General features: G+C 56.7%; 107 protein-coding genes, 18 pseudogenes and 1 riboswitch (2 of these 126 only partly in view). Of the genes and pseudogenes, 8 read left to right on the top strand and 117 right to left on the bottom strand.

The window, feature by feature from the left end; all coding sequences use genetic code 11:
* The 4 genes and pseudogenes from OMP40_RS23140 to OMP40_RS23125 all read right to left on the bottom strand — a co-directional run.
* A pseudogene (locus tag OMP40_RS23140) lies at window positions 1–1,962 on the bottom strand (U32 family peptidase) (it extends 559 nt beyond the left edge of the window).
* Window positions 1,963–2,139: 177 nt separating this feature from the next.
* Window positions 2,140–4,068: a stalk domain-containing protein gene (locus OMP40_RS23135; RefSeq protein ID WP_277534854.1), complete on the bottom strand. Its 1,929-nt coding sequence runs from the start codon at window positions 4,066–4,068 to the stop codon at window positions 2,140–2,142.
* Between the two features lie 24 nt (window positions 4,069–4,092).
* Entirely contained in the window at window positions 4,093–5,148 is a 1,056-nt protein-coding gene (locus OMP40_RS23130) for a S1C family serine protease (RefSeq protein WP_277534853.1), read from the bottom strand.
* Window positions 5,149–5,387: 239 nt separating this feature from the next.
* Complete coding sequence (locus tag OMP40_RS23125; protein WP_277534852.1) at window positions 5,388–5,594, bottom strand: DUF2759 family protein; 207 nt, start codon at window positions 5,592–5,594, stop codon at window positions 5,388–5,390.
* 337 nt (window positions 5,595–5,931) lie between these two features.
* Between OMP40_RS23125 and OMP40_RS23120 the strand changes: the two genes are divergently transcribed.
* On the top strand, window positions 5,932–6,447 hold the full coding sequence (locus OMP40_RS23120; protein WP_277534851.1) for a DinB family protein: 516 nt from the start codon (window positions 5,932–5,934) through the stop codon (window positions 6,445–6,447).
* Between the two features lie 122 nt (window positions 6,448–6,569).
* Here the strand turns inward: OMP40_RS23120 and OMP40_RS23115 are convergent, their stop codons facing one another.
* The 10 genes and pseudogenes from OMP40_RS23115 to uvrB form a co-directional block, all read right to left on the bottom strand.
* Window positions 6,570–7,616 (bottom strand): DUF2339 domain-containing protein, encoded by a 1,047-nt coding sequence (locus OMP40_RS23115; protein ID WP_277534986.1) that lies wholly within the window; start codon window positions 7,614–7,616, stop codon window positions 6,570–6,572.
* 88 nt (window positions 7,617–7,704) lie between these two features.
* Window positions 7,705–8,163: pseudogene (locus tag OMP40_RS23110) on the bottom strand (DUF2339 domain-containing protein); the annotation flags it as partial.
* A complete protein-coding gene (locus tag OMP40_RS23105) occupies window positions 8,160–8,870 on the bottom strand; it encodes a YwaF family protein (RefSeq protein ID WP_277534850.1) in 711 nt (236 codons plus the stop codon). The pseudogene OMP40_RS23110 and the gene OMP40_RS23105, both read right to left, overlap by 4 nt.
* Before the next feature lie 98 nt (window positions 8,871–8,968).
* Entirely contained in the window at window positions 8,969–9,265 is a 297-nt protein-coding gene (locus OMP40_RS23100; protein WP_277534849.1) for a response regulator transcription factor, read from the bottom strand.
* Window positions 9,266–9,422: 157 nt separating this feature from the next.
* Window positions 9,423–9,686: pseudogene (locus tag OMP40_RS23095) on the bottom strand (helix-turn-helix domain-containing protein); the annotation flags it as partial.
* Window positions 9,617–11,101, bottom strand: coding sequence for a sensor histidine kinase (locus OMP40_RS43160; RefSeq protein WP_277534847.1), 1,485 nt, complete (start codon window positions 11,099–11,101; stop codon window positions 9,617–9,619). The gene OMP40_RS43160 and the pseudogene OMP40_RS23095, both read right to left, overlap by 70 nt.
* Before the next feature lie 120 nt (window positions 11,102–11,221).
* Window positions 11,222–11,920: a ribose-5-phosphate isomerase RpiA gene (gene rpiA / locus OMP40_RS23085; RefSeq protein ID WP_277534984.1), complete on the bottom strand. Its 699-nt coding sequence runs from the start codon at window positions 11,918–11,920 to the stop codon at window positions 11,222–11,224.
* Window positions 11,921–12,079: 159 nt separating this feature from the next.
* Window positions 12,080–14,946 (bottom strand): annotated as a pseudogene (uvrA, locus tag OMP40_RS23080) (excinuclease ABC subunit UvrA).
* Between the two features lie 503 nt (window positions 14,947–15,449).
* On the bottom strand, window positions 15,450–16,346 hold the full coding sequence (locus OMP40_RS23075; RefSeq protein WP_277534982.1) for an IS1595 family transposase: 897 nt from the start codon (window positions 16,344–16,346) through the stop codon (window positions 15,450–15,452).
* A 334-nt stretch (window positions 16,347–16,680) separates the two neighbouring features.
* A complete protein-coding gene (gene uvrB, locus OMP40_RS23070) occupies window positions 16,681–18,669 on the bottom strand; it encodes an excinuclease ABC subunit UvrB (protein WP_277534844.1) in 1,989 nt (662 codons plus the stop codon).
* Window positions 18,670–18,838: 169 nt separating this feature from the next.
* On the opposite strand from uvrB, the gene OMP40_RS23065 reads away from it, so the two are divergent.
* The 3 genes and pseudogenes from OMP40_RS23065 (at window position 18,839) to OMP40_RS23060 (ending at window position 20,436) form a co-directional block, all read left to right on the top strand.
* Window positions 18,839–19,660 carry a flagellar motor protein gene (locus OMP40_RS23065; protein ID WP_277534980.1) on the top strand — a complete coding sequence of 274 codons (822 nt, stop codon included), beginning with the start codon at window positions 18,839–18,841 and terminating at the stop codon, window positions 19,658–19,660.
* Window positions 19,620–19,706: pseudogene (locus OMP40_RS40325) on the top strand (flagellar motor protein MotB); the annotation flags it as partial. The gene OMP40_RS23065 and the pseudogene OMP40_RS40325, both read left to right, overlap by 41 nt.
* 82 nt (window positions 19,707–19,788) lie before the next feature.
* The gene (locus OMP40_RS23060) at window positions 19,789–20,436 is read left to right on the top strand and encodes an OmpA/MotB family protein (protein ID WP_338131210.1); all 648 of its coding nucleotides are present in this window, start codon (window positions 19,789–19,791) and stop codon (window positions 20,434–20,436) included.
* 92 nt (window positions 20,437–20,528) lie between these two features.
* On the opposite strand, the gene OMP40_RS23055 is transcribed toward OMP40_RS23060, so the two are convergent.
* Window positions 20,529–21,116: a YcxB family protein gene (locus OMP40_RS23055; RefSeq protein WP_277534842.1), complete on the bottom strand. Its 588-nt coding sequence runs from the start codon at window positions 21,114–21,116 to the stop codon at window positions 20,529–20,531.
* Between the two features lie 123 nt (window positions 21,117–21,239).
* Here OMP40_RS23055 and OMP40_RS23050 point away from each other — a divergent pair, with 123 nt between their 5' ends.
* On the top strand, window positions 21,240–22,319 hold the full coding sequence (locus OMP40_RS23050) for an SPFH domain-containing protein (protein ID WP_277534840.1): 1,080 nt from the start codon (window positions 21,240–21,242) through the stop codon (window positions 22,317–22,319).
* A gap of 6 nt (window positions 22,320–22,325) precedes the next feature.
* Window positions 22,326–23,444 (top strand): hypothetical protein, encoded by a 1,119-nt coding sequence (locus OMP40_RS23045; protein WP_277534838.1) that lies wholly within the window; start codon window positions 22,326–22,328, stop codon window positions 23,442–23,444.
* 36 nt (window positions 23,445–23,480) lie between these two features.
* Here OMP40_RS23045 and OMP40_RS23040 read toward each other — a convergent pair whose 3' ends face one another.
* The 10 genes and pseudogenes from OMP40_RS23040 to ftsE all read right to left on the bottom strand — a co-directional run bounded on the left by OMP40_RS23040 (window position 23,481) and on the right by ftsE (window position 29,206).
* On the bottom strand, window positions 23,481–23,711 hold the full coding sequence (locus tag OMP40_RS23040) for a DMT family transporter (protein ID WP_338131209.1): 231 nt from the start codon (window positions 23,709–23,711) through the stop codon (window positions 23,481–23,483).
* An 87-nt stretch (window positions 23,712–23,798) separates the two neighbouring features.
* A complete protein-coding gene (locus OMP40_RS23035) occupies window positions 23,799–24,152 on the bottom strand; it encodes a DMT family transporter (protein WP_277534836.1) in 354 nt (117 codons plus the stop codon).
* Window positions 24,153–24,251: 99 nt separating this feature from the next.
* Window positions 24,252–24,362: riboswitch (guanidine-I (ykkC/yxkD leader) on the bottom strand.
* A gap of 30 nt (window positions 24,363–24,392) precedes the next feature.
* A complete protein-coding gene (locus OMP40_RS23030) occupies window positions 24,393–24,938 on the bottom strand; it encodes a hypothetical protein (protein ID WP_277534835.1) in 546 nt (181 codons plus the stop codon).
* Window positions 24,844–25,248: a hypothetical protein gene (locus OMP40_RS23025; protein WP_277534833.1), complete on the bottom strand. Its 405-nt coding sequence runs from the start codon at window positions 25,246–25,248 to the stop codon at window positions 24,844–24,846. Before OMP40_RS23025 ends, OMP40_RS23030 begins: the two co-directional genes overlap by 95 nt.
* Window positions 25,249–25,336: 88 nt before the next feature.
* On the bottom strand, window positions 25,337–25,870 hold the full coding sequence (locus tag OMP40_RS23020; protein WP_277534831.1) for a hypothetical protein: 534 nt from the start codon (window positions 25,868–25,870) through the stop codon (window positions 25,337–25,339).
* A 134-nt stretch (window positions 25,871–26,004) separates the two neighbouring features.
* A complete protein-coding gene (locus OMP40_RS23015; RefSeq protein ID WP_277534830.1) occupies window positions 26,005–26,166 on the bottom strand; it encodes a hypothetical protein in 162 nt (53 codons plus the stop codon).
* Window positions 26,167–26,395: 229 nt separating this feature from the next.
* Window positions 26,396–27,361: a murein hydrolase activator EnvC family protein gene (locus OMP40_RS23010; protein WP_277534828.1), complete on the bottom strand. Its 966-nt coding sequence runs from the start codon at window positions 27,359–27,361 to the stop codon at window positions 26,396–26,398.
* The gene (locus OMP40_RS23005; protein ID WP_277534827.1) at window positions 27,345–27,575 is read right to left on the bottom strand and encodes a hypothetical protein; all 231 of its coding nucleotides are present in this window, start codon (window positions 27,573–27,575) and stop codon (window positions 27,345–27,347) included. Before OMP40_RS23005 ends, OMP40_RS23010 begins: the two co-directional genes overlap by 17 nt.
* Before the next feature lie 39 nt (window positions 27,576–27,614).
* The gene (gene ftsX / locus OMP40_RS23000; RefSeq protein ID WP_277534825.1) at window positions 27,615–28,529 is read right to left on the bottom strand and encodes a permease-like cell division protein FtsX; all 915 of its coding nucleotides are present in this window, start codon (window positions 28,527–28,529) and stop codon (window positions 27,615–27,617) included.
* Window positions 28,519–29,206, bottom strand: a pseudogene (gene ftsE, locus OMP40_RS22995) (cell division ATP-binding protein FtsE). Before ftsE ends, ftsX begins: the two are co-directional and overlap by 11 nt.
* Before the next feature lie 268 nt (window positions 29,207–29,474).
* Between ftsE and OMP40_RS22990 the strand changes: the two are divergent.
* A complete protein-coding gene (locus tag OMP40_RS22990) occupies window positions 29,475–31,148 on the top strand; it encodes a VanW family protein (RefSeq protein WP_277534824.1) in 1,674 nt (557 codons plus the stop codon).
* Between the two features lie 93 nt (window positions 31,149–31,241).
* On the opposite strand, the gene OMP40_RS22985 is transcribed toward OMP40_RS22990, so the two are convergent.
* From OMP40_RS22985 to OMP40_RS22970, 5 genes and pseudogenes are all read right to left on the bottom strand, one after another.
* Window positions 31,242–31,832 carry a metallophosphoesterase gene (locus OMP40_RS22985; protein WP_277534822.1) on the bottom strand — a complete coding sequence of 197 codons (591 nt, stop codon included), beginning with the start codon at window positions 31,830–31,832 and terminating at the stop codon, window positions 31,242–31,244.
* Between the two features lie 10 nt (window positions 31,833–31,842).
* On the bottom strand, window positions 31,843–32,640 hold the full coding sequence (locus tag OMP40_RS22980) for an ABC transporter ATP-binding protein (protein ID WP_277534820.1): 798 nt from the start codon (window positions 32,638–32,640) through the stop codon (window positions 31,843–31,845).
* A gap of 103 nt (window positions 32,641–32,743) precedes the next feature.
* Window positions 32,744–32,920, bottom strand: a pseudogene (locus OMP40_RS42155) (ATP-binding cassette domain-containing protein); the annotation flags it as partial.
* Window positions 32,921–33,018: 98 nt separating this feature from the next.
* Window positions 33,019–34,713 carry an ABC transporter permease gene (locus tag OMP40_RS22975; RefSeq protein ID WP_277534818.1) on the bottom strand — a complete coding sequence of 565 codons (1,695 nt, stop codon included), beginning with the start codon at window positions 34,711–34,713 and terminating at the stop codon, window positions 33,019–33,021.
* A gap of 1 nt (window position 34,714) precedes the next feature.
* Complete coding sequence (locus OMP40_RS22970) at window positions 34,715–35,863, bottom strand: ABC transporter substrate-binding protein (protein WP_277534816.1); 1,149 nt, start codon at window positions 35,861–35,863, stop codon at window positions 34,715–34,717.
* 211 nt (window positions 35,864–36,074) lie between these two features.
* Here OMP40_RS22970 and OMP40_RS42150 point away from each other — a divergent pair.
* Window positions 36,075–36,936: pseudogene (locus OMP40_RS42150) on the top strand (LysR family transcriptional regulator).
* Between the two features lie 171 nt (window positions 36,937–37,107).
* On the opposite strand, the gene OMP40_RS22955 reads toward OMP40_RS42150, so the two are convergent.
* The 87 genes and pseudogenes from OMP40_RS22955 to OMP40_RS22545 form a co-directional block, all read right to left on the bottom strand.
* Window positions 37,108–39,867, bottom strand: coding sequence for an S-layer homology domain-containing protein (locus tag OMP40_RS22955; RefSeq protein ID WP_277534814.1), 2,760 nt, complete (start codon window positions 39,865–39,867; stop codon window positions 37,108–37,110).
* The gene (locus tag OMP40_RS22950; RefSeq protein WP_277534813.1) at window positions 39,842–40,345 is read right to left on the bottom strand and encodes a hypothetical protein; all 504 of its coding nucleotides are present in this window, start codon (window positions 40,343–40,345) and stop codon (window positions 39,842–39,844) included. Before OMP40_RS22950 ends, OMP40_RS22955 begins: the two co-directional genes overlap by 26 nt.
* Window positions 40,320–41,111, bottom strand: coding sequence for a hypothetical protein (locus OMP40_RS22945; protein WP_277534811.1), 792 nt, complete (start codon window positions 41,109–41,111; stop codon window positions 40,320–40,322). Before OMP40_RS22945 ends, OMP40_RS22950 begins: the two co-directional genes overlap by 26 nt.
* A gap of 340 nt (window positions 41,112–41,451) precedes the next feature.
* A pseudogene (gene argH / locus OMP40_RS22940) lies at window positions 41,452–42,868 on the bottom strand (argininosuccinate lyase).
* A 356-nt stretch (window positions 42,869–43,224) separates the two neighbouring features.
* On the bottom strand, window positions 43,225–44,463 hold the full coding sequence (locus OMP40_RS22935) for an argininosuccinate synthase (RefSeq protein WP_277534809.1): 1,239 nt from the start codon (window positions 44,461–44,463) through the stop codon (window positions 43,225–43,227).
* A 155-nt stretch (window positions 44,464–44,618) separates the two neighbouring features.
* On the bottom strand, window positions 44,619–45,581 hold the full coding sequence (argF, locus tag OMP40_RS22930) for an ornithine carbamoyltransferase (RefSeq protein WP_277534808.1): 963 nt from the start codon (window positions 45,579–45,581) through the stop codon (window positions 44,619–44,621).
* 477 nt (window positions 45,582–46,058) lie between these two features.
* Window positions 46,059–47,241, bottom strand: a pseudogene (locus OMP40_RS22925) (acetylornithine transaminase).
* A 25-nt stretch (window positions 47,242–47,266) separates the two neighbouring features.
* The gene (gene argB, locus OMP40_RS22920; RefSeq protein WP_277534807.1) at window positions 47,267–48,049 is read right to left on the bottom strand and encodes an acetylglutamate kinase; all 783 of its coding nucleotides are present in this window, start codon (window positions 48,047–48,049) and stop codon (window positions 47,267–47,269) included.
* 19 nt (window positions 48,050–48,068) lie between these two features.
* A complete protein-coding gene (gene argJ, locus OMP40_RS22915) occupies window positions 48,069–49,295 on the bottom strand; it encodes a bifunctional glutamate N-acetyltransferase/amino-acid acetyltransferase ArgJ (RefSeq protein WP_277534806.1) in 1,227 nt (408 codons plus the stop codon).
* A gap of 23 nt (window positions 49,296–49,318) precedes the next feature.
* Window positions 49,319–50,395 carry an N-acetyl-gamma-glutamyl-phosphate reductase gene (gene argC, locus OMP40_RS22910; protein WP_277534805.1) on the bottom strand — a complete coding sequence of 359 codons (1,077 nt, stop codon included), beginning with the start codon at window positions 50,393–50,395 and terminating at the stop codon, window positions 49,319–49,321.
* Between the two features lie 638 nt (window positions 50,396–51,033).
* Window positions 51,034–51,282: a hypothetical protein gene (locus tag OMP40_RS22905; RefSeq protein ID WP_277534803.1), complete on the bottom strand. Its 249-nt coding sequence runs from the start codon at window positions 51,280–51,282 to the stop codon at window positions 51,034–51,036.
* Window positions 51,279–52,193, bottom strand: coding sequence for a YitT family protein (locus tag OMP40_RS22900; protein ID WP_277534801.1), 915 nt, complete (start codon window positions 52,191–52,193; stop codon window positions 51,279–51,281). Before OMP40_RS22900 ends, OMP40_RS22905 begins: the two co-directional genes overlap by 4 nt.
* A gap of 223 nt (window positions 52,194–52,416) precedes the next feature.
* Window positions 52,417–53,549 (bottom strand): annotated as a pseudogene (gene prfB / locus OMP40_RS22895) (peptide chain release factor 2).
* A 147-nt stretch (window positions 53,550–53,696) separates the two neighbouring features.
* Complete coding sequence (gene secA / locus OMP40_RS22890) at window positions 53,697–56,213, bottom strand: preprotein translocase subunit SecA (RefSeq protein ID WP_277534800.1); 2,517 nt, start codon at window positions 56,211–56,213, stop codon at window positions 53,697–53,699.
* 86 nt (window positions 56,214–56,299) lie between these two features.
* Window positions 56,300–57,034, bottom strand: a complete 735-nt coding sequence (locus tag OMP40_RS22885; protein WP_277534798.1) for a hypothetical protein — start codon at window positions 57,032–57,034, stop codon at window positions 56,300–56,302.
* Window positions 56,997–57,665, bottom strand: a complete 669-nt coding sequence (locus OMP40_RS22880) for an MBL fold metallo-hydrolase (RefSeq protein ID WP_277534797.1) — start codon at window positions 57,663–57,665, stop codon at window positions 56,997–56,999. The genes OMP40_RS22885 and OMP40_RS22880 overlap by 38 nt, the downstream gene beginning before the upstream one ends.
* A 112-nt stretch (window positions 57,666–57,777) precedes the next feature.
* On the bottom strand, window positions 57,778–58,344 hold the full coding sequence (hpf, locus tag OMP40_RS22875) for a ribosome hibernation-promoting factor, HPF/YfiA family (RefSeq protein WP_277534795.1): 567 nt from the start codon (window positions 58,342–58,344) through the stop codon (window positions 57,778–57,780).
* A gap of 217 nt (window positions 58,345–58,561) precedes the next feature.
* Window positions 58,562–58,759, bottom strand: a complete 198-nt coding sequence (locus OMP40_RS22870; RefSeq protein ID WP_277534978.1) for a cold shock domain-containing protein — start codon at window positions 58,757–58,759, stop codon at window positions 58,562–58,564.
* Window positions 58,760–59,136: 377 nt separating this feature from the next.
* Window positions 59,137–59,688 carry a phosphocholine cytidylyltransferase family protein gene (locus tag OMP40_RS22865; protein WP_277534976.1) on the bottom strand — a complete coding sequence of 184 codons (552 nt, stop codon included), beginning with the start codon at window positions 59,686–59,688 and terminating at the stop codon, window positions 59,137–59,139.
* Window positions 59,682–60,062: pseudogene (locus OMP40_RS42145) on the bottom strand (gamma-glutamyl-gamma-aminobutyrate hydrolase family protein); the annotation flags it as partial. The gene OMP40_RS22865 and the pseudogene OMP40_RS42145, both read right to left, overlap by 7 nt.
* 301 nt (window positions 60,063–60,363) lie before the next feature.
* Window positions 60,364–61,518: a PEP-utilizing enzyme gene (locus OMP40_RS22860; RefSeq protein ID WP_277534793.1), complete on the bottom strand. Its 1,155-nt coding sequence runs from the start codon at window positions 61,516–61,518 to the stop codon at window positions 60,364–60,366.
* Entirely contained in the window at window positions 61,430–62,758 is a 1,329-nt protein-coding gene (locus OMP40_RS22855) for a PEP/pyruvate-binding domain-containing protein (RefSeq protein WP_277534790.1), read from the bottom strand. The genes OMP40_RS22860 and OMP40_RS22855 overlap by 89 nt, the downstream gene beginning before the upstream one ends.
* A complete protein-coding gene (locus OMP40_RS22850) occupies window positions 62,755–63,501 on the bottom strand; it encodes a formyltransferase family protein (RefSeq protein WP_277534788.1) in 747 nt (248 codons plus the stop codon). Before OMP40_RS22850 ends, OMP40_RS22855 begins: the two co-directional genes overlap by 4 nt.
* A complete protein-coding gene (locus OMP40_RS22845) occupies window positions 63,498–64,007 on the bottom strand; it encodes a hypothetical protein (RefSeq protein ID WP_277534785.1) in 510 nt (169 codons plus the stop codon). The genes OMP40_RS22850 and OMP40_RS22845 overlap by 4 nt, the downstream gene beginning before the upstream one ends.
* A 98-nt stretch (window positions 64,008–64,105) precedes the next feature.
* Window positions 64,106–64,630, bottom strand: a complete 525-nt coding sequence (gene cysC / locus OMP40_RS22840) for an adenylyl-sulfate kinase (protein ID WP_277534783.1) — start codon at window positions 64,628–64,630, stop codon at window positions 64,106–64,108.
* A 43-nt stretch (window positions 64,631–64,673) separates the two neighbouring features.
* A complete protein-coding gene (gene pseC, locus OMP40_RS22835) occupies window positions 64,674–65,855 on the bottom strand; it encodes a UDP-4-amino-4,6-dideoxy-N-acetyl-beta-L-altrosamine transaminase (RefSeq protein ID WP_277534781.1) in 1,182 nt (393 codons plus the stop codon).
* Window positions 65,855–66,802, bottom strand: coding sequence for a dTDP-glucose 4,6-dehydratase (locus OMP40_RS22830; protein WP_277534779.1), 948 nt, complete (start codon window positions 66,800–66,802; stop codon window positions 65,855–65,857). The genes pseC and OMP40_RS22830 overlap by 1 nt, the downstream gene beginning before the upstream one ends.
* Window positions 66,803–66,844: 42 nt before the next feature.
* Window positions 66,845–67,892, bottom strand: a pseudogene (gene pseI, locus OMP40_RS22825) (pseudaminic acid synthase).
* On the bottom strand, window positions 67,882–68,598 hold the full coding sequence (locus OMP40_RS22820; protein WP_277534778.1) for an HAD family hydrolase: 717 nt from the start codon (window positions 68,596–68,598) through the stop codon (window positions 67,882–67,884). Before OMP40_RS22820 ends, pseI begins: the two are co-directional and overlap by 11 nt.
* A gap of 109 nt (window positions 68,599–68,707) precedes the next feature.
* Complete coding sequence (locus tag OMP40_RS22815) at window positions 68,708–69,676, bottom strand: ATP-grasp domain-containing protein (protein WP_277534776.1); 969 nt, start codon at window positions 69,674–69,676, stop codon at window positions 68,708–68,710.
* Window positions 69,677–69,831: 155 nt separating this feature from the next.
* Window positions 69,832–70,350 (bottom strand): NAD-dependent epimerase/dehydratase family protein, encoded by a 519-nt coding sequence (locus OMP40_RS22810; RefSeq protein WP_277534774.1) that lies wholly within the window; start codon window positions 70,348–70,350, stop codon window positions 69,832–69,834.
* A gap of 173 nt (window positions 70,351–70,523) precedes the next feature.
* Window positions 70,524–71,087: a GNAT family N-acetyltransferase gene (locus OMP40_RS22805; RefSeq protein ID WP_277534772.1), complete on the bottom strand. Its 564-nt coding sequence runs from the start codon at window positions 71,085–71,087 to the stop codon at window positions 70,524–70,526.
* Entirely contained in the window at window positions 71,084–71,827 is a 744-nt protein-coding gene (locus tag OMP40_RS22800) for a glycosyltransferase family protein (protein ID WP_277534770.1), read from the bottom strand. The genes OMP40_RS22805 and OMP40_RS22800 overlap by 4 nt, the downstream gene beginning before the upstream one ends.
* On the bottom strand, window positions 71,745–73,619 hold the full coding sequence (locus tag OMP40_RS22795) for a sulfatase-like hydrolase/transferase (RefSeq protein WP_277534768.1): 1,875 nt from the start codon (window positions 73,617–73,619) through the stop codon (window positions 71,745–71,747). Before OMP40_RS22795 ends, OMP40_RS22800 begins: the two co-directional genes overlap by 83 nt.
* Window positions 73,620–73,633: 14 nt before the next feature.
* Window positions 73,634–74,131: a hypothetical protein gene (locus tag OMP40_RS22790; protein ID WP_277534766.1), complete on the bottom strand. Its 498-nt coding sequence runs from the start codon at window positions 74,129–74,131 to the stop codon at window positions 73,634–73,636.
* Entirely contained in the window at window positions 74,109–74,456 is a 348-nt protein-coding gene (locus tag OMP40_RS22785; RefSeq protein WP_277534764.1) for a glycosyltransferase family protein, read from the bottom strand. Before OMP40_RS22785 ends, OMP40_RS22790 begins: the two co-directional genes overlap by 23 nt.
* A 49-nt stretch (window positions 74,457–74,505) precedes the next feature.
* A complete protein-coding gene (locus OMP40_RS22780; RefSeq protein WP_277534762.1) occupies window positions 74,506–75,105 on the bottom strand; it encodes a glycosyltransferase family 2 protein in 600 nt (199 codons plus the stop codon).
* The gene (locus OMP40_RS22775) at window positions 75,020–75,913 is read right to left on the bottom strand and encodes a glycosyltransferase family 2 protein (protein ID WP_277534761.1); all 894 of its coding nucleotides are present in this window, start codon (window positions 75,911–75,913) and stop codon (window positions 75,020–75,022) included. The genes OMP40_RS22780 and OMP40_RS22775 overlap by 86 nt, the downstream gene beginning before the upstream one ends.
* Window positions 75,914–75,948: 35 nt before the next feature.
* Window positions 75,949–76,206, bottom strand: a complete 258-nt coding sequence (locus tag OMP40_RS22770) for a hypothetical protein (RefSeq protein WP_277534760.1) — start codon at window positions 76,204–76,206, stop codon at window positions 75,949–75,951.
* A 206-nt stretch (window positions 76,207–76,412) separates the two neighbouring features.
* Window positions 76,413–76,604, bottom strand: a complete 192-nt coding sequence (locus OMP40_RS42140) for an acyl-CoA reductase (RefSeq protein ID WP_420872013.1) — start codon at window positions 76,602–76,604, stop codon at window positions 76,413–76,415.
* Between the two features lie 37 nt (window positions 76,605–76,641).
* Complete coding sequence (locus tag OMP40_RS22765; RefSeq protein WP_277534758.1) at window positions 76,642–77,184, bottom strand: acyl-CoA reductase; 543 nt, start codon at window positions 77,182–77,184, stop codon at window positions 76,642–76,644.
* A 16-nt stretch (window positions 77,185–77,200) separates the two neighbouring features.
* Window positions 77,201–78,091, bottom strand: coding sequence for a LuxE/PaaK family acyltransferase (locus OMP40_RS22760; protein WP_277534756.1), 891 nt, complete (start codon window positions 78,089–78,091; stop codon window positions 77,201–77,203).
* 198 nt (window positions 78,092–78,289) lie between these two features.
* Complete coding sequence (locus OMP40_RS22755) at window positions 78,290–79,555, bottom strand: AMP-binding protein (RefSeq protein WP_277534755.1); 1,266 nt, start codon at window positions 79,553–79,555, stop codon at window positions 78,290–78,292.
* A 117-nt stretch (window positions 79,556–79,672) separates the two neighbouring features.
* The gene (locus OMP40_RS22750; protein ID WP_277534975.1) at window positions 79,673–79,987 is read right to left on the bottom strand and encodes an SDR family oxidoreductase; all 315 of its coding nucleotides are present in this window, start codon (window positions 79,985–79,987) and stop codon (window positions 79,673–79,675) included.
* 13 nt (window positions 79,988–80,000) lie between these two features.
* A complete protein-coding gene (locus OMP40_RS22745; protein ID WP_277534753.1) occupies window positions 80,001–80,420 on the bottom strand; it encodes an SDR family NAD(P)-dependent oxidoreductase in 420 nt (139 codons plus the stop codon).
* On the bottom strand, window positions 80,420–80,656 hold the full coding sequence (locus tag OMP40_RS22740; protein ID WP_277534752.1) for an acyl carrier protein: 237 nt from the start codon (window positions 80,654–80,656) through the stop codon (window positions 80,420–80,422). Before OMP40_RS22740 ends, OMP40_RS22745 begins: the two co-directional genes overlap by 1 nt.
* Complete coding sequence (locus OMP40_RS22735) at window positions 80,637–81,104, bottom strand: GNAT family N-acetyltransferase (protein WP_277534750.1); 468 nt, start codon at window positions 81,102–81,104, stop codon at window positions 80,637–80,639. The genes OMP40_RS22740 and OMP40_RS22735 overlap by 20 nt, the downstream gene beginning before the upstream one ends.
* A 137-nt stretch (window positions 81,105–81,241) precedes the next feature.
* Window positions 81,242–81,979, bottom strand: coding sequence for a DegT/DnrJ/EryC1/StrS family aminotransferase (locus tag OMP40_RS22730; RefSeq protein WP_277534748.1), 738 nt, complete (start codon window positions 81,977–81,979; stop codon window positions 81,242–81,244).
* 61 nt (window positions 81,980–82,040) lie between these two features.
* Window positions 82,041–82,301: pseudogene (locus tag OMP40_RS22725) on the bottom strand (DegT/DnrJ/EryC1/StrS family aminotransferase); the annotation flags it as partial.
* Entirely contained in the window at window positions 82,285–82,764 is a 480-nt protein-coding gene (locus OMP40_RS22720; protein WP_277534746.1) for a sugar 3,4-ketoisomerase, read from the bottom strand. The gene OMP40_RS22720 and the pseudogene OMP40_RS22725, both read right to left, overlap by 17 nt.
* Before the next feature lie 77 nt (window positions 82,765–82,841).
* Window positions 82,842–83,736, bottom strand: a pseudogene (gene rfbA, locus OMP40_RS22715) (glucose-1-phosphate thymidylyltransferase RfbA).
* 219 nt (window positions 83,737–83,955) lie between these two features.
* Window positions 83,956–84,249 (bottom strand): annotated as a pseudogene (locus tag OMP40_RS22710) (LbetaH domain-containing protein); the annotation flags it as partial.
* A gap of 528 nt (window positions 84,250–84,777) precedes the next feature.
* Window positions 84,778–85,781 (bottom strand): annotated as a pseudogene (locus OMP40_RS22705) (polysaccharide biosynthesis protein).
* Complete coding sequence (locus OMP40_RS22700) at window positions 85,782–86,201, bottom strand: hypothetical protein (RefSeq protein WP_277534744.1); 420 nt, start codon at window positions 86,199–86,201, stop codon at window positions 85,782–85,784. It abuts the pseudogene before it with no gap.
* Between the two features lie 46 nt (window positions 86,202–86,247).
* Window positions 86,248–87,165, bottom strand: a complete 918-nt coding sequence (locus tag OMP40_RS22695) for a motility associated factor glycosyltransferase family protein (protein WP_277534743.1) — start codon at window positions 87,163–87,165, stop codon at window positions 86,248–86,250.
* Complete coding sequence (locus OMP40_RS42135; RefSeq protein ID WP_420872012.1) at window positions 87,158–87,373, bottom strand: hypothetical protein; 216 nt, start codon at window positions 87,371–87,373, stop codon at window positions 87,158–87,160. The genes OMP40_RS22695 and OMP40_RS42135 overlap by 8 nt, the downstream gene beginning before the upstream one ends.
* Complete coding sequence (locus tag OMP40_RS22690; RefSeq protein ID WP_277534741.1) at window positions 87,339–87,752, bottom strand: hypothetical protein; 414 nt, start codon at window positions 87,750–87,752, stop codon at window positions 87,339–87,341. The genes OMP40_RS42135 and OMP40_RS22690 overlap by 35 nt, the downstream gene beginning before the upstream one ends.
* Window positions 87,685–88,065: a hypothetical protein gene (locus OMP40_RS22685; protein ID WP_277534738.1), complete on the bottom strand. Its 381-nt coding sequence runs from the start codon at window positions 88,063–88,065 to the stop codon at window positions 87,685–87,687. The genes OMP40_RS22690 and OMP40_RS22685 overlap by 68 nt, the downstream gene beginning before the upstream one ends.
* Window positions 88,066–88,179: 114 nt before the next feature.
* Window positions 88,180–88,500, bottom strand: a complete 321-nt coding sequence (locus tag OMP40_RS22680; RefSeq protein ID WP_277534736.1) for a hypothetical protein — start codon at window positions 88,498–88,500, stop codon at window positions 88,180–88,182.
* 1 nt (window position 88,501) lies between these two features.
* Entirely contained in the window at window positions 88,502–88,903 is a 402-nt protein-coding gene (gene fliS, locus OMP40_RS22675; protein ID WP_277534734.1) for a flagellar export chaperone FliS, read from the bottom strand.
* A gap of 14 nt (window positions 88,904–88,917) precedes the next feature.
* The gene (gene fliD / locus OMP40_RS22670) at window positions 88,918–90,102 is read right to left on the bottom strand and encodes a flagellar filament capping protein FliD (protein ID WP_277534973.1); all 1,185 of its coding nucleotides are present in this window, start codon (window positions 90,100–90,102) and stop codon (window positions 88,918–88,920) included.
* A pseudogene (locus tag OMP40_RS22665) lies at window positions 90,082–90,291 on the bottom strand (flagellar cap protein FliD N-terminal domain-containing protein); the annotation flags it as partial. The gene fliD and the pseudogene OMP40_RS22665, both read right to left, overlap by 21 nt.
* Complete coding sequence (locus OMP40_RS42130) at window positions 90,242–90,379, bottom strand: flagellar cap protein FliD N-terminal domain-containing protein (RefSeq protein WP_420872031.1); 138 nt, start codon at window positions 90,377–90,379, stop codon at window positions 90,242–90,244. The gene OMP40_RS42130 and the pseudogene OMP40_RS22665, both read right to left, overlap by 50 nt.
* Before the next feature lie 26 nt (window positions 90,380–90,405).
* Window positions 90,406–90,786: a flagellar protein FlaG gene (locus OMP40_RS22660; protein ID WP_277534732.1), complete on the bottom strand. Its 381-nt coding sequence runs from the start codon at window positions 90,784–90,786 to the stop codon at window positions 90,406–90,408.
* Between the two features lie 126 nt (window positions 90,787–90,912).
* Window positions 90,913–91,683 (bottom strand): flagellin N-terminal helical domain-containing protein, encoded by a 771-nt coding sequence (locus OMP40_RS22655; RefSeq protein WP_277534731.1) that lies wholly within the window; start codon window positions 91,681–91,683, stop codon window positions 90,913–90,915.
* A 128-nt stretch (window positions 91,684–91,811) separates the two neighbouring features.
* Complete coding sequence (csrA, locus tag OMP40_RS22650; RefSeq protein WP_277534730.1) at window positions 91,812–92,054, bottom strand: carbon storage regulator CsrA; 243 nt, start codon at window positions 92,052–92,054, stop codon at window positions 91,812–91,814.
* A gap of 3 nt (window positions 92,055–92,057) precedes the next feature.
* A complete protein-coding gene (fliW, locus tag OMP40_RS22645; RefSeq protein WP_277534729.1) occupies window positions 92,058–92,507 on the bottom strand; it encodes a flagellar assembly protein FliW in 450 nt (149 codons plus the stop codon).
* A gap of 86 nt (window positions 92,508–92,593) precedes the next feature.
* Window positions 92,594–93,166, bottom strand: coding sequence for a DUF6470 family protein (locus OMP40_RS22640; RefSeq protein WP_277534728.1), 573 nt, complete (start codon window positions 93,164–93,166; stop codon window positions 92,594–92,596).
* Between the two features lie 23 nt (window positions 93,167–93,189).
* The gene (flgL, locus tag OMP40_RS22635) at window positions 93,190–94,086 is read right to left on the bottom strand and encodes a flagellar hook-associated protein FlgL (RefSeq protein WP_338131208.1); all 897 of its coding nucleotides are present in this window, start codon (window positions 94,084–94,086) and stop codon (window positions 93,190–93,192) included.
* A 69-nt stretch (window positions 94,087–94,155) separates the two neighbouring features.
* The gene (flgK, locus tag OMP40_RS22630) at window positions 94,156–95,715 is read right to left on the bottom strand and encodes a flagellar hook-associated protein FlgK (protein ID WP_277534726.1); all 1,560 of its coding nucleotides are present in this window, start codon (window positions 95,713–95,715) and stop codon (window positions 94,156–94,158) included.
* Between the two features lie 40 nt (window positions 95,716–95,755).
* On the bottom strand, window positions 95,756–96,262 hold the full coding sequence (locus OMP40_RS22625) for a flagellar protein FlgN (protein WP_277534723.1): 507 nt from the start codon (window positions 96,260–96,262) through the stop codon (window positions 95,756–95,758).
* A gap of 11 nt (window positions 96,263–96,273) precedes the next feature.
* The gene (gene flgM, locus OMP40_RS22620) at window positions 96,274–96,555 is read right to left on the bottom strand and encodes a flagellar biosynthesis anti-sigma factor FlgM (RefSeq protein ID WP_277534721.1); all 282 of its coding nucleotides are present in this window, start codon (window positions 96,553–96,555) and stop codon (window positions 96,274–96,276) included.
* Between the two features lie 111 nt (window positions 96,556–96,666).
* Window positions 96,667–97,083: a TIGR03826 family flagellar region protein gene (locus OMP40_RS22615; RefSeq protein WP_277534720.1), complete on the bottom strand. Its 417-nt coding sequence runs from the start codon at window positions 97,081–97,083 to the stop codon at window positions 96,667–96,669.
* A gap of 112 nt (window positions 97,084–97,195) precedes the next feature.
* Window positions 97,196–97,663 carry a ComF family protein gene (locus tag OMP40_RS22610; RefSeq protein ID WP_277534717.1) on the bottom strand — a complete coding sequence of 156 codons (468 nt, stop codon included), beginning with the start codon at window positions 97,661–97,663 and terminating at the stop codon, window positions 97,196–97,198.
* A 300-nt stretch (window positions 97,664–97,963) separates the two neighbouring features.
* Window positions 97,964–100,288: a helicase-related protein gene (locus OMP40_RS22605; protein WP_277534715.1), complete on the bottom strand. Its 2,325-nt coding sequence runs from the start codon at window positions 100,286–100,288 to the stop codon at window positions 97,964–97,966.
* Between the two features lie 207 nt (window positions 100,289–100,495).
* A complete protein-coding gene (locus OMP40_RS22600; RefSeq protein ID WP_277534713.1) occupies window positions 100,496–101,011 on the bottom strand; it encodes a hypothetical protein in 516 nt (171 codons plus the stop codon).
* 288 nt (window positions 101,012–101,299) lie between these two features.
* Window positions 101,300–102,664: a dicarboxylate/amino acid:cation symporter gene (locus tag OMP40_RS22595; RefSeq protein WP_277534971.1), complete on the bottom strand. Its 1,365-nt coding sequence runs from the start codon at window positions 102,662–102,664 to the stop codon at window positions 101,300–101,302.
* Window positions 102,665–102,692: 28 nt separating this feature from the next.
* Window positions 102,693–102,968, bottom strand: a complete 276-nt coding sequence (locus OMP40_RS22590; protein WP_277534711.1) for a TlpA family protein disulfide reductase — start codon at window positions 102,966–102,968, stop codon at window positions 102,693–102,695.
* A complete protein-coding gene (locus tag OMP40_RS22585) occupies window positions 102,943–103,299 on the bottom strand; it encodes a redoxin domain-containing protein (protein ID WP_420872011.1) in 357 nt (118 codons plus the stop codon). Before OMP40_RS22585 ends, OMP40_RS22590 begins: the two co-directional genes overlap by 26 nt.
* 262 nt (window positions 103,300–103,561) lie before the next feature.
* Window positions 103,562–107,164 (bottom strand): S-layer homology domain-containing protein, encoded by a 3,603-nt coding sequence (locus OMP40_RS22580; RefSeq protein WP_277534707.1) that lies wholly within the window; start codon window positions 107,162–107,164, stop codon window positions 103,562–103,564.
* Window positions 107,165–107,218: 54 nt separating this feature from the next.
* Window positions 107,219–108,043, bottom strand: a complete 825-nt coding sequence (locus OMP40_RS22575) for a hypothetical protein (protein WP_277534705.1) — start codon at window positions 108,041–108,043, stop codon at window positions 107,219–107,221.
* A 315-nt stretch (window positions 108,044–108,358) separates the two neighbouring features.
* Window positions 108,359–109,093 (bottom strand): response regulator, encoded by a 735-nt coding sequence (locus OMP40_RS22570; protein ID WP_090116230.1) that lies wholly within the window; start codon window positions 109,091–109,093, stop codon window positions 108,359–108,361.
* Window positions 109,083–110,261, bottom strand: coding sequence for a sensor histidine kinase (locus OMP40_RS22565; protein WP_277534702.1), 1,179 nt, complete (start codon window positions 110,259–110,261; stop codon window positions 109,083–109,085). Before OMP40_RS22565 ends, OMP40_RS22570 begins: the two co-directional genes overlap by 11 nt.
* A gap of 149 nt (window positions 110,262–110,410) precedes the next feature.
* Entirely contained in the window at window positions 110,411–112,627 is a 2,217-nt protein-coding gene (locus OMP40_RS22560) for a stalk domain-containing protein (protein WP_277534701.1), read from the bottom strand.
* Window positions 112,628–113,225: 598 nt separating this feature from the next.
* A complete protein-coding gene (locus OMP40_RS22555) occupies window positions 113,226–113,816 on the bottom strand; it encodes a VanZ family protein (RefSeq protein ID WP_277534699.1) in 591 nt (196 codons plus the stop codon).
* A gap of 125 nt (window positions 113,817–113,941) precedes the next feature.
* Window positions 113,942–114,940, bottom strand: coding sequence for a copper amine oxidase N-terminal domain-containing protein (locus OMP40_RS22550; protein WP_277534698.1), 999 nt, complete (start codon window positions 114,938–114,940; stop codon window positions 113,942–113,944).
* 20 nt (window positions 114,941–114,960) lie between these two features.
* Window positions 114,961–115,343, bottom strand: partial view of a hypothetical protein gene (locus tag OMP40_RS22545; RefSeq protein ID WP_277534696.1) — the 3' portion only. 328 nt of this gene lie beyond the right edge of the window; the window shows 383 of its 711 coding nt (coding positions 329–711); its start codon lies beyond the right edge, outside the window; it ends in the stop codon at window positions 114,961–114,963.

Genomic DNA, 115,343 nt, shown 5'->3' with positions numbered 1-115,343 from the left:
GTCGGGTGCTTGGCGCCCGGATTTTCCATCCGTTCCTTCAGGTAAAAATAGAGCGCCCCCCGTGTTGCGCACGAGCACCGCGTCCGGCGCGAGCTTCAGGATGTTGCGGTGGTAGCCGTTCTCGCCGGGCATGTGGATCCGCGGCGTCGCCAGCGCGATCGGCTTGCCCGCCGCGCGGCAGACCGCGATCGCGTCCGGGAATTGCTTGATGAACTCGAAGTCCGCGTAAATCATCGCTGCGTCGGTCTCGACGGCCGCCTGCACCTGCTCGAGCGTCCGGCAGAGCACGGTCATCCGGCCGCCGCCCGTTCCGAGCACGGACGACGCCGGGTGCGGCGCGTCTCCGTAGGCGTCGACGTCGCGCTTGACGTAGACCGGCGGTCGGTCGCGCAGCGGCTCGAGCTGCAGCACCGCTTCGCGGCGGATGCGGTTCAGCTCGCTCTTCGGCACGATGACGTCGCCTTCCAGCGCGACGGACAGCTCGCCGAGACGATACAGCGAGCCGCCGAGGCGGCCGAGCTGCTCCTCGAGCACTTCCCGGCCGAGCGGCCGGTTCATCGCGCGCTCGAGCGGCATGTCGGACTGGACGACGACGGTCGTATTTTTTTGCGCGTCGGTCCAAATCGTGCGCAGCGGCTCGCCCTCGCGCCCGGATACGGTGACGGACACCGGGAACGTGCGATACGGCTTGTCCGTCTCGAACGTCGTCCGCAGGCGGCGGTCGAGCGCCGGATCGCTCGTCTTCCAGATGCGGTCGCCGACGTGAAGCTTGGTCAGGTCGACGTCATTGCGCCCCATGACGATCTCAATCTCCCCGCCCTGCGCGACTTCGCCTTCGATCTTGGCCTTGCCGCGGCGCAGATCGTACACGCGTCCGCCTTCTTCCTTCTTGGTCGGGTCGCCGGCGTCGAAAACGAGACCGTCGCCGCGCTTGAGCGGCGCCTCGAGCAGGCAGACGACGCTGTCGCGCGTCAGCCGTTCTACGCGGCCCAGATACACGCCCCGGCTTTTCGGGAAGGTGCCCTCGACGAGCTGCTTGTTGTTCGTTCCTTCGAGGAAGCCGTGCGTAAAGCCGCGCGAGAAGCTCTGCTGCAGCTCGCGGACCTCCTCCGCCGACGGCCTCGCGTCCTGACCGGCGAAGTATTTGTCGATGGCGCTCCGATACTTGCTCACGACGTTGGCCACGTACTCGGGACTCTTGAGCCGGCCCTCGATCTTGAACGACGTGACGCCCGCTTCGATCAGCTCCGGCATGATGTCGATCGCGGCCAGGTCCTTCGGCGACAGCAGATAGGCGATGTTGCCCATCGGCTTGTGCTCGCCGTCGACCATCAGGTCGTACGGCAGGCGGCAGGCCTGCGCGCATTCGCCGCGGTTCGCGGAACGTCCGCCCCACATCTCGCTCGTCAGGCACTGACCCGAATACGATACGCATAAGGCGCCGTGCACGAAAACCTCCATCGGCAGCTTCGCCTGCTCGCCGATCTTGGCGATCTGCTTCAGGTTGTTCTCGCGTCCGAGCACGACCCGCTCCATGCCGAACGGCTTCGTGAACTCAACCGCTTCCGGGGAAGTGATCGTCATCTGCGTCGAGCCGTGGATCGGGAAGTCCGGCGAGATCTCGCGGATCAGCTTGACGAGGCCGAGATCCTGCACGATGACCGCGTCCACGCCGGCGTCGATGCACGCTTCGACGAGCTCCTGCGCATTGCGCAGCTCGTCCTCGAACACCAGAATGTTAAACGTAAGAAAGCCTTTGACGCCGTACCGATGAAGGAACGCCATGATCTCCGGCAGCTCGTCCATCTTGAAGTTGTTCGCGCGCGCCCGCGCATTGAATTTTTCCACGCCGAAAAAGATCGCGTCGGCGCCGTTCGCGACGGCCGCGCGCATGCATTCCCAGTCTCCGGCGGGAGCCAACAGCTCTATATCTTCACGCCGCACCGCGGCTTGATCGCTCATGTATTCTTAACCTCCAGGCCGCCTCGGGGCGGCGTTCTCTCTATTAGTATAGCAAAGCGAGGCGCATGGACCAAAGGAAAATGGCGGCGGGCGCGCAAAAAGGCGGCTTAAAAAAACAAGAAGCACCCGAACGCTGCGCGTTCGGGCCACTTCACTCTGCCTCATTATGGATTCAGTTTAAACGAGGCGATGACCTCTTCCATCCGTTTTTTTGTTGAACTCGCTTTGGTTCGCAACTTTGAGATTAAGGGTGATCACGTAACCGCGGCCGCCTGCCGCGAACGCATAAACGGTGCTCTTGTACGGAAGGCTGTCGCCGGTGCCGTCATCCTCCATGACGATTCGCTTGGCCTGCGTTCCGCCGAACGGGACGATCGAATTTTCTTTGATGTGTTCGTTTTTATTCTCGGCCGCGGATTGGTTATAAGTGCTGTCGACAGCCTGATACAACTGTTGGGTATCTCCCATTCCTTCGATAACATTAATAAGGATAGATCCGCCATAAAACGCATAAGCAACCTTATCACTTTCAAAATCACTCGCGACCGCCGTCCAATATTGCGGCAGTGAAACGCTGTAACCATATTTCCGGCTCGTTTTGGTCGTGACGGCCGTACGATCCAACCTGTCGTTATCGTCAACGATCTCGCCAAAGTTGCTCGCGATTTTGCGATAATCGAATTGCGACGTTTCAAGAACTTTCTTGAATACCGCTTCGTATTCGGAGGCTCTGCTCTGCATGAAAGAAAACTCCGCGTAATAACGATAGTCGCCCTGAATCGCGTATAGCTCGTATTCGTCCCACCATGTTTTCGTATCGTTCGTATACGACAGCTTCTGCAGCACGGCAGGTACGCCATTCCAGGTCACTTGCGTCCGTTCGAGCTGCTTGTAATAAGGCGTATCGAACGTATCTTTCAGGCGTTCCATCCTGCGCGCCAGCCATTCGTCCATCGTATCCCCTTTTTCCAGGGAAGTAACATCGACAAGTATATAAGCACTGCCGTCTTTGGGTTCATAGTAAGGATAGTTCGTCTTCTCAGGCATCTCCCAGTCCTTCGGAAGCTGAAGCGAGAAGCCGTAGTCGTCGTATTTTAACGTCTTGAATCCTTCCACGACCTGTGTCAGATCCTTAATGCCGGCGTCCGAAGCGTCAAAACTCGTCTTGAAGCTGTCCAAAATGCCCGAAGCTTGCTTCAATTCGTTCGGACCGCTTACTTTCTTGCCGAAAGCGACGACATACAGATAGTCGTTGGCTTGGAAGCCCCGGTATTCGTAATAAAGTCCGTCCTTATCCTTCGTCACGACGCTCTCGTAGGTCATGCCGGAAGCCGTCACCGTCGACTTGCTCACCGTCGTCTCGGTGTCGTAATAGTAAGACAGGATCTTATCCCTGATCTCAAGAGAGGACAGCTTATCGAACGCCGTCGTCACGAATACGCCCAAATAATATTCCTTCTTCACGTCTCCGAACTCAAGGGAACTGCCGTCCGTCGATTGATAAGTCTGCGCCAACCCCGTCGGATAGTTCATCGACCACTTGAAGTAGCTATCGCCGATCTTGGACTTGCCTGCGTCGGTGTCGATGCCGGCCTGGCCGCCGGCCGCAGCGGCGCGCGCGCCCTTGATTACGATCTCCTTGGTCGATGCCGTGAACGCGATCTTGGCGCCGAGCAGCTCGGCTGCGCGCAGCGGCACCATCATAACGCCCTTGACGACGACAGGCGCCGCGGGCAGCGTCTTTTGCACGCCGTTGACGTAGGCGGTCTTGCTGCCTGTAGCCATGACGACCTTCAGGCTGGCGCTGTGCGTCAACGTCATCTTTTTGTTGTCGGTCAGCTGCAGCTGCGCCCCGATTCCCTTGGTGAGTACGCTGAGCGGAATGAAGGTGACGCCGTTCTTTTGAAAAGGCGGCTGTACGGTGGAGGCGACGCCGTCGACCGTCATTTGACCGCTGCCAAGCTTGAGCTTGATGACGACTTGCGTCGTCGCTGCCGCCGCGCTCGTAGCGGCAAAGGCTGCCGTCCCCGATGAGATGGCCAGTGCCAGCGCAAGCAGGAAGGACAAAAACATTTTAGGAAGAAAAATGATCCTCGAATTAGACATAAGTTAGATTAGGCTCCTTTTTTATTAAGACAAGCTCTTGGTTAAAACGACTTGACGGGACACGAGGTCTCCGTCCGCCAGCGCCGTCACGGCGATCTTGCCGCCCGGCAAATAAGACTTCAGCAGCTCGCTCAGCTCGACGAGCGTGGCGATCTGCTTGCCGCCGACCGCGTAGATCTGGTCGCCGGTCTTGAATCCTGCGGCCTGCGCCTCCGCGGATACGACCGCGGTGACGGTCATCGGCTCCTCGGTCGGCAGGCCGACGACGGCGGACCAGCTCTCCTCGAGCTCAAGGCCGAGCGAAGGACGCATCACCTTGCCGTACTTGGCGAACTGGTTCAACACGTACTGCACCGTATCCGCCGGGATGGCGAAGCCCATGCTGTCGATATCGACGTCGACGAACTTCATGGAATTGATGCCGACGACCTCTCCCTTCATGTTCACGAGCGGCCCGCCGCTGTTGCCCGGATTGATGGCCGCGTCCGTCTGCAGCAGGTTGTAGTCGTCGGAGATCGACCGATTGAGCCCGCTGATGACGCCGACCGTGGCCGTGTTGCGAAGCGAGAACGACACCGGCGTGCCGATCGCGATCGCCGGTTCGCCTACCGTAACCTTGAGCGGAGACGCCGCGAACTTCGCAGGCTTAAGGCCGCTGGCCTTGATCTGCACGAGCGCCAAATCGCTGGTCGCGTCGATCTGCTTGCGCGTGCCCTCATACTCCTTGCCGTCCGCGGTGACGACGACGATCCGCGTCATGTCCTGCACGACGTGCGCGTTGGTCACGATCAGACCGTCCGCCTTGATGATGACGCCAGTCCCGTGCGCCAGTTCGAACCGGCCGCCTGCCGCGTCTGGCTTGCCGATGATGGCGACGACGCTCGGCGCGACCTGCTTGATGACCGACGGCACGTCCGCTGGCGTGTACTTGTACGTCTGGCTCGCCTTGTCGTACGTTCCGGTGCCGCCTAGCGCGGCGGTCAGGGACGTTGCTTTGACATAGGCCTCGCCATTGATGACCTTGACCGGCAGGCTGACCGAGCCCGAAGCCGGCGCCGCCGCCGTGGCCGTACCGGCCATCAGCAGCCCGAACGAAAAAAACGCGGCCCCGATCGCCGCTTTGCCGTTTATCTTTTTTAAACAACCCGCTCCCCAACTGCCTCTCGTTCGTAAATTAAGCCCTTTTTTACCATATCAGAATCTTTGCCGTGGAGACATCGGAGATATTGTCGATTCATGTCGAATGTATAAAAAAAAGAGAACCGGGCTCGCGCGCCGGCTCTCTTGTCTTAGTTATGGTTTGAATGCAGCCGGACGAATTACCAGCCGCTGACCATCTTCACGTCCGCGATCAGGAAAACGATCAAGGAAACAGCCGTGAATCCGATGGCAAAAATGTTCTTGTTCGGGCGCTGCCTCACCAGGCGAACGAGCCCGGCGACGATCAGAACCGTGATGATAACCATGAAAATGTCGAATACCGCGAACGTGCTTGCGGATTCAGCCGCATTTTCCGCGAGAAACATGGGTTGTCCTCCCTTATCTCATAACTTTCCCAGTATCCTCTATGTTAGCCATAAGGCCCCCTTGTTGCAAGTCCGAATTTGCGGCCGTAACAACTTTGTCACATCTTCGAGAAAGCGCTAACGTTCAGTCCGTGCTTCATATGTGCAAGCCCGACGGACGTTGAGCCTTATTTCCTTGTAGGGAGCAACCGCCCCGAACCGTTTCGAAAATAAAATGTCCAGCATCGCCAACATTTATAACATGCGCGGCCAATTCGACGCTCGAAGTAACGGGTTGACACGCCCCTCGGCCGATACTACGCTCAAATCAACCCTATATCGAGGAGGCTGTGCGCCCATGCGCGAACGTCCGAATTCAAACGAATACACACCCTATCAAGGACAGTACATCTCGCTGGTCCCCGAAGGCGATCTGATCGAAATTCTGGAGGCGCAAAAAACGCGCACGCTCGACCTGATCGCGGGGCTCACGGAGGAGCAAGCGAACAGTCGCTACGCCCCCGGCAAGTGGTCGCTCAAGCAGGTGTTCGGCCACATCGGCGACAACGAGCGCATCCAGAGCTACCGGCTGCTCCGCATCGCCCGCGGCGACCAGACGAACCTGCCCGGTTACGATCAGGACGAGCTCGTGCCGAACGGTCCGTTCGAGCGCTGGAGCCTGCCGCAGCTGGCCGAGGACTACCGCGCGGTTCGGGAGGCGACGCTGACGCTGCTGCGCGGACTGCGTACCGAGGACTGGACGCGGATCGGCAACGCGAACGGCAGCCCCGTCAGCGTGCGGGCGCTGGCCTGCATCAATAGCGGCCATGAACTGCATCATCTGCGAATCGTGGAGGAGAAGTATTTGAAATAGCGTTTTCTTGACGCAGGCGAAAAAGCGGACGCCTCCCGAACGTGGAGGGTCCGCTTTTTTATCGTGCACCGGCGATGACTATAGGCTACGATCGATTTGATTCCCTCTTGCCTCGATCCGGATTATCCACCATTTACAGTCTTTTCTGCTCCTGGCGCCCACCTTCCGTTCACCCAAGTGATCAGAAACGAAATGCCGCCCAATCCGAGCAGGACGAGCACTTTGAGCAGCGTCTCCTCTCCTTGCAGGTCGAGGATCATCGCTTTCAGCGCCACGAGCACGAGAACTCCGGAGCCGAACCAGCGAAATAGCGGCTCCCTGCGGTACGCGCCCCAAAGGAACAGCAGCAGCGCATATACGCCCCAGGCAAGCGACAAAGCCAGCCCAAGCAGCGTCGTCTCCCCGTTTGCCCAACCGTAAGCGTCGAACAAGCCCGCGATCTGCACGGTCAGCAAGCCGCCGACGACGAGGTGGGCGCCGAGCGCGAGCGCGTTCGATACAAGCTTGCGGTCCGCGCCGTCCAGGCCGACCGCCTGCCGTGACGTCGCATAGTAGAAGCCCATCGCGGCCAGCAGCAGCCAGGATACGGCGCCCCAGTTCAGGAAAGGGACGTAGACGCCGAACCAGTCGCCTCGGGGCGTGGTCCAGGTCGTCGAGAACCAGTAGACGCCGACGATGAACCAGATCGACATGGAGAGCGTCTCCGGCAGCCAATGCTTCCGCTTCTGCATGCGGCCCGCCGCCGCGAGGACGATCGCGACGCCAGCCCACAGGAACACGTTCAACATCGGCTTCACGGCAAGGCCGCTGCCGAGCTGATGGAGAGCGATCAGGGCGAGCAGGGCGCCGATCAGGCCGTGGCTCGCCGCATAAGCGAGCGTGCGGCCCGATTGCCGCAGCACGAAGGCGGCAGCCGCGAGAAACAGCAGGCCGATAAACACCAGCGTATAACCGTCGTCCAGTTCGCCCTGCAAAATGATCAACGCCCACACGCCGAACAGGATGCCGTTGGCAAGGCTCAGATACATATTCAAACCGTCAAAGCATCGGCCCAGCCGCATGCTGGCGATAAGGCAACCGAGGTGGTAGAAAAGAAAGGCGGCCAGCGCATATCGGATCGGCATGTTCTGCCAGCCGGCCGTCGACGGGTCGAACCAGAAAAAGTAGATCGCGTAGAGCGCCCAGGTTCCGGCAAAAGCGATCGGCCGCAGCTCGCTCCAGCCTTTCGCGATGCTGATCGTGAAAAAAGGCCGCGTTCAGGACGAGCAGGTAAAGGAACAGCGCGAAAACCTGGTCGGTCTCGGGCAGCATCAGCATAGGCGACAGCAAGCCGCCGGCCAGCGCGATATTCATGAGCAGCCGGGAGCCGAATCGCCAGGCGTAGGCGATCGCAAGTGCCGTGACGGCGATCATGCCGAGCAGCACCGTCATCGGCGCCCACAGGTCGTAGGCGATGCCGGCGAAAGCGAAAGTCGCGTACAAAATGCAGGCGCCGAGTCCGATGCTGATCTCGCCGGCGACGGCGCCCTTCGGCGTTAGCGCGATTCGCGCGCCGGCCAAGGCGATGCCGATGCCTGCCAGCAGGCCGATGCCGATCTTCATCGGATCGCTGATCCAGCCGCGGTCGACCGTATAGCGGAACAGCGTGATAAAAGCGGTCAGCACGAGCGCGACGCCGAGCAGAGATGTCCAATGCTTGCGCAGATGGTCGGTCATGACGGTGAACCCTCCTTGGGAGATGGAATATCGGTTGGGAAAAGGCGATCGGCCAGCTTGACGGCGCCGAGCAGGAGCAGGCAGAGCGCCAGCGCCACGCCCTCGAGCTCGATCAGGTACCAGGGCCACGGGCCGAGCAGGTCGAGCAGCGATGCCGACGGCGGCTTGCGGGCGAGAAACATGAAGTTGGTCCCGGCCAGCATGTCCGCGATCGCGGCGGGCACCGCGAGGACTTGCAGCCAGCCGAAGGCGCGCAGGGCGGACCCCAGCGTTGGACGGTAGCCCTCGACAATCGTCATGTACAGGTTCGAGACGACGATGAGAATATGCCCGAGGAAAAAGTGCGCGAAGCCGAACGTCGGGAACGGCGCCGTCAGGTCAGGCGTCGCCAGCGCCTGTGCCGCGCCGAGGATGCCGAGGAAAAACGTCGCCTCGTACAGCCTCGGGCTGCCCGTCAGCACCATAATCGCCGTCAGCCAGATCATGAGACTGCACAGCTCGAACGGCAGCGCGTACACGTCCCAGTCCCGCGTGACGGCGCGTTCGGCCAGCATCGCCAGCTCGACGGCGGCCGCCGAAGCTGCCAGGGCGATCCTCGCCCGTTTCGAGCCCCGAAGCCTTCGCCGCTGCGCGCACACGATCGCGACGATCAGCGCCAGCAGGCCGAGCGCCGCCCAGTGCGGCGCCCCGTACGGTTCAAACGTCATGCTCGCTCCCCCCTTCCTCACCCTCATTTTAGAAAATCGGGGCAAAAAAAAATAGTACCAACTTTACGTGGTACCATCTTGTCGCGATCGACAATCGTTTATTCTCGAGGGTCCGGGGGCTGCCCCGGCTCTTCCTTCGGCTTGAACAATCCCAGCTCCCTGACCTGCTTCGCCGCCTCTTTGGAGCCGGGAGCGCGCAGCTTGCGGAGGATGTGATTGATATGGTTTTTGACCGTACGGATGGAAATGAACTGCTTGTCCGCGATCTGCGACTGCGAGTAGCCGCGATCGACCATCTCGAGCAGTTGCAGCTCGGCGGGCGTGATCATGTCCTGGACCTTCTTGACCTCGAACTCCCGCTCCAGCGTCTTCAGGCGCCTGAACTCCTCCCGCATCCGCTCGGCGGCCGCCGGGCTGATCGGCGCCTCGCGCCGAGCCGCGGCTCGAATCGCGTCCGGCAGCCCCTCGAAGTCGGTCTTCAGCTGATAGTCGATCGCCCCCCGCCTGGAAAGAGCGCAGAATGAGCTCCTTCTCCTCCATCGACGTCAGCATGATGACCCGCGCGCCGGCAACGACGGCCGCTTCCTCCGCCAGCGCGATTCCCTCGGGCACGCCATGCAGCATAATGTCCATAAGGACGACATCCGGCAGCGGCATGCCCTCCTCCCCTTCCGTCCGCCCCAGCTCGCCGCGAACCCGTGCCGGATCGCCGCTCGCCAGCGTCACCCGAAGATCCTGTTCTTCGTTCAGGTAAGAGACGAGCCCCCTGCGCCAATCCTCGTCGTCTTCCACGATCCATACGTTAACGGCTTGCATCCAGTCCCGCCTCCTTTGGGTTCTGCGCCGCCGACGGCGCCGAAGAGACCGGACGCGCCTGCACGCTCCGGATCGGCAGCGTCAGATAGACGCTCGTGCCCTGCCCGGCCTTGCTCCGGATCGCCAGCGATCCGCCGTGCTTGCGCATAACCTGATAGGCATAAGGCAGGCCCAAGCCGAAGTTGGTCCCCCCCGCCCTTCGTCGTGTAAAAGGGCTCCAGCGCATGCGCGCGCTGGCTTCTTGTCATGCCGGGACCGGTGTCCGTCACCTCGATGACGAGCTCGCGCCGGCCTTCGGACAGCTTCACCGTCAGCGTTCCGTCCTGTCCCTTGATCGCCTCGGCGGCATTGGCGACGATATTGTTCAGCGCCTCGCCGAGCTGCGCCGCATCCGCCTCCGCCTGCCATTCCCGCGCCGGCAGCAGCAGCCGCGTCTGAACCCCATGAAGCTGCGGCTCCAGCGCGGCGAGCGTATCGCGGAGAAGGGCGCCCAGTCGGACGCTCGTCCGCCGCAGCTCCAGATCGCCGGTACGCCGATGGACGCGGGCGATCATCTCCTGCATATGCAGCGACGCGCCAAGCATCGTCTCGATGTCCCGCAGCAGCTCGGGCTGGCCGGTCTTTTCCGCGTACCGCTTCGTTTTCTCCCCGAACAGCCGCAGCTTGCCCGCGTCGTTTTTCATCGCATGGTTCAGGATGGCCGTGCCCGCGTTGACGGCTCGCCACGTCGTGTCCAATCGGCGACGGTCGACGAGCAGCCGGATGCCCATAAATCCGTAGCTGAACAGGCCGATGAGGAACACGGCGACCGCCAGCGAAGCCACCCATGCATTGTATACCCACATGCGCAGCATGCCGAGGCTGGGCAGCACGTAGCTCATGACCATGAGAAACAAAACGGGCGGCACGACGGCGAGGCAGACGATCCAATAGGTCGGAGAAAGCGGCGACCGACGGGGTCTCAGCAGCAAAATATGCGCCGCCCCGTACAGCATGTAAGGCGCGGCCCACCAAACAACGATCTCGAAGGAGATCGGATAACGCTCCGTGTATCCCGGCGTCAGCAGCAGACAGAGCGCGATCGGCGCCAGGAGGGCGACGGGCAGCGCGCGACGAAGCGCGGGAGGCATCCGTACGGGACGGAACGCCAGCGCGAACAGCAGGAAAGCGTAAGGTACGCCATAGTAGGAAGCGATGGAGGCGGACGCTTGTATATGATAGAGCGGACGCTCCCATCGGTCGCGGACGGCGCCCTCCGCCAGCGCGGGGATGATGTTCAGATCGAGGACGGCGGCCAGTGCGCCCGTCCCGGCTAAGAAGGAGACGGCGGCAAGCCGCCGCGATGCGGAAGAGCCTGAGCCCGCGGCCAGCAGAAAAAGCGCCACCGCCCACAAGACCGGCCATACGAAAAGCATCCTTGCGCCTCCTTCCCCTTAATGGCCGAGCCGGTCGGCGCCTTCCTCGAGCAGCCTTGCGGCGAGCTGCGTCCGGTTTCGCAGCCTGGTTTCGAGGGAGAACGCCCCTCTGCTCATTTGCTATCCGCTTTGCGCGCTGCGCGCCCGAACGCTTAAAGTCCCGTCCTCGCGGCCGAGGATCAGGCGTTCGGCCATACCGACGAATAGACCGTTCTCGACGACGCCCGGCAAGAGATTAAGCGTCGTCTCAAGCGCCGCCGCATCCGCGATCACGCCAAAACGGCAGTCCGCGATGTAGTTGCCGTTGTCCGTCACATAAGGCTCCTCACCCTGGATCAGACGAAGCGACGGATGCCCGCCCAGCGCCTCCAGACGTCCCATCGTCAGCTTGAAGCCAAACGGCACGATCTCGACCGGCAGCGGGAATGTCCCCAGCGTCTCCACTTCCTTGGAGGCGTCGGCGACGATGACGAGCCGCTTGCTGTGCGCGGCAATAATCTTTTCGCGCAGGAGCGCACCGCCACCGCCTTTAATCAAATTCAGTTCTCCGTCCGCTTCGTCGGCGCCGTCGATCGTCAGATCGATGCCGCCGGGCGGAACATCGTCCAGTGGCACCAACGGAATGCCAAGCGAAACGGCAAGCTCTTCGGAGCGAATCGACGTCGGCACCGCCGTAATTTTCAGACCTTCCTTGACGCGTCTTCCGATATCCACAATTGCCCAATACGCCGTGGATCCCGTTCCCAATCCCACCAGCATTCCATCTTCGACAAGCTTGACCGCTTCTTCGCCCGCCAATCGTTTCGGATCGACTGCCATATGACTCACCTTTCCCGTTCTCCTGACTTTTACAATCGGATATACGCATTATAGCAAAAAGCGGCGGAGCACCGGCAGCCCTTGTAGGCTCCCATGCCCGCCGCCCTCCGGCAACGCCTCTGGATTACCCTTAACGCGATTGGAACGTATCCTCTGCGATTAAACCTCGACCGCAGCCATCGCCGCTTCGGTTCGCGCCCGGTCCCGCTCCAGCACGGGACCGAGATACTTGCCCGTATAGGACTTCGCATTGTTCGAAAGCTGCTCCGGCGTTCCGACGCCGACGATCGTGCCGCCGCCGCTGCCGCCTTCCGGCCCGAGGTCGACGAGGTAATCCGCAGTCTTAATGACGTCGAGATTGTGCTCGATGACGAGCACGCTCTCGCCCGAATCGACCAGCCGCTGCAGCACCTGGAGGAGCCGGTCGATGTCGTGGGCGTGAAGGCCCGTCGTCGGCTCGTCGAGGATATACAGCGTCTTGCCCGTGCTGCGGCGATGCAGCTCGGCCGCCAGCTTGACGCGCTGCGCTTCGCCTCCGGACATCGTCGTCGACGGCTGACCGATCGTCATATAGCCGAGGCCGACGTCGAGCAGCGTCTGAAGTTTGCGGTGGATGCGCGGGATATTTTGAAAAAACTCCGTTGCATATTCGATCGTCATCTCCAGCACTTCCGCGATGTTCTTTCCCTTATACTTGACTTCGAGCGTCTCGCGATTGTAACGCTTGCCCTTGCATATTTCGCAAGGCACGTAGACGTCGGGCAGGAAGTGCATCTCGATCTTGATGATGCCGTCGCCCTTGCAGGCCTCGCAGCGGCCGCCCTTGACGTTGAAGCTGAAGCGTCCCTTCTTGTAACCCCGCACCTTGGCCTCGTTCGTGATCGCGAACACGTCGCGGATATCGTCGAACACGCCGGTATATGTCGCCGGATTCGAGCGCGGCGTGCGCCCGATCGGCGACTGGTCGATGTCGATGACCTTCTCCAGATGCTCCAAACCTAGAAACTCTTTATATTGGCCGGGACGCATCTTCGCCTTGTTCAAGTCGCGGGCAAGCGTCTTGTACAAGATCTCGTTGACCAGCGTCGACTTGCCCGAGCCCGATACGCCCGTCACGGCCGTGAACACGCCGAGCGGGAACTTGGCGCTCAGGTTTTTGAGGTTATTTTCCGTCGCGCCCTTAACCTCGATCCAGCGGCCGTCGGGCTTGCGCCGTTTGAGCGGCACCGGGATGAATTGACGGCCGCTTAAATAGGCTCCCGTCAGCGAGTTGTCGTCGCGCATGACTTCTTCAGGGGTACCTTGCGCGACGACGGTCCCGCCGTGAATGCCGGCGCCCGGCCCGATATCGATCAGATAGTCGGCCGCCATCATCGTGTCCTCGTCATGCTCGACGACGATGAGCGTGTTGCCGAGATCGCGCATATGTTCCAGCGTCTTGATCAGCCGATCGTTGTCTCTCTGGTGCAAGCCGATGCTTGGCTCGTCCAAGATATAGAGGACGCCCATCAAACTCGAACCGATCTGCGTGGCCAGCCGAATGCGCTGTGCCTCTCCGCCCGACAGCGTGCCCGCGGCGCGCGAAAGCGTGAGGTAATCCAGTCCTACGTTGACCAAAAAAGCCTAACCGGCTGCTGATCTCCTTCAAGATCAGATTGGAGATTTGCTTGTCCTTGGCGTTCAGTTCGAGCGCCTCGAAGAAATTCATCGCGTCTCCGATCGACAAAGCCGTGACGTAAGCGACGTTCTGGCTGCCGACCGTGACGGCCAACGCTTCCTTCTTCAGTCGCTTGCCTTTACAGCCCTCGCAAGGCTTGGCTCCCATATACTCCTCGATAAACTCGCGGATGCCGTCCGATGCCGTCTCCCGGTAGCGGCGCTCCAAATTCGGCACGACGCCTTCGAACTGGACCATCGCGTCGCGCGTGTAGCCGAATTCGTTTTGATATTTGAACCGGATCTTCTCCGGGCCCGTGCCGTACAACAGCAGCTTCATCTGTTTGTCCGTCAGTTCGGATACCGGTACCTTTGTGGGAATCTTGTAATGGCTGCACACCGCGGCGAGAAACTGCGGATAATACGTCGAAGTGCTCCCCGCCCAAGCGGAAAAAGCCCCCCTGCTCGATGCTCTTGCTCTTGTCGTGCAGCAGCAGGTCGGGATCGACGACCATCTTCACGCCAAGCCCGTCGCAATCCGGGCAAGCGCCGAACGGCGAGTTGAAGGAGAAGAGCCGCGGCTCCAGCTCGCCCATCGAAAACCCGCACACGGGACAGGCCAGATGAGAGTTGAACATCAGCTCTTCCTTGTCGATGATATCTACGATGATCTGTCCGCCGGACAGCTTAAGCCCGGTCTCGAGCGAATCGGCCAGGCGCGTCGCAACGTCTTCCTTCACGACGATCCGGTCGATGACGACCTCGATCGAGTGCTTCTTGTTCTTCTCCAGCTCGATCGGCTCGGACAGATCCATGATCTCCCCGTTCACGCGCACGCGTACGAAGCCCTGCTTCTGAATGTCGGCCAGCAGCTTCGTATGCTCGCCCTTGCGCCCCGACACGATCGGCGCCAAGATCTGCAGCCGAGTCCGCTCCGGATATTCCATGATCCGGTCGACCATCTGCTCTACCGTCTGAGACGTAATCTCGATGCCGTGCTCCGGACAGTGCGGCTTGCCGATGCGGGCGTAGAGCAAGCGCAGGTAGTCGTAAATCTCCGTCACGGTGCCGACGGTCGACCGCGGATTGCGGCTGGTCGTCTTCTGGTCGATCGAGATGGCGGGCGACAGTCCTTCGATCGAATCGACGTCCGGCTTGTCCATCTGTCCGAGGAACTGGCGCGCATAGGCGGAGAGCGACTCCACGTACCGGCGCTGCCCCTCGGCGTATATCGTATCGAACGCGAGCGAGGACTTGCCCGAACCGCTAAGCCCGGTCAGCACGACAAACTTGTCGCGCGGAATGGTCACGTCGATATTTTTCAAATTGTGGGCGCGGGCGCCCTTAATCACGATCTGATCGCTTCCCAAAACGTACAGCCTCCTGTCGTTAACGGCCTGGGCTCGCTCTCCGCGCCGCCTCCGTTCACGTTCCGTCACATAAGAATATGTGTTCTCATTCCATTATACTTGCCGATGAACTGGTTCGCAAATGGAAATCCCAACAATACGCGGCGTTCTTTGGAGAGCGCTGCTCAATTGGTCCTTACACCGATTCGGCCGCTCCCGACCCAGAAAGCACCTATTTGGGCCGTTTCAACGTTATCCCCTTCGAACAGGCTTTCACAGTTCAAAACCTAAATCGGGAACGTTTTATCCTCCAAATCTAATCCAGCATTCAATCGCTTTATCGCAGCATCCGCCAGTCTGCCTAGGCATTCGGTTCCCTATCGTCGAATATCATATTATCCGTCCTTTTTAATTATCCCCACGGAACAGGTCGCCCATATCAATAACTACGCTCGGATATACAGATTCAGCGATCCAATAGGCATATGTCATTTTAAAAATTAAAAAACAGCGTACACTCCCCCCTATGAGACATTCTTCTTCCTGATATTGGACTGTCCCGTCCATCTCACAGATCGCACCGCCCTTCTTTTGTTTACGAGCGCACGAAGCGTCACTGTCCTGGTTATTCCGCACAAATTCAAAAGCGTAGCAAATGCATTCGTGCCTGCATTGATCCGATAACAAAATTCGTCCAGATATGCCTGAAGATGCTTAGGACCAATGCCCCCGAACGTTCTGGCAAGCCAGCCGATCACCCCGCGCCAAATCAGGCCGATCTCGGTCACACCCTCGCTATCGCTCTGTTTGACGATTTCTATGCTATGAATTTCGGATTTAACATCCGTCACGTGGCGCCATAGGAAAGTACCGTAGCACTCGACATCATATGAACGTCGCCTGAATTCTCCATGCGGCAGCCGCTTAATCTTAACTTCGGCAACTCCGCCGGATTCAGGATCGATTGAAGCGCCTACAACTGCCGGCTGATCCCGTTGATCGGGCGGATCAAAAACGCCGCTCATGGCCGGACGCGCATAGAAATCGCCGTATAATTGCAATTCTCCTTTTAAAGGTCTAGATTCGTCCCAAACTTGGATCGCATGCCGGAGCTTGTGATTCATCAGCCACGCCGTCTTGTAAGTCACTTGAATAATCTCTGCCAATAGCTTGGCTGAAATTCCCTGTTGCATCAAATACAAGGCGCTGAACCACTTTTCGAGCGGCGTGCGAGTCCCTTCCATGATCGTTCCGACAGTCAAGGAGGTTTGATGATGACAGACGCGGCACTCGAATACACGGTTGCTTCTGGAAGTAATGCGATAAAATGAGGATCCTTCGCAATGAGGGCATCGAAAACCGTCTGGCCACTTAGCTTGGAACAAAGCGTTCTCGCAAGCCTCCTCCTGAAACGCCGGCATTTGCTCGTAAATGGATCGCAAAGCGGTTCATCCTCTCCTCCGAAAATAAGAACACCCGTTCTTAAAATACCACATTCATCCAGGGATTCATAGCGTCAATTTGTAACCTGATGGAGGGGGATATTCGTTAAACAGCTCTTCTCATGCGGTCATGCCTGAGTGAAGGGGATAGCGTTGAAATGTATTCAAATCACCTCGCCACCTGTTCGAAGGGGATATTGTTGAAATGTCAAAATAACATTGTTGTAGCTCGAACCGGACCGTTAAGCGCAGGCTTTTGCAAAAAAATAAACCTTGCAAGGATTCGTGATCCCTGCAAGGTTGCGCACTAAATTTATAAGCTTGCCTTCAGTTCAAGCAGCGCGTCGCGAAGCTCGGCGGCGCGTTCGAACTGGAGGTTTTTCGCGGCGTCCTTCATCTCGGCCTCCAGGCGGTTGATGACGGACTGACGGTCCTTCTTGGACAGCTTGTCGACGTCCTCGAGGCCGGTCAGATAGGCGCTCTTCTGTTCGGCGACCTTCGTCGCTTCGATGACGTCTCTGACCTTCTTGCGGATCGTCTGCGGAGTGATGCCGTGCTTCTCGTTGTAAGCCGTCTGGATCGCGCGGCGGCGCTCGGTCTCTCCGATCGCCTTGGCCATCGAATCCGTGATCTTGTCGCCGTACATGATGACGCGTCCTTCGGCATTGCGCGCCGCCCGGCCGATCGTCTGGATGAGCGAACGCTCGGCACGAAGAAAACCTTCCTTGTCGGCGTCGAGGATAGCGACCAACGTAACTTCGGGCAAATCAAGACCTTCCCGCAAAAGGTTGATGCCGACGAGTACGTCGAACGTGCCGATACGCAAGTCGCGCAGGATCGCCATCCGCTCCAGCGTCTTGATGTCGGAGTGAAGATAGCGGACCTTGATGCCGACTTCCTTCATATAGTCGGTCAGATCCTCCGACATCTTCTTGGTCAGCGTCGTTACGAGCACGCGCTCGTCGCGTTCGATCCTGGCGCGAATCTCGCCGAGCAGATCGTCGATCTGCCCCTTCGTCGGGCGCACCTCGATGATCGGATCGACAAGCCCTGTCGGACGGATGATCTGCTGCACCATCGTCGGGCAATTTTCGAGTTCGTAGGGCCCTGGCGTCGCAGACACATAAACGAGTTGCTTGGCTTTGCCCTCGAATTCCTCGAAGCGCAGCGGCCGGTTGTCCTTCGCAGACGGGAGGCGGAAGCCGTGATCCACGAGCACCGTCTTGCGCGCCTGGTCGCCGTTGTACATCGCGCGCACCTGAGGCAGCGTCACGTGGGACTCGTCGATGACGATGAGGTAGTCGTCCGGGAAAAAGTCCATAAGCGTGTACGGCGTGGCGCCGCGCTCGCGGAACGTCAGCGGGCCCGAGTAGTTCTCGATGCCCGAGCAGAAGCCCATCTCCGCCATCATCTCGAGGTCGTAGCGCGTGCGCTGCTCCAGCCGCTGCGCTTCAAGCAGCTTGCCTTGGTCGCGCAGCTCGGCGAGGCGCTCCTCGAGTTCCCGCTCGATGTTGACCAGGGCCACCTTCATCTTCTCCTCGGCCGTCACGAAGTGAGACGCCGGGAAGATCGAGACATGCTCGCGAGCGCCGATGATCTCGCCCGTCAGGACGTCGATCTCGGTGATCCGCTCGATCTCGTCGCCGAACATCTCCACCCGGATCGCGCGGTCGCCGACCGACACCGGGAAGATCTCGACGACGTCGCCGCGCACGCGGAACGTCCCGCGCGTGAAGTTCATATCGTTGCGCTGGTATTGGATGTCGACCAGCTTGTGCAGGATCGCGTTGCGCGACTTCTCCATGCCCACGCGCAGACTCAAGCGAAGGTCCCGGTACTCCTCCGGAGAACCGAGACCGTAGATGCACGATACGCTCGCGACGATAATGACGTCGCGGCGCTCGAAAAGAGCCGAGGTCGCGGAGTGGCGGAGCTTGTCGATCTCGTCGTTGATGCTGGAGTCCTTCTCGATATAAGTATCCGAGGACGGGATATACGCCTCAGGCTGATAGTAATCGTAGTAGCTGACGAAATACTCGACCGCGTTTTCCGGAAAAAACTCCTTGAATTCGCTGCACAGCTGCGCCGCCAGCGTCTTGTTGTGCGCGATGACCAGCGTGGGCTTGTTCACCTTGGCGATCGTCTGCGCGATCGTGAACGTCTTGCCCGTCCCCGTCGCGCCGAGCAGCGTCTGATGCCGCTTCCCCTCGTTGATGCCGGCGACGAGCTCACGGATCGCTCCCGGCTGATCTCCTTGCGGTTCGTATTCCGATTGGAGCTTGAATCCGGACGGCACTGCCATTATTAAGCCCACCTCCGTGTCTTCTTGTAGACCAAAGTCCTATATCGTACCCTGCTTCATCCGACCGATAAACAGGATATCCCTTCCAACGAGTCCGAATATGTGTTCTCATTCATTATATCGGGTTCCCGGAAACCAGTCAAAGGAGTGAAGCTGCATGAAGCAGCGTATAGACCAAACAACCTCGTGGGGCATATTGGCGGCCCTCGCCGCGTTGATAGGCGGATTTTTATGGGAGGGCGGGCATTGGGAAGGGCTCATCGAAAAGACGGCGCTGCTGATCGTATTCGGCGGCACATTCGCAGCCGTCGCCGTCAGTTTTCCCGCTTCCAGGCTCAAGCAGATTCCCGAGTCGCTGAAGACGGCTTTCCGTCCGAGCGCAATCGCGGTCGCCGACCGGATTGACGAACTCGTCGAACTGGCCACGACCGCCCGCCGGGAAGGCGTGCTCGCCTTGGAAAATAAAATCGTCGAGCACCCGGACCCGTTTATTAAAAACGGTCTTCAAATCGTCGTCGACGGTACCGATCCCGAGCTCAGCAGGCAAATTCTCGAATTCGAGATCGACGCCATCGAGCAACGGATGGAAAATCAGGCGAAAATATTCGAATCTGCCGGCGGTTATGCGCCGACGATGGGCATCATCGGTACTGTCATGGGACTCATCCACGTATTAAGCAACCTCTCCGATCCCGGCTCGCTCGGTCCGGCGATCGCGGTCGCTTTTACGGCTACGCTATACGGCGTCGCCTCGGCGAACGTTCTCTACTTGCCGCTCGCCTCGAAAATCCGCATCCGCGCGGCCGAGAACGTGCAGTTCACGGAGATGATGCTCGAAGGCATCCTGGCGATCCAGGCCGGGGAAAATCCGGCGCTTATCCGCAAGAAGCTGACTGCCTTCATGCACACGGAGTCGCTGTCTTTCGACCGGAAAAAGGAGGAGAGCGAAGATGGCGCGGAGACGGAGCCGACGCAGCCGAAACGCGCATGAGAACCATGATCGCTGGCTGATTACCTATGCGGATCTGATCACCCTTTTGCTGATTTTTTTCATTATCATGTACGCGATGAGTCAGATCGATATCAAAAAAATACGACACCCTGGCGAAGTCGCTCCAGTTGGAGTTCAACCGGGCCGACAGCATCATCGAGATGGGCACCGGCATCCAAGGCAGCACGGACGTATCCAAGCACCCGGACACCGCACCTTCGGCATCCGCATCCGCGTCCGCGTCGCCCGCCCCGTCCGCGCAATCAAGCGCAGCGATTGACGCCGAGATCGCCCGCAGACGTGAACAGGCGCTGCAGGATTTGCTGAAAATCATCGAGACGTACGTCCGGCAAAACAAGTTGCAGCAGGACGTCTTCGTCGGCGATACGCCGCAAGGCATCTCGATTCGCCTGTCCGACAGATTCCTGTTCGATCTCGGGAAGGCGGATCTTAAGCCGGAAGCCATACCGGCGCTGGACAAGCTGTCCAGCCTCTTCACCAAGCTGGACACGACGATCTCCATCCAGGGCCACACGGATAACCTGCCGATTCAGCCGGGCTCCGCGTTTAAGGACAACTGGGGCTTGTCGTCCGGCCGCGCGCTGTCCGTCCTCCGATACTTTGTCGACATCCGCAAGCTGCCGGAGGATCTATTCGAAATCGCAGGCTACGCAGACACGCGCCCCGTCGCCGCGAACGATACCGAGGCCAACCGTCAGAAAAACCGCCGCGTGGAGATCCTCGTGGTGCGTCAGCCGGAAGGGTCCGCCCGGTAACGGCCCGACCGACTTTTATAGATAGATAAAAGCCTCCATCAGCGATCGCTGAGGAGGCTTTTTTTAATGCTTGGGTACTTCACTTCGTCGCCTTAAGCAAATGCCAGCGCAGCCGCGATAATGACGGCGGCCGCGATGCCCGCATAGAAAAGCGCGCGGTTTCTCGCAGCGCGGCGAACGATTTGCGAAGGCACGCTTTGCCGAATCCAGTTTTTTAACTGCGCCAGATCCTCCCTGCCGGACAGGCTCCGCGCGGGGATGAGGCTCACGCCCTTCTGGCCGACGTACAGGACGATCATGCGGCGATCGATCGCGAACCTCCGAACATCCGCCCAGGCGACCTGCCCTTGCGCGGTGGGCGCGCGGTAACGGAAGCCGGAAGCGTCGAACTCGTATTCACGATGCTCCGCAGCAAAACGCCGTTTTATCGCTTGTACCGCTCTCAGGTAAGCGGAGGCCGGGATAAACAGCCCGAAGAACAACAGAAGCCACTGGACAAAATGAAAATGGTCCGCCGCTCCCCCTCCTTCCTTTAGGACCGAGAGCGCCATATAGATGAAATTCGCCCCGCATACGAGTATAAAGAAAACAAAGCCGGGACTTCCGTAAAAATGCCTCGTATTTAACGCCACGAGGTCCTTCTCTGTCGTATCGAATGCCGCCCTCACGATTTTTTCCATAGCTTCCTCCCGCCTTCTCTTGCTCCGCCAACGCGCTTGCAGCTTTCATTATACCAACATTTTATCGAACGAACGGGAAATAAAGCTTATAATGAAAGCAAAGACATCGAACGGAGGCTGAATATGGGATTGTTCGACTTCATCAAAGGTCAGTTTATCGAGGTCATCGAATGGCTGGACGATACCGGCTCGATGGTATACCGCTTTCCGGTCTACGACAACGCCATAAAGATGGGCGCCAAGCTCGTCGTGCGCGAATCGCAAGCTGCCATATTCGTGAACGAAGGCCAGATCGCCGACGTTTTCGGACCGGGCACCTATACGCTGAGCACGCAGAACATGCCGGTCCTGACCGCGCTGAAGTCCTGGAAATACGGCTTCAACTCGCCTTTCAAAGCCGATGTGTTCTTCGTGAGCACGCGCAATTTTACGCAGTTGAAGTGGGGTACGACCAACCCGGTTCTGATGCGCGACGCGGAGTTCGGGATGGTTCGCCTGCGGGGTTTCGGCAACTATGCGCTCAAGGTGAACGACCCTGCGCTGTTCCTGAAGGAGATCTTCGGGACGCAGCAGGATTTCTCGGCGGAAAACGTGGCCGGTTATCTGAAATCGGTCATCGTCTCCGGCGTGAGCGATCTGCTGGGCGAGTCGAAGATTCCGGCCATCGACCTGGCGGCTTCGTACGATGAGTTGAGCCGCGCCGCTGCCGACAAGCTCCAGGCGCATTTCATGGCGATGGGCCTTTGGCTGACCGCGCTCACGATCGAGAACATCTCGCTGCCCGAGGAAGTCGAGAAAACGATCGACCGCCGGTCGTCGATGAATATTGCGGGCAACCTTGATCAGTACATGAAATATCAGACGGCCGAAGCGCTGCGCGAGGCGGCAAACAACCCGGCCGACGGCGGCGCAGGCACGGGCATCGGTCTTGGCGCCGGCATGGCGATGGGGCAGGCCATGAGCCAGATGATGCGGCAAAACGAGCAGCAGAACGGGGCGAATGCCGGCGGAACTCCAGGCGCAGGTTCAGGTGGAGGAGCTGCAGCTCCGGGCAGCGGTTCGGCCGCAAGCGAGCGCGCGGCCCAAGTCGGCGGGGTCTCGGACGGCGGCGGCACGGCGGCGGCGAAAAAGTTTTGTTCGGAGTGCGGGCAGCCGCTCGCGCCGAACGCGAAGTTCTGTTCCAACTGCGGAACGAAGGTGTAGCGCAGGATGGGGACAGACGCAAAAGCGGCGCTTGAGGCGATCCAGTTTCCCTGCGCGAGCTGCGGTGGAACGATGCTTTTCGACGCGGACAGCCAGCAGTTGAAGTGCCAATATTGCGGCCGGCTTCAAGCGATCGATGCAGACCATGCGCTCCCCCGGGAGCATGCGCTGGACGACGGCAAGCCGGAAGAAGCAGACACGGATTGGGGCGTGGCGCAGCAGACGATCAAATGCCAGTCCTGCGGCGGCGAGAGTCTGATTCCGGCCCTGCAGACAGCCACGCTTTGCCCTTTTTGCGGCTCGCCGAAGGTGCTGCCCCAGCCCGCTGCGGCGACGGTAAAGCCCGAATCGCTCATTCCCTTTCAAGTCGACAAAGAGGATGCCGCCGCCGCCTTTCGGTCATGGAAAAAGAAACGCTGGTTTCTCCCCGGCGCCTTCAAACGGGAAAACACGAGCGCGCGCCTAGCCGGCATCTACATCCCGTATTGGACGTACGATGCGGACACGTCTTCCGCTTACACCGCCGAACGGGGCGATTACCACTACCGAACCGTGACCAGAACGCGCACCGTAAACGGAAAAACGGAAACCTATACCGAGCAGGAGCGGTATACGGTCTGGCATCGCGTGAGCGGAGATTACGACCGCTTCTTCAACGACGTGCTGATCCCGGCCTCCGGCCAGTACGACGCCAAGCTGCTGGATCGCCTAGGCAACTTCGACTTGGGCGGACTGCTCGGCTACAAACCGGATTATTTGAGCGGCTACATCGCCGAACGCTATTCCGTCAACCGAACGCAAGGCTGGGAGGAAGCGCGCGAGCGGATCGACGATGCGCTGCGCGCCGACATCCGCGCCGAGATCGGCGGCGACGAAGTACGTTCGTTGAACGTCGATACCGGGTACTTCAACCGTACGTTCAAGCATCTTTTGCTGCCCGTCTGGAACGCCAGCTACAGTTACAAGTCCAAGCCCTACCGCTTCATGGTTAATGGCCAGACCGGACTCGTATCCGGAAATGCGCCGCGCAGCGCCTGGAAGATCGCCTTTTTTGTGCTGGCGTGTCTGGCTGTCGTCGGGGCGATCGTGCTGTGGTATACGAGCACCCAACAATCGCCTCAATAGAAAAGACGACCGCCCTGCTCAGGAGCAGGGCGTCTTTTATTCTCCGACCAACTTCAAGCCCACCGCGGCGGCGATAACAAGCGCGAGGAAGAACAGTCTCGAAGCCTGGCGCGATTCGCCGTAAAAAACCATGCCGAGAACGGTCGCGCCGACCGAACCGATGCCCGTCCATACGGCATATGCCGTTCCCATCGAGATCTCCTGCATCGCGGCGGTCAGCAGGCTGAAGCTGAACAAAAAGCTAATGCAGATGATACTGAGTCCCAACGCGTCCCTGCGGCTGCTCCAGCGATTTAAGCCGACCGTCCCCGCTACCTCAAAAAAGTCCCGCGCATACTAAATACACCCACGCCATCAACGCGTCCCCCTTCCCTCTGTTTCCGAGTTCTGTTTAGGACCGGATGTCGCTTTTAAGCCGACGATGCCGACGATCATAAGCGCGACAAGCGCCAGCTTAGCCGCATTGAGCTCGCCCTCGAAGAATACCGCTTCCCCGATCACCGTTCCTGCTGCGCCTAGCCCCGTGAAAGCTGCGTAAGCCGTGCCGATCGGCAAGACGCGCGTCACTTCCATCAGACTCCAAAAGGAAAAAGCTAAAGCTATGGCCGTCAGCAGCCATTCCCACCACGTCGAAGCATGCTTCAAGCCCGACACCCAGCCCACTTCCGTCACGCCGGCTGCGATGAGCAGCGCCCAATATTTTGTCATCCGTGATCCTCTCTCCTCGCCTTCGACATGCAAAAAAGCCCGACAGCATCGGCATGCGGGGCGCGCGGCTTAAATGTCTCTCGCGGCCTTGCATTCTGATACTCCCGGGCTTTTGTCCCTCCGTGACGCCTGCCGCACTCGGCAGGGCGCGCCCTCCCCTTGGACCAGACAGCCGGCCGAAGCCGCCCCGGAACCCTAGAGGACGAATCCCATCCATATTAACGAACAACGATTGGGCTGTCAAACCCTATCTCTAATAAACGTTGGCCGCAAGCGGCCCCGGTCTCTATTTGCGCCGCCCGCTGCGCGGAGGCAGTCCTTCGGGCACGGGCTTGACTGCGGCCGTCGACGCAAGCCGCGAAAGCCTGGTCTGCCGTCTCGTCTACGCGTCTTGTCGCCTCCGAGGCCTGCTTTCCTTCGGTCAAAGCCAGCACGCCATTCCCCCCGCCCTCCCGCTTCCTCAGGCGGCGGCCCGCTTTCCGACGCCGCGGCCTCCTCCGATCCGCCGTAGCTTCTTCGAGCGCCTTTTCCGCGCAGCCTCGCGCCGGCCAGACGGAGCCCCTGGCGCAGCGAGGACGACCGCGGCGCGGCGACGTACTCGGCATCCTCATCCGGCGCAAGAATCAATCCAAGCTGATGATGCTCGCCTGCATACCTGGCCCGCTGCGCAAACTTCACGTTACCGTCGCGATTAAGCACCTCGAGCTTCGTGAACGCCGGCTGCAGCTGAAGCGCAGCGTGAAGCTCCTCCTTGCTGCGCACCCGGACACCGTTCGCCTTGCTCACCGTTTCCCCCCGCGATCAGCCCCATCTCGAACGCCGGCGTGCCGGGCAGAACGGCGAGGATGACGACGCCTCTGCCGTCCTGTACATAAACAGGATGGCGCCCCCGTTCGCGCAGCCTTCCCCAGAAGAGCAGAGCCTCGTGCAAAATAAAAGCCGCTGCGCCGGCCACGATCGTAAGCGGTCCCCAAAACGCTGCGCCGGCGGCAAGCGCCGCAATCGCCAGTCCGTATAGAAGGAGGCCGCCGCCCATTTCCTTCGCTTTGGCTTCCGGCCAGCGTGTCGACGTCCGGTCCGTAAACCCGATCAGCACCGGAAAAGCCGCCAGCGTCCACCCTGCTACCGTTACTGCCGGCCCACCGTCCACACCGAACAAGGGCGTCCACGGCAGCGTTAACCCGTTATTTCCCGCAGCCGGCACGAGCCATAACAGCGGAACCGGCCAGAGACCGGACAGCGAGTAGGCGCCGATCGGTTTCCCCCCGCTTGCCTTCGAGAAACAACGGCGTCGCATAACGCGAGCCTTGCAGCCGAACGAGAAGCGCTTCCGCAATATGCAGCAGGCCGGCCAAAAACAGCAGCGACGGGCCGTCAATATCGTTTAACGCCTGCCAGACGCGGTTGATCCCCTCATCTCCGGCGGGCACGCCCGTCCATGACAGAATCGCTTGCACAACGGTAAGCGCGCCGGCCGCGTAGGCGAGACAAACGTAACGAAGCTTGAACAACGCGAGCACGAACGTCGCGCCCCAGACGCATACGAGCGTAGAAGCGGTCAACTGCGCGCCGGCGGCAAATCCGAGCGCGGACAGCGCGATGCCCGCAACGAAACCCGCGACGATGCGGGCAGCCGTCATCGGCAGCGTACCTCGCAGTCTGACATGGAACAATCTGCGCTGCAGCACGCTGCTCTGGCGCGAATGCCACCATACCATCGCGATCGCGATATATAAAAAAAGGCGATAGGAACAGGACTCCGATACTCTCGCCCGCCAACCGCAACCAATCGATCGTCAGATCCAAGATGAATCCCGCCTTCCGTTTCCGTATTCCGATATGCATGCCGACCCTACGTATTCGACAGACGGAAGTTCAAATCCTGCCGGCCGGCGTTTTCGGGATTTACAAATAGTGGAATCGAATCCTCGAACACCTCCGTTTTTTCCTTTTTAACGATATCCCCTTCGGGCAGGTGCTGAACCGTCTCCTGCCCGAAGGGGATACCGTTCAAATGTCTTGCTCATATGCTTTTTTTGGGCATAACCCATCATCCTGACGGAAGGGGATACCGTTCAAACGCCCCGGATACCCATGTACCCGCTCCTCCGCTCATCATCCCCAGCCTGTTCGAAAGGGATACCGTTTAAACGCCTGAAAATGCGGCAAGCCGCCCCTGGCTGCCCCCGAACGGAAGCGGCGCCCTGAGGCGGCTGAGCGCAAAGCTGCGAATTTGCGAATTATTATTTGAGATACGGCGCGGGATTGACCGGCGTACCGTCTTTGCGAACCTCGAAGTGCAGGTGATAGCCGGTTGCGGTGCCCGTCATGCCGACGAGGCCGATTTTTTCGCCGCGCTTGACGGTCTCGCCCTTTTCGACGAGGATTCCGCCCGGCTTCAAGTGACCGTACAGCGTCCAGAGGCCGCCGCCGTGGTTGATGATGATGCAGTTGCCGTAGCCGCTCCACGACTGGGCGACGATGACGGTGCCCGATTCGGCCGCGTACACCGGCGTCCCCTCCGGGACGGCCATGTCCAAGCCCGTGTGCAGCTTGTTTTTCTGACCGGTCACGGGATGCGTCCGGTAGCCGAAGGGCGAGGACAAGCGGTATTCCCGCTTCAGCGGAAGGCCGAGCTTGCCGCCGGTGTAGTAGGTTTTTAGCGCTTTTTTCTGCTCCAGCAGCTTGGAGTACTTTTTGCCGAATTCCATGAGCGCGGCTTCGGCCTCTTCGCTGATGTCCTCGGTTTCCTCGATCTTCTGATTAATGCTCGCGACGAGCACTTCTTTTTCTTTTTCCTGGTCCTGAAGCTCGGCTTTTTTGTCGGCCATGTCGCTGTACAGCTTTTTGACCGAAGCCAGGTCCAACTCGACCTGCGCCTTCTTGTCGGCGACGAGCGCTTTGTAGCTCTCGGTCTGCGACAGCACCTCTTTATCCTGCTCCATGATGGATTGCAGCGATTGGAAGCGGCCGACGAAATCCGAGAAGCTCTTGGAGCTCAGCAGCACGTCAAGATAAGAGACGGAGCCGTTCATGTAAATCAGACGGATTCGCTCTCTCAACTGCTCGTCCCGGCTCTGCCTGGAGGCTTCGGCGGACTCAAGCTCCGACGTCGTCTTCAGCAACTTGGCTTCGGCGGAATCGATCTTGGCCTGCGTCGCGTCGAGCTGGTCCGACGTCTGCTGAATTTGCTTAAGCAGCGTAAACATATCCGTCTTGGCCAGCGTCTTTTTTATTCGTCAGATCCTCGCTCCGGCGCTCGGCTTCCTTCTTGCTTTCCGCAGCGGCGTTCATCTGGGCCTGAATCTCCTTAAGCTCCCGCTCGATCTTCTGCATTTTCGTCTCGGCGTGGCTCTCGTACGGCCGAACGAGGAATACGACGCCCAGCAGCATCACCAGTACCGCGATCAATCTTCTATTCACGCGAGCTCTCCTCCATCATCTGATCATGAACGGCAAGCGCTACACTTTCAAATGCTTGCGAACCGACACGACGCTGCCCCAGACGCCGATCAACGTACCCAACACGACGAGCGTGCCGCCGACCAGCCAGCCGACTTTATTTAGGTCGACGACCTGGATCATCATGAGGCCCATATTGTAGCTGGTCGACGCGATCAACTTGGAATATCCGTACAACAGCAGCGCCGTCGTAATGCCCGAGCCCGCCAATCCGATGATGATGCCTTCGATGAAAAACGGCCAGCGGATAAAATTGTTGGTGGCGCCGACAAGCTTCATGATGCCGATCTCCCGGCGCCGCGCCAGTATCGTCATCTTGATCGTCGTGGAGATGAGGAACATCGCCATGACCGCAAGTCCGGCGACGATGACGAGACCGACGTTGCGAACGGCGTTCGTGATGCGGAACAGCTTTTCGACATAGCCTTGTCCGTACTTGACGCTGAGGATGGGCTTGTCCGCGTCCGTCTCGTTAAACGCCAGAATCTGCTTGGCCACGTAGGACACCTGCTGCGCGTCGAACAGCTCGACTTCGAACGCGTCCGGGAGCGGATTCGAATCCTTGTAGCCGTCGAGCGCGCCTTTTACGTCCTCGTCCAGATCCTGGCGCAGCTTCTCGAGTCCCTCCTCCTTGGAAACGAAGGTGACCTGCTTGACCTCGACGATATTGCCGATGCGCGTCTTGAGCTCGTCGATCTTGGATTGGCCGATCTCGGACTCGAGGTACACGTTGACTTGAACCTGGCTGTCGAACTGGTCGGCCCACTGGTTCACGTTAAGCGCGAGGAGCATGAACACGCCCAGCACGAACAGCGACACGACGATCGATCCGATCGAGGCGAACGACATCCAGCCGTTGCGGAAGACGTTCTTGACACCTTCGCGGATGTGGCGCACGAGGGTGCTAAACTTCATAGCCGTAATCCCCTCTCTGCTGGTCCCGCACGATGGTGCCCCGTTCGATCGCGATGACCCGCTTGCGGAGGGTGTTGACGATTTCTTTGTTGTGCGTAGCCATGACGATCGTGGTACCGCGGAAATTGATCTCTTCGAGCAGCTTCATGATCCCCCCATGAGGTCTCGGGATCGAGGTTGCCGGTGGGCTCGTCCGCCACGATGACGGAAGGACTGTTAACGATCGCTCTGGCGATCGCGACGCGCTGCTGCTCGCCGCCGGACAACTGGGCGGGCAGGCTGCCCGCCTTGTGCTTAAGCCCGACGAGTTCAAGCACTTCCATGGTGCGGCGGCGGATTTGACGCTTCGGCGATTCGACGACTTCCATCGCGAAGGCGACGTTTTCGTAGACGGACAGCTTGGGAAGCAGGCGGAAATCTTGGAAGACGACGCCGATATTGCGGCGCACGTAGGGGATCTTGCGCTGCTTCAGCTTGCCTATGTTGAATCCGTTGACGGACAACTGCCCCTTGGTCGGCACTTCCTCGCGATAGATCAGCTTCATGAACGTCGACTTGCCGGCGCCGGAAGGGCCGACGACGTAGACGAATTCATTGCGGTCGATCACGATGTTGATGCCTTGCAGGGCGGGGGTTCCGTCCGGATAGGTCTTCCATATGTCGTGCATTTCGATCACGCGATCACTTCCTGTTTCATTGTTGGACAGCCGATGCTTCTATACGTTCAGGGAGACGCTTCCCGTCGAAAGGCTAAAGTTCCGCAGACTAATGGTACTTCGACATCTTGCCGGTAAATCCTTTATTTGTCGAGCTTTATCTGGTTGACAGAAGCGGAATCGCGCATGTTTCGGCTCGCGTTTTTGTCGATTTTCGTTATTTTGAGAAATTTTTAATCTGGCGGGAATCCTAAGTTCGAATGCGTTCGCGGAAGGAGGAATTCTGGAAATGGACAACCGATTCTTTCGGATCGCAGCCGCGGTCCTCGCGCTAATCTTAGGCATGAACGCCGGGACGGCTGCGGCAGGCGCGGCGTTCGCAGGCTATGGAGCGGCTGCTCGCGAGGCGGCGGGTGATACGGCGGTCGCAGGCTATGGAGCAACTGCTCGTGAGACGGCGGTTGATGCGGCGGTCGCAGGCTACGGAGCGGCTGTTCGCGAGGCGGCGGGTGATGCGGCGGTCGCAGGCCATGGAGCGGCTGCTCGCGAGGCGGCGGTTGATGCGGCGGCCGCGAAGCACGGAACGCGCCGGTCTCGCGCGCTGCCGGCCGATGTCTCCGTGGGCGGCTTGGCGATGGGCGGCATGAGCGCGGATGCCGCGATCGCCAAGGTACGGGCACGAATCGAAGCGAAGCTTGACGAGCGCGTGACGCTGGTTCACGGGCATCGGCAGCTCTCGCCGACCCAAGATGCGTCCGGGTCCTCGCTCTCCTGGCGCGAGCTTGGGCTCCATTTGAACGCCGAGGAAGCGATAAAAGCGATCATGCAATATCGGGACGCGGGCTGGCTGGATCGGCGTTCTGCCGGGCGGGCCGTCGCGAAGCGCTTTCCGATTGAAGCTGTCTGGGACGAGGAGATGTTCGCGGAGAAGGCCGAAGCAATGTGGGGATCGATCGCGGAAAAGGCATCGATCGACGCGGTTCGCGCGATCGATGCGTACGACCGCGTCGTCTATTCGCCGGAAAAGCCGGGCGAGACGCTCGACCTTTCATCGCTGCTGGCCGTATTCAAAAAGCGCGCGCCGGCAAAGCTCGGCGAAACAGCGCCGGCCGCAAAAGGGCCGCTGGCGATCGAAACGCGTCTGCCCGTCGTCCCCGTCCAGCCCGAGATTAAGGCGTCAGCGCTGCAGGCGCAAGGCATCGCGCGCAAGATCGCCGAGTTTTCCACCTCCTTCGCGGCAAGCGGCGAAGGTCGCGTCCATAACGTCAAGGCCACTGCCGACGCCTTGGACGATACCGTGCTTCTGCCGGGCGAGACGTTCGATTACGGCGCCGTCGTCGCCAAAGCACGGCGGGATTACGGTTACCGGGCGGCTCCGGTCATCTTGAAGGGCAAGCTCGTGCCGGGCATCGGCGGCGGCATCTGCCAGGTGTCCAGCACGCTTTACAATGCGGTCCTGCGCGCCTCGGGCCTCAAGATCGTCGAGCGGCGCAACCACTCGCTCCCCGTGAATTATTTGCCGCAAGGCATGGACGCGACTTTCGCGGAGGGCTCGATTAACTTCCGGTTTCGCAACGACACGGGTAAACGGCTGTTAATCAAGGCCTCGGTTCGAGATAAAAGGCTGACGGTCAAGCTGTTCGGCACGATGGCCGACAACGTGAGGTATGAGTTGGAAGCGGTTCTAGTAAAGGAGCTTCCGCCCCGCACCGTGTACAGACAAGACGCGGGCATCCCGGTCGGCCTGTCGCGTCTGGTGCAGGCAGGCAAATCAGGCGCGGTCGTGGATACGTACCGCTTGAAGTACGTGGAAGGCCGGCTGGCCGCGCGCAGCAAGCTGAACCGCTCGATCTATCGCGCGCAGGACGCGATCTTCGCGGTGAATCCCGCGGACGCGCGCGCCGGGCGCCGCGAGACGCCGCAGCCTTCGCCGCAGGGACGAACGCCCGCGGAGCCGATGTGAGGGAATGGCGAAAAGCCGCCGGAACTTCGGCGGCTCGGATATTCCGTTTATTTGATCGCCCAGGAAGACAGGCGGCAATCGCTCGGCTGGCGTTCACGCGCTACGCCGCAGGAATAGGCCAGCCGGTTGGTCAAGTCGACGAGCGTAAGGCGGCAAGCCGTGCTTCGCGCCCGTGTCGATTCCGATCCGGTCGCGGCCCAGCCACAGCTCGCCTGCCGGCGCGCCAAGCTTGAAGGTCGGCGTGTGGCCGAAGACGACCGTGTACGGCAGCGGGCCGCCGTCCGCCCAGAAGTCGCCGCGAATCTCGGTCAGATCCGCGGCGCTCTGCTTGGCCGGCGGCAAGCCAGGGCGGATGCCGGCATGGGCGAACAGAAAGCGCTCGTCCTGCCAATACAAAGGCGTCTCGCGCAGGAAACGCAGCTCCTCCGACTCCGCTGGCAGGCCTTCGCCGCGCCCGGAGACGTCGAGCAGCCACCGCTCCATGTTGCCGAGCACGGCGCGCGCGCCCTCCTTCACAAGCGTCATCGCTTCCTTGAGCGCAGGCCAACTCTCCCGCTCCCGGTTGATAAAATCGCCGAGCAGGTATAGCCGATCTTTGCCCGGCGCGTATTCGGCCATGCGCAGCAACGAACGCATCGCCGCCGCGTGGCCGTGTATATCCGAGATGACGAGTATGCGGGTCATGTCGATTCTTCTACCTTTCGCTGCCGGCGTCCGCCGGGTACAAGTAGGTCTCGTCGACGGGAAAACGCAGCCAGCCGCGCGTGCCCGCCTTCAGAGGCTCATGATGAAATAAAGAAAGCATGTCGCCGGTCCCGGTCTCCGCCAGCACGCGCCAGCGATTGCCTTCGAAGGCGCTGTGCGCGATGCGGGCGGCCAGCCGGTTGAAGGCCGGCGGCGCGAAGACCCCGGCCTCGCGGGAGCCGGCAGTTCCGGCCTCCGCCCCCGCGGCGACCTCGGCTCCCGGGTCGGAAGCCCGGGCGTCCTCGGTCTCCCAGGCGGCCGCATCCGGCCGAAACAGCGCGATCGCCGGTTCCGACGGACGGCGAGCGCTCCAATCGGACGCCGTCCGGCCGGCGACGAAGGCGCCTTCCAGACGGATGGCGGGCGCCGTCCCGCCTTCGGCGATCGGTCCCGCAAGCCGGTTGCCCGCGCCTAGCAGCGAAGCGACGGACGCCGTCGCGGGCCGGCCATAGCAGGCCTCGGGACTGTCGATCTGGTCGATGCCGCCGCTGCGCATGATGACGAGCCGGTCCGCCATCGCGAACGCCTCTTCGGGGTCGTGCGTCACATGGAAAACGGTCGTCCCCAGCTTGCGCAGCAGGTACGACAGCTCCGTCCGCATCTCGATGCGCAGCCTCATGTCGAGATTGGACATCGGCTCGTCGAGCAGCAGCAGGTCCGGCTGCGTCGCCAGGGCGCGCGCGATCGCCACGCGCTGCTGCTGGCCGCCGGAAAGCTGAGCGGGCAGACGCTCGGCGAACGGCTCCAAATGCAGCAGACGCAGCAGCTCCCCCGACCTTGGCTCGAATGTCCGCGGACGCCGCCTTCTTTCTTTTTAACCCGTACGAAATGTTGTCGTAAACGCTCATGTGCGGCCATAACGCGTAATCCTGGAACACCATGTTGATGCCCCGCTTCTCCGGGGGCACGAGCTTCGAAGCCGTGGACACGGCCTCGCCGCGCAGCCGCACCTCGCCGCCGTCGGGCTGCTGCAGGCCTGCGATGAGCTGAAGCAGCGTGGACTTGCCGCAGCCGGACGGGCCGAGCACGCTGATGATCTGCCCGCGGGAGACGCTGAAGTCGATGCCCCGAAGCGCAGGCTGGCCCGCGTAGGACTTGTGAAGCTGACGGATCTCTAGGATTGTATTCAACGACTTGGCCTCCTTGCTTCCTTCGGTTTGAACAATCGCTCCATGATGAGGATGAGTGCGACGACGGCGGTACCTCCGGTTAACGTCGCGGCTGCGGCGTAGCCGAAGTTCAGGTCCTCGAACGCCTTGTTGATGACGACGGGCAATGTCATGAAGTTGGGCGGGAACAGAATCGAAGTCATCGCCAGGTCAAAGACGCTGGCCCCGAACGCCGCCAGCGCGGCGGAGAGCAGCGCGCCGCGCAGCAGCGGCAGCAGGATCGTCCTGACTCTGCGCGAGAACGAGGCGCCCTGCATTTGCGCCGCCGACAGCAGCCCCTGCGGTACCTTCGCCATCGCTCCCGTCACGATCCGGGTGATGACCGGAATGGCGCCCGCGACGCCCGCAAGCACGAGGATAGCCGGCTTGCCGTAGAGCAGCAGCCCGATCCGCTCGAGCCAGGATTGGTTCCAAATAAAGATGTAGCCGATGCCGAGCACGACACCAGGGACCGCCAGCGAGACGAGCGAGATGACGTCGATCGCACGCTTCAGCTTAAACTTCGAATAGGTCAGCACGTAAGCGACGAGCAAGCCGACGAACAGGCCGACGATGGCGGCGAACGCCGCGATCGAGAGCGAATGCAGCAGCGCGTCCGTCAACTGCCCGCCCGACACGAACAGCTCCCGGTAGTGGTTCAGCGTAAACGCCGTGCCGCCGGATTGGCCGGGACGGGTAATCGACGTCAGCAGGTTGGCGCCTAAAGGAATGCCTACCGCGATCGCAAGCAGGATGAAATTGCCGGCGGCCAGCAGCCAGGCGCCCCGGCGCGGCCGCTCGGCCCTGGCCCGCGTCGCCCGGCCGCCGAGGAAGTCGAAGCGCGCCCGGCGCAGCGCCCAGAACTGCACGCTCATCGCCAGCGCGATCAGCACGACGAGATAGAACGACAGCACGCCGGCCATATCGAACCGGATCGGTGAGGTGTACAGCGCCGAGTAGATCGAGTACGGCAGCGTCGGGAAGCGGAACACGGCCGCGATGGAAGCCGGCAGGCCGAAATCGCCGACGGTGTCCATGAAGACGAGCAGCGCGCCCGAACAGTAGGCGGGCAGCAGCAGCGGCGCCTCGATCGTGCGCCAGACGGTCCAGGCGCTGCCGCCGTTCAGGCGTCCGGCTTCGCCCAGGCGTTCCATCTTCCATTCGAGCGCGGAATAGACGGCCAGGTAGGCGAACGGAAATTTGCTTAAAGACATGACCGCGATCAGGCCCGCTGGCGTAAAGACGGCGTCGTGAACCCAGCGCCAGCCGAGCCAGGACGCGGCGAGACCGTCGGACGCGGCGAACATGACCCAGCCCTGCGCGAGGATGAACGACGGCGTCACGATGAGCAGCCATACCGCGCCGTCGAGCAGACGCGCGCCGGGGAACGACCAGCGGGAGCGCGCGGTCGCGAGCGCCGCGCCGATCGCGGTTCCGAGCGCCGTCGTGCCGAGGCCGAGGACCAGCGTGTTTTTGAGCGACAAATACCAGAGCGGACGGCGGAACATATCGCCAAGCAACGAGAGATCGCCGATCCGGCGGCTGCCGAAGAAGAAGCCGGGCAGCAGCACCTGAATGACGACCGCGGCGAGCGGGAGCATGATCAGCAAAACAAGAAGGGCCAGCACCAGCCAGCCCGTTCTGCTTCCGTGAGCGAAAATCGTAAAGCGCATGTTATTTCACCGAGCGATCGGCGAACCACTGCTTGATCTCCGCTTCATGCTCCGACGCCCACGATGCGTCCGCCGCCACGAGCTTGGCGCTTGGATTGCGGTCCGCCTTCACGGTCACGCCCGCGACGCTCGGCTCGAAATAGCTCTCGTCGCCCTGATCGATCAGCGCCTGCTGCGTCTTCGGATCGAGCAGGAACGCGACGAACGCCTTGGCCGCGTCCTGATGCGCGCTGTTCTTCTGGATCGCCGCGACGCGTACCGAAGCCGGCGCCCCTTCTTCCGGCCAGACGATCTCGATCGGCTCGCCGTCGTTCTTGAGCGTGTACGCGTTGCTCTCCTGGAGCGCCGCGACTTTGATCTCGCCGCCCGTGAGCGCCTTGGCGACGTTCGGGTTTTTCGGATAGACGTGCGCGCCGTTTTTGAACACGCCGTCGAAGTAAGATTGGCCGCCTTCGATCCCTTTGTCCTGGAAAAACCACGACACGAACGGATAAGCGGGCGCCGCTACCGCGGGGTCGGCCATGCCGACGGTACCCTTGTACTTCGCGTCGGCGAGGTCCGCCCAGCGCTTCGGCGCGTCGGCCGCGCCGAACGACTTCGTATTGTAGACGATGACGCCTGCGGCATGCGCGCCGGTCGGGTAGTACGCCTTGTTCGCGGGCACGAACGTCTTGGCAAAGTCCGTCAGGCCCGCTGCTGCAGCAGGTTCCCAGCCTTCCAGTAGCTGCCCCGCTTTACCAAGACCCTCTATCGAAGGCATCGCGTCCATCCAGACGACGTCCCAGTGCGGATTGCCCTTCTCGGCTTCGATGCGGGACATGATCTCCGCGCCGTTGCCGCTGACGATGTTGAGCTTGTAGCCGGTTTGCGCTTCGAACATCGGCTTGACGATGTCGTCGAAGTCGTTGAGGTAGACCGTCAGCGTCTCGCCGTTGCCGGCCGGCGTCGATGCGCTCGCGCTCTCGGAAGGCGATGCGACTGCGGTCGCGGATGGAGATGCCGCGGCGGACGACGGCGCGGCGCTGTCCGAAGCCGTGGCAGCCGCGGCGCCCGCGTTGTTGTTGTTGTTCGCGTTGCCGCAGCCAGCTGCGGTCAAGGACAAGCCGACGAGCGCCAATGCTGCGAGCTTGCGGTGGTGCGTGAGATTCATTTTTCGATATCCCCCTCGTTATCGTTCGTGATACCTTCACTTTAAAGGGGGTTTGTCAGCATGACGTAAAGCGGATAACAAATCGAAGTTAAATATCATCTATGTATATTGATAAAATCATAGATAGAATCTATATTTACAGTAGCTTGTATCCATCCGACGATAAAAAAGAGGCGAATGCTTCGTGAATCCCCAACAACTGCGAATATTCATGCAAGCCGCGGATGGCCGCAGCCTGACGGAGGTCGCCGCCGCGCTCGGCTTGAAGCAGCCCACCGTCACCTTTCACCTGCAGAAGCTCGAGCAGTCGGCAGGCCTCTCGCTGTTCCGCAAGCAGGCCGGACGCGTACGCCTGACCGATGCGGGCGAGGCGCTGCTCCCCTATGCCGCCAAAATCTCGGCGCTGCTGGACGAAGCCTCGCAGCTGATGGCCGACTACCGCGAGCAGGGCCGCGGCAGGCTGAAGATCGGGGCCAGCTATACGCCGGCCACCTACTTCCTGCCCGCTTATCTGGCGGAATTCCAGATGCAGTACCCGCTGGCGCTGCCGACGCTCACGGTCAAGCAGGCCGGCGACGCGCTCGCCCTGCTCGAAAGCTTCGAGGTCGACGTCGCCGTCGTCTCGCTGTCCGAGGAGCCGTATCCCGCGTTTAACGTCATCCCGCTCGGCGAGGATCCGCTGACGCTGGCGTTTGCGCCCTTTCACCCGCTGGCCGCGGGGGGAGCTCGGGATCGAGGACCTGCAGGGCCAGCCGTTCCTCGTGCACGAGGGCGGCTCGACCTCGCGCAGGTTATCCGAGCGATGGGCGGCGGAGAACGGCTTGAACTGGCAGATCCGAATGGAGCTCGGCGCGATCGAGACGATCAAGGAAGCCGTCAAGCACGGCATGGGGATCGGCATTCTGCCGCGGCGCAGCGCGCGCCGGGAGGAGCTGTCCGGCGAGCTCGCGCTGCGGGCGCTGCCGGGCAAGGTCAGCGTCCGCCGGATCTGCCTCGTGTACCGTAAAGAGGATATCCCCGTCCGTCAGGCCGCCGCTTTTATCGACTTTATGCGAGGGAAGCTTGGGGTATAGGGAGCTCGCTCCCAGGCTAGACGCCAAAAGCGTCCGAAGGCGACCGGTCAAGCCAAAACGCACCTCAAAGCGGCCGATGTCTGCAGTGGAAATAAAAAATCGCCCCGCAAGCTCGCTAGAGCTGGCGGAGCGATAAAAGCGTCGCAGCAGAAGGCTGCATTCGACAGAAAGCTAGATCAATCCGGACTGCTTCAGCAATCTTTGAATCATCGTCGCCGCTTCGGCTCTCGTGACCGTCGCTTGGGGCGCCAGCAGCTTATCGCTTCTCCCGCCCACGAGGCCGGCCTTCAGGCAAGCGGCGATGCTGTCCGCCGCCCAATCGGAGACAGCTCGCCCGTCCGCATAGGTCTGAAGCGTTCCCGCGGCGGCTGTGCCCGCCTGGTCCGGAGCCAGCCCGGTGATCGACATCGCCCTGGCGAGCAGCGTCATCGCCTGCTCCCGGCTCATCTTGTCATTCGGCCGGAAAGATCCGTCTTCGAAGCCTTCGATGAGGCCGTACGTTTGGACCGCGCCGATCGCGCCCGCGAACCAGTCGGACGGCCCAACATCGGTGTAAGCAGACGCTCCTGCCTCAAGACGAAGACCTAGGCCTCTCGCGAGTATCGCGGCGAACTCCGCGCGCGTCACGTCCCGATCGGGATCGAAGACGCCGCTGTCGCCCTCGACGATCATCCGCGCACCCAGATCTTCGACCGCCTGCTTCGCCCAGTGGTTCGCGACATCGGCGAACGATAGCGGATGCCAGACGACCGCGTACAAGCTGTTTGTCAAACTGTTTATTGTCGCAAAATACTTGCCGTCTGCGACAACGAGCTTCGTCGGAACGTGACGCAGCGTACCATCCTTCTCCAGTACGACCGCCGTGGTCAACCGCTCGGCGTCTGCCTGGCCGGGCAGCGCGATCGTACGCGTTACGTATTTGCCGAACGTTGTCACTTCAACGGATTGTTCCCCATACGCCGCACTTACTTTAAATGCGATCGGGGAAGCGACAATCGATAAATTGTCCTTTTTCGCCGCAGCCGACATCGCCTCCAGCTCATCCGCGGTCGGCTTGGCAATCTCGATCCTCAGCATGACGCCGGACAAATCCTCCGGTGCGCCGAGCTGCCGGGCAAGCCGGCTCAGATCGATCTGCGCAGCAGGCAGCGTATAGGAAGCCTGTCCGGCTTGAACGACCAGCACGGCCGCATGATCGATGAGGCTTTGGACCATCCTTCCGTTCAGCTCTGCACGATTCACGTCGGAGCCGCCCGGCATGGGCAGCGTGATGACGGCTCCCGCTCCCTCGGCGGCGAGCTTGTCGGCCAGCAGCCGCTCGTCCACCGTCAAGGTAAGCACCGATCGGCCGCCTGCAGCCGTCTCGCTCGCTTGGCCGATGTTTTCGGTACGTCCGTTAATCAGAATAAGGATCGGCCGGGTCGACACATTCGAGAAGACCGGCTCCCAGGGCGAAACCGCGCTCGAAGGCTCGGAAGCCTCGCTGCTGCCCGCGGCGTTGATCGCCTTGACCGTAAACGTATAGCTCACGCCGTTGGTCAATCCGGTCACGACGATCGGACTGCCCGTTCCGACCGCGACGATATTCCCCGGATTGGCCATCACTTCGTATCCCGTAATCGGCGCGCCGCCATCCTCCTCGGGAGGCGTAAACGTAATCGTCGCCTGCCCGTTGCCGGCGACGGCCGCGACATCCTTCGGCGCATCGGGCGATCTCGGAAGCGTGACGATCCGCGTGGGCTCGCTGACAGTACCGTTAATGCGCTGAACCCCGTAATAGGACCTGCCAGGCGTCAGACCGTCAAACCGGACCGATCCGTCGTCCAGCATGTCCGGCTCGGCTTCAACCGCCGTATTCGTCTCATAATCGTACAAGATCACGGTTGCGCCGGGATAAACATTGTGAATATCCACATAACCGACGCCGGCTGCGGCCGTCGGCGTGCGCAGACTTGCGTTCACGAAAACGGAGTTTTCGCTTTCCTCTCCGCCAACCGTCTGCGTGACGTAGTACTGATCGTGATTCGGCACGACATTTTCAAACGTATAGGTCGTCCCGGCCACGCTGGTCGCCGTCGCCACAGGCGCTCCGCCAGTGGACAAATACAGCTTCAAGGTCGCTCCGGACGTGTAGTCGCTCGCCTTCACGCTCTCTTCAAGCCCTTGCGCCGTCGGCGCGGCCGGAATCGCCGGCTGCACGGTCGCGTATGGCGATCCGGAGCTCGCTACGCCGTTGATCTCTTGGACCGCATAGTAGGACTTGCGCGCCTCGAGTCCCTCATACTTCAGCGTTCCGTCGCCCGAGTCCGTCGGCGCTGCCGTAACGGCTGCGTTGGAATCCGCCTCGTACAACGTCACGGCTGCCCCGGGATAAATGTTGCCGACGGTTACATAACCGACGCCGGCCGTCGCTGTCGGCATACGCAGGCTCGCTCCGACGAAGCTCGAGTTCAGGCTCTCCTCGCCTGCGACCGTCTGCGTGACGTAGTAGCCGCCGCCGTTCGGCTCCACATTTTCGAACGTATACGTCGTTGCCGTCACGTTCGGCGCCGTCGCCACCGGCGTCGCGCTTGTAGACAAATACAGCTTCAAGGTCGCTCCCGACGTGTAGTCGCTCGCCTTCACGCTCTCTTCAAGCCCTTGCGCCGTCGGCGCAGCCGGAATCGCCGGCTGCACGGTCGCGCCGATCGAACCCTGACTCGCTACGCCATTGATCTCCTGGACCGCATAATAAGACTTGCGCGCCTCCAGTCCCTCGTACTTCAGCGTACCGTCGCCCGGGTCCGTCGGCGTTGCCGAGACCGCCTGGTTGGTAGTCGTCTCGTACAACGTCACGGCAGCGCCGGAATAAATATTTCCGACCGTCACGTAACCGACGCCCGCCGTCGCCGTCGGCGTCCGCAGACTAACGCCCACGAAGCTCGAATTCAAGCTTTCCTCCCCCGGCGACCGTCTGCGTGACGTAGTAGCCGCTGCTGTTCGGCGCCACATTTTCGAACGTATACGTCGTTGCCGTCACGTTCGGCGCCGTCGCCACCGGCGTCGCGCTTGTGGACAAATACAGCTTCAAGGTCGCTCCGGACGTGTAGTCGCTCGCCTTCACGCTCTCTTCCAGCCCCTGCGCCGTCGGCGCGGCCGGAATCGCCGGCTGCACGGTCGCGCCGATCGAACCTTGACTCGCTACGCCATTGATCTCTTGGACCGCATAGTAGGACTTGCGCGCCTCGAGTCCCTCGTACTTCAGCGTACCGTCGCCCGGGTCCGTCGGCGTTGCCGAGACCGCCTGGTTGGTAGCCGTCTCGTACAGCGTCACGTCCGCGCCGGAATAAATATTTCCGACCGTCACATAACCGACGCCCGCCGTCGCCGTAGGCGTCCGCAGACTAACGCCGACGAAGCTCGAATTCAAGCTTTCCTCCCCCGGCGACCGTCTGCGTGACATAATAGCCGTCGCTGTTCGGCGTCACGTCTTCGAACGTATACGTAGGCGAGGTCACGTTCGGCACTGTGGCCGCCGGCGTTCCGCTTGTAGACAAATACAGCTTCAAGGTCGCTCCCGACGCGTAGTCGCTCGCCTTCACGCTCTCTTCCAGCCCTTGCGCCGTCGGCGCGGGCGGAATCGCCGGCTGCACGGTCGCATACGACGAACCAAGGCTCAAGACGCCGTTGATCTGCTGAACCGCATAGTAGGACTTGCGCGCCTCCAGTCCCTCGTACTTCAGCGTGCCGCCGCCCGGGTCCGTCGGCGTTGCCGAGACCGCCTGGTTGGTAGCCGTCTCGTACAACGTCACGGCAGCGCCGGAATAAATATTTCCGACCGTCACATAACCGACGCCCGCCGTTGCCGTCGGCGTCCGCAGACTAACGCCGACGAAGCTCGAATTCACGCTCTCCTCGCCTGCGACCGTCTGCGTGACATAATAGCCGTCGCTGTTCGGCGCCACATTTTCGAACGTATACGTCGTTGCCGTCACGTTCGGCGCCGTCGCCACCGGCGTCGCGCTCGTGGACAAATACAGCTTCAAGGTCGCTCCCGACGTGTAGTCGCTCGCCTTCACGCTCTCTTCCAGCCCCTGCGCCGTCGGCGCGGCCGGACTGGCGGCAAAAGCGAGATGCCCAAGTCCGAGACTGCCCGTCAACAGCGATACGACTGCCAGAATGGACAGCCAAGCCAACCTCCATCGACGCCTCGGGGTTTCAATTGCGGCTGTTGCGTATACACTTGAATCTCTCATTGCATTTCTCCCTTCCTCTTATTCAACCGCGTTTTGCAGAAAACATAATTTGGTGAAATATTCATGCCTAAATCTTGTAATTCGACGTCAATCGACATTCCCCCTTTACGGCGGGCCCTACTGCCAGATACAGCATCGTCCGAAGTCACCGATTTGTCTCATTTTCCTGCATCCTTCGGCCTCCGATCGACCCGTCGTTACGCCGCCGCGCGCAAAAAAACCTCCCGCCACTCTGGTTGAAGTGGATGGGAGGCTTTAGGTTAAGCACGCTCGATACGGCTCATCGGCTTTTCGCGTCGTATTCCTCGGTCCAGGCCTGCGTCTGCGCCAGCGCGGCTTCCGCCCGCCCGATCGCTTCGCTCACCTGGTTCGCGGCGGTGCCGCCGTAAACGTTGCGCGCGGCGACGACCGTCTCCGGCTTCAGCGTTTCGTAGATGCGGTCGTCGAACAGCTCGGAGAACTGCTTGAACTCGTCCAGGGTCAGGTCGAGCAGGAACTTGTTCTGCTGGATGCAGTACAGCACCGTCTTGCCGATGACCTCGTGCGCCTGGCGGAACGGCAGCCCTTTGTTCACGAGGAAGTCGGCGATGTCGGTCGCGTTGGAAAAGTCCTGGTCGACGGCGCGGCGCATCTTGTCCTTGCGCACCTTCATCGTCGCGATCATCGGCGCGAACAGCTGGAGCGCGCCCTGCAGCGTCTTCACGGTGTCGAACATGCCTTCCTTGTCTTCCTGCATGTCCTTGTTGTACGCGAGCGGCAGCGACTTCAGCACGGTCAGCAGACCGACGAGGTTGCCGTATACGCGTCCCGTCTTGCCGCGCACGAGCTCGGGCACGTCGGGATTTTTCTTCTGCGGCATGATGCTCGAGCCGGTGCAGAACGCGTCGTCCAGCTCGACGAACTGGAACTCCGTGCTCGACCAAAGAATCAGTTCCTCGCTCAGACGCGACAGATGCGTCATGATGAGCGAAGCGCCCGCCAGGAACTCGACGATAAAGTCGCGGTCGCTGACGGCGTCGAGGCTGTTCTCGTAGACGCGGCCGAAGTTCAGCAGCTCCGCCGTGTACAGGCGGTCGATCGCGAACGTCGTGCCCGCCAACGCCCCCGCGCCGAGCGGCAGCGCGTCGATGCGCTTGTAGCTGTCCTGCAGGCGCTCGATGTCGCGGCCGAACATGGACACGTACGCCATCAGATGATGGGCGAACAGAATCGGCTGCGCGCGCTGCAAATGCGTATAGCCCGGCACGATCGTGTCGAGGTTCGCCTTGGCCTGGCCGATCAGCGCTTCCTGCAGCTTGGACAGCAGGCCGACGAATTCGACGACGCGCTTGCGCAGGTACAGGTGCATGTCGGTCGCGACCTGGTCGTTGCGGCTGCGGCCGGTGTGCAGCTTGCCGCCGACAGGGCCGATCTCCTCGATCAGCGCCTTCTCGATGTTCATGTGAATGTCTTCGTCCGCGATCAGGAACTGCTGCTCCCCCGCTGCGAATGCGCTGCTGCACCTTCAGCAGGCCCGCTTTGATCGTCTCGACGTCCTCTTGCGGCAGAATGCCGCAGCGTCCTAGCATCGTCACGTGCGCAAGGCTGCCCTGGATGTCCTCCTCGGCCAGCTCCTTATCGAACGTGATCGACGCCGTGTATTCCTCTACCAGCTGGTCGGTCTTCTTCGTGAACCGGCCGCCCCACAGCTTGCTCATGACGCTCGTTAGCCCCTCTCTGCCATGCATAGAATTACACTTCATTTCGGCAAATAAGGATGCGCGGCATCGGTATTGCTCCCTTTCGCCGGAGCTTGGGGGCAATCAACGATGTGCGGCATCCTTAACTACTCCACGTACCGGGTTTCCGCGCAAATAACGATGTGCGACATCCTTATTTACTCACCACGCCGGCGTTTCGCTGAAATAACGATGCGAGGCATCGCTATCTACCTGCAGCCACGAAATTTTGTGCAAATAACGATACGCGACATCCTTCTCCGCTCCCCAAGTCGGGTTTACGCAAAATTAACGATGTGCGGCATCCTTATTGGCTCTCTGCCAAAGCCGGCCGCTTAAACGCCCGAAGCGCCGTTCACGCCGGAAGATACTTTCAGACGCAGCGCGTTCAGGCGGATGAAGCCGGTCGCGTCGCCCTGGTCGTACGCCTGGGTCGGGTCGGCCTCCATCGTGGCGATGTGCGGGTTGTACAGGCTGACCGGGCTCTTGAGGCCGGCGGCCAGAATGTTGCCCTTGTACAGCTTGAGGCGCACGGTGCCGGTAACGTTCTTCTGGCTCTCGTTCACGAGCGCCTGGATCGCGAGCCGCTCCGGCGCGAACCAGAAGCCGTTGTACACGAGCGTGCTGTACTTCGCGATGAGCGAGTCGCGCAGGTGCATGACGTCGCGGTCCATCGTGAGCGACTCCATCTTGCGGTGCGCGGTGAACAGGATGCTGCCGCCCGGGGTCTCGTACACGCCGCGGGACTTCATGCCGACGAAGCGGTTCTCGACCATGTCGACGCGCCCGATGCCGTGCTTGCCGCCCAGCTCGTTGAGCTTGTTCATGACTTCGAGCGGGGACAGCCGCTCGCCGTTGACGGCGACGACGTTGCCGGCTTCGAAGTCGAGCTCCACGTACTCGGCTTGGTCGGGCGCCTTCTCAGGCGATACGCTCAGCACGTACATGTCCTGCACGTCGTCCGCGCTGGAGTCGAACCACGGGTCCTCGAGCATGCCGCTCTCGAAGGAGATGTGCAGCAGGTTGCGGTCCATCGAGTACGGCTTGGCGGCGGAAGCCTGCACGTTGATGCCATGCTTCTCGGCGTAGGCGATCATCTCGGCGCGGCCCGGGAACGCTTCGCGGAACGCCTCGTCGCGCCACGGCGCGATGACCTTGATGTCGGGCGCGAGCGCGGCCGCGGTCAGCTCGAAGCGGACCTGGTCGTTGCCCTTGCCGGTCGCGCCGTGCGCGATGGCGGTGGCGCCTTCGGCGCGGGCGATCTCGACCATGCGCTTGGCGATGAGCGGGCGCGCGATCGAGGTGCCGAGCAGGTATTGGCCTTCATAGAGCGCGCCGGCCTGGAACATCGGGTAGATGAAGTCCTTGGCGAACTCGTCCTGCAGGTCGTCGATGTACACCTTGGAGGCGCCGGTCTTGATCGCTTTTTCCTCCAGGCCGTCCAGCTCTTCCTTCTGGCCGATGTCGGCCGTGAAGGTGATGATCTCTGCGTCGTACGTCTCCTTCAGCCATGTGAGGATGACGGAGGTATCCAGGCCGCCGGAGTAGGCGAGCACGATTTTTTCTTTTGCCATGGTAGGGATGAACGCTCCTCTATTGGAAAAATGGATGCATGCGCGTCGACGAGACGGCGAAGTCCGGCAGGCTGCAGTTCGAACGGGCCACACGCCGGTTCGCCGGTTCGCTGCCTCGCGAGTCGGCGCGGGTCGGAATCGTTAGCGTCGGCTGCTTACATGATCGCGGCCATGACGGCCTTCTGCGCGTGCAGGCGGTTCTCCGCCTCGTCGAAGATGATGGAGTGCGGGCCGTCGATGACGCCCTCGCTCACTTCCTCGCCGCGGTGCGCCGGCAGGCAGTGCATGAACAGATAGTCGGACTTGGCGTGCTTGGCCAATTCCTCGTTAACCTGGTAGTTCTTGAACGCGCGCTCGCGTTCCTTCTGCTCGGCCTCGAAGCCCATGCTCGCCCATACGTCGGTGTAGATGATGTCGGCGCCTTCGACCGCCTCGCGCGCGTCGCGCACGATGTCGACCCGGGAACCGGACTGCTCCGCGAACTCGCGCGCCAGCTTCACCTGGTTCGCATCCGGCTCGTAGCCTTCCGGCGACGCGCTGGCAAAGTGAATGCCGAGCTTGCTCGCGCCGATCATGAGCGAATGCACCATGTTGTTGCCGTCGCCGATGTAGGCGACCTTAAGGCCTTCCAGCTTGCCCTTGTGCTCCAGAATCGTCTGGTAATCGGCGAGCGCCTGGCACGGATGCGACTGGTCGGACAGCGCGTTGATGACCGGGATGGTCGCGCCGCGGGCCAGCTCGACGACGTTGCGGTGGCCGAACGTGCGGATGATGATGCCGTCCAGGTAGCGCGACAGCGTCTGCGCCGTATCGCGGATCGTCTCGCCGCGGCCCATCTGAATGTCGTTTTTGCTCAGGAACAGGCCGTGGCCGCCGAGCTGAAACATGCCCACTTCGAACGATACGCGCGTGCGGGTGGACGATTTTTCGAAAATCATGCCAAGCGTCTTGCCCTTGAGGGGCTGGTACACTTCGCCGCTCTTCTGCTTGCGCTTGAGCTCGACGGCGAGGTCGATCAGATAACGGATCTCGTCAGGCTGGTAATCGACGAGCCCCAGGAAATCCCGCCCTTTGAGGCCTTGGGCGAGTTCTTCGGCGTTGGCAGCCGGGTTAGGCATGGCGATACCTCCTTGGTCAATGTAAAAGGGCGCTGTGCGGCCCCGGAAATGGGTTAAGCGGATAACGCGCTCCGGAGCGAGCGTTCGTCTGCAGGGAGCGTCCGGGCGCCCTGCTGGAAAAGCGAGTTCATCCGGATGCCGAAGGGCTAAGCGCGCGATCGCCGACCCAGCTGCGCCTTGGGCGACAATTCCTGCATTTATGCAGTTATTTTCTCCCGAGCTGCGGCTTGGATGACAATTCCTGCATTTATGCAGCTTTTTTCTTCCTTGCGCCGATCGGGAGCCGCTCTGCGGGAGATTAACTGTATATTTGCAGGTATTTTCCCGGAGAGGCCGTTTACTTGGGCAAAAAGCTGCATAATTGCAGGTATTTGCCCCACTCCGGCATGCCCCTTAGCGTAAGGCATAAGCTGATAGCGCGAGCGGCACCGGAATTCGGCAATTGCGTATCGCGGCGCTGCGTGCGCTCGCAGTCGATTAGTTCGAGGCCTTCGCCGCAGCCGCTTCGGTCAGCACGGCGGCGATCAGTTCGACCGCGCGGTCGATGTCCTCGCGCGACACGAGCAGGCTCGGCAGCAGGCGGATGACCGTCGGTCCCGCCGAAACGACGAGCAGGCCGCGCTTGTGCAGCTCGCCGATCCAGTCGGCGACCGGCTCGGTGCACTGGATGCCGATGAGCAGGCCGCGGCCGCGGATCTCGGTGACGACCGGCAGATCCAGCAGCTTTTCGCTCAGCTTGGCGATCAAGTACTCGCCCGAAGCGGCCGCGCGCGCCGGCGCGTCCTGCTTCAGGATCGACTCGATCGTGGCGCTTACTACCGTCGAGGCGATCGGCGTGCCGCCGAAGGTCGTCGCGTGCGAGCCGGCCGTGAAGGCAGGGATGAGCTTCGCTTTGCCAAGCATGGCGCCGACCGGGAAGCCGCTGCCGATGCCCTTGGCCAGCGTAAAGATGTCCGGCTCGACGTCATAGTGCTGGTGTGCGAACAGCTTGCCGGTACGGCCCATGCCCGTCTGGACTTCGTCCAGGATGAGCAGCAGGCCATGGCGATCGCACAGCTCGCGAACGCCGCGCAGGAATTCGGGTTCGACGACGATGACGCCGCCTTCGGCCTGCACGAGCTCCAGCATGATCGCGGCCGTGCGGTCCGTGATCGCCGCTTCCAGCGCCGGCAGATCGTGCAGCGGCACGTGGACGAAGCCTTCCGGCAGCGGCAGGAAGCCTTCCTTGACCTTGTCTTGCCCGGTCGCGGTCAGCGTCGCCAGCGTACGGCCGTGGAACGACTGCGTAAACGTGATCACTTCATAGCGATCGTTGCCCAGCACCTTCTGGTGATAGCGGCGGGCGAGCTTGATCGCGGCTTCGTTCGCTTCGGCGCCGCTGTTGCAGAAGAACACGGCGTCGGCGCAGCTGTTGTCGGTCAGCAGCTTTGCCGCCTTTTCCTGGAACGGATTCACGAAAAGGTTGGACGCATGCCACAGCTCCCCCGAGCTGCGCCACGAGCGCATCCTTCACCTCGTCCGGCACATGGCCGAGGTTGGTGACGGCCAGGCCGCCCATAAAGTCGAGATACTCCTTGCCTTGATCGTCCCACAGGCGGCTGCCTTTGCCCTTGACGATGGCGATCGGATAGCGTGCGTAGGTCGGGAACAAGCTGCTCATGTTTTCCACTCCTTCGTTGGTTCGGTTATTCGCGTACGATGCGGGTGCCGAGGTTGCCTTCGTTAACCGCCCGGCTCAGCACCCGCGGCGCCGCGCCGTCGACGATCAGCACCTCGCGCACGTCGCCGGTGAGGCAGGCCATCGCCGCCCGCACCTTCGGGATCATGCCGCCGTAGATCTCGCCGCTCGCGATCATCGCTTCGATCTGCGCGAAGCTGACCTGCGGCAGCACTTGCTTCTCGCCGTCCACCGTCCGCATGATGCCCGGCACGTCGGTCACGACGATCATCGTGGCGACGCCCAGATGCGAGGCGACGGCGCCTGCGGCCGTGTCCGCGTTGATGTTGTAGCGCTGGCCGGCCGCGTCGATGCCGATCGGCGCGATGACGGGCAGGTAGCCGAGCGCCACGATGCCCTGGATCAGCTCGGCGTTGACGCCGGTCACGTCGCCGACGAGTCCGACGACGTCCGCGTTCGCCACGGGCTTCGCCTCGATGAGCCGCCCGTCGGTGCCCGACAGGCCGAGCGCCTTCGCGCCGCTCTGCTGCAGCCGCCGCACGATCTGCTTGTTGATGCGTCCCGCGAGCACCATCTCGACGACCTCGAGCGTCGGCTCGTCGGTCACGCGCAGGCCGCCTTCGAAGCGGCTCTCGATACCGAGTTGGCCGAGCGTCTCGTTGATCGCCGGTCCGCCGCCGTGCACGATGACCGGCTGCGCCCCGCTCTCCTGCAGGTCGCGCAGATCCCCGAAGAAGGCGTCCGGCAGGGCGGCGAGCGTACTGCCGCCGCATTTCATTACGAATGCCATGGTGTTCGTCCGCCTCCTCTTAAGTCCGGTAAGAGGCATTGATCCTCACATAACCGTAGGTCAAGTCGCAGCCCCAGGCGAGCGCCTGGCCGCTGCCCATGTGCAGGTCGACGCGGATCGCGACCGTATCGCCCTTCAGGTACGCGAGCGCGACCTCTTCGTCGAACGCGACCGGACGGGACTGCTCCAGCACGAGAATGTCGCCGAGCCGTACGTCGACCGTATTCACGTTAAGCGGAACGCCTGCGCGGCCCGCTGCCGCGATGATCCGGCCCCAGTTGGCGTCCGCGCCGAACGCCGCCGACTTCACCAGGCTCGAGCTGATGATCGTCTTGGCGATCGCCTGCGCGTCCGCGTCGCTGGCCGCGCCCGAGACGGTCGTCTCGATGAGCTTGGTCGCGCCTTCGCCGTCGCGCGCGATCGCCTTGGCGAGCTCCTCGCACACATAGCGCAGACCCTCGGCGAACGCCGCCCAATCCGGGTGCGCCGGCGTCAGCTCGGCGTTGCCCGCGAGGCCGTTGGCCATCGCGACGAGCATGTCGTTAGTGCTCGTATCGCCGTCGACGGTGATCATGTTAAACGTCAGATTCGTGATGTCGCGCAGCAGCGTCTGCAGCGCCGGGGCGCCGATGGCGGCGTCCGTCGTGACGAAGCCGAGCATCGTCGCCATGTTCGGGTGGATCATGCCGGAGCCCTTGGCCGCGCCGGCGATGGTGACTTCCTGGCCGTCCACGACGACGCGGACGCAGGCGGTCTTCTTGACCAGGTCGGTCGTCAGAATCGCCTGGCAAAAGTCGTCCGAGCCCGCCGCGCCGCCTTTCAAGCACTCGGGCAGCCGCTCGATGCCCGCGCTCACGCGGTCCATCTTGAGCGGCTCGCCGATGACGCCGGTCGAAGCGACGGCGACCTGATGCTTCGCTACGCCGAGCGCCTCGGCGATCTGCGCGCGCATCGCGTACGCGTCGGCTTCGCCCTGGGCGCCGGTGCAGGCGTTGGCGTTGCCGCTATTGACGAGCACCGCGGTCAGCAGGCCTTCCTCCGCCAGGCTCTCGCGCGTCACCTGCAGCGGTGCCGCCTGAAATAAATTGGTCGTATACACCGCCGCAGCCGATGCCGGCACCTCGCTGACGATCGCGCCGAGATCGTTGCGCTCCGTTTTTTTCAGACCGCAGTGCAGTCCGCCCGCCTTGAAGCCCTTGGGCGTCGTCACGCCGCCGTCCGGCACGATGAGATAGCTCTTCCCCATGTCGCTCCCGTTCCCCCCGTCCGTTATGGATAGACCGGCAGGAACGTCAGACCCGTCGTCTCGTCCCAGCCCATCATCAAGTTCAAGTTCTGAATCGCCTGGCCCGACGCGCCCTTGACGAGGTTGTCGATGACGGAGATCACCGTCAGGCGCTTCGTCCGCTCGTCGACGAGCACGCCGATGTCGCAATAGTTCGAGCCGTACACTTCCTTGGTCGACGGATACGTCCCCTCGGGACGCACACGCACGAAGGGCCGGCCTTCGTAAAACTGATTGTACAGCTCGCGGAAATCGGCCGTCGTGCGGCTCTTGTCCGTCAGGCTCGCGTACATCGTGCTCATGATCCCGCGCGTCATCGGCACGAGATGCGTCGTGAACGACACGGTCACCGGACCGCCCGCGGCGCGCGCCAGCGTCTGCTCGATCTCCGGCGTGTGCTGGTGCTGATGCACTTTGTACGCCTTGAAGTTCTCGTTGACCTCGGAAAAGTGGGCGGCCATGCTGAGGCCCCGGCCCGAGCCGGACACGCCGGTCTTGGCGTCGACGATGATGCTGTCCGGGTCGATCCAGCCGGCCTTGACCGCCGGATACAGGCCCAGCGTCGTCGCCGTCGGGAAACAGCCCGGATTGGTAACGAAGTCGGCTCCGCGCACTTCGTCGCCGAACAGCTCGCTCATGCCGAACACCGCGCGCTCGAGCTCATCCTGCTGCGGCGCTTCTTTTTTGTACCACTGGGCGTAGCTGTCCCGGTTCTTCAGCCGGAAGTCGCCGGACAGATCGATAACCTTGAGCCCCGCCGCGAGAAACTGGCTCGCCAGCTTCGTGCTGACGCCGTGCGGCGTCGCGAAAAAGACGACGTCGGCCTTGTCCGCGATCAGCTCGGGGTCGACGGCGTCCAGTATGTCCGTGCGAATCTCCGTCAGATGCGGGTAGCCGGCCGCGAACGGCTCGCCCGCATTCGAGGACGAGATCACGGACGCGACCGTCACGTAAGGATGGGCGGCCAGCAAGCGAATCAGCTCGACGCCGCCGTAGCCGGTAGATCCGACGATGGCCGCGCGTACTTGAGACGGTTGGGATGACGATGAGGATGATGGCATTTACATACACTCCTTGCTGTATAAGGAATGGGACGCGCTATCGCGATAGAGGCGCGCGCCCGCCGTTCATGGCAAACTATTCCCATTGTACCGGATCGCGGTGGGGATGTCTAAAACAATTCAAGCCCCGTCGCCGCGTCCCGGCTATGTAAGAGGCAGCAGCTTAATCGGCGCTGCGGGACGCGACGGACGGCGGCTTGGCGGCACGCAGGGTCCGGTTGTCGATGTGTATCATTATACATTCGAATGAGTATTTATTCAACGAAAGATTCGCGTTTGTGGTCAAGGCTTTTGAGCGACGGGAGGAGGGCTTCCTCCGGCACATGCTGTGCGCCAAAAGTCTCGGATAGGAATAATCGCGCTGTCACGTCGGCAGTGGCATTCCAGGATGTCTCTGTTGGAAACAAATACGGGGCCTCGCACTCATCGCCAGGGCTGGAGTTCCTGGATAGGAGTAAAATCATCGTCTCGCCCCTCGCGTCGTCTTCGACAGGTCTCGGATAGCATCAAATGCCCCGGCGCGAACGCCGAGTCCTGACAAGACGTCTCGAGCGGAAACAAACGCGCCGCCTCGCGCGCGCCGCCATGGCAGGAAATCCTGAATGGGAGCACGATCGTCCTTTACCCGTCGCGTCTTCTCAATAAGTCTTGAATAGGAACAATGGCGTTGGTGCGAGTGCCGAATCATGGCAGGTTGTCTCAAGTGGAAATAAAATCATCGTCTCGCCCACATCACCTTGATCGGAAGTCACCCGGCAGGCTCCGTGCAGCCGCTGACGATCGTGCTGTCCGACCACGGCATTGGTCATGCACGGATGCCGCCCCTCTCGGTTAGCGCTCACGCCATCGTCATTCTTTGGTTCGACCGCCCGGCGGATGCGGCTCATGAAACCCCTCCCCCCAGCACTTCCGCCGCGTTCGTAATGATAACGAAAGCGCCTGGGTCGGCGTCCTGCACGAGCAGTTTGAGGCGCGTCACTTCGTTCTGGCCGACGACGGTCATGAGCACGGGACGCTGCTGGCCGGTGTAGCCGCCCTCGCCCTGCAGCTTGGTGAGGCCGCGGTCCAGATCGACGAGCACGGCCTGCGACACCTTTTCCGGCTGCGTCGTCACGATGAATGCGGCCTTGGACGTCTGCAGTCCTGTCTGCACGACGTCGATCGTTTTGCTCGTGACGAACAGGCCGATGAGGGCGTAGAGCGCGTTTTCGGGCGCGATCAGGATGCCGGCCGAGAGGATGACGAGGCCGTCGAGCGTAGCGACCGCGAGGCCGAGGCGCAGGCCGGTGAAGCGGTTCAGGATCTGCGCGGCCGTATCGAGGCCGCCCGTGGACGCCTGGCCGCGGAACACGAGGCCGAGGCCGATCCCGACGCCGAGACCGCCGTAGACGGCGGCGAGCAGCGGGTTGTGCGTCGGCGGCGTCCAGTGCGCGGTGAGCAGCACGAACAGCGGCAGCACGACGGAGCCGACGGCGGTCTTGACGCCGAAGCGAGCGCCGAAGACGGCGAGGCCCGCGAGGAAAAGCGGGATGTTGAGCGTCCACTGCGTGTAGGCGGGCTTGATGTCGGTCAGGTAGTTGACGATGACCGAGATGCCGGACACGCCGCCGGAGGCGATGTTGTTCGGCAGGAAGAACAGGTTGAAGCTGACCGCGATGAGAAAGGAGCCCGCGAGCAGAAGCGCCATCGACACGGCATTTCGATAGAGCGGCGAGCGCGGCTTGCGGCGGCGCTTGTTGAGCCTTGGCTCCGAGTAAGGCGGAAACCCCGCGCGATTCGCTTCGTTTGCATGTTCCATCGTAGGAAGCCCACTTTCTTTTATGAATGAACAAGTAGTGACATACAAAAAAAAGCAAGTCCCTCCACCCCGGCGGCGCGATCGGTTCACTTCGAACGGAAGCCTGCATCGGTCTCCGCTGAGGGGAGCCGAGCCGGCGATCGGAAGAAACGTTGCCTCGCGTTGCCATTAGTGTCGGAACTTGCCGCATGCTTTATTCGAAAAGGGGGGGCGTGCCGATCGGTTATTCCGCCGCCGCCGCCGGATCCGTCTTGATCTGGCTGCGCAGGTAGCCGTCGATGAACGGATCGAGATCGCCGTCCATGACCGCCTGCACGTTGCCCGTCTCTACGCCGGTGCGATGATCCTTGACCATGCTGTACGGGTGAAACACGTACGAGCGGATCTGGCTGCCCCAAGCGATGTCAAGCTGCTCGCCGCGGATGGCGGCCAGCTCGGCCTGCTGCTCCTGAATCTTCTTTTCGTACAGCTTGGATTGGAGCATCTTCATCGCGCGGTCGCGGTTCGAGATCTGCGAGCGCTCGGTCTGGCAGGCCACGACGATGCCGGTCGGCAAGTGCGTGAGCCGGATCGCCGAGTCGGTCTTGTTGATGTGCTGGCCGCCGGCGCCGCTCGCCCGGTACGTGTCGACGCGCAGGTCCTCGGGACGAATCTCGATCGTGATGTCGTCCGGAATCTCAGGAACGACGTCGCAGGACACGAACGACGTATGGCGTCTGCCGGACGCGTCGAACGGCGAGATGCGCACGAGCCGGTGCACGCCCTTCTCGGCCTTCAAGTAGCCATAGGCATTGTAGCCGCGGACCATGATGGTAACGCTCTTGATCCCCGCTTCGTCGCCCGGCAGATAGTCGAGCAGTTCCACCTTGAAACCCCGCTTTTCCGCCCAGCGCGTGTACATCCGGTACAGCATCGAAGCCCAGTCCTGGGACTCCGTGCCGCCTGCGCCCGGATGCAGCTCCAAGATCGCATGAGACTTGTCGTATGGCTGGTTGAGCAGCAAGCTGCAGCTCGAAGTCGTCGACCTTTTTGGCGAGGGACTTGACGCTGCCGACCCATTCGGCTTCGAGATCCGCGTCCGACTCCTCCTCCAGCATCTCCTGCATCGCCTCGAGGTCCTCCTGCTCGGCCGCGAGCGCCGCATACTGCTCGACGACGCCCTTGATCGCATTCAGCTCGGAGATGACGCCCTGCGCCTTCTCGTTGTCGTCCCAGAAGTCCGGCGCGCTCATCTTCTCTTCGAAGTTGGCGATCATTTCCTGCTTGAGATCTAAGTCAAAGAGACCCCCTAAGATACGTGAGTCGCTTCGCGGATTCGCGAAGGTCTTGCTTGGCTGTGTAATCATTGACGGCCATGTAAAATCACCTCATCGTAGAATGCGGGCCGGCTTGCGGTCCGAAGTAAGTTCAACGATCGCAATCGCTCTCCCGACATGCAAGAGCGATGCTCCCCGGCGCGGTCCGGCTGGGCCGCTCGGCGGAGCACCGCTCCCATGCCTTCGATCAGTCTATGCGACCGTGGCACATTTTGTATTTCTTGCCGCTGCCGCATGGGCAAGGGTCATTGCGGCCGACGCGCTGCTCCGGCGAACGCGCCGGGCGCTTCGGTCCCGCTTCCGCCTTCGTATCGACGGCTTGGCCTTCGGCGACGGCTTCGCGCTTCACGTTGCTCTCGACCTGCGCCTTCATGATGTAGAGCGTCACTTCTTCTTCGATCCGCTCGATCATGGACAGGAACATGTTGTGGCCTTCGAACTGGTACTCGCGAAGCGGATCGTTGCCGCCGTAAGCGCGAAGATGGATGCCTTGACGCAGCTGGTCCATCGCGTCGATGTGGTCCATCCACTTGCTGTCGACCGCGCGAAGGACGACGACCTTCTCGAACTCGCGCATCGTCTCTTCGCCGATCATCTGCTCGCGCTCGTTGTACAGCTCCTCGATGCGCGCCATGAGCAGTTCGACGATCTCTTCCTTCTCCTTGCCCCACAGCTCGTCCTTGTTCACGCGGTCTTCCGGCAGGAAGTTCGCGTGCGCGTAGCTTGCGAGACCTTCGAGATCCCAATCCTCCGGCACGTCGTCGCCCGGGCAGTGCTTGTCTACCGCGCGATCGACGACCGACTTGATCATCGGCATGACGACGTCGCGGATCTTCTCCGCGCCGAGAATCTGGCGGCGGTCGCCATAGATCTTCTCCCGCTGCAGGTTGATGACGTCGTCGTACTGCAGGACGACGCGGCGGGCGTCGAAGTTGCTGCCTTCGACGCGCTTCTGCGCCGACTCGATCGCGCGGGTGATGAGGCGGCTCTCGATCGGCGATTCCTCGTCGAAGCCGAGACGCTCCATCATGCCCATGATGTTGTCCGCGCCGAAACGGCGCATGAGCTCGTCCTCCATCGACAGGTAGAACTGCGAGGAGCCCGGGTCGCCCTGACGGCCTGCGCGGCCGCGCAGTTGGTTGTCGATCCGGCGGCTCTCATGCCGCTCGGTACCGATAATGTGCAGACCGCCGAGATCCGGCACGCCTTCGCCCAGCAGAATATCCGTACCGCGTCCGGCCATGTTCGTCGCGATCGTGACCGTGCCGCGCTGGCCCGCGCTCGCGATAATCTCGGCTTCCTCGGCATGGTACTTGGCGTTCAGCACCTGATGCTTGATGCCTTTCTTTTTCAGCATTTCCGACACGCGCTCCGAGTTCTCGATCGATACCGTACCGACCAGCACCGGCTGCCCCGTCTGGTGACGCTTCACGATCTCCTCGACGACGGCTCGGAACTTGCTGTTCTCCGTCTTGTAGACGACGTCCGGGATGTCCTTGCGAATATTGGTACGGTTCGTCGGGATCTGCACGACCTCGAGGCCGTAGATCCGCTTGAACTCCTCTTCCTCCGTCTTCGCCGTACCGGTCATACCGGCCAGCTTGCGGTACATCCGGAAGTAGTTCTGGAACGTGATCGTCGCGAGCGTCATGCTCTCGTTCTGAACGTTCAGGCCTTCCTTCGCTTCGATCGCCTGGTGCAGACCGTCGCTGTAGCGGCGTCCGGCCATCAAGCGGCCCGTGAACTCGTCGACGATGACGACTTCTTCTTCCTGAACGACGTAGTCCACGTCGCGCTTCATAATGAAGCGCGCGCGCAGCGCCTGGTTCACGTGGTGATTGATCAGCACATGCTCGTGCGCGAACAGGTTCTCGATATCGAACGCCTGCTCCACCTTCGTCACGCCGGTCTCCGTCAGCGCGATGCTCCGCATTTTCACGTCGATCGTGAAGTCCTCGGTCTCGGTCAGCCGGCTCGCCACGCGGTCCGCCTGATAGTACATCTGCGTCGACTTCTGCGCCTGGCCGGAGATGATCAGCGGCGTACGCGCTTCGTCGATCAGGATGGAGTCGACTTCGTCGATGATGGCGTAATAGAGCGGACGCTGAACCATCTGCTCCTTGTACAGCACCATATTGTCGCGCAGATAGTCGAAGCCGAACTCGTTGTTCGTGCCGTACGTGATGTCGCACGCGTAAGCCGCCTGCTTTTCCTCATGAGATAGACCATGCAGGTTGCAGCCCACCGTCATGCCCAGGAAATTGTAAACTTGGCCCATCATTTGACTGTCCCGTTGCGCCAGATAATCGTTGACCGTGACGACGTGAACGCCCTTGCCGGCGAGCGCGTTCAAATAGACCGCGAGCGTGCCGACGAGCGTCTTGCCTTCGCCCGTCTTCATCTCCGCGATCTTGCCGCTGTGCAGCACCATGCCGCCCATCAACTGGACGTCGTAGTGGCGCTGCCCCAGCACCCGCATCGCAGCCTCGCGTACGACCGCGAACGCCTCCGGCAAAATATCGTCCAATTCAAAATTCTCATTATTCAGGCGATTGCGGAACTCGTCCGTCTTGGCACGAAGCTGTTCGTCGCTTAGCCCTTTAACCGAAGACTCCAGCTCGTTGATCTCGTCGACCGTCTTGGACAGCCGCTTCACTTCGCGCTCGTTGGCGTCTCCGAATATCTTCTTCACTATTCCGAGCATATGATACCCCTTCCCCTTATGCGGGATGACCGTATCTATTTATTTTAGCAGTTTGGCGAGAGGGGGGCAAGGAAAGCGGCGTTTGCTCAACCTTTAACGGATGACGGAAGATGAAGATAGCACAACGCGGTAAACAAAGGCCTGTCGAAAACGTCCGGCGCGCGATTAAAACGCAAGTGGGATCCGATTTCCGCATTGTTCCAATGCGCCTTGCGTTCAAGCATTCGCTTCAGCAGTCTTGCATCTAGCCGAACCGCCAAACACGGCTCCGCGATATCGTGAATAGGAATACGGGCAACCTCGCCCTCGGTTAGCGGCACGTGGAAAACCTCATCCTGGTCACCTACGTCCAAATACACGTTCCAATCATGCAGTCTGGGTCGTATTCCCCGCATCGCCATCTGACCGATCATATGACGTTGTGCCTCCCGAAGCTCCATTAGCAGCTCATCGCTCGGACATGGAGCATCCGACTCGTATACGTAACGTCTTCCACTTAGTTCTCTTTCAATATAAGCAAGCTTGTCCGCCATTGAGATAGGCCGGTAAGGAGAAGAAGCGGCGCCTTCCCTTAGATCGAACCACTCCCGGGAATTCAGCAGCACCATCTCGGATTCAATCCCGCGTGCGCTTCGCTCCGAAGCGAACAAAGGCTCCAAGTCTTCTAGCTCTGGCACGCCCCTATAACGATTTAAACGCCAAAGCTTGCCGCCCAGCGTATACTGACCCGCGAATGGCAGAAAATAAGTCGGGCGAAGCGCCTCCAGATAATCCGCGCATTGCCTAATGAATTGGCGTTTCTTTAGCTCCCCTTTTCGCAAAAGGGCTTCTTCGTCCTGATGTTCGAAGCACTGCGGATAAGGTCCTGCCCCTGCATAACCGACGAGCAAAAAAATCCACTTTTCCGTAATGATTCAAAATGTATTTGCAAGCCGATGCCGTTAATCCGAACGGACAATCATTCGTATTGACGACGACTTTTCCGCCCCCACTGAAAATAGCGAGCGTATCCAAAGCATACGTGACCCGATCCGGTTCAGGCTGACAGGCGAAGGCATGTCCGCATAGCGCCGGATCGCAGAAGTCCGCGCCCAGCACTTCAATATAAAAATCGTCGGCTAAACGATAGGGGTGATGCCCCTGCAGCTCGATAATTTGCTCGAAGCCGCACTGTTTTAGAATTCGATGCACAAAACGGTCTTTGTAGTTGGCGATCAGCACAGGAATATGGTCCGGCAATCGGCGAAGCGTCTCCGGATCCAAATGATCGGGATGCACGTGGGAGATATAAATATAATCTACGTCCGAAAAATCTTCGGGCGTTATCTCTAGCGGGGGGTAGTGATACCAGCTGCCATAATAAATGCCATCCGTCAGCCACGGATCGCATAATACGCGAACGCCTTCATGCTCCACGAGCACCGAAGCGCTTTTTAGATATTGTACTTTCAAAATAATGCCGCCCCGCCTTCTCCTGCTGTAGGGCTGCCTATCTAAAAGCCCTCTTTCCTTTTTATCGGAAAAGAGGGCTAGGTTTGTGATTTGAAATTATCGTTTAAGAGAGTCAGACAGCCGACTCAATCAACCCGTAAGTACCGTCGTCCCGGCGATACACGACGTTCGTCTCCTTGGTCTCCGCATTGGCGAAAACGAAGAAATCATGGCCGATCAAGTTCATCTCCAGGATTGCATCTTCGACGGCCATGGGTGGAGATAAGAAGCGCTTCGTACGGACTACTTCGAACTTCTCGTCCTCATCATCGCGTACGAGCGTCGCCGTCGCGTTGGAGCTTGCGTTCTCTTCCTTGAATACGCCCTTCGCCCCAGCAGTCTGACGAATCTTGCGGTTCACTTTCGTTTTATGCTTGCGGATTTGGCGCTCAAGCTTGTCGACGACCAAGTCGATCGACGCATACATATCGTTGCTTTTTTCTTCTGCCCGGAGCAGCAACCCCTGGAGCGGAAGGGTGACCTCGACGGCATTGCTGCCCTTCGTCACGCTTAGCGTCACGTTGCCGTCGGTTTGGGGAGGCGCTTCAAAATACCGTTCCAGCCTGGCAAGCTTCTTCTCGACGTAATCCCGAAGAGCCGGTGTGACTTCCATACGCTGACCACGAATATTATATTTCATATGCTGCATCCTCCTTTGCTGACTTCATTTTAACATACCCGCGGTGTCAAATCCAAAGCAATCCACGGATTCTTTCGAATATTCTGTTAACTTTGAAAACAATCGTGAAAACGCTATAAAACAGAGAAAAACCTCGGAGAGATCCGAGGCGGGGTGGCCTTAAATCGTAACAGGACCATTGCTTTTTCTATAGGCAGGAGCTCGAAAGCACCTTGAATTAGATTTTGATAACGTTTGCCGCTTGCGGGCCTCTAGCGCCTTGGACGATGTCAAATTCGACCGGCTGGCCTTCTTCGAGCGCCTTGTAGCCGTCCATTTGGATTGCGGAGAAGTGAACGAATACGTCGCCGCCTTCCTCAGCTTCGATGAAGCCGTAACCTTTCTCTGCGTTGAACCATTTCACTTTACCTTGCATGTACATAACATTCCCTTCATCATCAATTCGATTGACATAGGCGATTCGGCCTGGCCCTCTCCCCCGAATATACCATCATGGAAAGTTTTGTGTCAATGGGTTTCGTGAAAGCGGTAACACCGCCTTGGTTATGCCGAGCGTAGGTTGTAATGCAACTGATTATCTCCTTAATTATTTATCACTCTAACAAACTTTCTTAGCTATATTTCTGAACAGCTAATTGATAGTCATTCAGATTGTCGATTTCGTGCCATCCTCCATTAATGGGGAGCGCGCAAACCGTTTTCCCGTTATTGATGACTTCTTGTAAAAAATCTGTCATATATGCCTGGTGCAAAGGCCTATCCCATCCAATACGTTGGTCGCGACTCGTTTGATTAAATATCGACAAAAAAGGTTCTGGCTCCAGCCTTTGATAGTTTAATTAATCCAATATATTGAGCCATAACTTCTTTTGGAAGCGGATTACTCTTTCCTATGTCGGTTATTTTAAGATTGTTATCGTAAATTAAAGATTCCGCATCATCATAAGGATTTTGAAATCTTTGAGAATAGTATTTTTCCCAGTCGAGGTCGACCGTTACAGATATATCTTGTTCAGATTTCGATAACTTGTCTAATACCTGATCTTCGTATAGTATGTCTCCATACGAAATAATCACATCATCTTCAAGGAATTCTTTTGCGCAGAATAAAGAATATGCCATATTTGTTGAATTATAATCTTTATTTTCAAACGCTTTAAAGACGAATTGGCTACTCACCGCATCAGAACAATAACCCGTTACAACAGCAACATCCTTAATTCCAAAACGATGGAACCGTTCCAATTGTCTATCCAATAGAGTCTGATTATTTAATTTTATCATTGTTTTTGGTCGATCATCTGTTAGTGGCCGAAGGCGAGTCCCTTTTCCTGCAGCTAGTATAATCGCTCTGATATTAATCCCCCCCTCTTGTTACTGTTCAACAGTTCCCTTAGCCACATCTGATCCATTTCAGATGCAGGGTTGTTTCTTTCAGGGTGCCACATAACGCCCATTATTGGTAAGTTTCGATGTATAAAAGCTTCAATCGAGTTATCTGATATACATTTTGCGATAGGCACAAACGATTCAAACAATGGTTCACTTATGCAGTAATTGTGATAGGAATTAACCTTAGTGTTTGTCCACACCATGTTGTCACTAAATGGATTTCGACATAATATTTCATGCAAAGTTCCTACGTGTCCAATTCTAGTATTAAGTTCTCCTCCAAAATAAGCGTGAATAAATTGCATCCCTCTACAGACACCAATAACGGGGACTTCACTTTTTTAAGGCATATTCTAAAACTGCGCATTCAGTTTCGTCTCTACAAACATTAAGCGGATCGGTTTTTTTGTATAGATTGTGCGATTGTAATGTCGTTTCCACCTGTTAACACAATTAATTGAGGCTTTAAATGTTTCAAATGACTTTCTATATCCTTACCGATGTTGGGTAGGGGAAGAGCTAATTCAATCCCGATTTTCTTGAGAAAAGGGTACCATTCATGACTTAGAGCATCTCGGATTTCACCATAACTGTTATCTCTTATAACCCTCTGGGTTAAAACGGCCCTCATTTATATCCCTCACAAGGCATAACCCTTTTTTCCGGACAATTGAGTTCAATATATTTACTTTTCTCCAACTTTTGAAACAGCCATTCCCCACAGCCGATAGCGGCAGGAATACCAAACTCAGCACAGCGAACTGCCATGTGAGATGCTACTCCTCCATACTTAGTTACAAGCCCTCCAATCCCCTTTGAAAACACCCAATCATAACCGGGATCAGCTTGCTCGATCAGTACGATTTTACCTTTAAGATCGAGCGTATCTTCGACAAGTCCCTTTATTGCAACGGACGGTGCAATAATTTTCTGATGGGATGTAAAGTTAGGTGTAGACTGGAGAGACCGAACGATAGTTAAATCGTCTTCGCTTCGTATTAGATCCGGAATTACAAACTGAGCTTGCCCTACGTAAAGAAACTTTTGCTCCTCAATGATTTTTTTCATCAAGTCCACAAAATCGTCTGGCATCGCCTCCTGATTCCATCTCAATAATTGACCGACTGAAATAAACGACATATCGTCTGCTGTCATTCCATAATACTCGCCAAAAGATTTAATGTATTTCAATGAAAGACTTACATTTTTAGTAAACTCAAACTTAATCTTTTCTCTAAGCTCGATACTAAGTCTAACAAATTGAATCATGTCCCCTACGTCTATTCCAAATTCATAATTGTTCAAAAGCTTCTGAATAGCCTCTAACTGCCCTGCTGTAAATTGGAAGTTATTATCTCTCTCGCCACCTGTCGTTAAACATTCCATTGAAGAGAAATAAATGTCCGGGCGTTCATCATATCGAGGAGTCGTTATATCATAAGTTCCTGGCCTTAAATGCCCATAGGCTTCAATCATCTCATCGAGTACTGTTTTACCTTCAGCATATGACTGCATGTCCTGTGCATATTGGCCTGCTACCGTTTCAATAGAATTCATAAAATTATGAAATTCTTCTTCCGTCCATACACCAGTCTCAATTAAAGAACGCATTAACTGAGTTCCGATGAAGGCACATCGCGCAAACGCCGAAAATGGGATCGTGCCAAAAGAAATAGTATCTTTTAACAATCCATCAATTGAGCTCAGTAGCGCTAAGGGCTGTAAATCTTCTATAAGCCATCCCCGTCGCCGGAATTCTAATTCTTTTGTTTGCTGCAGCAATTTTTTTTAACTGACCGTCCTGATCTTTTAATGCATCTTTTGTTAATTTCAGAAGGGATAATCTTAGTTCAAGTATCTCTTCATTCGTAAAGGAGCTGTTTAATAACTCACCTTCCATTTGTTCAAAAGAGAAGTCCAAGCACGAATGTACAATATAAAATTCTATCTTATCGTGGTAGTGAGGATTTTGATTCAGTCGTTTCAAATAATAATTTACAAGTTTTTCGGCTAAATCAGGTGAGATGCCTTGAGGCAAAAGGGAATTAAAACTAGCTCGAACATCTACAAACGGTCTCCCGGCAATTTGCACCATTAAATTATAGGCATGGGGAGTTTGATAACCAATTAGTTGACGCCCTTTTCTCCATGAAGACTCCATAATTAAATAATTATAAAGGGAATAGGATAGGGGTTTAGGACGAGTGCCGATTATCTCAGCAGGATTCCAGTCCGGCATTTGACCAAAAATCGTAGTCTCACCATATATCTGAGGTTTTCTTGTCATTTTACTTGAAACAAATGATCTGAGTTCTGTCATTTGATGAATTGTTTTGTTATCCATCCACCGATGGTGTCTGATAATATTAGTGACTATCGGCCGAACTTGAAGAATAACGATTTGATTTGACGAGTTTATTGCAAATTCTATGTCTAGGTGATCACATGAACATATATTTTCAAGTTCCTTTACTGCACTTATTAAACCGCTCCAGTAATCAGGAACAAATCGAGCAAATTTGTAAATAAGAATATTCTTTACATCATCATAATTCCCACTCGTAACTGTATCCGTCAAAAAACTAGTATCATCATAGTTTATTACATAATAAGGAGCAAGAGTCTCCAATGTTCGAGTAAAGATGACTCCGCTACATTTAACTTCAGTCAGCATCGGCTGAAGCAGGACTTCAAACTTATTAATATTAGTTTCATATTCTCTGTAGCTATTAAGTACACTTTCTACAGCAGAAATGATGCTTTCTCGCTCAAGTTTTACGTTAAGCACACTTTCAAATTGTCCTGCAAGTGAGGATTCGAATGAATCTTCGCTGAGGGAGCTGCTTCTGACAATAAGTAGAGGAGTGGCATCAAAAATAGAAAAAATATTCGAAATGAGACGCTCTTTGTCTTGAAGCCATTCTGCGACATGGAAATGGACGGACTTCAGCACAAAAGACTTCTTAACAATGGATTGCAATTGAACTAAATTTTGAGCTTTAGTTTTAAATGCAAAACTCATTCTCCCCCTCCTCCCTTACTTCCAAGTCCTAAGATTGAAATATGCTTAAGAACCGGATGGATAATGTAGTATGTTTCCCCCATCTCCTTCGATTGACTTCTTTCTTGAAAATAACCGATATTGAGATAGTCCGATATCACTTCTTTAAGGAGATCCGCTCTGATAAAAGGGTCAACGATATAATCTAGATCAGGGTGAATATTTTTTAATTCAAACCACTTGGTTTTAATAATGGGCCCCGCGTCAATTTGTTCTTCCAGGAATATGGCAGAAGCGCCGATTCGGCCTTCCTTTAATAGGCTATAATAAACCGTTGTACTCCCTCTGTATGTAGGAACAACGCCCGGGTGAATATGCAAAAATCTTTTCCCAAGCGCAAGCACCTCTTTTTTTACGATTTGTCCGCCAAAACCCGAGTAAATAACATATGACGCAAGCGATTTCTCTAGTGCTTGTTTGGTCTCGATTGAATTTACAGAATCCGTCAGTAAAACTTGGTACGGCAGCTGTAGCCTTTCAAGAGTAACAAGAACGGGTTCCTTCAAATTAAAATAATCAGAGTTTGCATTAAAATCGATTGCTGACTCATGGTATTCAATACGTTCTTGATAAATTTTATCCGGATCCGCAGCCATAAGTACTACAGAGCCTGGACGATAGCCTGCTTTAGCCATGATTTGCAAATAAGCTTTTGTTCTAGCCGAGTTAGTGCCGAGCAGTACAAACTCTTGCAATATGTTCATACTCGCAACCCTTTATCTGTCATAAGTTGTATAACGATACTTCCTTCAACCTCAAGCGCGTATAGTACGCATTTTGCTTCGATCGGGTTCAGCCTTTCTTTGAAAGAAAGAATGGTGTCCATCAGCTTCAGTAGTACGTTTAAATACCGCATATTAATTCCTTGGGTATTCGTATTGGCCAAAACGTCTATTAATATTGTCGAGAAAGCTACGTATGAGGATGTTTCTTTGTACTCTTCTGCATTTACCGGCTTTGCTTGAAGATCATAATCTGCGTGTATTCTTTTTCGAACTTCAAAAGCATGTGTGAGTTGATCTAGTAATTTTTCTGATAATCTCTTATCTGGTTGTTGCCAAGCCTCATACATTTCTTTGACGACAGGAATACGCTGCAACTGATACAGTTGTTGAAGCACATCCGGCAAGCAGATTTCATTGATATTAAATTCTGCAGCAAGCTGCTGCTGACTTAATAAGTTCCTGCTTAGCCTCTTCCCTATTTTCAAAAAAAATCTTTAGGAACTCTGTTCCGCCATATTTTGAATACATATAGTTCTGCCGATTGTCTAAATTGTCTTTTGTGATATAAGGATAAGGAGGGTTGTTAGACATAAGATTTTTCTTTTAATGCTATCCAAATTTTTTCGACCCCGTCTTCCAAGCTCATTTCGGAAGTATCTATAACAATATCAGGGGATCGGGGGATCTCGAATACTTCGTCTACGCCAACGACATGTTTAACATCCCCTCGTAATGCTTTTTGGTAAAGCCCCTTAACATCACGTTCCACACAAACTTCCAAAGGACACTTTACAAATGTCTCTACATAATCCGACATCATTTGCCGGTAATTATCCCTCATTTCCTGATACGGGGAAATAGCGGCGATAATAACTGAAATGCCGTTCTTATTTAATAATTTTGCCGTAAACCTAAGAATCTTGCTTACTTTTAAGCGTTCTTCGCGGGAGTAACCAAATAAATGACCAATCTCATCCCTTACAATATCTCCGTCCAAAATTTCCACGCGCTTATTCACTTGCTTTAATCGTTCTTGTAAACCAAGTGCAGTGGTAGTTTTACCTGCGCCACTGAGTCCAGTCAATAGCATTGTAAAAGCCTTTTCCAATGAGATCGGCTCTCCTTTACAATAATATCTTTGCCGCTTTTTTTTATAATTCCACAGATCTTTTAACTGCGTTGAGAACATCCATAAGATCAGAACCACTCATTTGAGGAAACAAAGGCAACGAGATAGCTGTCTCGTAATATCTCTCGGCTTGGGAAGTTCCAATGTCTGAGTATCCTAAACTTCTATAATAGGGCTGCCTGTAAATCGGAATATAATGTACATTGACACCAATGTTCGCAGAGCGCAGATCATTAAATATCTCCTGCCGCGATTTGCCGATAAGATTTAACTCAAATCTTAACACATACAAATGCCAACTGGAATTGGCTTTCGGATGCTGAAAAGGTACAATCACACCTGGAATGTCGCTGAATGCTTCCGTATATGTCCGCGCAATATCTCTTCGCAGCCCGACAAACTTGTCTAGCTTTCCGAGTTGAGTTAATCCCAGCGCCGCTTGCAGGTCGGTCATGCGGTAATTAAAGCCGAGCGCTTGCATTTCGTAATACCAAGGACCTTCGTTTTGTTCCATTTCGTCGTGGTCACGCGTCATACCATGATTTCGGAAAAGCTGGAGCTTACGGTAATAGCTTTCGTTGTCCGTGACGATCATGCCGCCCTCGCCGCTGGTGATATGCTTGACGGGATGAAAGCTGAACATCGTCATGTCGGCGATGGAGCCGACCATGCGGCCGCCATAAGAGGCGCCAAGCGAATGGGCTGCATCCTCGATGACAACAAGACCGTGCTTTCGCGCAATGTCCATAATCCGATCCATCTCGGCCGGTTGGCCGGTGAAGTCGACCGGGATAATCGCTCGCGTACGGGAAGTGATGGCCACTTCAATCCGGTCAGGATCGATATTATAAGTATCCGGCTTGATGTCCGCGAACACCGGCTTGCCCCCCATGTAAAGCACGCAGTTACTGCTAGCCAGAAAGGTAATCGGCGAGGTGATGACTTCGTCGCCCGGACCGATCCCGGCAGCGAAGCAAGCAGCATGAAGCGCGGCTGTCCCATTTGAGAAGGCGACCGCATAGCGGGCTCCGACAGCGTCGGCAACGCCGCGTTCGAAAGCCGCGATCGTCGGGCCTTGCGTCAAAAAGTCGCTGTTTAGTACCTTCATGACAGCCGCCTTGTCTTCTTCATCCAGCCACTGCCTGCCGTAGGGCAGCATCGCGAGACGCTTTGGGGTGCCGCTTTCCGAATCGCGCTGCGCCATCACCCGAGTCCTCCGGACGCGATCCACTCGCGCGTTCGACGTATACCTTCCTCCAGCGAAACCTCCGGCTGCCAACCGAGTAGCTCCTTAGCCTTTGTTGAGTTGCACAGGAGTTTTTGAATCTCGCTCTGAGGATGGATATGTTTCACGTGGCTTACTGCATCCGGGCTACCCGCAATCAGCAGTGCAAGATCGTTGATCGCGATGTCGCGGCCAAGTCCGGCATTCACGATCTCGCCATTCATGCGGTTGCTGTACCCGGATTCGACAACAAAACGGGCGCAGTCCTCGACGTAGAGCAGGTCGCGCGTCTGCGTTCCTTCTCCGTAGATAGACAACGTCTTGCCTTCGAGTGCGTTTTTAATAAATATTGCTACGACGCCGCCCTCGCCCCCAGTCTTCTGAAACGGACCGTATGTGTTGAATGGACGAATGACAACGGTCGGCAGTCCATATGCGTAATAATAGGAAAGCACCATATTCTCGGCAGCAATCTTAGCTCCGGCATAGGGCGAGGCGGGTTTGGTAGGATGTGTCTCCGCGATTCCCGCATCGTCCGTGCAGCGATCGTAGACCATGCAGGTGCTCATGAACACCATCTTGGTATTCGTGCGTTTGCATTGTTCCAGCAAAGAAAAGGTGCCGATCGTATCATTTTGAAAGGTTGTAGACGGATCGTCGATGGAATCCTGTACATTTATCGAGGCTCCAAGATGATAGCAAATATTAAATGAAGTCGCCGAGAACAATTCATTCAGCAATGCCGTATCCTTCAGATCGCCGACAACGACGTCCTTTAAACCGGGATGCTCGCGATATGCCTTCAGATTTGCCAAGCTTCCGTTGGAAAGATCGTCCAAGACCCACACGTCGTGTCCGTCGTTCAGCAGCTTTCCGACGACCCAGCGGCCGATAAATCCAGCGCCTCCGGTTACCAATAGTTTCATGCCGGATTCGTCTCCTTGCCTGATTAATATATAAAACTATTACTAAAAAAGATCAAAGGATACTGGCGTTCCTTTACGTACCGGGCCGGATACCGGGCGACCGACCAACTGGTCCAGATATTTTGGCGGCAGCCCATGTCCAGGTCGTATCGAACGGATATTATCTCTGGTCATGATCTCGCCTGCGTCAAGATCTTTTGCCACGTATAGTGACCTGCGGTGCTTCAGCGAGGCCGATTCTGCAGCGATCACGCCATACTGTATCCTGCCGAGACTGCGCCATGCCTGTTCCGTCTCTCGTACTAACAGGGCCATCTCGTCCGGTTCCATCGAGAACTCCGCGTCTACGCCGCCCTCGGCGCGCTTCAAGGTTAGATGCTTTTCAATGACGGTGCCGCCCAGCGCCACGCTCGCGACGCCGACGCCGATCCCCATCGTATGGTCGGACAAACCGATCTCGCATTCGAACAAATGACGCATATGAGGAATTGTAAGCAGATTGGAGTCATCGGCCGTCGACGGATATGAGCTCGTGCACTTAAGCAAAATCAAATCCTTGCAACCAGCCTCTCTAGCCGCACGAACGGTCTCGTCAAGTTCGGCTACAGTAGCCATCCCCGTCGATATAATAAGGGGCTTGCCTGTAGCGGCGGCCTTGCGAATAAGCGGCAGGTCCGTGTTCTCGAAAGAGGCAATTTTGTAGCACGGCACATCAAGTCCTTCCAAAAAATCGACGGCAGATTCGTCAAACGGCGTACTGAATCCGACGATTCCGAGCTCACGGCATTTGGCGAAGATTGCCTCATGCCATTCCCAAGGCGTATACGCTTGCTGATACAGCGAATACAGCGAACTTCCCTGCCATAGGTTCTGCGGGTCGTCAATAAAAAAACTCGCCCGTATTTATATCAAGCGTCATGGTATCTGCGGTGTATGTCTGAATCTTAAGCGCTTGAACGCCTGCCGCCGCCGATGCTTCAACAATGGCGAGAGCCTTGTCCAGCGATTGATTGTGATTGCCGGACATCTCGGCAATAATGAAGGGCGGTTGGTCCCGCCCTATCTCAAACCGCCCGATTTTAATACCCATTAATAATGCCTCCCTCTCGCTGTGCGGCAATATAAGACTCCAGACGCCCTTCGAACTGTTCGAATCCCTCGACACTAAAATCCGCCTCATGAGAAGGCGGCATGGTCACCTCGCGATGCGAGCCTCTTCGAATGCGAACCGTACGATACCCGAGCGGCTTAATGCCGACGAAATCCTTGGCTGGATTGTCTCCGACATATACGATATCTCTGGGAGACGCTCCCTCGAGCTCGCTGATCAACCCAAAGCAATATGGAGACGGTTTCTCGTTATGAACGCCGAACCTTCGCGATATAAAACAGCGGCGCACCAGAGGCGAATCGTAAAGGCCGAGGGCCCGAAGTTTTGCAAGTTGAACCAATTTGTTACCATCGGTGACGATGTACACAGGCATGCCCGATCTATGAAGACGTTCCAAGCAGTCTCGCGCGTCCTCGCTCAGGACAATTGAAGGTTGATGTCCTCGATAGACAGCCAGACAGCGGCCGACCCTACCACGGGTCAGCAAGCCGAAGGATTCGAGCACCGTATCGAAAACTTTGCCTCTGCCCTCAATGTTCAATGCATCGCGCAGTTTCTGCTCGCATTGGAACGCGTCTACGCCTTCTCTTGCCTCCAGATCGCGGGCTACCGCTCGGAAGCCGCTGTGCACATACGTAATTTCTTCATAAAGCGTGTCGTCCAGATCGAAGACGTATACCTTCATTGAATGCGATCCTCAGGATAGCGAACCAACCGTTGTGTCGGTTTAGCTCTTAGGAACAGATATTCGTCCAGATTCGCTCCCCCCGGCTTCAAGGAAGAACCAGTACAAGCTATCCAGCCCCGCCGCTACCGCAAGATGCGAAGCCCCTCCCCCAACGCGCATTGCATTCAATAATTCTGCAGCTCCCGGACGCGGTAACGATAGCCTGAAATACGGCATGACCGTAAATATCGATCCGTTCGGCAAATTCCGCGAACATCGTTTCCAGTTTTTCATCGCGGAATGTTTCGGTTACCTGAGATTCTCCGTTCACGACTTTTATCCGCCGTCTGAGCACAACTCCCTTGCAACGTCCCGCACTCGTTACGTACAAGTCGACGCTGATTTCCTGACCTTCTATATGTGGCTGGTAGACCGGGCTCTCGAGCAACTCGGCATGCTTCACCGCCTCCGCAAGGCTCAACCCCAACCCGATATTGCGAGAACCGGCACCATAACGTTCCTTTACAACGAATCGCGGAGCTGCCAAGTCCTCAGGACTCGCCGAGGCAGGGATGACAGGGAAACCAAGGCGCTCCCCTTCCTTGGCGAAAGCGAGCTTGTCCAAGCACATCTCAACCGTAGCGAGGGGCGATACCATAACGTCGATCCCCGCTTTCCGCAAAGCCGCAGCATGTTTCGCATAAAATTCAAGTTCGCCGTCTCTGGACGGAATGATGTACCTGATGCCGAGTTCCCTGCACTTTTGCACTAAATCCGATACGCTGAGCGTATCCAATTTGGGCATAATCCACATTCGATCTGCGAAGTATCCACCGAGACATCCGTCGTCGCTGTCTCCGCCGACGACTTCAGCGTTTGCACCCAGCTTGACCAGTGCCCGTCTAGATCCTTCGATTAGCGAAATTTTACGGGATAAGCTGGAGATAAGAACATGGCGGTCCTTGGTTCCGCTTGTCGTCAAGCCCATCTCTTTCTGCCGTCCAAGCACCTGTTTGTAGTGCTCGATCATCTCCGGCAGCACGTCTTCGAGCTGACGGACAGGCCGCCAGCCGACCTGCTGCTCATACCGCGTCATGTTCGCCTCCGAAGCTTCAAAGGGGATATCGCTCTCCCCCCTCGACGGCATTCATCTCGGGAAAATGAACGCGAAGCGCAGCAAGAAGTTCTTCCACCCGACGTGCGTTGCCGTTTCCTAAATTGACAATGCCGTCCGTGCTGCTTGAGGCGAGCCTAAAAAAGACCTTCGGCCACTTCGTCGGCGTATATATAGTCGAACATGCCTTCCTTGCGGTACACCTGGATCGTCTCGCCGCGCAGTAGCGCCTGGATCCAACGGGACACGATATCCCGCGAGTCTTTGCCGTACACGCGGTAAATGCGTGCACTGACTGTCGTGAGTCGGCCGCCGGTAAATTGTTGGACAAATGCCAGTTCCTTCTCGTGCATCAGCTTTGCCATGCCGCATAAGTTACGAGGCGAAATGCGGTCCGTCTCCCTCAAGGGCGTCGCCTCAGAGGCAGGTGATGCGAATTGGTACAGGTCAGGATCATAAATCAAATAGCTCGAAGCGAATACAATGCGCTTGAGCGAAGGCATATCTTTTACGATCTCGAGAAGATGGTGGCTAAGCTGCACATTATGTCGGTCATTCTCTTCCCAGAATTCGTAGGATTCGGTAGATCGCTCGAAAGTAGCCGCTAGGTGGAAGTAAACGTCCGGTCCGAACGCTTCCAGTTCCGCCCGCGTCATTTCGTTTAAATCCCCCCTGTCGATATTGAACGGAAGAAGGCAACCAGGATGGGCGCGGCTTCAGATCTCCGATTAAAATATGCGCCTCCGTCTCGATGAGCCTCCGAACCAGACTCGTTCCGATAACGCCGACGCCGCCGCTGATGAAAATTCTGGAATACGGGTACATGCCATTACTCCTTTATACAGCCATGAATAAGCGAATCGACGAATCGGCCTTGAAGGTATACATGATCCCTCATCCGCCCCTCAGACACGAATCCGCATCGTTCAAGCACGCGGATATGAAAATCTCTTATATTAAAGGTTTCGGTATATATTCTATGTAAATGAAGCTCTTCAAAAGCGATTGCCTTAACCAATTCTAGGAAAGCGGTGAAATCGCGTCGGTACTGCTCGCTTTCCGTCCGATCCGAGCGGTCGGTCCGCATGAGAAACGAGATTTCCCCTCGCATGTTCGTCCAGTCCAGGTTGGTAAGTCCGCCGTATCCAATCAGGCTGCCTTCGTGCTCAAAGCAGAAAAGGATAATATCCGTATTCTGCCGTTCGTAGGAAGGCAAAATACGGTTGTGGTAGTACGCCTGCTGATCGGCCTCGCTAAGAGGCCTTGCTTGGCGAAGGACTTCCATTTGGTCGTTGCGCCAAATCCGAATGGCAACCATATCCTCAAGGAAAATCGGCCGAAGCGCATAATCGCCCGATGCGAAGCGCTCCCTCTCTAATCGAACGTGCTTCATGATGTTGCATCCTCCGAAATGACGGGCTTTTGCTGCACGTGCGCATTGATGGCCGCGATCTCCGGGCGCTCGCACAAATATTGCACGATGTCCTTACTAGGGACCAGCCTATCATCGCCGCAGAACTTGGCAATCTCCTGCATGAGCCGATAGTCCTCCGCTGTATCAATGGTAATTCTAAGCTCGGGCTTGCGCATCGTCTCGGGAATAACATGCGTAACGGCGCAGAATCTCTCGGGATGTTCGTATGCGTAATAAAGGACATGCTCGCGATGATGTGGCAACATCGCGTGCTCATACATCCATTCAAGTGCGGCGAACGAGACGAGTTGGGGCTCAAGGCCTCTAGGTAGTTCGCCTTCTAGACGAACGATATCCACAGGCTGTCGTGAGGCAGCCTCTATCATCTCATCAGCCAGCCGGTAGTCCACGAACGGACAGTCCGAGGTGACCCTCATTACATAATCCGCCCCGTACGCACGGGCACACTCATAGTAACGACCCAGCACGTCCTCTTCCGATCCGCGGCTGACTTTGTATCCTCGTTCAGCGCACCACTGTGCCAGCAGATCGTCTCCCTGCTCCTCCGTCGTTGCGATTACGACCTCGGATGCACGCTTCACTGCCTTGCAACGCTCGTATACATATTGAAGGACGCTACCGGCATGGAGAGGAAGAAGAATTTTGCCGTGCAGTCGAGATGAACCCATTCTGGCTTGAATAATGATGACCGTTTTCATACTCGCACCTCTTTACATTCGGTATAACCTCACGGCATACGAGCGCGCAAGTCTCCCAAAACCGCTTCATAGTCCTTTTTTTTTGCTTAAATCTTCTTTTTTCGTTCGGCAACTTGTACAATAGCTCTCTGCCAGTTTCAAAACTAATATATTTAAATTCGCTGGATCGGAGCATTTTAAAACCGTGAATCCACTCACCGGCATTTCTACGAATGTTATCATTCAGTATCCATTCCGACTTGTATACGGCTCTTCTTGCAGTGTATACATGTGTCGTAAAAAGATTATCGTCAATTTCTCCACTTTCCAACAAGCTTGCCAACATAGGGTCAAATCTGCTCATGCTAAAAAGTTTTTCAATTTTGCATGGCTGGGCACTTGGCAGTCTGATCATAAACGGAACATGAATGTCATTTTCATAGCATGTGAATACATGTCCAGTCGGTTCGTCTCCTCCAGTACCGCCGCCATGATCGCTGCATATTGTAACAATAGAATTTTTCGATAAAGTATTAACCATGGACTCCAAACTTTTATCCAAATACCGTAATACTTCGTGATATTGCGCCTCTCCATCGGTATGCTTATCCGATGAGTTGTTATAGTAATTGTAAGGTGTAAATCTAGAGCTGACCGGCTTTAGATGTTCCGCGCACAAAAATGGAGAATGGGTCTCAAGAATATGAATTAAATGAAACTGCGGTCTTGATGAATTACAAAGCCGGCAAAGAACTTCCCACCATCTTGTAGACAAAGGAATGTTTTTTTGGAAGCGATCTAAATTAGTTATGAAATTAAGATTAGGAATATTGGAGATATAGTGTCCGCCACTTTGATATATTTCATAATTGTTATTGATCGCAAACCTAAACAAGGAAGATTCCTCTCCATTTATTGAGTCCGCGTGATAGTTTTGTCCGTCCTTTCCGCTTCCGGTAAACATCCCCACAAAACTTGCGTGTGTATAGGTTGAAGGACTAAAAGCCTTATCGAATGTGATCGCTTGCCGGGAAAAGGCTGTTAGGAAACTACAAAATTGAATATCTTTCATTCTCATCGAGTCGGGAATAAATATAAAAATATCTTTACATGTTCGGCTACCGGCATGCATTTGAGCGGTGCGGAGCAAAATTTGAAGCTCTGAATTCAATGCCTCATATAAATCGGAATTCGGCAAATCGTTCCTTATTATTTCCCTCACTAAAACATCTATTTTATCGAATTCTTTTAAATGCAACAGTAAGCTTAAATAACTTTTGCAATAAAGCTCAAAATTGCTTCCAATTTCATGCTCGATCATATACTGATACAGCCGAAATTCTTGTGGATATTTAGTAAATGTATATTCATCAATATAAAACGGGCTTAGTGAATCTTTTGGAAAGACCCGATCATAAATGTCATATAGATCTATAATTTCAATGTTCTCGAATTCGTTAAGTAGACGCGATCTAATTTCATGGCGATGGGAAAACGAGGAGATTACAACTTTATCGACTTTAAACGTTTGAAGGAATTCAGGCGAATTTACTCGAATACCTTTAATCTCAGTGCCAATCTTTTGAGAACTCGTATCAACAATGGCCACGACGGAAATCTTATCTTCGATAAGCTTAAAAAGCTCTAATGTATGTTCTCCGGCTCCCCAAATTGCAATTCTAGAGTCTTTGCTTTCCTTCCAAATCCTATTGCGAATATATAACTGAATTGCGGTATATTGAAGATCTACGAGTATTGGACGGTATTTATCTATGATTCGGTCAAACTGCTCTTGCAAGACGAGTCTTTCCATCTTTATAGCCCCCTTTAATTCGTATTATACGTATTCCTCCGGACTCTAGCTGCCTCAAGAATACGGGAAGTATACTTCAGATTATCTGTGTCCGCTTGGGTCAAGTTGTGCTCTGCGTCCATGTACCCCGGAAATAAAAGCAAACTCTTTTCCCAGCAGTCGCGACTCATATCAGACGGCTCGCCAAGCCGCCGCAGCACGACGCCCTTGTTGTTTAACAGCGCCGGGTCCCCTGGCTTTAACGCGGCTGCCTGTTCCAGCTTGACTAGCGCATCCCTATGCTTCCCGCTCCTGTAGTCTCCCCACGCTAAATAAAATAGCCGTTCAAACGAGGCTCCCGGTTCCAGAATTTCATGGCTTTCGCTTTGCTCCATCAGTCGAAGCCCGCTTTCCGCGCGGCCACGAAACATTTCAAAAATCGCAACTGCAACGAGGATGTCGCCTTGGGCAAAGCCCTGCACCTGCAGGCTATGCGCTAGCTTGTCGATATCATAATCCTGTAAGGCAGCCACAACCCTTCTGGTTAAAGCCCCCCTGATTGTTAGACACATTACTAGAATGGATACGATATCGCACCAGAACCTCGTTAAGCACGCCGAGACGATAGCCATGCAGGATATATTCCAGGCTCAGCTGATAGTCGTCGGCTAATTCGAGAATGTGAGGTTGCGACAGGAGCCTGCGGTCATTGCGCAGCGCAAGAGCGGCACCGAGGCAATAATTGCGTTTCAACTGATTCAACGCCAGATTGCTGCTGTCGATTCCCTGGGGAGGGCCGTATATCTCGCCCGTCGCTCGCGAGTGTCCGTCGATGATAGAAGCGAGCGACACCAGCAAGCCCGTCCCGGGCTCTTGTTCGAACAGTTCTACACACGCGCGAGCGCGCTCAGGGAGACTTACGTCGTCGGCGGCAGCAAAAAAGAATGTATTCTCCTTGGCAATGCTGGATGCCTGTCTTGGTGGCCCGAGGCACGCCCATATTTTTCTCATGACAATAGAGTCGGATTCTCGAATCCTTCGCCATATAAGGCGCGACCAGTTCAATGGATCGATCGGTACTCCCATCGTCGACCAGAATGAACTCCAGCCGTTTATAATCCATGTCCAAGACGCTCTCCAGCGCCTCCACGATGTAATCCTGATTGTTATAAATCGTCATTAAGACGGATACGAGTTTGTCTGCCACGCAGGCTCCCCCCATTAATAATAATGTTTGCGGTAGGTAAATCCCCCGCTCCTCGAGCCACTGGTAAATCTCTTTATAGTACATGCTCATTACGCAAACAAAAATCTCATCTTTATTTTCTTCAAGCAGCTGCTCGGGTAAGTAGATTAGCTTCCCGTCCAACTCCGTTCCGGTTTTGGCCGCATTTGAATCGGCGAAATAAGCAAGTTGATGTTCAACCTGGCCCTTGTATTTTTGATAATAAGCGCCGGTGCCCCAAACGATGACCTTTTTTGCCCGGTATTCTTGATTCGTAATCAATAACTTCCAGTACTCGCTGAGACCATTCCAGGATCTCAATGAATTGATCACGCTCTTCGAGACTGCGAAAAAAATGGATGCGATCATACTTTGCAAGCATTTTTTGAAGACTTGGAATCATAATAGCAGGATTGTAACCGGCGTTATCGCCGTGAATGCGATGAAGGGCAATGTCCTGTTGAATATAGCCGAACTGGTATTCGCGGGAGTAACGAAGGTACAAATCCATATCTTCACAGGAGAGACTTTCATCGTAATAGCCGGCTTCTTCAAAACACTTTCGCCGAAACAGCACTGTACAAGTTGACATATGCGGCAGCATCGTCAATAAATGCTCGTAAATATAACCGGATTTCAGTTCGGTAATATTTGAAAATCGCTGTATTTCGTCGAACTCAAAGTCGGTAAGATCGGTCTCTTTCGTCAAAATGTGATAACCGTCTCCGTATGCGACATCGAATTCCGAATTTTCTTCCAAAAAGCGCACTAAGTGCTCAATGGCTTGCGGGAGCAGGATATCGTCAGATGCAAAGGTTTTAATATAATCACCGCTCGACATGCGAATTCCCTTGTTAAAGTTTACGCTGATGCCTTCGTTATGCTTATCGATGTACGTGTACTTTGAGAATCGTTCGGCGAGCTTCGGCTCGTATGCGGTTATGACCTCATGCGTGCGGTCCTTAGAGCCGTCATTCAGCACAATCAGTTCAATATTACGATAAGTCTGGTTTATCATGCTTTCCAGGCAGGCGCCTACGTAATCTTCATGATTGTAGGCAGTAATGATGATAGATACCAACGGTTGCAAACGATATCGCCTCTATTTATTGGAAGTGGTAATGACTAACGAATTAAGAGATGGACATTGCGCGTGAATTGGGCAAATAAGTCGAAACCATCCCAATGCGGCGCGAAATCTAACGCTGCTCCGACCGGCACGATCCGATCGACCTGACGACCGGGTAAAAGAGATACGAATTGCTCTAACTGATCACGAGAAAATCCGTAATAAGTCATAGTCTGATCCTGCGTCTGAAGCCGATCGATAATGTTTTTTAATTCTTCGGCATCCGCTTCGAGAAACAACCCCCCCGCCGCCATGACTGTTCCGCATCTGCCCGTCTAGGGACGAAGAATCTACCCGTATCGGTAAGCCATTGGGCCGAACCGACACGTCCAGGACGGAATCCAACGTCGAATAATAATAGGCTGTCGTCAATACGCTCACGTAAAGGGCTGGACTTAATTCCGCATGTTTCGATTTTAGCAATTGTTCCAACTTACCCCAAAAGCGGATTTTGGCGTTTTTAATGTCGCCAGACTCGCCGATCCAAAAAAACGAGACGCGGAGAAGAACAGGCCATTTGCTGGAACCAGTAGCAGTCGTTATAAAACTGCTGTACGAGGCGATCCATTTCCGCTTCAGCCGCTTCTTCTATCGCATTGGCGGAGAGGACAGAAAACGAGAAGCGATTCGCGAAGGTCAATTCTGTAGCCATAGGCGGCAACGGAACCGCGCGTATCTTTCTAACCGTCTCATCGCCTCCCCCAGATCACTCTGACTGCGCATAGCTGAGATAATTTTGAAGTTATCGCGTCGTTATGCGCATAAGTTAAAATACAAATCCGCTCTTTAAGCGGGATAAAAGCCTCTTCTTCCAACAACTCGTTCAACAACCCGATTAATAGGTCGATCTGCTCATTTGGCGTTGAGGATACGCGAACAATACTGGAGTTCCCGCACAGTAGAGAGATCATAAATGAATAGACAAAAATGGTATCGACATTTGCAGGAGCAAAATGAAGAACGACGCCTCTCGGACGCAAAAGAGAACCCTGATGCCGCTGTTCAAAGGAATGGATAAGTTCAGCTTGGTTTCCTTTACGCAGCCAATGCGCCAGCGCCATCATTTCAGGATAGGATCGCATTCGTTTGTCAAGCAATATTCGTTTGGAAAGCCGATCGGCAAACGACAGCGCAATCGGATCAAAAGGCGCCAGCAACGACTTGTCGCACAGCGCCTCCAATTGGGTTTGCCAATCCGGGCCGTTCCAATCGGCAGGCGCCCGTATAATCATGTTCCGAATCCTCCTCTTAAGTCGCGGAATACGTGTCGCTGCACCCGCGAATCTCTGCTGCAGGAAGCCTGCCCGATACGCGGAACATCTTTCCGTGTCGGCCACAGGGGCAGTTATCTTCACCTAGAATGACTCCCACGTCCTCCGTCAGCAAATTGTGACCCGGATAGCTTGATGGCAGCAAGCTCATGACCTGTACGATGCCTTCTTTTCCATTGGGGAGCACCTCCAGTGTGTAGGGATCCCGGACAAGCACATCAGCAAAGTCAGGCGTATGCAACCATCCCTGCTCGCACTCCATGAAGATGGACCCCACTTGCTCCACCATACCGTAATAGTTGTAACTAGAACGGATGCCCAGAGAATCCCTTAATAGTCGATTGAATGTCAAGCTGTCCGTCTTCTCTTGTTCAAGCTTTTTCCAACCGCCGCCATGTATCAGCACACTGTCTCCGAAGTCAACTCTCTGCTCTTGCCGCACAGCCTCTTTGTATAAATGCAACCATACGATAAAGGTGAAGCCGAATATCAGTTTGCGGGTGTCGGCGTGCTTGTCCAAAAAAGCACGAAGCCCCTCCCAATCCGGCTTCATCTCTTCGTCAAGCAAATAAAAGTGATCTCGGCCGAAATTGGAAAAGCCTAATATTCCAGCGCCTCTGGCCGAATAAGACTGTCTGTTTTGAATAACGGCCTTGGAATCGACGATAACCATCGGAAGACGCTGACCGCCGATAAACGACTTCATAATATATGATAAAGCTTTCGTTTGGCGGGACGCCGTTTCGCGATCCAAATAGATTTTGGAGGGTTGCTGAGAGGTGGTGCCGCTTGATTTCAGCACTTTGATTACCTGTTCATCGGGAACGCTAGAGAGTTCTGCCTTTTTAAATAGCTGAACGGGAAGCATGGGCAACGATTCAATGTCGGAATTCCCCCTGTTCCCAATGCAAGGCTTTATTTAGAATGTTCGAATAGGGCAGACATCGCTCTTTATGCCATGAAGTCAGAGATTGATACAGAGGTAACGTACGTCTTCTTTTTTCTTCCGCCGTCCATGAATACGGAGTAGGATTCAAAAACAATTGGGAAGAATCCATCATGTCATTCACGCTCCTGCAAACGGCGATAGTCCTTTTTTGCCCGACGCTGTCCTCGGCAACTCATCGATCAGTTCCAGTCTATAACCCGAGTGATGGATATGGAACACAGAGCTCATGCGTTCTCGAATAGCCTCGGCCGACTCCGCTGTTGTGTAGTACAAAACAAGCCGCTCACCCTCTTCTATGCAGGAAAGCTCGCTTCCGATCTCCTGTTCAAGATGCTGTTCAAGCTCGTCCAGATTGACGCGCAGCCCGAAAATCTTTGCAAAGCGCTTCAGTCGGCCCTTTACGTAAAAGAACGCATCCACGTCTTTCGAGGCAATATCTCCTGTCCTTAAAACGCCATTCAAGAGATCGCCTTGGAAAAGGTCTTCTTCACTCTTAGCATAGCCCAGCATTACATTCGGGCCTTTATAGATCAGTTCCTGCGTTTCGGGGTCCAAATCTAACTCTCCGTCAGGTATCGCTTTTCCGATCGACCCCATTTTGCTCTGTATGAGTTCCGAAGGGATATAGCTGATCCTTGCGGTTGCTTCCGTCTGTCCGTACATCACATAGAACCGCCATCCTTTGCCTGCCGCGGCATTGGCAAAGTCAGCGACCAGGGACGGATCTAAGCGCCCCCCAGCCTGCGTCATATAACGCATGGAGGGCAAATCCATTTGAGCAAACTTCATGCGCTTCAGCATTTGATACGTATAAGGCACGCCAGCAAAGGACGTAGCCTCCTGCTGTTTGAACAACTCCCAGAAGTCTCGCGTAACAACACTGTGGTTGTTTAGAATAAGGGAAGCACGTACATTCAAATGGCTGTTGACAACCGACAGTCCGTAGGAATAGAAAAAGGGTAATGTCGTGATCGCGCGTTCGCTGTCGTTTAAATTCAAGTATTGACTGATCGAAGACGCATTGGTTTGCAGGTTATCGTACGACAATCGAACCAACTTTGGACTTCCTGTCGTACCGGAAGTGGTCAGCAATACGGCAAGATCATGATAGACGGGATGCTCCCGTACAATGGTCCTGCCGCTTAAGCTGTACTCCGTCAAATGACAGACTTCGTCCATCGCTCCTTTAATCTGGTCGAGATACACGGTCGGGCCGGCAATCCAATCTGGTCTGTAAAGCTCAATCAACTGCTCCGCAAACGGAAGATTAGCAGCCGCGTCATACAGGAAGACAGCATGGCCGGTACGGAGCGCCGCCAGATAGATCGCCAAGGCCTCGACTTGATTGCTCCCGAATAAAAAAGCCGACGGTCTTAACGTCATACCGCTTCAACCAAGCAGCAGATTGATTGATCAGGCGGTTCATATCCGTATAAGAAAGCCGAACACCTTGCTCGGTGATTACGCAGCAGGCTTCAGCGTCTTCAAAATACCAAAAGTTCAAACAACCATTCCTCCATCCACGCCGACAACTTGCCCGGTTACATATCTGGCTAACGAAGAAGCCAGAAATAGAGCAACGTCCGCTACCTCTTCGGGCGTGCCTTGGCGTCCCATCGGAATAGATCGCAACGTCTGCTCCCGCTTCTGTTCTGTGAAACCCTGCACCAATTCGGTCTCGATAAAACCAGGTGCCACGGCGTTCACGCGAATACCGTAAGGTGCCAATTCCTTGGCAGCCGAATATGTCGCGCCGATCAGAGCCGACTTGCTGGCGGCATACAATGCTTGGCCCGCGTTGCCGAATCTCCCGATTATGGAACTAACATTAATGATGGCACCTTCTTTTTTTGCGCATCATCAATCGGCTGGCCAACTGCATATGATTCAGCGGCCCCTGAACGTTGACTTCCATTGTTCGTACCATGTCTTCGCTACGCAACATGCCGATCGCCGCGTCTCTCATCAGGCCTGCATTGTTAACCAATACATCCAATCGTCCGAATGCAGATTGAATCTCTCGGGCTGCCGCTTTGACAGCCTCCTCGCGCGATACGTCATAAGGCAGAACCAGACATTGAATGCCGAATCTGGCTTTAAGTGTGTCCGCAACTAAGGAAAGCGCCTCCGCATCAGTTGCGTTTAGCGCAAGGTTCGCCCCAGAGGCGGCGAACGCCTCGGCCGTCGCTTTGCCGATTCCGCGCGAAGCGCCCGTTATCCAGACAACTTTGCCGTCTAGGCCAATCATTAGAATTCGACTCCGTACTTCGCAAGTATCTCCTTCGCTTTACCAAAGCTACTCATATCAATGACGTCGTCCGTGTCGATCATGGTATCAAATCCGTCGTCGATCGCCGCTATCAGAGCCATGTGAGAGATGGAATCCCACTGCGGAATTGAATTGTAGGTAAGTTCATCCGATATTTGCGATTCCGGAATTTCTAATACTTCGGCGAAAATATGTCTAAGCTTTTGCTCGTTCATAACGCTTCCTCCAATGTTCCAAAATGGGTTCAAATGGTTCCGGGTTGTAGACATCCAAGGAGAGCTCGTAATAGTGATACGGGACGTCTCGTATATCAATCGTATATTTGTATTCAAATCCGAGCTTCCGATTAACCGACTGCATTTTTACGTTATCATCGCGCACTGTCGTATAAATCGTCTTTAACCCCAATTCCTTGAAAGCAAAGTGAAGCAGCAATAGCTCGGCCTCCAATACGAAAGGCCCTCCAACTGCAATCGCTTCATCCGTAATAAGCCGTCCTTTTTCAGCTTTCATTGCAACAAAGTCAATATTATACAGAGCGGTAGTCCCTACAAAATCGCCGCGGCGATTTAAAATCACCCAGTAAATATCGTTGTCACGAGTTAAGTAATCCTCAAACCATTCACGTTGCCCGTCCAGCGTCGACTCGAAACTTTGATTCAAAAAAGTAACGCGCTCGCTCCGTATTTCTCAACCGGACTACATCTTCTGCGTATTGCATGGAAAAGGGGAGGAGCCGTATGGTTTTGCCCTCAATCACTGCAGACCTAAAGCGCATAATCGACAACTCCGTCATCTCTCTAAGAATACTGATTTATTGCTTCCACAATTAGTTCAACTTCCTCGTCTGTTAGCACTGGGCTAATCGGTATACTTAGCACCTCATGATGAATTTGCTCAGTTATTTCAAAGACTCGATCGTTCCAGTCCTCATACGCCAATTGCTTGTGAGGTGGAATAGGATAGTGAACCAGCGTCTGGACGCCCCTGGAAAGCAAGTACTTCTGAAAACGATCCCTTTCTGCTGTACGTACGACAAACACATGCCAGACATGTCCTTCTTCAACGCCTCCCACCGGTTGAGGGAGAAGGATGCGCTCATTTCGGATATGCGTACGATAATACCGAGAGATTTCTTGTCTCCTCTCATTGTCTTGAAGCAGCATAGGCAGCTTTATCCGCAGATAAGCAGCTTGCATCTCATCCAACCGATTATTATAACCCCGATAAACAAACTCATACTTCCTTTGGGAGCCATAATTGCGGAGTGCGCGTATTTTCGCGGCCAGTTTATCATCGTCTGTCGTGACCGCACCGGCATCCGCTAGCGCACCTAGGTTTTTCCCCGGATAAAAACTGAAGCCCGCTGCATCTCCCAGTGCGCCAGCTCTAACTTCTTGATACAGTGCGCCATGTGCCTGAGAAACGTCCTCTACGATTTTGAGGCCAAATTTGGCGCCTATTGCTCGAATCTCGGACATGGCGCAGACTTGTCCATACATATGAACTGCCATTATCGCTTTGGTACGGTTCGTCACAGGCAGCCTCGAGCCGGGAGGTATCGATGTTATAAAACGCATCGGGCTCGACAAGCACAGGCTCCGCTCCGCAGTGTGTAACTGCCAGAACACAGGCAATATAAGTATTGGCGGCTACGATGACTTCATCTCCGGGTCCGATCCCATATGCCCGTAGTATCAATGTTAAAGCATCCAACCCGTTCGACACGCCGATACAATGTTTAACTCCGGTAAAAGCTGCATACTCTGCTTCAAAAGCTTCAACTTCCTCACCCAGAATAAACCAACCGCGCTCAAGCAACAGCTCTGTTTTTTTTAAAAATTCATCCTTGAACCTCATATTTATTTTCTGAATATCTAAGAAGGAAATCATATGCTATACCCCCACTGACAACTGTCCTTTTGATAAAAACCCTAAAAAAAGTCTCATAGTCGCGGATGTAGTCATTCTCATCATAAAGCTCGCTTGCCAACACTACAATTACAGTATTCGGAGCAAACTCGTACATTTCGCGCCAGACGCCAGGTCCAATGTATAGCGCGGTAGCTGGATTATCTAGATAATAATCCCTTTTACCATTCGCATCTTCCATCCTCACCCGGCAGCTTCCGCTCATACATATCAGCACCTGCTTCAGCTCTCGATGCGCATGGAAGCCCCTAGGCTTGTCACCGTTGGTATTAAAAATATAATAAACTCTTTTGATTGTGAAAGGAATGTTCCGCCCCTCCTCGATTGAAATCAAGGAGCCTCGATTATCTTTTATTTCACGAAAAGGTATAACCCCACTATCACTTGGCATTTTATCCCTCCTATTTATACAACCTGATTCGAACAAGTCTGTATCGGGTATCTTATACAAGAATATCGCTATTATATTTAACTAGTTACAAGTGAATATTTGATGGTCGCGTTGGCCACATTAGTAAGATACTTTCCGTATTCATTATTCCTCAACTTGTCTGCTATTTCTAGAAGCTGACTCCGATCAATATATCCCATGTTATACGCAATTTCTTCAAGACAAGCGATTTTCAGCCCTTGTCTCTTTTCCATTGTCTCAATAAATTGAGAAGTTTCAAATAATGACTCATGGGTCCCCATGTCCATCCATGCAAAGCCGCGACTTAGCAATTCTACCTGGAGGGCACTGCGTTGCAGATAGGCTTTGTTTACATCCGTAATTTCCAGTTCGCCTCTTTGCGAAGGCTTAATCGATTTGGCAATCTCTACGACATCTTGATCGTAGAAGTAAAGGCCTGTCACAGCAAAGTCAGACATTGGATTGGTCGGCTTTTCTTCAATGGATGTCACTTGGAAATCATTATCAAAAGACACAACACCAAAACGGGTGGGGTCTTTAACACGATATCCGAAAATGGTAGCCCCGCTTTTCCTCTTTGCGACCTGCTGCAACAGCTGAGGAAAACCGGTTCCATAAAAAATATTATCGCCTAGCACTAAAGCTGCAGGTGAGCCGTTCAGAAATGCTTCGCCGATTAAAAAAGCCTCAGCCAAGCCGTTGGGGCTGTATTGGACGGCATAGGAAAGCGATATCCCCAACTGGCTCCCGTCTCCGAGTAATTGCTGGAAGCGAAATTGATCCTCAGGCGTTGTAATAAGCAATATCTCGCGGATACCGGCCAACATGATGACAGAAAGAGGATAAAAAAATCATTGGCTTATCATAGACAGGCAGCAACTGCTTCGAGATAACTTTAGTCAGTGGATACAGTCTTGTACCGCTTCCACCAGCTAATATAATCCCCTTCATCTTACTCACTCCCCCCTTCTGCATCTCCCATTCGATGTACTTGAAAAACTCGTCGTTGTTCGTAAATAAATCGCCTAAAGCCTGAATTTTTCCATCGTCCCATTTCCACCACGCTGCCCGATTCAACAATTCAATCTGATGAGGCTCAAACCGATAACGAATAACTCTAGCAGGCACTCCGCCAACAATAGCATAATCAGGTACATCCTTCGTTACTACGGCTCCCGCACCGATGATAGCCCCGTTACCTATTGAGATAGAAGGCAGCAGCCATACGCCCGCACCAATCCAAACATCGTTGCCAATATTAATTTTGCCGTTGTTGGAGTGACTATACAGTTCAATTAAATCACGTTCAGCGAGAATACCCGGTACATTTTCCGAATCTCCTATAAAGCTGTTGTATGGCGTGTAGAGCAAAGGATGCGTTGTGATATACTTCGTAGGATGATTAATATAAGCTATCTGCACAGTCCGGTTAATGGAGCAAAATGCACCGATTTCTCCGATCATCGTTCCTTCGTAACAAAACTTTTCGTAACCGTACGTATATTTTCCGACCTTGACTCCGGCAATCACCTTGTCTGACGAGGCGATTGCGCGGTAATCGGGCTCCTCCGGTTCCGGTTCAGGCTCCGGTTCTGGTTCCGGCTGTTTGACGACAGCATAGAAGTGTTCGCCCTTCTCCAAACCATAGCTTTCTAACTGTTGTGAAATTTCCGCAAAATACACATTCGCAACTAATATATTTAAACCTTCACGCCCTTCGTCTAATAGGCACTGAGGATTGCGTATAGGAATTTCAAACTCGCTAAGACGCGTTTCCCAAGAGGCTGGGTTATTATCTACGGCATAAGAACAGGTTAAACCAAGTTGTTTAAGGGCGACTAACGTGAATTTCGCTCCTTTTCCAGTACCAAAAACAATGATTTTTCCCGTTTTTAACTTGTCGAAACGCTCAAATAGAGTATCGAGAATGTAATCATATAACATGTGGCACCTTCTTTCTTAGTCGCTTCTTATCGATACAAATAGATACTCTTAGATGAGCTCTTCCTGTTCCAACCATTCAGCGAGAATACGAGGCTTAATAATATCGCCTGCATCAATAGTCGGTTTCGTTCTTGTTGGTTCAAACGTCCCCTTGTAATCTGTCTTCTTTTTAAAGTTGGAATAGATGATATACATGTCCGACGTCTCGTAAGAGATCAAGGCTTCGTCCTCGGACATAAGTTCCTCGTACATTTTTTCACCCGGACGAAGCCCTATTTCTTTAATCGTTACCGGATCGGAAATATTATATTTTCGCTTAACCATCTCAACCATAACCTGTGCGAGGTCCGAGAGAATGACGACCGGCATCTTTAATACAAACACTTCGCCTCCCTGAGCCAATTCATTTGCCTTTAACATCAAAGAAGTAGCTTGGCTCAAGGTCATCATGTATCTTTTCATGCTGAGACTGGTCACGCTGACTTCACGCTCGTCCATAATTTGCTTTTTGAACAGCGGTATTACAGATCCTCTGGAGCCCATAACATTTCCAAATCGAACGGAAGAAAAGACGGTTGATCTAGGCCCTTTTTGGTATTCAGCCGCCGATATCAGCCTCTCGGCCGTCAACTTTGTTGCTCCATACGTATTGGTTGGCGAGATCGCCTTGTCCGTGCTTGTAAATAAAACCTTTTTTTACGCCAGTCTGGATCGCGGCTTGAATGACATTTTGGGTGCCGATAACGTTAGTCTGGACTGCTTCAAAAGGATTGTACTCGCAAAAAAGGAACATGCTTCATACTAGCCAAATGAAATACGAAGTCGATGTCTTCCATAGCCCTTATCAAGCGTTGCTGATCGCGAACATCTCCGATAAGAAACCGCAGCTTTTGACTATGCTTCGAAAAATCAATGCTCATGTTAAATTGCTTGTATTCATCCCTGCTAAAAATCCGGATTACGGCAGGCTCGTATTGAAGCAAGAGGCGGGTCAGCGCATATCCAATCGTTCCGGTTCCGCCGACAATCAAAATTTTCTTATTTTCGTACATTCAGTTGTTCACTCCCCGAGCGCTTTTGCCCAGTCGGTTGTCGATTCTATGGCGGGCCTCGCGGATAATTTCTTTGAACGTCGGCGTTCGTTCGAGCATAGCAACAACCAATGGTTCTAAAATTTGCTTAAATAATTTCGCTTTACGAACAGTGTCTTTTTCTTCCGCGATATCCGAAACATTGCGATCAAATTCGTTGATTTCCGCTTTAAGCCCTATCATGAATAAGGTGTGGAACACGATACTCTTAACTACTAGCTCCCAATCTTCCTCAATGCTTATCATGGTGTTCAAACATTTAAGCGGTCTTGTACGACTAAGTTCGGGCAGCTTACGCAGTCCTTTCAGGATGACTGACAGGCGTTGTTCCTCCCGCTCGACCATAGCGTAAAGCTCGTCCGTTCGATTAATCGTATTCACGATTCGATCCTTAGATTGATTTTGGAGATTCGTCGCCATCAGTTGTTTAAAAAAACAACGGTTTCAACTTATTAGATTGCAATTCGGCCTCGATCTCCACAAGCGGTCGGAAGACGGTGTTCTCTATGCGGGCACCTAGGCTAGATGAGTTCGTGAAACGAAGAGTTGGATATTTGGCAAGTAAGTCCTCAATATCTCGAAGCGTTAAAAGCATGCTCTCCGTCGTCTGGTTGACACCGCCGTGTACGTTCTCAATTTGCAATGTTGCAAGGCTATGGATATAGGTATGATGGCCTTCGTCTACGTGCTTGGCTCCGACAGCGTATACCGACTTTGTCGGATAGGATAAATCCTGCCCAGTAAACACGACATGCTCGCAACCCATGAATATGGCCGCCTGGATTGCAGTACCCGTAACCGAATGCGTTGAGGCGAACACCGCTTCTTCCTGCGTCACGCCCATCAGCACTTGCGTGATCATATCGTTGGTAAAGAAGGCATGTATCAAATTGTCCGTTTTCTTTTCAATGATGCGATATTCCAACTGCGGCGTGTACAGCATGGGAATTTCATCAAGGTTCAAATGAGAGAAAGCGTTGTAGTTAGGTACACCGCCGTCGATTGAAACTACAAGATGAGGCTCAATCCCAAAGTGCAACAAGGACTGAATACTGGTTCCTGCAGCAATAATGAGAGCATGATTACGCAGCTTTTTTAAAACCTCGATATCTTTTTCAAGCGACGGCCCTGCCCCAACGATGACCGCGGTAATGCCAGACAATTTCCCTCGCAGGCCGTTAAGCGGCTGTGAATCCAAGTTTACGGAAAGATTGTTTAAAATATTGCGTATCCATGACATGCCCGCATTTTGCAACAATGATTGGGAATACGCATAATTGAGCACAGCTTCTCTGGCTCTCTGGTTGAAAACACGACGAGCGTCACGATCCAGTCTGTCATACACAGATAGAGAAAGCGTCGCCGTTTCCCCTTTCATAAACCTTAGAAAACGATAAAAAAAATTGATCTATCGTATTTTTATCGGCACCGACAGCCAGACCTTTCAAAGGTATTCCTGCGAATGTGGATTGGAAGTCAATATGGTGCATAGCAGCCAAGAAGATTTGCATATCAGGTTCATATACATAATATTGATGGCCTTGATTGAGCAAACCAAGTTCTTTTAAGTGATAACCAAACCCTAAACCATATAAAATAACGTTCTTTTTTGCCGATTAATTGAGGTGCAGTGGCTATCGCCCACTTGGCAGCTTCGTTTGCCGGGTCATAAACGCTGTAATATACAATCTCATCGTTATTTTGCAACCGGATTGCCAGATTTGCTTCCCCGTTTTCAGAATATATCGTTCTATAGTTTTCAGAAATTATTTCTGTATCCGAGACATTATAATACACGGATGGAAAATGCTCCTCCAAAAATGCCAAATTAGCACGGAAGCGGAGAGTCAGCTGATCGGCACTCTCACCGAGTTGAAGCAACAACCGCTGAAGAAGGGGGGATAAGTTCAAACTTAAATATATCGCCAGCACCCACATAATCTTCCTGGTCCGTGCATTGGTTCATCCGCTGGAATTCTCCATTGAGTTTAAGAGAAAACTCTTGCATGTCCCAACCGTTCACAGAGAAATGATGCATTTCGCCGAATTGAGTCGATATGGTCTGAGCGGTTCGATACAAATCATCCATAGCTTGGAGTACATCCCCGAGCAGGCTCCAAGTATCATCATTCATAGGCGCATAAAAACGATCGGAAAGCTCGATTGCCGCCCTAATTAGACGAGGAATAAATTGTCGAAGCTCCTCGAGCGTGTCTGCCAATTGTTGATTTTGTTCCGTTCCCATTCTGACTCCCCCCATCGTGCTTGCTGCTATTGATTATATCGGTTCTTTCTGGCAAAACCATAAGAAAAACCGCCAGGAAAAAAACACCTCCTAGCGGCTCATTATTGCAGCTTTCTATTTGCGTTTGTCGAAAAAAAACGAATTGACCGGTGCGTGTGCTTCATACCTGCTTTTTTGAAGACGAGAATTCTGGATTTGCTCCAACCCTCTAGCAGCTTCATCACGAAGTTCGACCATCCGATCAACGATCAAGTCATGACGCACTTGGATCATTTGAATCTTGGTGCGGTCCTCATCTGTAACTACCCGTCCTTGCAATTCTTGAATGACCTCATCTCGCAGAGCAACTAAATTTTCCAACCCTTCGGGAGTGGCCTCTTCAATTTGCATGGATAACCGCTCGGTCAGAACTAATAGAACATCCAGCTTATTCATTTCAAGCACTTCCACCTTGTATTGCACCCTGCTCCGCCGCGGCCAACTTAGCAGTCTGTCTCCAAGCTTCTCTTAAATCGTTAAGATGTTCAGTCACTTCATCCGCGCACCTTGCATCCTTCTTAATGTTTGCCTGTATCAGGGTATGAAGAAAGTATTCATACAAGCTGGCGAGGTTTTTCGACACCTCAAAATCAAAATTAAGAGACGCTGTTAACTCATGAATAACCGATTGCGCTTTTTTCAAATTTAAGTTTGCCGTATTATAATCCTTGGCGCGAATAGCCTCGGCACTTGCCCTCGTATATCGAATAGCGCCGTCATACAACATAAGCACTAACTGAATAGGCGTAGATGTCTGAACAGAGGATTGCTGATAAGCTTGGTAAGGCGACTTTAACAAAGGAATTTCCCCCCTTAGTTCATGAAGCTGGATAGACTGGATGACTGAGTATTCATTTTGTTAATCGCCGTTTCCATCGCTGTGAATTTCTTATAATACTGCGTTTCTTTATCGCTCAGGCGTGCAGCCAGATCGGTTTCTCGATTTTTCATGGATCGAATCGTATCGCTTAGCAAAGAGTTTTCAATAAAGTCGGCAGTCGTATCGGAGCTTGTTGTGAGCGTACCCGCCTTCTCAGAAAGTTGCTTTAAGGCGGTCATTGTAAACTGTGTAAGCTTTTGAAAGATGCCCACGCCCGACATATCAGCCGTCACTTTCGTTCCCGTCGGAGCCGCCTTTGTGAACATATCGATAATTTTCTGCGGATCGGCCTCAATGGCCTCTTTTAATTTATTCTCATCTTGAATAACGAGCTTGCCCTGCGTTGTATAGTCGCCTGTCGTTATGCCGATTGACGTTAGATTCGTTTTGGTCTGGTAGTCTGCCATCGTAGCGATTCGCATCTGGCTGACAAGCCCGCTCAATATGTTATCGTTTTTCAACAAGCCGCTATGCGCTTTTTCTTCCCACATCGTAATTTGGCTTTCTTTCATTTCGCTTTTTTCGTCTTCCGTTAACGGCATAAAGTCGCGATACGTTTTTTCTCCAAGCTTGCCGTTGATCGTACCAATCAGGGTATTATAGTCATTAATAAAAGACTTGATTGTGTTTAAAATGGTCGTGGTATCCGTCTTAACGGATACTGTCGTCGGATCGCTCGAGCTTGTCTGGTTCCGCACTGTAAAATTAATCCCGTTCATGTCAAACGTATTAGAGGCTTGTTTATAAGTGATACCATTTATCGTTGCTTTAGCATCCACACCGTCTTTGGGGTCTGCAGTAAAGTTACCGAATGTACTGAGTGTGACTTGCCCTTCCCCGGTATTTTTGCTGACTAACGAGAACTGTCCAGTCGCATCGTTGAAACTGGCGGTCACGTTTGTTGATTTGTCTGCATTAATTTTCGCCGCCAGCGTCGCCAAAGTGTCCTTAGTGGTATCGACGGTGATCGTAGACGTGCCTCCGGACGGTTGATTAATCGTAATCGTATTGCTTGCAAAACCAAGATCATCTAGCGTCTTATTTGTTGTCGGCAATGCAGCGTTGTATGAGTATACCGTATAGGCTGATTTGGCAACCGCATCTACGGATACATTCATCGTTCCTGATGCAGTGCTTGAAGTCGAGTTGACCGTGATCGCATTGGTATTGCCCGTCACATCGCTAGTCTTGGCACCGATGCTCGCGGACAGCGAATAATTGGAAAGCTTGTTATTGCGAAAATCGACAATTTTAGCGTTAATATCGCGATATGCTTCTCGTTGCCACTCGACCTTTGTGCGCTTTTTTGACCATCGTGTCCAGAGAAGTCCGCTCGGCCTTCATGAGCTTAGACACCAGACTATCAATATCGAGCCCCGATGCTAAGCCGCTCATTCTCGTTACCATTCGTTAAACCTCCTTTAAACCTTTTCATCAATCAATATACCGTTAATCTCCATGAACTTGGCCACCAGGTCCAACGTTTTCTCTGGAGGAATCTCGCGGATTAATTCTCCGGTTTCTTTATTCATGACTTTAATAACGACGGTCTTCGTTTCCTTATGCATGGACATCTCTAGGGAGGTGTTGGGGCCTTGAAGGGCCGTTAAAATCTTGTCCAGCTTTTTAATGACCTGTTCGTCTCCTGCCGTGACATGTTCGCCCGATAACGAAGCTTTTTGCAAAGCTTCTACGGTCGTAACGCTGTTCAGATCGGCGCTAGGCACGCCGCCTGGCGTTGATACCATACTTTTTTCAAAGTAGTTGGATTGCGGACCAGAACCCGCAGAAGAAATATTCATAGACACCCTATCCACCCCGCACTCAGAAATGTTTCTATTCCATTTATCGGAATGATTTCACCTTATCATTAGCTATAACAAAAAAAAGAAGCCTTAGCGTAGCTAAGACTTCTAGAAATACTGAGATTAACGAAGCAAGGACAGAACGCCTTGCGGCTGCGAGTTGGCTTGCGCCAGCATCGCTTGGGAAGCTTGAAGCAGAATGTTGTTCTTCGTGAGGTTAACCATTTCCTTCGCCATGTCCGTATCGCGGATACGGGATTCAGCGGCGGTCAGGTTCTCCACCGTCGTGCCCAGGTTGTTGGACGTGTACTCGAGACGGTTTTGCTTAGCACCCAGCTTAGCGCGCTCGGTGGACGTGTTCTTAATTGCGTCTTCGATGTTCGTCAGGGTCGAGGAGCTCGACAGACCGGTGATGCCGGTCGTGCTTACGGTGTCGATCGAGATCGTAACGCCGGAAGTGTCGCTGATTTGGATCGTAGCGCCGGACGTGATGTTGATGCCGTTGAACTTCGTTTCGGAGAAGATCTTGTCGATTTGCTGACCCAGTTGATCCAGCTCTTGGTCGATGTTCGCCTTGTCGCCGGAGGAGTACGTGCCGTTCAGCTTTTGAACGTTCAGTTCCTTCATCCGGGACAACATGGAGCTGACTTCGTTCATCGCGCCTTCAGCCGTTTGTACAAAGGACACGCCGTCTTGAACGTTGCGTTGCGCTTGTTCGAGACCGCGGATTTGACCGCGCATTTTTTCGGATACGGCCAGGCCGGCTGCGTCGTCGGCAGCGCGGTTGATGCGGAGACCGGAAGACAGCTTCTCCATGTTCTTTCCGGCAGCATCGGTGTTCAGACCCATGTTGCGGTGCGTGTTCAGTGCGGTGATGTTGTGGTTAATACGCATGATAAATTTCCTCCCTGAATGTTGGTTTGCCGCTTCCTTGCGGCTTGCCGGGGATTAGGTCGTACGCCCCAACCCCGTCATGCTATTTTTATCGGCAGCATTCAGCAACGGTTTAATAGAGAAACCGATTATTTTTGTGATTTTTTTTGAAGAACATCGGACACCCCTGCAAAGTCCAATGTATGCGGCAATCCGACGGACTCCTTATTACTTTCCTTTACCGAAGTCAGCAGCTCGGAGCGCAAAATCTGCACATCGCGCGGCGCAGCGATTCCGAGCTTGATCGTGTCTCCTTCAACCTCCAGGATCGTGAGCTCGATCCCTTCTCCGATCAAAATGGACTGTCCTTTTTTCCGAGATAGGACGAGCATCGGTCATTCTCCCTTCGCGGCGCCCGCAGCGGCCGGGAACAGCCGATGACGCGTGGAGTAGGAACTTTGGCCTAGGATAATCTGTTTTCCGAACTGTTTTTGTGTATTGAATACGAGCGGTGCCGTCAGGTTCGCCGTCGCTTCTTTCAGTCCCTGTCTCGCATTAAGAATAACGCGTACGGAAACATCGCTCTGGCTATCCAACGCCAGCTCTCGCAGCACGGCATCAGAGAGTTCGAATTCATAGTCGGAAAAAAAGGCGAACGGGTCGGCCAGCACGAATACCAAATCGGGCTGATCCGCTGACTGCAAATAATTAAAAGACGGGTTTCCCTCAACGCTCACCAGAATGAACCTCCGGCTATCCTCGAAGCCCGGAAGTCCCTCCTCAAAAAAATATAGATTACTCTCGTCAACTTCGATGTCGCCAAAATTAGCCGTCTGAACGATCATCTATCGCTGCCTCCGCTTCGCTAATAAATGTAGAAAGAACGGCAAGCGCATCATAAATGCCGCCTGCCGCTCCCATCATATCATATTTAAGCCATTATATTGATCGACGGCGCGGTGACCGTGACGTTCGGGTACTGCTGCATGTATACGTTGACCGAACCGCGCCGATATTCGATCTCAGGCTTAGACGGACGTATATCGACGTTTTTAGAGCCCGGAATAAACTCCATGTTGAGATCTCTGGGCGTGTAGCTGATCTTGGTGTTGTCCGGTGCCGCGAAGCCGAAAATCTGCAGATCGGGAGCGCCCTCTAAATACTCGTCCAGCGCCTGACTGGCGATGACATTGCCCTTGATCCGAAGATCGCCTGCCTCGTTGCCCTCCGCGACGATACGTTCGAGGTTCTGTCGCGCGACCTGCTGATATTGCGAATAGATTCGCTGCCAGAACGCCTCGGGTTTGCCGCCGGTCAAAGCATTGTCCGTAAGCGTCTTGTCGATGACCAGCGTACCGGAACCATTATCCGCAGTGAAGGAAGGGGGTGTCGATTCGACTTGCATGACCGCCGGGCGCGTACGGATGTCATACTGCCCAGGCTCCGTCGAAATGCCGATCCGTCCGGCCTGCGAACGTATGGATATCTGCGGCAAAGGAATCATGCGTTATCCTCCCACAGATCCGATTAGCCCAGAAAATCCACTAGAGTCGGTTTAATAATCTTCGCGCCGACGGACAACGATGCCTGATAGACGCTCTCGTTTACTTTCGCTTTGATCAAGAGATCTTCCATATCGGCATCTTCCGTCTTGGACTGAAGATCTTGGAGGTTAACGTTCAGGTCTTGAAGACGGTTCTGGAGCAGATCAAGACGGTTGACACGTGCGCCGACTTGCGCTTGTGCGGTCAACACTTTATCCATACGAGAATCCAAAAGGCCTAACTGCGCGGACACGCCCGCTTGATCCCCCGCGCGAAGCTTGGCCGAAATTTGATCCAACACGTTAAAGACATTGTCGTCTTCATACTGCGGAGAAGCGACAGTCGAGGCAGCCGAATTCGGCGGATAGCCGAAAACGTCGTTGCCGCTCAAATTCACCGTCAGTTGAATACCCGCATTGACGATATAATCGAGCTTGCCGGCGTCGGTCATCACCGACGCGGCGTCTGCGCCGTCGGCATAAGGTTTGGTGTCCGTATACTGTCCGTTAAACACGTACTTGCCCTTTAGTTGGCTATTCGCGATATCCTTGAGCTGCGCCTTCAACTGGTCGACTTCGTCGGCGATATTGTTAAGCGCCACCTGCGGATTGGTTCCGTTCGATCCTTGCACCCCAAGCTCTTTGACCCGCTTCAGCACGTCGTTCACCTGAGACAGCACCGTGTCGTTAAAATCGAGCCACGAGGATGCAGCGTCGACGTTGGTCTGGTAAGCTTCGTTCACGGACAGATCCGAACGATACCGAAGCGCATAGGTGATCCCTACGGGATCGTCCGAAGCACGATTGATGTTGCGCCCTGTCGAAAGCTTCTCGGACAAGCTAGAAGATTGATTCAGGTTCGTATTGATATTGCGCAGCAAGCTGCGCCGTGATGGTGCCTTGCGTCACGCGACCCAACATGGGATCGACCTCGCTCTCTCAGTTAGGGATTAGCGTCCGACTACGCCGGTTCCGTTAATGATCTTGTCCAGCGTCTCGTCGATCGTCGTCATGAATCGGGCTGCAGCGCTGTAGGCATGCTGGAACTTAATCAGGTTCGCCATCTCTTCGTCCAGGGAAACGCCGCTGACGGCCTGCCTGCGGGCATCTACCTGGTCGACGACCGCCTGGGTGTTCGTCGTCTGCCGCTGCGCCTCTTGGGATTGAATACCGAGCTGCCCGATGATTGAACTGTACATATCATTGACGGTACCGGTGCCGGTCAAGGCGTCCGGGTTGACCGAGGTGAAGTTAATTTTGGTATCGTTGAACTGGGCCATGAGCAGCGCCAGATTCTTGTTGCCTTTGACGACGGACTCCGTGCCGCCGCTCGTCGCGGTCCGCATCGAAGCGGCGATATTGTTGGCGTCGTTCTGAATGTCCTTGCTCACCATAATATTCCCTGCCGTAAGCGGCGATCCGTCGCTCGAAACGAAGAAAGCGCCAGCCGCCTTGAGCGGATCCTGGTTGGTGTAGCCCAACTGATGGAGACCGTTAAGCCCCTTCACTGTCGCCGTCAAGTCGGAAGCAAGCGTGCGGTTCGTACCGGAATAAGTCACGCCGTTCAGCACAGTGCCTTCCGGCAGCACGGATCCGGCAGGCAACGTCACCGTCATCTCGCCGTTGGCCAGACCGTTCACGAGCGTATCCAATTGACTCTGAAAGCTGCTCACGTATTGATCGCGCGACAAGATCATGCCGTAAAGCTCGCCGCCGGTCAGATCGGAACCGAAAGCTCCTATAACGTCCGCTGCCTCCAAAGTCGTTGGATTGCCGTTGTCCACGAGCACCTGTCCGCCCATCGACACCTGATAGCCGTCCGCCGTCTCGTTGACCGTCACGTTCGCCATCTTGGACAGCTCATCCACCAGGACGTCGCGCTGATCGCGAAGATCGTTCGCGTTGTCGCCGAAGGCTTCGATGCGCTTGATCTGCGTGTTCAGATCCGCGATCGTCTGCAAGGAAGTATTCATCTGGGACACCTTCGTCCCGATGTTGGTCGTCAGGTCGCTTTTCAGGTCGTCGAATTGCCGGTTCATCTGATTGATGGCGTCCGTGAGCGCCAGCGCGTTCTCGCGCACAAGCTTGCGCGCGGTCAGGTTCTCCGGATTTTCGCTCAGATCCTGCCAGGAATTAAAGAAGTTGTCCAACACGGAGCGAAGACCCGAATCCGTCGGTTCGTTCATGATCGTCTCCAGCTTTTGAAGCGTATCCTGCCGGATCGACCAGCTGCCGTTGTTTTGATTTTCGTTGCGGAACTGGTTGTCCAGGTAACTCTCGCGAATACGCGTAATCGACGAAAACTCGACGCCCGTGCCCAGTTGTCCCGGCGAGGTCGAGTGCGTAAGACCCGGCGCCTCGATCGGCCGGGAAGCGACCATATTGACCGTCTGGCGGGAATAGCCCGTCGTGTTGGCGTTGGCTACGTTCTGCCCCGTCGTCTGAAGGGCGGCTTGCTGCGTAAACAAACTGCGTTTGGCCGTCTCTATGGCATGAAAAGTTGATCTCAAAGCGCTTCATCCCCTATCTCGGTTGTATAAATGCGCGATCTCAGGCGCGCGTATCGAACGATCTCCGGGACGCTCCGCCCACATACCCTTGGCCTGCCGACGGCGGCGCGTATGTGATCTCCTGCTCGGAAGGCCCGGTGATCAAATCCAATTCGTACCGGATGAGCTCAAGGGATTGCTGGATCAGCAGCTGATTGCGCTCGTTGATCACCTTCAGCTCGTTGTGCCGCTCCTTCAGCCTGGCCGCCAGCGTGCGAAGCTCCGTCTTATGGTCGGCCCTGGGCACTGCTTGAATGAGATCGGACAATCTGCTGCCCGGCCGTGCCGTCAGCCCGATCTCTTTCCAGCTGTCGGCAGCCGAACTGCCCATCTCCCGGAAGCTGTCCTCCAGACGGGCGATGAGCCGGGTCTCCTTGGCGGTGAGCGCCATCAAGGCGTCCACGTCGTTCCGAACGACGATCGTCACCTTGTCCCGGGCGAGCTGAAGCAATTCGTCGTGGATGTCGATCAAGCTGTTCAGCGCGATCAGCAAGCCTTGAAAACTCAAGGGGATTCACCTCATTCTTGGGGTGGGATGGGCCGGAAGAAAGGCAGCATCTTCTCTGCCAGCTTCGAACTGTCGACGTGGTACGTCCCGGTGGATACTTCCTGCTTCAAGCTCTCGATCCGTTCTGCGCGCTCCGCGCCCTGGGCTCCTTGGGCGCCCAGCAGTTCCTTCGCTTCCTCGGAGATCTGCACCTGGTCCTTGCGCTTCGGCCCCGTCTGGCCGCCCGGACGCACTTCGTTGTTATTCTGATAGGCTCTATAGGCGCCTATACGCTGCGTATCGTTGATTTTCATGTTAAGACTCACCTCGGCGACTTGAAATTTCAGCCCGAATAAATAAAAGACCGATAAACCGTTACAGGTATTATCGGCTGCATCCCGTATGAAGTTAATAGAACGTCATGCCTAATTCCGTTCGTTCAATCGGTCCTTGATTCGATACGTATTCTCGGATCCTGTCGAATCGACGCCTTCGCCTTGCTTCCTGGCGCTGGTCGCGGTCCTGATTTCCGCCTGCAAACGGCTGTGACAGCTCGCGCACATGCCGCCTTCGCGGATGGGAGCGCCGCACATTTCGCAGGGGTAGTGCATGTTGACGGCGTTTTTGAGCGAGATGCGCCCTTCGCGGATGTACTTGGTGATCTGCTTGATGCTGACGCCCGTCGCTTCGGACAGCTCGTTGATCGTGGTGCCTTTGTTTTTCTTCAGATAGTCCAGGCAGCTCTCGTATTGTTTTTCGCCCTTGGCGAAGCAGTCGTTGCATACCTCTCTAATATGGCGAGCGAACAGCTTGCCGCAGCTCGGGCAATTCGCTAGATTCATGAGCAACCTCCGTCCCCGATCCGATGATCGACAGCATTCGATATCGTCCTTTTATTGTAATGGATGCGGGTAGGTCATGTACACTTTTTATTAAAATCGGCGCGCTAAGCCTTCAAGTTCTCGACCAGGCAATCCCGTAGACCTCGGCGCCGGGCGCGGCTTGGAGTATCGCGCGGGCGCAATCGTTCATCGTACTCCCCGTCGTGTAAATGTCGTCCGCGATCAGGATCCGGAGCGGTCTGCCCGGCGGGCGCTCGACTTCAAAGCCCTCCGCAGGCGCGAACAGCCCGCGCATGTCTTCGATGCGTCCGCGGCGCGCCTTGCCGCTCTGCTTGTCCGTATCCCGCGTCCGCTTCAGCAATTCACGGTACGGAATCCCGTACCAAGCGGACACCGCGCCGGCCATGCGCTCGGCCTGATTGAATCCGCGTTCCTCCAGCCTGCCCGGCGCGAGCGGAACGGCGGTGATCAGGTCGAAGGCGCCGCCGAAATCCGCTCGCAGCCGCTCCATGGCGCCCGAAAGCATGGCGGCCATGATCTCGGCGTACCGCTCCGCTCCCCCTGTATTTGAAGTCGGCAAGCCAGCCCTTCATCTCGTCCCGATATTGCACGGCGCATCGCACGCCGTTGAAATAGGTCAGCTTGCGGCGCAGGCAATCCCCGCATCGGCCGGGTCTGCCGCATACGGGACACATCGGAGCCCATATCCAAGGGATGCGGGTCGCGCAAGCGCCGCATAGCCGGTTCAATCGCATTCTCGCCTCCGGATGCCGCACCGGCACGGGAGAGGGAGCCGGCTCGCCGCGCACCTCATGCAGACATACGGGGCATTGCCGAAGAACGGGGTGCAGAAGTCCGTAGACGGCATGGAGCAAGCCCTTCATGAACCGCCGCCTTGTCGACGGATCGGCTTAAACACGCCATTAAGGAGGCTGCCCCAGCGAATGCGCCGGCCCTCGCGCGGCAGGTCGATCAGGTATCCTCCGCTGCGCGCGAGCCGGTTCATCGCGTTCACCTGCCGGATCGCGCCGGCCAGCGCCCGGGTTCGATGCGCGGCGCAAAAGCAGACCCTGCCGTCTGGATCGTCCGCCGAGCGACCGGCGCGTCCGGCCATCTGAACGAGCGCCGCCTCGTCGAACAGCTTGGCATGCGCGTCAAGGATGAAGACGTCGCTGCGCGGGACGGTGACGCCTCGTTCGAGAATCGTCGTCGTCACGAGCAGGCGCAGCTCGCGCTCGCGAAAAGCCATCACTTTATCCCGGCGCTCGTCGTCTTGCGAGGAGGTGCCGTCGATGCTCGCCGCCGGAATGCCCCAGCGCGACGCTTGACGGCGGAATAACGCGACCAGCGCTTCGATCTGCTTGATGTACGGCACGAAGACAAAGACCTGGGCGCCGCGCGCGAGCGACGCCCCGATGCGGGCGTATAGCGCCGCCGCTTGCCTGTCGGCCAAGCGAGAGCTTAAGTTTCGCGCCTTTTTGGCGTCGACGGTTCCGCCACCGCCCCAACGCTTTAACGGCGCCATAGTCAAGACCTGCGGCACCGGCAGCGGATGCCGGTGATAACGGACGGGAACCTTCGCGCATGGCAGACGCCTGGAGCTGACAGCCCGGCGCATGGCCGCGGGCGGCGTCGCGCTGAGCAGTACGGTCGCGCCGTCCGGTTTGCGGGCGGCGGCGGCGGCATAATGAAGCATCGGGTCGCCGTGGTAGGGAAACGCATCGAGCTCGTCGATCAGCACGAGATCGAAGGCTTGACCGAAGCGCATCAGCTGGTGCGTCGTCGCCAGCGTCAGATCGGCCTGCTGCCAGCGGTCCCCGCTGCCGCCGTAGAGCACTGCCATGCTGCGGCTTGGAAACGCCTTCGCCAGCCTCGGCGCCAGCTCGAGCACGACATCCCGGCGCGGCGTCGCGAGCAAGGCGCGTCCGCCCGCGCTGAGCACCGCATCCAGAAGCGGAAAAATCATCTCCGTCTTGCCGGCCCCTGTGACGGCCCATAAGAGAAAGGAACGCGGCTGTATGGCTAATGGATCGCCAAGCGGCGTGTCAAGCTTGGCTGGATCACCGTCGGAAAGTTCGCCCCGAGCCAGACGCCTAGCGTAAAAGTTCAGGCTGGCACGGAGGCGATCCGCTGGGCGCCAATATCCGAACGCATCCCGGCCTGCTGCCCGGGCCGGCCCGCTCCCCGCCTCCAGCAGGAAGCGCACCGCCTGCTCCGAGGCGGCCCGCTGCGCCGGGCTGAGGCCCCAGCGCCCGCAGACGTCCGCCGCGAGCGGCCCGGCTGCTGCCGCGGTCGCCCCGAGCGGCGAAGCCGCCGGCGCCGGGCCGCGCACGAGCAGCCCGCACGCGCGGCTGCGGCCCAGCGCCAGGCACGCCTCGCAGACGGCGCAGGCGGCGCTCCCGCAGGAGGCGCACGCGGTGCGCCTCAGAGCGGCTTCGCCGCTGCCGCATCGCCGGCAGCGCAGGCGCCGTGCCCGCGGCGGCGCGCCGGGCGCGACCGCGGCGCCAAGCCGCAAAGCGCCGAGCAGCGCGCCAAGCTGCAGCAGGCCCGGCAAGCCGGCGCCGGGCGCAATGCCGGGCGCACGGTCGGCGAGCAGCGCCGACGCCTCCGCCTGGAGCAGCGAACGCCCCGCCATCAACGGCATAAGCGTCCGCAACCGCATGGCCTCCAATTTCCCGCCCGCCGCGCCTCTACCGCTCCTGCCGCCGGACAAAGACGAGAGCAGCTCGCAGCCTTCCCCGACGTTCCCAGCCGACGCTCCGCTCTGTTCGCTCATTTCGCCTCTTCCCTGCCGCTCGCCGCGTCCAAGCCCCAGCCCGCTGCGCTTCGCATTTTTGCCCCCTGCCTCCACATCTGCCGATGCCGCTACCGATGACGCTGCCGTTGCCGCATCGCCGCACAAGCGCAGGAGCACCGCCTGCACTTCCGCCTCGCCCCGCTCTCGCTTCCCCGGCTCTCGCTTCCCCTTCAGCGCCGCTTGCAGCCGTCCGCACGCCGCCTCCGCCTCGCCGAGCGGCAGCGCCCGCGCCAGCTTAACGATCGCTCCCGTCGCCCGCGGAAGATCCGCTGCCGCCGGCCCCCAACCCTCGGCTACGCCCCGCCGATAGTCCGGATCGAGCCAGAACCCTTCATCCGTCTCCCAATCGACCGTGCATCTTGCCTGCCAACCCGTTTGCAGCCGTACCGCGTACACCGTCGCCCTCATGCCGCGCCTCCTCCTTTTTCCGAACGCAAAAAAAAGCACACTGCCGCGGCCCTCTCAGGCCATCAGCGAGTGTGCTTCACCCGTTCCTTGCCGTTCCTTGCTGTCCTTGCCGTTCCTTGCTGTTCCTTGCCGTTCCTTGCTGCATTCCTTTGTCCATCCGGCCGGCGCCATACGCACGTTCCGCGCCGAACCGCTCGTTTCCTACCTTTATTGTAGCCGATCGGAAACGGATGTCAATTCCGAAGTTCCCACGTCCCCGCTCTCGCCGTCCCTGTCGCCAACTCCGTCTCCGCCAAGACTCCCGCCTACGCTCCCGCTCCGCGGCAGCTCCATCCATATCGTGTCCGGCCCGTTCCACGCCTCGGCGTACGCCGTCTTCGCCTCTTCCCAGCGCCTGCGCCCCGTCGCGTAATCTTCGCCCGTCTCGGGCAGTTGGCGGATCAGACTCACCCCCGCCTCCGTGCGCACGAGCTTCTCCACGATCGACGCGGTGCCGTCGGCCGCCTCAGGCTCGAGCAGCACCGTAATGCCGATATCCGTCCCCGACAGGCTGCCTTGATAACGGAGCGAGCGAATCACCCACTCGATCTGATCCTCGTGATTGCCCGCGACGATGACATAATGCCGCTTCGCGACCGGTCTGCGCCAATGCCTCAGCAGCCGGTAAGCGCAAGCCGCGGCGACCGCGTAGCAACCTGCGATCCACAACAGCAATCCGATCACAGGAGCCACCTCCTTCGCATGAACTCGGCGGCCCCCGTCCCCGCATCGCGAGACAGTCCTTCCTCTTTCGAAAAGGCCGCGCCGTTATGCGACACTATATGCCGACCGGCACGCAGCGGTTCCCTCGCCCGCCGCCGCGAGTCGCCGCCCCAGACGGGCTCCAGGCGGCGCTTCAGGCGATTGCTCCTGCGTATCGCTCGACCCAAACACAAAAGAGCCTCCGCCCTGCCGCATCCGCAGCAAGCGAAGACCCTCCGAAAACACTATGCAACACAAATCACGCCAGCCTCACGCCGGGTTCAACACCAGATCCTCGTCCTCGTCGCGATTAAACGCTTCGCGGTCGAACTCCCCTTCGGCATTCGCCACGAGCAGCGAGGTGACGGTCGTGCCCGTCGCGTTGACGGCGGTGCGGCCCATGTCGATGAGCGCTTCGACGCCGGCGACGATGCCGATGCCTTCGAGCGGAAGGCCGAGCGCGGTCAGTACGACCGTCGTGGAGATGACGGCCGGTCCCGGCACGCCCGCCACGCCGATCGAAGAGATGATGCTCACGAGCACGAGCACGATGTAATCCGTTCCCGTCAGGTCGATGCCGTACACCTGCGCGGTGAACACCGCCACGATCGCGGGCCAGATGCCGCCGCAGCCGTTAAAGTTGACCGAAGCGCCGAGCGGCGCGACGAAGCTCGCGATCTTTTCCGATACGTGCAGACGCTTGGTGATGACCTCCAGATTGACCGGGAGCACCGCGAAGCTGCTGCGCGTCGTGAAGGCGACGGCGATCGTCGGATAAATCTTTTTGAAGAAGCGAATCGGGTTAACCCGCGCTACGAGCAGCACGAGACCGCCGAACACGAGCACGAAATGAACGATCAACGCCACGTAGGAAGTGACGATGACGCTTCCGAGCTCCTGCAGCGTTTCCCAGCCGTACTTGGCCGTGATGCCCGCGATCAGCGCGAATACGCCGTAAGGCGTCAGCCGGATGATGAACTTGACGACCTGGTGCAGCACCTGCGTCAGCGAAGCGATCAGCTCCCGCACCGGACGGACGGCCTCCGCGTTCCGCGAGCCGACCTTGATGATGGCCACGGCGATGAACAGCGCGAAGATCAGCACCGGCACGACTTTGCCGTTGGCCGCTTCAAGCACGGGGTTGGAGGGCACGAGGTCCAAGATGACCTGGGAGAACGTCGGAATCTCTCTCGCCGCGAAACCTTCCGGCACCGCTTGCTGGATTCCTTTTCCGGGATTGAACAACCGCGCGATCAGCAGCCCGATGATCGAGGCCACGCCGGTCGTGCCGAGGAACCACGCGAACGTTTTGAAACCGATTTTGCGCAAATATTCGAGACTGGTGAGCGAGGCGATACTGCCCACCACGAGCACGAACACGAGCGGAATGACGAGCATCTTGATGAGACTGACGTAGATGCTCCCGAACGTCGTGATCGCTTTGGTGTCCAGGTCGAGATTCTGCAGCAGAATGCCCGCGAGCAGCCCGAGCACAAGTCCCGCGATGACGCGAAGGCCGAAGCCGATCCGTCTCCGGGCCATAAAATAAAGGATGAAAAATACGAAAATCGAAACGACGAAGCTGTACCAGTTCGTCTCGATCGCGGAGAGCAGATTGTTGTCTACGCTGTTCATAAGGTTGATCATCTCTTCCCGATTATTGTCATTCGACGAGCGATTCGAGGACCGAACGCATCTCGTCTTCCTTCATCGTGCCGAGCTTTCGGTAGGCGATGCGTCCTTCCCGATCCACAAACACGGAGACGGGGATGGAGGTCACGCGGTACGCCTTGGACACGCTTTTGTCCGAGTCGAGCAGCACATGGAAAGGATATTCGCCCTTGGCGATATACGCAGCGACCTTGTCGCGATCCTCGCCGATATCGACGGCCACGATCTCAAAGTCCTTGCCTTCAAGCGATTCGTACACTTGCTTCATGGCGGGCATTTCTTTTTTTGCACCATTTGCACCAGGTCGTCCAGAAGTTCAGGTAGACGGCTTTCCCGCGCAGATCCGAGAGCGAGACGGCATTGCCTTCCAGGTCCTTCAGGGTAAAATCGGAGGCCTCCTCCAGCCGGTCCGCTTCCGATTGCTGCGCTTCCGTTGCCTGCGTCTCGGTCAGCCGCTGCTTCTCCGATGCCCCCCGCTCCGATCTTCTGCTTCTCTGTCTGCTGCAGCGCCGACTGTTGCGGCTCCGACTGCTGAATCTCCGTCTGCTGCATCCCCGTCTGCTGCATCCCCGACTGATGCTGCTCCGGCTGCTGTGCATCCGACTGCGTCGTGCCAGGCTGCCCGTCGCTTCCCTGCCCATTCCTAAGCGCCTGCCGGTCCTGCCGAACCTGCGCGTAGCCGCCGTCTCCCTCGCCGAATTCGCTGGAGACGTACAAGGCCGCGGCCAGGAGGACAAGCGCGGCGAAGAGGATCGCCAGTTTGTTTTTCATCGTAAAAGTCGCTCCCCGGACGCCTGCGTCAACACGGGCGGGATGGACGGCCATCGGCCGCCCATCCCGCTCCATGCTTATTCAGGTCGATTACTTGGCGAGCAGATTGTAGAGCGCCTGCGCCACCTGCGCGCGCGTCGATACGCCCGCAGGATCGAGCTTGCCTCCGCTGCCCGCCACGACGCCGCTCTCGACGAGCGCCTTGAACGCGTCCTGCGCATAGCCCGCGATCGCGTCCGCGTCCGCGAATCCGGTCACGGTCGCACCCGACTTGGCCGTCGGCAGCTCGCCCAGCACGTTCAGCGTGCGGTAGAGCAGCGTGAACAGCTCTTGCCTGGAGATCTCGCTATTCGGCGCGAACTTGCCGCCTGCGCCGGTCGCGATGCCGAGTCGCTTGGCTGCCGCCAGGTAGCCGGTGTAATACGTGTCGCCGGCATCCGCGAAGTTGTCCGCTGCGCCGGCTTCCGGCGCGATGCCATAAGCCTTGAACAGCAGCGTCAGGAATTGGCCTCTCGACACGGTCGCGCCCGGGCTGTAATGCTCGGCGTCCGTGCCGGTCGTGATGCCGCGCGCCGCCAGGAAGCCGACCGCGTCGCCGTACCAGGAGGAGGCCGCGACGTCCGCGAAGCTTACTGGATTGTAACCGACGATGTATTGCGAGAAATGCGTAGTCGTAAATCCGACTTCGCCCGCGGCTGCGTCAAACTTGCCCCGCACCGTCTCCAGCTCGCCCGTCGTCTCGTTCACGTAGTAGACGACGATCGCGTTCGCGGACTCTCCGCTTTTCAGCGCGTACGGCAGGCTTACGTTCACCTTGCCGCCGCCGAATGCGGATACGTTCGCGTCGCCCGCGGTCACGGTCAGATCGTAGACCGGACGGTCGCCGAGCGCTTGCTTGCCTTCCTCGGTCAGCTCGGACTTCGTGATCTGGATGCCGATGTCGGCCGTGCCTTCAGCCGCGCCGATGCTGGCGAATGCCTTCGCGTCGAACGTGATCGAGCCGAAGCCCGCATAATTGATTTTCACATCGGCCTTGGTCGTGCCGGCGAGCGACTTCAGAACATCGCGCGGCAGCGTCAGCAGACCGGACTTGGTGTCCGCGCCGGCTTCGATATTCAACGCGATGACGGCCGGCTTGCCTTCGGCTTCCGCCTTCTTCGCACCGTCGAGGAGCGCCGTAACTTGGCTTGCTTTGACCGTAGCGGAGGTCAGGCCGGTCGAAGCGTCAAACTGGGCGTCGAGCTTGACCGCGACGACGGTCTTGTCGTCATCCGTACCCGTGCCTTCCGGCGGTGCCGTCGGCGTCGGAGTCGGCGTTGCCGTGTACGGCGGGATATAAGGCGCCACGTACGCCGGCACCTCGACTTCGACGTCCGCGCTCGCATAGAAGCCAGGCTTGGCCGCGACGCGCACGTGATACTTGCCTGCAGCGAGGCCCGTGATCGCGGATCCGGTCACCGGCGTATAGGCAGTCGCGCCGTGCGCCTTGTATTCCAGATCGGCGGTCACGCCAGTGATCTGTCCGTCATCGTTCGCCGCGCTCGTCGGCGCTACGCCTTCGAGTCCGGTCGGCGCGTCCTGCGCTTGCTTGGTCGGCACGACGACGTCGACGGAAGGTCCGACGGCCAGCTTGTCGGTCGCCGCGTAGCGCAGCGTATAGGTGCCCGGCGCGAGACCGGTCAGAATGCCGCTTGCGCCATTGCCTTCGATCTTGCCGTAGACCGCGTCGGCCACGGAAGCATCCTTGTATTCCAAGCCTTCCGTAATGCCCGTGATTTGTCCATCCTTGACGTTCGGCCCGCTAGGCGCGACGCCTTCGAGTCCCGCAGGCGCGGATTGCTCGCCGAACTTCGGCACGGTTACGAGCGTGTCCGGACTGGCGTTGATGCCGTCCTTCGCTTTGTTGCGCACGAGATAGTCGCCGTACACGAGACCGGTGATCGAAGGCACCGTTGCTGCCGTATAGGCATCCGCGCCGACCTTCTTATATTCTTGTCCGTCCAAAATGCCGGTGATCTGACCGCCGTACACGTTGCCCGATACGGTCGTCGCGATGCCCTTCAGGCCTTGCGGCGCGGCAAGCTGCAGCGGCGTCGTGTTCTCCGGCACCGTGACGCGGACCGCTTGTCCCGGCTTGTACGCGATCTTGTCGTAGCTCTTCGTCGTCGAATTTTTCTTTTGCGCGCCGAAGATCGAGCTGTAGCGGACGTCGTACTCGCCCGGCGCGAGACGCCAGATGGACGAGCCCGTGACGGCCGTGTATTCGGTATCGGACGCCTTCTTGTACTCCAGCGCTTTCCCTTCGACGCCGTCGATGCGGCCGTCCGTGCCGCCGAACTGCGAGGGTTCGACGCCGACGAGGCCGGTCGGCAGCGATTCGGTGCGGGACAGTACGCTGTTCAGCGCTTCAATGTAGTTCTGATAGGACTTGGTCGGATCCTGATCCTTCAAGACCGTGTCCTTCCAGTTGTACATCAGCTCGATGTGACCGAGGATCGGCGCGGCGTTGCCGTCCGCGTCCTTGTTGTCCTTGTTATAAGTGAAGAAGTAAGGCACTTGAAGGCGGATGGCTTCGACCTTGGCGCCGTCGCCGTTCGTGTAGTAGATATTGTTGGCCGCCCTCGTCTCATATTCTGCACGCAGATTGGTCAGGTATTGCTTGGCCAAATCGACGTACAGGTAGGCGTAGGCGTTTTTGCTGTCGCGAATCATCAGCTTGTCGTTATCGTGATAGTTCGCATCCGGCAATTGCAGATTCAAGCCTGCATCAATACGAGGATCGAAGAAGTACACCTTTTTCACGCCGTACTTTTTCGCATATTCGTTGATGTACTTAACGGCCGCCTGCGTATTCGGGCACCAGGAGCCGCCGAACAGCAAGACATAGTCGCCCTCGCTGCCCAGAATGCCGATTAGCTGGTCATAGGTTACGTGCTCCAGCACGAGCTCCTTGTCCGACGGATCGAAGATCGGAGCGGCGTTTGGCGCGTAAAACGGACCGTTGTGAATGAAGCCCGGCGCAATCAGGTCATATGCGCTGATCGTGCTATAGTCGCTCGCCTCGCCGAAAACGCTGCGGATGTGCGCTTTGTAGGCGTCGATCTTGGCTTGGTCCGCGCCGCCGTTCGACGTGAAGTCGGCCGCGACCGCCGCGCTCTTGTAGCCGGCGATGACCGGGCTGCCGTCGCGGTCTTTGTTGTACACGAACACGTACGTTTGATTTTGAACGTTCGCCGCATCCGGCGCGGTGCTCAGGAAGGTATTGATAAGATCGGTATACTTGTAAGCAAAAGCATTCGCGCTGTTCGCGATGTCCAGATCGTCTTTGCCGTCGAGGCGGGTGTCGAAGTTGTAGACCTTCGCGATCCCCTTCTCCTTGGCGACCTGGTTGATATATGCGATTTGCGCCTGCGTGGACGGGTTGGCCGCGCCGCCGAAGACGACGGCATATGTGCCGGGCGTCTTGAAGATTTGCGCGATATCCTCGTAGGTCGTCGTTTGGAACACATGGGATTCATTTTTCAAGGACGGGTAAACGTCGCTAAAATAATCGTAATGGCCGGCATTGCTGCCGCTTGACGCGACGACGCCTTCCGGCGCTTGTTCGGCGGCGTGAGCCGCCAGTGCCGGGATCGCGACGAAGACGGCGAGCAGCAGCGCCATTATCCGTTGAGCTCTTAATTTGAATTTCAATCCGAACGCCTCGTTTCTGTATCTTCTGAAGTTAAGTCGTAGGGTCGATGCGGCTTACGGGCAAATCTCTTCTTCCGGCGGGCAAATCTCGTCGGAAGAGGAAGACGATCCCGAAGATGAGGAAGTCGAGCTCGAGGAAGAAGCTGCGGCAGTCGTCGCGGACGCTTTAGGCGCTTCTACCTTCTTTACGAACGTCGTCGCCTTGGCAGGCGTCTCCTTCGCAGGCGCGACATCGGCAGGCTTATCCGCCGCGGCGGACGCTTGCGGAGCTGCCGTCGGCTCGGGCGCCTTGGTCGCTTGCGCGTTCGATGCCACGGAAGGCTTCGCGGTAGGCGCCGGCGTCGCTTTAGGCGCTGCCGTCGGCTGCGCGGATTTCTCGCCTTGCGTTTGTACGGACGCCGTCTTCACGACTGCTGCGGCGGCCGCCTTATCGTTGGACCCGGCCGGCGTCGCTTGCTCTGCTTTGGCCTCGCCAGACGTCTTCGTCGGCACAGATTCGTTCGTCGACTTCAAGTCCGCCGCTTGGACGTTCGCGCCTTCATTGGATACGGCCGCTGCCGGTGCGGCTTGGCTGGCGGCTTCCTCTGGCGCTGCAGCGTCGTTTGCGGGCGCTGCCTCGCTTGCAGGCGCTGCCGAAGCTTCGGGCGCAGCCGCTTGCTGTTCGGCAACTGGCGCAGCGACTTCCGCTGCCGGCGCTGCAGCCTGTTGCTCTGGCGCCGGCGTCGCTTGCGGTGCAGCCGTCTGCTGTTCCGGCGCGGCTGCGGCGGCGGCGGCCTCGGTCTTTTGATTGGCCGATATGGCCGCATAGGTCAGCCCGCCGAATACGACGGTAGCGGCGACCACGGAGATCGCCAGCTTGGAGAGCGCGAATTTCTTCATTTCTCAATCATCCTCCCATGATGTTCGGGCTTTGTCCGAAACAAAAAAAGATCCAACCAAAGCGCTCCCAAGCGCTCCAGTTGAATCTCCGGCTGTCCAGTCGATTCAATCTTTTCCTATTTCGCCAAGCTTTCGTTCCATTGCATTCATATTATATCCATAATCCCGACCTGTCAACTGGAGATTAATAAAATCCCATCCAAAACAAAGACGCCGCCCGGATGATCTATCGATCATCGGATGGCGTCCGTGCCGCTTGCCATATGTATGATTCCTGCTGCTGCTGCGAGATTGCGATGATGCGGCGATGCAATTCTAGAGCGTCACCCAGCCGAACTTGATCGAGTTGATGACGGCTTGCGTGCGGTCGTCGACTTCCATCTTCTGCAGAATGCTGCTGACGTGGTTCTTGACCGTCTTCTCGCTGATGAACAGGCTCTCGCCGATGTTCTTGTTGCTCTTGCCCTCCGCCATCAGGCGGAGCACTTCGGCTTCGCGGCGCGTGAGCGGATTGTTGCCCCGCGGCACGAACTTGGTGATCGTCTCGCGGCTCGCGGCGGCGCCCGAAGCTGCGCCGATCTCGTCCAGATACGTCATGCGGCGCAGCTGGTTGATGAGCTTGCCGGTAACCTTCGGGTGGATGTAGGCGTGACCGTTCGCGACCGTGCGGATCGCCTCGACGAGCGACTCGGCCTCCATGTCCTTCAGCAGGTAACCGGTGGCACCCTTGCGCAGCGTCTCGAACACGTAGCTCTCGTCGTCGTGGATGGACAGGATGATGACCTTGATCTCGGGGAAAATGTCGCGCAGCTTCTCCGTCGCGATGACGCCGTTCTCCGTCGGCATGTTAATGTCCAGCAGGACGACGTCCGGCTTTTGCCGATTGCAGAACTCCAGCACCTGAATGCCGTCCCCGCATTCGCCGATGACCTCCAGGTCGGGCTCCATGTTCAAGATGCGCTTGAGTCCCTCGCGGAACAGTTGGTGGTCGTCGGCAAGGAGGACTTGGATCTTGCGGCCCGAGGCGATGTTCGAATTCTTACTCTCCATTAATGTCCAACTCCTTCCGCATTTCGGCTTTGATCGGTACTTGTATGGTTATCGTGGTGCCCTGTCCGATGGCTGAATCGAAGACGATCTCCCCCATCAGCAGATCCACGCGCTCCTTCATGCCCATGAGTCCGAACTTGGCATTCTTCTTCGCCTGCGCTTCCGCCAGATCGGTGTGAAAGCCTTTGCCGTTGTCCTTGATGACCATCCGGATCGTCTCCTCCAGATAGGCGATATCGAGCGACATGTACGATGCCTCGGCATGCTTGAAGGCATTGTTGAACGCCTCCTGCACGAGCCTGAACATCGCGGCTTCCAATGCGGTCGAGATTCGCTTCTCCCGCCCGCTCGTCTCGAAGACGGAACGGATGGAGGTGCGCTCCTCGAAGTCCTGCACGAACTTGCGAAGCGTAGGGACAAGACCCAGATCGTCGAGCGCCATCGGCCGAAGGTTAAATATGATTTTCCGAATCTCCCCCAGTCCCGAGCGTATCTGCGACTTCAAATCGACCAATTCGCTGCGCACCAGCTCCAAATCCTTCGTATCCAGCATTCTCTCGGCAATTTCGGTCCGCAGCACCAGATTCGCGAGCGACTGGGCGGGACCGTCGTGAATCTCCCGGGCCATGCGTCTGCGCTCTTCTTCCTGGGCGAGGATAATCTTGAGACCGATGAGCTGGCGATTCTTCGCGGATTCGAGGATACGGGTGACCTGATTGAGATCGCCGGAGAAATAATCCAGCACGACGTTCATCTGCGAACCGATCATTTCCGCCCGCTCAATGGACAGCTCCACGTTGCGGACACGGCTCTGCAAATCGTCCCGGCGTGCCTTCAAATAGTTCTCTTTTTCCCGATACACGGTCAGATCCAGCTGCAGCTGAGTGGCCTTCTCGTAGGCGGATTTGATGTCTTTCTCCGAGAATCGTACGAAATCCCTGCTCACCTCGGTGAGCCGGATGCGCGATAGCTTGTAATCCCGTTCGAGGCCGTCGACCTTGTCGATCGTCTCGGAGGTCTCCCTGAGGACGTTCTCCAGTTCCTTGCCGAGCGATACAAGCTCGCGTCTCGCCGCTTCACAGATCTCGAATACTTGCATCTTGCTGTCTTCCATGACGCGCATCGCGTTCTGTATAACCCGGTCAATCTGTTCTACCCGATAGTCCAATCGAGCAACTCCCCCTCCGCGCCCTGTTCCGGGCCGACTCGCGTCGCGCGCTTAAAGCCCCGGCGGGCTTGAATGGAGACAAGGGATGCCTCCATCATATCATATTTGCGCGCGACGTGGACGGGCCGGCTAGGTCTAGTAGCGCAAGATTAGCGAATTGTAATCGTCTTGGTCTTCTGGTCCCATCCGACCTTGCGGCCGAGCTCCGTGGAGACGACGCGCACGGGTACAAGTACCCTGCCGCTGCGCAGGATCGGCGTCGCCGCGGCCGTCGCGCGGACGCCCGTATTGAGCAGGTCGGGCTTCCCTACCCACAGCTCGACGAGCTTGCCGCCGCCGGTAACGGTCGCCTTTTGCGCCGCCTGGTCCCAACCGATGTCCGCGCCGAGCGCGTCCGATACGAACCGCAGCGGGAGGTAGGTCGTGCCGTCCAGCAGCAGCGGCGCGATATCGAGCGCCACGCTCTTGCCGTCTACCGTAGCGGACTTTTGACCCAGCTTGAGCACGATATCCGACTGGGCGCCGTCGTCGATGGCCGCCGGGTATTGCAGCGACAGATTGTCAAAAGCGACGGAGCCCGTCAGCGAACGTTCGTCCTGTCCCTCGGCCAGGTCGACGACGTACAGCTTGGTCAGCGTCGCCGGATACGTCAGGCCGCTGCCCGCCAGATCGACGCGAAGCTGCTTCCAGCCGCTCCAGTTGACCATCTTGGCGATGTCCACGCGCGCCAGCTTGCCGTCCGCGCCCTTGAACTCGGCGCGCAGCCAGTTGTTGGAGCCGTCGCCGAAGACGTCCAGCGTCAACCCACTCGGGCTGCCCGTGATCGCCAGGCCCGCGCTGCCGTTCGGCAGGGCGTAGGCGAAGCGGTCGCCGGTGCCGGCCGTGAAGTCGTAGGTCAGCTGCAGCGCCTTCGACGCCTCGCGGCCCGGCAGTCCCGTCACGATCGCGGCCGTACCGGCCGTCTCGGCCGGGAGCTTGTCGAACGTCACCGGATAGGCGGCGGTCTCGAACGTCTCGAAGCTCTTCTCCGCTCCCGCGCTCAGCGCGAACGCCGTCGAGAAGCCGTCGTACCTGGCGATCGCGTAGCCGGTCTTCGTCTGCTCCCCGACCGTGCCGATCGTGATGACGCCGCCGCTCGCGGCCGCCGTGAAGCCCTTGAATTCCCACTTCGCCGAATCCGCCGGCACCTCGAGCGTGCGTCCGTCCGCGAGCGTCGCCGACAGCTTGACCGCGATCTTCGCGCCCGGCTCGAGCACGGTCGTGTTCGGCGTCGCCTTCAGCTGATTGATCTGCGCGCCGCCGACGACCTCGATGCCGACCTTGTCGGTCGCCGCGCCCGCCTTGACCGTCAGCTCTCCGGCGCCCGCCTTCGACGCCGTCAGCACGCCGTTCGCGAAGGCGCCAAGTCCGCCGCTTACGCTCCAGCTTGGCGTCAATCCCGCAGCGTCAATCGGGTTGTAATACGTGTCATACGCTTTAAGCGAATAGGTCGCCTGCTGGCCGATGAACAGCGTCTTCGGTCCGCTCGCCGCGATCCCTTTCGTCGCGCCTGCCGGTGCGGTCGTGAACACGCCGATGCCGTTGGCCACCGCCCGCTGCGTCGTGCCGAAGTAGGTCGGATGCGCCAGCGTCGTCGCCGTCTCGCCGAGCGGACGCGTGATCATCGTCGTCGAACCGCCGCCGTCGAGATTAACCGCCTTCCAGACGCCGAGCGCCGTCAGAATCTTTTGGAATTCCGTCAGCGTCACGCCGTCATGCGAGCCGTACTCCTCGACGGTCACGAGGTACGCCGTCTTGCCGTCCTGCGAATACGCGACAGCCGTGCGCGCCCGGTCCGCGGAGCCGCTGACGCCGCTGACGTCCCGGCTGAACGACGACGCCTTGCCGCCGTCCATGAGCAGCGTATGCCCGCTCACGATCATCTGAAAATCGCTCTCGCCGTACGTCTTGCCGCTCGTCTGCGACACGAGATTGTACGCGCTCGTCACCTGCGTGCCGACCGGCAGGCTGTTCAGGATGAAGTTGCCCGAATCCTTGCCCTTGTGCCCGCGGAGGATGTAGCCGTTCGCCGGGATCGGCGTCTGGATCTGCACCCCGTCGCCGATCTCCGTCACGACGCCGTCCACGACCAGCGCTTCCATCGGCGTCGTGCCGCTGTTCGCCGGCCGGTTGGCCGCCGTCCAGGCGTTGGTGTACATGTACAGCGCGTTGACATGGCTCGCCGTCTTGTCCGGATATGTCGTGTACGAAGAGTTGTTCAGCCCCGACAGCGCGAACTTCGTCCCGTCCGCCGCCTGCACGCTGCCCGAGAACGCGAACCGATCGATGATCGGCGTCTTGTCCTTCGTCAGCGCAAAAGCATACATCCCTTGCAGTTTCGTCGGCGCGACCAGCAGCTGTCCCGAGAGAAGCTCCGCTCCGAGCGGCGCCCCCCTCGCTCGACGAGCCCGTGTTGAACACGTCCCCGTTGACCCCGGCTACCGCGCCGGTCGCCTTCGTCATCGCCCCGACCGACTGGCCGGTCGTGACGCTGCCGTTTTTCCCGCTGAGCGCGTTCATCTGCACGTAGGGATTCGACAAGTCGATCTGCAGCACATGAACGAGCTCCGTCCCCTTCTTCGCGTCCGACGGCACCCAGCTATAGTTGATCTGCTTCACGCCGGACGTCACGATCGCCTCGTCGGACTTCACCAGCTTGTACGTGACCGCCGCCGTCGCCGCCGAAGCGACGCCCGGCTGCCACTGCGCAATCGGCGCCCAGCCGGTGCCCGCAAACGACGCGACGACGAGCGTCCCCGCCAACATCGGTATACTTACGACTCTAGCAGCTCTCAGAATGTTAAACTTCGATTCAGACATTAGTTGCAATACGCTCCCATGTTGTCATAGATTTGCGCGGGGCGGCACGGCAGCCGAATCCTGCCAAACTCCCAATACTTCCCCTCTATTAGTAGACTCCGTAATCTACAAAAAGTTACATGCGATAAGAGAATTATATAAATTTCGCGCGCGCGGAAAATAAAAATGATCCCTGCCGGGGAGAGCCGGAGGGATCGAGGTTAATTGAGAATCGCTATGGGCGATCAGCGTGGGGCTGTTCTTAACCGCGACCGCTTGAGGCGCCGATAGATCGCGATCACGAGAAGCAGGACGATTTGCCCGATCACGGCCCCGCTTATATCCACCATCACGTCGAGCGGCGTCGGCGTCCGGCCCCCCGGTGAACGATTGGTTCCATTCGTCCAGGCTGGCGATGGCCGCCGCGATCAACAGCGCGCCAGGTACGCGAAGCATCAGCGTTCGAATCCAAGGAACCAGCAACAGATGCGCCAGCAAGCCTAGCATGAAGTACATGAACAGATGGGCGCTTTTGCGAAAAAGGAACTCGACGAAGCGGTAAGGATCCGCCTTCGCACGAATGACGCTGTGATTGTAACGGATCGTCACGTCCGGCACGACCTGCTGCAGCTGGCTTTTCTCGATATGCGCCTTCATGAACGGAATGATGCTCTGCTTCGAATAAGGCTGCGACGAAAAGTCGAAAATCAGCAGCAAGCCATACGACCAGCGGCACGGCGTACAGCAGTTTTTTCAGCGTAGCGATGATGACTTCCTCCTTGCGAGACAAGCTACCTCCGCTGCCGGAAAAAGCATCCGACGCAGAAATAGCTTGGCCTTCCCTACTTCATATACTGATCGACCAGTTGCTGTCCCGCTTCCATCTCCGCGTTAAAGGTCGACCGGTAATCGTTCAGCACATCGGTGCTGTAACCGCCCGCTTTGAGCTGACTTTCCGTGTCCGAGAGGATGGATTCGAACTGCGCCTTGCAGGAGCTGATCGCGTTGTGCGCCTGCGTAACCAGCGCCGTCTTTTGCTCGGCCGTACTCGCAGCAAGGTAGCTGAATCCGATGTCCGTCAAATTGTTCTTGCAGCTCGTCCGCAATGTGTCCAGCCTGCTGTAAGCACCGGAAGTGATCGAATCATAGCTTGGCGTCGTTACGCCTCCACCATTGCCGCCGCTTCCCGTTCCGCCCGTCGATCCGCTGCCCGATGTGCTTCCGCCGGTTCCGGCGTTTCCATTCGTGCTGCCCGAAGTACCGCTCGAAGTGCCACCGCTCGACTGCGACTCGCGATAGGCCTTAGACTCGCCTGACACCGTCCCCGTCTTCGCATCCCACAGTACCGTCGTGCCGACTGCTTCAGAGATAAAACGCACCGGCACATAGATCGAGCCGTTTACGTTATAGGCTTGCTGCCCTGTCGGCAGCTTCTTCTCCACGCCGTCGAATACGAGCTTTACTGCCGTAGGGACCAGCTTGACCTTCGCGACAGCCGAAGACGACATATCACCCGAAGCGGCAGCATTCGCCAGATACTCCTTCAAAGCGACCTTTTCCGAAGAGGTCGGCTCCTTGACCGTCACCGTCTTCGTCGTCGCGTCATATCCGACTTGCTTCTGCAGCGCATAAGAAGCGAACCGCAGCGGTATGTACACCTTGGATTGATACATAAAAGCAACCTGCCCGGACGGCAGCGCCAGCTTCTTTCCATCAAACTCCATCACGATCGGCTTCGATTCTACCGCGATCGCCGTCGATGCCGCAGACGCCGCAACCGGCACGGACAGCAGCATCGCGCCCATCAGGGCAGCGGCTATTACGTTTCTTTTGCTCTTCACGTGACTACTCACTCCTTTTCCTACTCCGCCTGCCAAGCAGCCAGAATTTTCGACATCGCCGACAGTCTCGCCTGCGACTTGCCATTATCGTACTGGCTCTTCCACGTTGCGAGTTTCGTCTCTACGACGCCCGCGTCCTTATAAGCCTGTTCCGCTTGCGCCAGCGTACTATTGAATTTCTGATCACAATTCGCCTCGGCTGCAGCAACCTTGCCCAAGAACTTCTTCTGCAGGTCCGCAATCGACACCTCGCCGTCCCCCGACTTGGCCCCTGCAATATAAGACGTCACTTCTCCTGTTAAGTTGCTAACCTTTGCCTGGCAGCTGGAGCGGATGGAGGAGAACTTGGCTTCGTATTTTTGTTCGATATCCCTATTTTTCTCTGTATCCATAGAAGTAGGCT

This window comes from Cohnella rhizosphaerae, assembly GCF_029525575.1.
Classification (GTDB): Bacteria; Bacillota; Bacilli; order Paenibacillales; family Paenibacillaceae; genus Cohnella; species Cohnella rhizosphaerae.
Note: the sequence above shows the minus strand (reverse complement) of the source record. Positions and strands in the feature narration are given on the sequence as shown.

Excerpts from the sequence above, each read along its gene's own strand:
- OMP40_RS22970 (WP_277534816.1), bottom strand. The coding sequence starts at position 35,863 with ATGAATCTCACGCACCACCGCAAGCTCGCAGCATTGGCGCTCGTCGGC.
- OMP40_RS22990 (WP_277534824.1), top strand. The coding sequence starts at position 29,475 with ATGGACAACCGATTCTTTCGGATCGCAGCCGCGGTCCTCGCGCTAATC.
- argC (WP_277534805.1), bottom strand. The coding sequence starts at position 50,395 with ATGCCATCATCCTCATCGTCATCCCAACCGTCTCAAGTACGCGCGGCC.
- fliD (WP_277534973.1), bottom strand. The coding sequence starts at position 90,102 with ATGAATGTATCCGTAGATGCGGTTGCCAAATCAGCCTATACGGTATAC.
- OMP40_RS23135 (WP_277534854.1), bottom strand. The coding sequence starts at position 4,068 with ATGTCTAATTCGAGGATCATTTTTCTTCCTAAAATGTTTTTGTCCTTC.
- OMP40_RS23125 (WP_277534852.1), bottom strand. The coding sequence starts at position 5,594 with ATGTTTCTCGCGGAAAATGCGGCTGAATCCGCAAGCACGTTCGCGGTA.
- OMP40_RS22850 (WP_277534788.1), bottom strand. The coding sequence starts at position 63,501 with ATGAACATATTGCAAGAGTTTGTACTGCTCGGCACTAACTCGGCTAGA.
- flgM (WP_277534721.1), bottom strand. The coding sequence starts at position 96,555 with ATGAAAATCAACGATACGCAGCGTATAGGCGCCTATAGAGCCTATCAG.
- OMP40_RS22770 (WP_277534760.1), bottom strand. The coding sequence starts at position 76,206 with ATGGCGGCGGGGGGGTTGTTTCTCGAAGCGGATGCCGAAGAATTAAAA.
- OMP40_RS22745 (WP_277534753.1), bottom strand. The coding sequence starts at position 80,420 with ATGATTGGCCTAGACGGCAAAGTTGTCTGGATAACGGGCGCTTCGCGC.
- OMP40_RS22900 (WP_277534801.1), bottom strand. The coding sequence starts at position 52,193 with ATGGAACATGCAAACGAAGCGAATCGCGCGGGGTTTCCGCCTTACTCG.
- OMP40_RS23130 (WP_277534853.1), bottom strand. The coding sequence starts at position 5,148 with ATGGCCGGTACGGCCACGGCGGCGGCGCCGGCTTCGGGCTCGGTCAGC.
- OMP40_RS22590 (WP_277534711.1), bottom strand. The coding sequence starts at position 102,968 with ATGAAGCAAGTGTACGAATCGCTTGAAGGCAAGGACTTTGAGATCGTG.
- OMP40_RS22615 (WP_277534720.1), bottom strand. The coding sequence starts at position 97,083 with ATGAATCTAGCGAATTGCCCGAGCTGCGGCAAGCTGTTCGCTCGCCAT.
- OMP40_RS22855 (WP_277534790.1), bottom strand. The coding sequence starts at position 62,758 with ATGAGTTTTGCATTTAAAACTAAAGCTCAAAATTTAGTTCAATTGCAA.
- OMP40_RS22640 (WP_277534728.1), bottom strand. The coding sequence starts at position 93,166 with ATGATTCCTTTGCCGCAGATATCCATACGTTCGCAGGCCGGACGGATC.
- OMP40_RS22760 (WP_277534756.1), bottom strand. The coding sequence starts at position 78,091 with ATGCTTCCCGTTCAGCTATTTAAAAAGGCAGAACTCTCTAGCGTTCCC.
- uvrB (WP_277534844.1), bottom strand. The coding sequence starts at position 18,669 with ATGGCAGTGCCGTCCGGATTCAAGCTCCAATCGGAATACGAACCGCAA.
- OMP40_RS22765 (WP_277534758.1), bottom strand. The coding sequence starts at position 77,184 with ATGATTATACGGGCGCCTGCCGATTGGAACGGCCCGGATTGGCAAACC.
- OMP40_RS43160 (WP_277534847.1), bottom strand. The coding sequence starts at position 11,101 with ATGCTTTTCGTATGGCCGGTCTTGTGGGCGGTGGCGCTTTTTCTGCTG.
- OMP40_RS22605 (WP_277534715.1), bottom strand. The coding sequence starts at position 100,288 with ATGAGGGCGACGGTGTACGCGGTACGGCTGCAAACGGGTTGGCAGGCA.
- OMP40_RS22685 (WP_277534738.1), bottom strand. The coding sequence starts at position 88,065 with ATGGGAACGGAACAAAATCAACAATTGGCAGACACGCTCGAGGAGCTT.
- OMP40_RS22935 (WP_277534809.1), bottom strand. The coding sequence starts at position 44,463 with ATGGCAAAAGAAAAAATCGTGCTCGCCTACTCCGGCGGCCTGGATACC.
- OMP40_RS22830 (WP_277534779.1), bottom strand. The coding sequence starts at position 66,802 with ATGAAACTATTGGTAACCGGAGGCGCTGGATTTATCGGCCGCTGGGTC.
- OMP40_RS22810 (WP_277534774.1), bottom strand. The coding sequence starts at position 70,350 with ATGACGCGGGCGGAACTGGAAGCGTTCGGACCGGACGTTTACTTCCAC.
- OMP40_RS22975 (WP_277534818.1), bottom strand. The coding sequence starts at position 34,713 with ATGCGCTTTACGATTTTCGCTCACGGAAGCAGAACGGGCTGGCTGGTG.
- OMP40_RS22755 (WP_277534755.1), bottom strand. The coding sequence starts at position 79,555 with ATGACGTTAAGACCGTCGGCTTTTTTATTCGGGAGCAATCAAGTCGAG.
- OMP40_RS42140 (WP_420872013.1), bottom strand. The coding sequence starts at position 76,604 with ATGGCTACAGAATTGACCTTCGCGAATCGCTTCTCGTTTTCTGTCCTC.
- OMP40_RS23010 (WP_277534828.1), bottom strand. The coding sequence starts at position 27,361 with ATGTTTACGCTGCTTAAGCAAATTCAGCAGACGTCGGACCAGCTCGAC.
- OMP40_RS42130 (WP_420872031.1), bottom strand. The coding sequence starts at position 90,379 with ATGAGCGGCTTAGCATCGGGGCTCGATATTGATAGTCTGGTGTCTAAG.
- csrA (WP_277534730.1), bottom strand. The coding sequence starts at position 92,054 with ATGCTCGTCCTATCTCGGAAAAAAGGACAGTCCATTTTGATCGGAGAA.
- argF (WP_277534808.1), bottom strand. The coding sequence starts at position 45,581 with ATGCCTAACCCGGCTGCCAACGCCGAAGAACTCGCCCAAGGCCTCAAA.
- OMP40_RS22795 (WP_277534768.1), bottom strand. The coding sequence starts at position 73,619 with ATGGAAAGACTCGTCTTGCAAGAGCAGTTTGACCGAATCATAGATAAA.
- OMP40_RS22585 (WP_420872011.1), bottom strand. The coding sequence starts at position 103,299 with ATGCACAGCAGCCGGAGCAGCATCAGTCGGGGATGCAGCAGACGGGGA.
- ftsX (WP_277534825.1), bottom strand. The coding sequence starts at position 28,529 with ATGAAGTTTAGCACCCTCGTGCGCCACATCCGCGAAGGTGTCAAGAAC.
- OMP40_RS23075 (WP_277534982.1), bottom strand. The coding sequence starts at position 16,346 with ATGCCGGCGTTTCAGGAGGAGGCTTGCGAGAACGCTTTGTTCCAAGCT.
- OMP40_RS22800 (WP_277534770.1), bottom strand. The coding sequence starts at position 71,827 with ATGAAAACGGTCATCATTATTCAAGCCAGAATGGGTTCATCTCGACTG.
- OMP40_RS23120 (WP_277534851.1), top strand. The coding sequence starts at position 5,932 with ATGCGCGAACGTCCGAATTCAAACGAATACACACCCTATCAAGGACAG.
- OMP40_RS22680 (WP_277534736.1), bottom strand. The coding sequence starts at position 88,500 with ATGAATAAGCTGGATGTTCTATTAGTTCTGACCGAGCGGTTATCCATG.
- secA (WP_277534800.1), bottom strand. The coding sequence starts at position 56,213 with ATGCTCGGAATAGTGAAGAAGATATTCGGAGACGCCAACGAGCGCGAA.
- OMP40_RS22820 (WP_277534778.1), bottom strand. The coding sequence starts at position 68,598 with ATGAAGGTATACGTCTTCGATCTGGACGACACGCTTTATGAAGAAATT.
- argB (WP_277534807.1), bottom strand. The coding sequence starts at position 48,049 with ATGGCATTCGTAATGAAATGCGGCGGCAGTACGCTCGCCGCCCTGCCG.
- OMP40_RS22815 (WP_277534776.1), bottom strand. The coding sequence starts at position 69,676 with ATGACGCGGTATGAGCAGCAGGTCGGCTGGCGGCCTGTCCGTCAGCTC.
- OMP40_RS23105 (WP_277534850.1), bottom strand. The coding sequence starts at position 8,870 with ATGACGTTTGAACCGTACGGGGCGCCGCACTGGGCGGCGCTCGGCCTG.
- OMP40_RS23035 (WP_277534836.1), bottom strand. The coding sequence starts at position 24,152 with ATGACAAAATATTGGGCGCTGCTCATCGCAGCCGGCGTGACGGAAGTG.
- OMP40_RS23020 (WP_277534831.1), bottom strand. The coding sequence starts at position 25,870 with ATGGTATGGTGGCATTCGCGCCAGAGCAGCGTGCTGCAGCGCAGATTG.
- OMP40_RS22870 (WP_277534978.1), bottom strand. The coding sequence starts at position 58,759 with ATGCAAGGTAAAGTGAAATGGTTCAACGCAGAGAAAGGTTACGGCTTC.
- hpf (WP_277534795.1), bottom strand. The coding sequence starts at position 58,344 with ATGAAATATAATATTCGTGGTCAGCGTATGGAAGTCACACCGGCTCTT.
- OMP40_RS22560 (WP_277534701.1), bottom strand. The coding sequence starts at position 112,627 with ATGTATGCTTTTGCGCTGACGAAGGACAAGACGCCGATCATCGATCGG.
- OMP40_RS22655 (WP_277534731.1), bottom strand. The coding sequence starts at position 91,683 with ATGCGTATTAACCACAACATCACCGCACTGAACACGCACCGCAACATG.
- OMP40_RS22720 (WP_277534746.1), bottom strand. The coding sequence starts at position 82,764 with ATGCCAAGTGATAGTGGGGTTATACCTTTTCGTGAAATAAAAGATAAT.
- OMP40_RS22595 (WP_277534971.1), bottom strand. The coding sequence starts at position 102,664 with ATGAACAGCGTAGACAACAATCTGCTCTCCGCGATCGAGACGAACTGG.
- OMP40_RS23045 (WP_277534838.1), top strand. The coding sequence starts at position 22,326 with ATGGGGACAGACGCAAAAGCGGCGCTTGAGGCGATCCAGTTTCCCTGC.
- OMP40_RS22575 (WP_277534705.1), bottom strand. The coding sequence starts at position 108,043 with ATGAAGAAATTCGCGCTCTCCAAGCTGGCGATCTCCGTGGTCGCCGCT.
- OMP40_RS22660 (WP_277534732.1), bottom strand. The coding sequence starts at position 90,786 with ATGAATATTTCTTCTGCGGGTTCTGGTCCGCAATCCAACTACTTTGAA.
- OMP40_RS23050 (WP_277534840.1), top strand. The coding sequence starts at position 21,240 with ATGGGATTGTTCGACTTCATCAAAGGTCAGTTTATCGAGGTCATCGAA.
- OMP40_RS22905 (WP_277534803.1), bottom strand. The coding sequence starts at position 51,282 with ATGAGCCGCATCCGCCGGGCGGTCGAACCAAAGAATGACGATGGCGTG.
- OMP40_RS23055 (WP_277534842.1), bottom strand. The coding sequence starts at position 21,116 with ATGGAAAAAATCGTGAGGGCGGCATTCGATACGACAGAGAAGGACCTC.
- OMP40_RS22985 (WP_277534822.1), bottom strand. The coding sequence starts at position 31,832 with ATGACCCGCATACTCGTCATCTCGGATATACACGGCCACGCGGCGGCG.
- pseC (WP_277534781.1), bottom strand. The coding sequence starts at position 65,855 with ATGGCGCAGCGCGATTCGGAAAGCGGCACCCCAAAGCGTCTCGCGATG.
- rpiA (WP_277534984.1), bottom strand. The coding sequence starts at position 11,920 with ATGGCAGTCGATCCGAAACGATTGGCGGGCGAAGAAGCGGTCAAGCTT.
- OMP40_RS22805 (WP_277534772.1), bottom strand. The coding sequence starts at position 71,087 with ATGAAGCACGTTCGATTAGAGAGGGAGCGCTTCGCATCGGGCGATTAT.
- OMP40_RS22570 (WP_090116230.1), bottom strand. The coding sequence starts at position 109,093 with ATGGAGAGTAAGAATTCGAACATCGCCTCGGGCCGCAAGATCCAAGTC.
- fliW (WP_277534729.1), bottom strand. The coding sequence starts at position 92,507 with ATGATCGTTCAGACGGCTAATTTTGGCGACATCGAAGTTGACGAGAGT.
- argJ (WP_277534806.1), bottom strand. The coding sequence starts at position 49,295 with ATGGGGAAGAGCTATCTCATCGTGCCGGACGGCGGCGTGACGACGCCC.
- OMP40_RS23100 (WP_277534849.1), bottom strand. The coding sequence starts at position 9,265 with ATGCGGGAGGAGTTCAGGCGCCTGAAGACGCTGGAGCGGGAGTTCGAG.
- OMP40_RS22740 (WP_277534752.1), bottom strand. The coding sequence starts at position 80,656 with ATGAACGAGCAAAAGCTTAGACATATTTTCGCCGAAGTATTAGAAATT.